Source organism: Amycolatopsis nalaikhensis, from assembly GCF_030264295.1.
Lineage (GTDB): Bacteria > Actinomycetota > Actinomycetes > Mycobacteriales > Pseudonocardiaceae > Amycolatopsis > Amycolatopsis nalaikhensis.
This window is the reverse complement of sequence record NZ_CP127173.1, coordinates 2,054,139-2,164,930: the sequence shown is the minus strand read 5'-3', so window position 1 is coordinate 2,164,930 and position 110,792 is coordinate 2,054,139. Positions and strand designations below refer to the sequence as shown.

Here is a 110,792-nt window from a genome sequence, read left to right as displayed (position 1 = left end):
TCGGTGATGTCGGTGAACGACGTCACGACGGCCATCGCCGCCGGGTCTTCGGGGTCGAGCAGCCGTGCAGCTCAGAGACACCCAGACGTCGCGGCCGTCCGGCCGGCGCAGCCGTACGACCAGGCCGTTGTGCGTGACGCCGGTCCGCCGCGTCTGCACCGACGGCATCTCGTCGGGCGGGATCCACCGCCCGGACTCGGTGAACAGCACCAGCGTGTGGCACGGGACGCCGAGCAGGTCGGCTTCGGCGACGCCGAGTATCCGGCAGGCCGCCGGGTTCGCTGCCTCGATGAGCCCGTTCGCACCCATCACCAGGACGCCTTCGTCGAGGGACGCGACGACCGTGCGGTAGTTCTGCTCGGCCCGGCGGCGCGCGGTTTCGTCCGCGCAGACCAGCACGTAGCCGTCGTTCATTTCAGCTGCCGAGACGCGGACGGCCAGCGGCGCGCCGTCCCGCCGCCGGTGCACCGCCTCCGCGACGCCGCCGCCGCGCCGGATGGCCGGCAGGTCGAGCGGCGCGCCGACCAGCTCGCTCGCCCGCCGCCCGATGGCTTCGGCCGCGCTCCACCCGTAGACGGCTTCGGCGGCCGGGTTCCAGCTGGTCACGACGCCTTCGCCGGTGGTGGCGATGAGAGCGTCGCTGACGTGCGACACGAGCGCGGCCTGGTAGCGGAGGGCGTCGGCGGCGGCCTTCTTCGCCGTGATGTCGCGCATGACGACCTGGTACGCGGGCCGGCCGGCGAGGCGGACCGTCACCGTCTCGACCGCGAACTTGCTGCCGTCCAGGCGCGACATCAGCGCTTCGACCGGCTCGGTCGCCTGGCCCGGCTCGGTCAGCCGCGTGAGCTCCTCGACGACCGCGGGCAGCGAGTCCGCGGCGACGAAATCGGTGAACCGGCGGCCGACGACCTCGTCGGCGCACCGCGCGGCGAACGTGTCGAGGGCCGCGCGGTTGGCGTAGACGAGGACGCCGTCTTCGTGGACGCAGATCGCGTCGGGACTCAGCTCGACCAGCTCGGCGAGGGAGTCTGCCTCCATGCGCGTCCGTCCCCCATGCTGCTGCTTCTCGGCTGTGGCCCGTCGATTACACCACCGACTCCGGCGCCTGCCTACCCGCCGGAATCCGGGTCCGGCCTGCGGATGCGCGACGCAGCCGCGGCCCCCAGAACAGCAACCCGAAGTGCGCGGCGACCGCGTGGCCGAGCAGGGTGACGACCGAGTCGAGGCTCGCCGGGGCGTCCGCGAGCCAGATCGCCGCGATGAACGCCTCCACCGCGGCCAGCGCGCCGAGCCGCGCCCGGCCGCGCAGCAGGAACAGCAGCGCGCCCGCGGTGGTGAAGAAGCCGTAGCTGACGCCGATGTCGAGCCAGCGCCCGGCCGAGCCCGGCAGCACGTGGGTGCTGATCAGGGCCATCACCGGCAGTTCGGTGACGAGCGTGGCGAGCACGTGCCCGGAGAAGAACACGGTCGCCGCCCGGCGGGCGCCGAACCGGCGTTCCAGCGGCGCGACGGCGATCGCGAAGATCACGACGTAGGCGAGCCAGCCTTCGTCCGAGAGCCACAACGCGCTGGTCAGCAGGGAGGTCAGCGGCCGCCGCCACAGGTTGTGGGCGTCGGTGCTCGAGAGCTGGAGCAGCTTGGCGCTCACCGCCGGGTCGGCGAACTTGAGCAGCAAGGTCGTCCCGAGGAGCAGGACGAGGTAACCGAAAGTGAAGGGGGTGGATTTCGGATTCGGGACGAACCGGACGAAATACCCCGATCCGGGCGGATGCGGGACGGCGACCCCGGGGATCGGCTGTCCCGCTTTCCGCAGCATGGGCTGAGCTTCGCCGGTCATGCTGGGAGTATCACGAGACTCAGCTTAGAAGACGCTGTGACTGTCACCCACGGTCAGATCTCGCGCCGTGTGAGGAATTTTTGCCGATACCTCACCCATTCGGGTGCTTTGTGCGGTAAAAATACGGCCACGATGTCGGCCGAAAGGCCTCTCGGGAAGGTCTGTCGGGGTGAACGACGAGGTATCGGTAGCCGAGCTGCTCGTACGCGAGGGCTGGGGCGACCGTTCGGAGCCGGGCCAGTCGCGGTGGCGGGTGGTCGCGGTGATGCTCGCCGTCGTGCTGGGCTGCGGAGCCGCCGCGGTGCTCGTCGCCCTCGGGGGCGGCAAGGGCACGCAGGACGCGTCCCCGGTCGACCAGATCCAGGTCATCCCGTTCCCCCAGCGCACCACCGGGCTGGGCGGCGCGGACCAGGCCACGGACTCGCCGTCCGACGGCGGCGTCGGCGGCGGCACCGGCGGCGACGTCGAAACGAAGTCCGGCGAGCCGCGCGCCACGGTCACCGAGGTGCCGGGCACGGACCCGACCGAGCCCACCACCACCGACAGCGCGTCGCCGACGACGACATCGACGACCGGCGCCCCGGGGACCACGGTCACCACGACGACCAACCCCGGCGGCCACGTGCCGCCGCCCACGACGACCCCGGCCCCGCCCCGGCCGTCGTGCTTGCTGATCATCTGCTGGTAGCGAGCCGCTCGGCGACGTCGCTGAAGTCGCTCGTGTTCCAGCGTTCCGGCCGCATCACGATGGCGATGTTGTTCCCGTGGGCGTCGTCCATCGCGTCCGTGTAAGCCGCACTCGCCTCCGGTGGCAGGTAGCGGGCCGCCATCGCTTGTCGTTCCTCCTTGGTCATCGGCCACGAGTCCACTACCGGTCCTTCGACCGAGACGTACTTGTAGGCGCCGTCCTGCTGCTGGACGCACAGCGCGAACCGGCCCGCCGCCTCGATCAGCCGGGTCTTGCGCAGGCCGGGCGACGTCATGACGAGGACGTCGCCGCCCGGCTCGTAGCGGTACCAGATCGGCGTGGTCAGCGGCGCGCGGCCGGGTTCGGCGGCGACGCTCAGCACGCCGACGCGCGGTTCGGCGAGGAAGGCTTCGCGCTCTTCCTTGGTCATCTTGCGGGCCATCCCCAGTCTCCTTAAGGCCATTTGATTTGCTTTAACGGTAGCCGCAGGGGCAACGCAAAAGCAAGTGGATTCGCCTTAAGATGTGCTGATGACCCGACCCGGTGGCCGCAGCGCGCGTGTCCGCGACGCGGTGCACGAAGCCGTCGTCGAGCTGCTCGCGGCGGGCGAGATCGACGCCGCCATCCCGAAGATCGCCGAGCGCGCGGGCGTGAACCCGACCAGCGTCTACCGGCGCTGGGGCACCCGCGACCACCTCATCCTCGACGCGGCCGTGACGCGCCTGCGCGCGACGTCGCCGATCCCGGACACCGGCTCCCTGCGCGGCGACCTGCTCGGCTGGGCCGAAGGCGTCGAAGCCTCGATGCGCGACCGGCACGGCCAGATCCTGCTGCGCGCGCTCGTGGCGACCCTGGCCCCCGGCGAGGAACCCCTCGAATACCTCCGGGCCCGCGGCGACGACCTGCAGGCGATGATCGACGCGGCCGCGTCGCGGGGCGAGCCGGTGCCGTCGGTGGACGACGTGCTCGACTACGTCCTGGCGCCGCTGTACCTGCGCGTGCTGTTCCGGCGTCCGGTCGAGCCGGGCACGGGTGCCCAGCTCGTCGAACGGCTGCTCACGGCGCTTCCAGCAGATCCGGCTCCCGACGTCCGCCGAGGTGGTTGAACAGCAGGTTCAGTGTGAACGCCAGCACCGCCGCCACCGTGATCGAACTGCCGCAGATCGTCTGCAGCCACGCCGGGAAGTGCTGGAAGATCTTGGGCGCGAACGCCGGCAGCAGGCCGACACCGAGCGCGACCGCCACGATGAACGTGTTGTGGTTGCCCGAAAACTCCACCTTGCGGAGGTTCTGCGCGCCCACCGCGGCGACCATCGCGAACATCACCACCGCGACTCCGCCGACCACCGGCTGGGGGATCGCCGCGATGAACGCGCCGATCTTCGGGACCAGGCCCATCAGCACCAGGATCCCGCCCGTCACCGCGACCACCCAGCGGCTGCGGACCCCCGTCATCCGGACCAGGCCGACGTTCTGCGCGAACGCCGTGTCGGGGAAGGAGTTCATCACGCCGCCCAGCACCGCCGAGAAACCGTCGGTCGCCAAGCCACGCGCGAGGTCGGAGTCCGTCGGCGGGCGGCCGGTGATCTCGCCGACCGCGATCATGTCGGCCGTCGACTCGGTGAACGTCACCAGCATCACCACGCACATCGACAGCACCGCGGCGACCGGGAACGTCGGCGCCCCGAAGTGGAACGGCGACGCGAGCCCGAACCAGCTCGCCGCGCCCAGGCCGTCCCAGTGCACCAGCCCCATCGGGATCGCGATCACCAGCCCGATCGCCAGCGCCAGCAGCGGCCCGATCTGGTTCGCGAACCCGCGCAGCACCCGCGTGAACAGGACCAGCAGCGCCAGCACGCCGAACGCGAGCAAGATGTGCGACAGCGCCGCGTAGTCCGGCGCGGTCGGGTCGTTGCCCGCGATCAGGCCCGCGCCCGGGCCGAGCAGCGAGACGCCGATGACCAGCAACAGCGTCCCCGTGACCAGCGGCGGGAAGAACCGGATCAGCTTCGCGAACGGCTTCGCGATGAGCAGCCCGAACACACCGGAAGCCAGCATCGCGCCGTACACCGCCGGCAGCCCGTACTGCGACGCGATCAGGATCATCGGGTTGACGACGCTGAACGTCGCGCCCGCCACCACCGGCAGCCGGATGCCCAGCAGCTTCCCGATGCCGACCGCCTGGATCACCGTCGCGATGCCCGCGACCAGCAGGTCGGCGTTGACCAGCAGCCCGATCGTCGCCGGGTCCAGCTTCAGCGCGCTGCCGACGATCAGCGGCACCGCGACCGAACCGGCGTACATGATCGACATGTGCTGCAAGCCGAGCAGCGCGAGCCGGCCGGCCGGCAGGCCCTCGTCGACCGGGTGTTTCGTCATGCCACAGCCCCTTTCCGCGGGGACAGCCAACGCGGTGCGCGTGACGGTAGCAAGTCCCGGGCGTGATGATCTCGTTTCCGGGTGCGGCGGATCGGTCCCGGATGTGTGACCATCGGTGCATGACTTCGGGCGGTACTTCCCAGGTGGGCCCGCCGTTCCGCGCCGATCACGTCGGGAGCCTCCTTCGGCCCCCGGTACTCCGTGACGCGCGGCGGCGGCACGAAAGCGGTGAGATCGGCGCGGAGCAGCTCCGCGCGGTCGAGGACGACGCGATCCGTGACGTGATCAAGATGCAGAAGGCGGCCGGGCTGAGCTCGGCGACCGACGGCGAGTTCCGGCGGGCCTCCTGGCACATGGACTTCATCTACGCGCTCGGCGGGGTCTCGAAGAGCGACCAGCGCCTGCACGTCAAGTTCCACAACCTGGCCGGCGACCTCGAGTTCAGCCCGCCGGGCCTGCAGGTCGACGGCAAGGTGCGGCTCGACGAGCCGATCTTCGCCGACCACTTCCGGTTCCTCCAGTCCCATGTGGACCCGGGCGTGACGCCGAAGCTGACCATCCCGTCGCCGAGCATGGTCTACTACCGCGGCGGCCGGGCCGCGGTCAGCGAGAGCGTTTACCCGGACCTCGAGGAGTTCTTCGCCGACCTCAGCGCGGCCTACAAAGACCAGGTCACCGCGGTGCACGGCCTGGGCTGCCGGTACCTGCAGCTCGACGACACGAGCCTCGCCTACCTCAACGACCCGGCGCAGCGGGAGCTCGTCGCGCGGATGGGCGGCGACCCGGACACCCAGCATCTGCGCAACATCGCGACGATGAACGCCGCGCTCGAAGGGCGTCCCGAAGACCTCACCGTGACGACCCACCTGTGCCGCGGCAACTTCCGGTCCTCGTGGGCGGCGGAAGGCAGCTACGAGTTCGTCGCGGAAGCGCTGTTCGGGGAGCTGGCCGTCGACGGGTTCTTCCTCGAGTACGACGACGAACGCTCCGGCGGCTTCGAGCCCCTGCGGTTCGTGCCGAAGGACAAGAAGGTCGTGCTCGGCCTGGTCACCACCAAGCGGCCCGAACTGGAGGACCCGGACGTCCTGGTGCGGCGGATCGAAGAGGCTTCGCAGTACGTCGACGTCGACCGGCTCTGCCTCTCGCCGCAGTGCGGGTTCTCCTCGACCGAGGAGGGCAACGACCTCACCGCGGACGACCAGCTGCGGAAGCTGGAGCTGATCGTGGCCACGGCCGACCGGGTCTGGGGCAGCCACTGATGATCACGTGCGTCGTCGACTACGTCATCGACCCCGCCAAGCTCGCCGACTTCGAACGCTTCGCCGCCGCGTGGATGCGGCTGGTGCAGCGCGAAGGCGGGATCCACCACGGCTACTTCCTGCCGTCGGAGGGCGCGAGTGACGAAGCCAGGGCGCTGTTCAGCTTCGAAAGCCTCGCCGCCTACGAGCGGTACCGGGAGCTGTTCGGCGTGGACCCGGACTTCATCGAGGCGGACAAGATCCGCGACGAGAGCGGGTGCGTGGTGCGGTACCGGCGGACGTTCATGCGCCCGCTGCTGCCTGGTGACGACGAAGAACCGTGAGACACAGCGCGAAGCGGCCGCCGTCGGTCGTGGACCGCGTCCTCGACCTGCTGGGCGCGTTCACGGCCGAGCGGCCGCGGCTGACCCTTTCCGAACTGAGCCGCCGCGTCGGGCTCCCGCTGTCGACCACCCACCGGCTGGCCGGCGAGCTGACCCGGCGCGGCGCGCTCATGCGCGACGAAGCGGGCGTCTACCGCGTCGGGTTGTGGCTGTGGGAAGTCGCTTCGCTCGCCCCGCACGGCGCGGAGCTGCGGGAAAGCGCGATGCCGTTCCTCGAGGACCTCTACGAGGCCACGCACCAGAACGTGCAGCTGGCGGTCCTCGACGGACCCGAGGTCGTCTACGTCGAGCGCATCTCCGGCCGCGGCGCGGTCAACGTGCTGACGCGGGTGGGCGGGCGTCTTCCGGCGCATGCGACTGGCGTCGGGCAGGTGCTGCTCGCGCACGCCCCGGCCGAGGTCCAGGAGGAAGTCCTCGCCGGGCCGCTCAAGACGTTCACGCCGAAGACGATCGGCTCGTCCGAGCAGCTGCGGCGGGTGCTGGCCGACGTCCGCCGCACGGGCTACGCGATCAGCGACGGCCAGATCGAGCTGATCTCCCTTTCGGTAGCCGCCCCGGTCTACGACGCGAGCGACGAAGTGGCCGCGGCGATCTCCGTGGTCGTCCCGGCCGAGGGCACGGACCCGCGGACGCTAGTCCCGGCGGTCCGGGCCGCGGCCCGGGGGATCTCGCGCGTGCTCGGGGCGCCGCGCGCCCTGAGGTCGGCAGGCGGCCGCGAGTAAGGCCCGCCCCGGCTTGTCGTGAGTGTTTAGGGCGGTTCTAACCGCCCTAAACACTCACGACCGGGCCTGCTCGACGAGGCGGGGCGGTTGTGATCGGATGGCAGGCATGGGTGCACAGAACACGGTTCTCGTCGTCGGGGCGGGGCAGAGCGGGTTCCAGGCCGTCGCGTCCCTGCGGGACCGCGGCTTCGACGGCCGGGTCGTGCTGGTCGGGGACGAGCCGGGCGCGCCGTACCAGCGGCCGCCCCTGTCGAAGGCCTACCTGGCCGGGACCGCCGGGCTGGAGCAGCTGCACCTGCGGGGCGAGGACTTCTTCGCGGAGAAGGACATCGAGCTGGTCGCCGGACGCGTCGCCGGAATCGACCGGGCCGCCGCGAAGGTGCGGCTCGAAGACGGCCGCGAGCTGGCCTACGACCACCTGGTCCTCGCGACCGGTGCCCGCAACCGGACGCTGCCCGTGCCCGGCGCGGACCTGCCGGGCGTGCTGGCCCTGCGCACCCGCGACGACGCCGACAAACTGCGCGAATCCCTCGCCGCCGCCCAGGACGTCGTCGTGGTCGGCGGCGGGTTCATCGGTCTCGAGTTCGCTTCGCACGCCGGACGCCCGGTGACCATCGTCGAGGCCCAGGACCGGCTCCTCAGCCGCGTCGCGACGCCGGAGATCTCCGCGTACTTCGCCGCCCTGCACCGCGAAGCCGGGCACACGGTCCTGCTCGGCCAAGGCGTCTCGGCGCTGCACGGCGACGACCGGGTGCGGGAGGTCGAGCTGTCCGACGGCTCCCGGCTGCCCGCCGACCTGGTCGTGGTCGCCGTCGGCGTCGTGCCCGAGACGACGCTCGCCGCCTCCGCCGGGCTGCCGGTCGACAACGGCGTCGTCGTCGACGCCCACCTGCGCACCGAGGACCCGAAGATCTTCGCCATCGGCGACTGCGCGAACTTCCCGTGCGTGCAGGCCGGGGCCGCGACGCGGCTGGAGTCCGTGCAGAACGCCGTCGACCAGGCCCGGTGCGTGGCCGCGGCGATCACCGGCACCCCCGAGCCGTACGCGAGCCTGCCGTGGTTCTGGACCGACCAGTCGGGCGCGAAGCTGCAGATCGCCGGGATCCTGTCCGGCGCCGACAAGACGGTGGTCGCGGGCGACCCGGCCGCGGGCAAGTTCTCCGTGCTGTCCTTCCGCGACGACGTCCTCATCGCCGTCGAGTCGGTGAACCGGCCCGCCGACCACATCGCCGCGCGGCGGCTGTTCACCGCCGACCCGCGGCCCGCGTACGCCGACCTCGAAGCCAGCGACTTCGACCTCAAGGCGCACCTGAAGGCGCGGGCCGCGTGATGCGCACCCAGGTCGCGGTGATCGGCGCCGGCCCGGCCGGGCTGCTGCTGTCGTTCCTGCTGCACGAGGCCGGGATCGATTGTGTCGTGCTGGAAGCACGCAGCCGCGAGTACGTCCGGCAGCGCGTGCGGGCCGGGGTGTGCGAGCAGCCGACCGTCGAGCTGCTGACGTCGCTGGGGCTCGGGGACCGGCTGGCCGCCGAGGGGATGCCGCACGAGGGCCTGTCGCTGCGGTTCGACCGCGCCGACCACCGGATCGCGCTGACCGAGCTGACCGGGCGGCGCATCACGGTGTACGGGCAGCAGGAGATCGTCAAAGACCTCATCGACGCGCACGAGGCACGCGGGTACCCGATCTCCTTCGAGGTCTCCGACGTCGTCTTGTCCGATATGGACAGCGAGGCGCCGCGGGTCCTCTACCGCGACAGCGACGGCAACGCGCAGACCATCGACTGTGCCGCCATCGCGGGCTGCGACGGTTTCCACGGGATCTGCCGTCCGTCCATTCCGGACAGTGAGCTCACGGTGTACGAGCGCGAATACCCCTTCGCCTGGCTCGGGGTGCTCGCGCGGACGCCGCCGTCGCACCACGAACTGATCTACGTCCACCACGAGCGCGGGTTCGCGCTGCACAGCATGCGCACGCCGGAGATCACGCGGCTCTACCTCCAGGTCGACCCCAGCGAAGACGTCGCCGACTGGTCCGACGACCGGATCTGGGCCGAGCTGACGGCGCGGCTGGAGGTCGAGGGCGACTTCACGCTGCGGGAAGGGCCGATCCTCGACAAGGGCGTCACGCCGATGCGCAGCTTCGTCGCCGAACCCCTGCGCCACGGCCGGTTGTTCCTGGCGGGCGACGCCGCGCACATCGTGCCGCCGACCGGTGCGAAGGGCATGAACCTGGCGATCGCCGACGTCCGCGTGCTGTCGCGGGCGCTGGAAGCGTTGCTGCGCGGCGACGAATCGCTCGCTCAGTCCTATTCGGACACTTGCCTGCGGCGGGTGTGGCGCGCGGAGCACTTCTCGTGGTTCATGACGACGATGCTGCACACCGACCCGCACGCGGACGGCTTCGCGCGGCAGCTGCAACTGTCGCAGCTGCGCTACACGACGTCGTCGCGGGCGGCGGCGACCAGCCTGGCCGAAAACTACGTCGGACTGCCGTTCGCCTGAGATCGTCAACTCAAGGTTGACGACCGAATGGCGTCAACCTACAGTTGACGCATGACCTTACCGACCAACATCAAGCTCGACGACCTGATCAGCGCCATCAAGAGCAACAACGAAAAGGACGCCCTCGCCCAGCTGACCGACGCCGTCTACGTGGGCCAGCACCTCGGCGAGGTCGCCGACCACCTGATCGGCCACTTCGTCGACCAGGCCCGGCGGTCCGGGGCGTCGTGGACCGACATCGGCGCCAGCATGGGTGTCACGAAACAGGCCGCCCAGAAGCGGTTCGTGCCGAAGGTGGACCCCGGCGGCGACCCGGCCGGGACGATCGAGCGCGTCTACGGCCGCTACACCGACCGCGCGCGGCACGTCCTGGTCGAGGCGCAGAGGGCGGCCGTCGAGCACGCCAGCCCGGAGATCGACACCGTGCACATCGTGCTGGGCCTGCTGACCGAGCCCGCGGCGCTGGCGGCCGGGGCGATCCTGGCCCAGGGCGTGCAGCTCGACGCCGTCCGCGAAGCCGCCGAAGCCCGGCTGCCCGAGCCGGTCGACCCGGCTCCGAACGTGGTCCCGTTCTCGGGGGCCGCCAAGAAGACCCTCGAGCTGACCATGCGCGAGGGCCTGCGGCTCGGGCACAACTACATCGGCACCGAACACATGCTGCTGGCCCTGCTGGAACAGCGCGAGGGCAGCGGGTTCGAGGTGCTCGACGGCCTCGGCGTCAAGAAGGACAAAGCCGAGGCGAAGATCCAGGAGGTGCTGGCGGAAATCCTCGCCGCGCGAGGCCAGTGAAACTTCTCCTGGCGGCGGCAGTGCTCGCGCTGCTGCTGGTGACGCTGCTCTGACCGGGCAGGACCAGGGGGTCTTCCCGGTCAGAGCAGCGACTGATCAGGCGTCGGACTCGGGGCGGCCTTCGGCGGCCCAAGCCGTGTGGAACGAACCTTCGCGGTCGACCCGGCGGTACGTGTGCGCACCGAAGAAGTCCCGCTGGCCCTGCACCAAAGCCGCCGGGAGGCGGTCGGCGCGGAGGCCGTCGTAGTACGCCAGGGCCGTCGAGAAGCCCGGCGTCGGGATGCCGAGCTTGACCGCCGTCGAGATCACCGAACGCCACGAGTCCTGCGCGTCCTCGACCGCCTTGCGGAAGCCGCCCGACGTCAGCAACGTCGGCAGCGCGGGCTCGTCGGCGTAGGCCGCGGTGATGTCGTTGAGGAACTTCGCGCGGATGATGCAGCCGCCGCGCCAGATCGAGGCGACCTTGCCGAGGTCGATGTCCCAGCCGTACTCCGTCGCACCGGCCTGGATCTGGTTGAAGCCCTGCGCGTACGCGACCACCTTCGACGCGTACAGCGCCTGCTCGACGTCGTCGGCGAAGCGCTCGAGCGACGAACCCGACAGCGGCGCCGCCGAAGGACCGCCGAGGCCACGCGCCGCCGCGCGCAGCGACTTCGACCCGGACAGCGAACGCGCGAAGACCGCTTCGGCGATCCCGGAGATCGGGACACCCAGGTCGAGGCCGATCTGCACGGTCCAGCGGCCGGTGCCCTTCTGCTCGGCGGCGTCCTCGACGACGTCGACGAACGGCTTGCCCGACGACTTGTCGACGTGCGCGAGCACGTCGGCGGTGATCTCGATCAGGTAGGAGTCGAGCCGCCCGGTGTTCCACGTGCGGAACACGTCGGCGATCTCGGCGGGGGAGTAGCCGCCCGCGTGCCGCAGCAGGTCGAACGACTCCGCGATCAGCTGCATGTCGGCGTACTCGATGCCGTTGTGGACCATCTTCACGAAGTGGCCCGCGCCGTCCGCGCCGATGTGCGTGCAGCACGGCTCGCCGTCGACCTTCGCCGAGATGTCCTCGAACAGCGGGCCGAGCGACTCGTACGACTCCTTCGAGCCGCCGGGCATGATGCTCGGCCCGTGCAGCGCGCCTTCCTCGCCGCCGGAGACGCCGCTGCCGACGAAGTGCAGCCCACGCTCTCGCAGCGCCTTTTCGCGGCGGCGCGTGTCGGCGAAGTGCGCGTTGCCGGCGTCGATGATCACGTCGCCCTCTTCGAGCAGCGGCGCGAACTCCTCGATGACGGCGTCCGTCGGGGCGCCCGCCTTGACCATGATCACGACCTGCCGCGGCCGCTCCAGCGCGTTGACGAACTCCTGCGCGGAGTACGCGGGGATGAAGTCACCCTCGTCGCCGAACTGCTCCACCAGCGCGCGGGTCCGCTCCTCGGACCGGTTGTGCAGGGCCACCGTGTGCCCGTGCCGGGCCAGGTTGCGGGCCAGGTTGCGGCCCATGACCGCCAGGCCGGTGACCCCGATGCTCGCCTTCTTGCTCATCCGAATCCTTCCGAAGAACTCTCTCGATTCAGACCCTAGTCCGATCGACGCCTCATGGGAGGCCACGGAGGAGCAGCTCACTCAGTTCAGGAGAAGCAGCGGATGGGTCCCTTGTTGAAGGCGAGCATGTCCGTGATCGCGGCCACCATGTCGATCTGCGCGCCCCACTCGGCGCCGTCCAGCTCGGCATAGGCGCGGTGCAGGTTCCCCGGCAGCCGCTCTTGCTCGGTCAGCGAGGCGAACTCGCCGAGGTCCGTCTCCTTGGCCAGCTCCAGCGGCGACAGCCCGGCGGCCTTCCCGCGTTCCGCGGTCTTCTGGACGAACGCCAGGTAGTCGTCCACTTTGTCCACGACGTCCAGTCCGCACGGGCCGCCGTGCCCGGGCAGGATCACCTCCGGCTCCAGCTCCCGGATCACGTCCAGCCCGGCGCGCCACCCGGCCACCGAGCCCATCAGCGCGAACGGGCTGCCGCCGTGGAACACCAGGTCACCGGCGTAGAGCACGCGCTGCTCCGGCAGCCAGACGAGGACGTCGTTGGTCGTGTGGGCCGCGTGGCCGGGGTGGATCAGCTGGATCTCGACGTCCCCGGCGTAGACGGTCAGCCGGTCGTCGAACACGATCTCCGGCGGCCGCGGCCGCAGCTCGCCCCAGTCGCTGCCGACGAACACGCCCTCGTAGGTCTGGATGCCCTCGGCGACCAGCAGCTCCCGCGTCTTGCGGTGGCCGATCACGGCCGCGCCCTCGACGAGGTAGTTGCCGTTGGTGTGGTCACCGTGGTGGTGGGTGTTCACCAGCGTCGTCACCGGGCTGCCGGTGGTCGCCTGGACGGCCTCGAGCAGCGCGCGCGTGCGGCGCTCGGTCGAGCAGGTGTCGATCAGCACGGTGTGGTCGCCGGCGTCGACGACACCGCAGTTGTTGATGTACCAGGAGCCGTCCGGCTGGACGTACGCGTGGGCCGGACCAGCCAAGCGGGTGACAGCGGCGGCGGCGGGTGAACGATCGGTCACGGCGACCACTATGCCCCAGTCCGCCGTCCGCCGGTTGGCCGAAAGGTCACGAATCCGCTGGTCCAGGCGAGTGAAGACACAGGTGACTGGCAATCCGCGACATTTCCTGGAACGCTGCGCGATGTCATCATCGAGATCCGCAAGGTGAAGCACTAACCTGGGTGGGTTCGATAGTTCGCGTGCGACGGCGGCCGGTGGCCGTCGTCGCTTGGTAGTGGTCCGGGAGAGCAGGGCGATGGCCAGCACCGTCACCTCGCGCCGGAAGCAGCTCGGCAACGACTCCGGCATGCCCGCACCGCGGCGCGGATGACACAGCAGCAGGTCGCCGAGGTTCTCGGCTGCACCCAGGGCAAGGTCAACAAGATCGAGTCCGGTGCCGTCGGGGTGAAGCTCGGGGATGTGCGATCGATGCTGAACGCGTTCGGGATCAACGGCGAAGAGGCCGACACGCTGATGAACCTGGCGCGCGCCGCCGCCGGGCAGCGCGGGCACTGGTCCGGCTACCGCTCGGTGGTGCCGCACTGGTTCCGCACCTTCACGGACCTGGAGCCCGCGGCCGCGGAGATCCTCACCTGGCACGGTGAGCGCATCCCCGGCCCGCTGCAGTCCGAGCACTACATGCTCAAGCAGTTCACCGAGGCCGGCGCGACGGACGTGACGTCGCTGGTGCGCAACCGCCTCGACCGCAAGGCGGTGTTCGAGCAGCAGCAGCCGCCGTACTACCGGTTCATCATCAGCGAGGGCGCGCTGCGCCGGGCGCCCGGCGGGTTCGCGCCCGCGGTGATGCTCGACCAGGTCGAGCACCTGCTGTCGCTGGAGAAGCACCCGCGGGTCTACGTGCACGTGCTGCCGTTCGGCGCGCGGCTGGCCGCGGTGCCCAACGACTTCACGATCATGCGCTTCCCGGACCGCACGCGGGACTTCGTCTACATCGAGCACTCCGCCGGTGGTCTGTACCTCGACGACGTGAAGGACTTCAACATCTTCGTCGACTCGTGGGACCGCCTGCGCGGGGCCGCGCTGGAGCGCCAGGAGACCCGGCAGTTCCTCAAGGAGCTCGCGGAGGGTTACCGCGCCCAGATGCAGCAGATCCAATAGGGCGAACGGCCCCTGAACTATCCCGCGTGGTGAACAACTTTCGGTAGAGTGAGCGGGCTTTGCTCGTTTCCACCCCGGAAGTGCCGCCCGAAGGGGACATCGTGGACCCCGACTTCCTCCCCGATGCCGTCGACCTCGACCGGCCGAACGTGGCGAGGATCTACGACTGGGCGCTCGGCGGCACGGCGAACTGGGCCGTCGACCGGCAGTACGGCGAGCAGGCGGTGCAGGCGTTCCCGCTGGCGAAGACCCTGGCCCGGAGCAACCGCGACTTCCTCGGCCGGGCCGTCCGCTACTGCCTCGGCCTCGGGATCCGGCAGTTCCTCGACCTCGGCTCGGGCATCCCGACCGCGGGCAACGTGCACGAGGTCGCCGACGAGTACGCGGACGACACCCGCTGCGTGTACGTCGACAACGAACCGGTGGCGGTCGCGCACGGCCGGATCCTGCTCGAGGAGGAGGGCGACCCCGGCCGTCACGCGGTGCTGCACGCCGACCTCCGCGACGCGGGCGAAGTCTGGGAAGCCGCGTTGGCCACGGGCGTGCTCAACCCCGACGAGCCGATCTGCCTGCTGAGCGTGGCGGTGCTGCACTTCCTGCCGGACGTCACGGGCGTCCGCGAAGCGATCCGCGACTACCGGACGTTGCTGGCACCGGGTTCGGCGTACGTCCTTTCGCACGCGACGGAATCCGGCGTCGAAGGCGAGGAGCTGGAGCAGATCCGGCGGCTGGTGAAGCTGTCCGAGCGGTCGAGTTCGCCCGCGGTGTCCCGGTCGCTCGACGAGATCGCCGAGTTCTTCGGTAACTTCGAGGTGGTCGAGCCGGGAATCGTGCCTGTGGGAAAGTGGCGTCCCGAGCCCGGCGCCGCCACGGTCCCCCTCGCGAGCGTGGTCGGCGGTGTCGGCCGCAAGCCTGGAGGACGGATATGACGACGCAGGACCCCGAGGCCCCCGAAGGCGTCGACCTCGAGCGGCCCAACGCGGCCCGCATCTACGACTGGTTCCTGGGCGGCACCGCCAACTGGGCGATCGACCGCCAGTTCGGCGAGCAGGCCGTGAAGACGTTCCCGATGATCAAGACGGTGGCCAGGGTCGGCCGCGACTTCCTCGGCCGCGGCGTGCGCTACCTGGCGCGCAACGGCATCGACCAGTTCCTCGACCTGGGATCGGGGGTCCCGACGGTCGGCAACGTCCACGAGGTCGCGGTGGCGGTGAACCCGGACGCGCGGTGCGTGTACGTCGACAACGAGCCGGTGGCGGTCGCGCATTCGCAGGTGCTGCTGGAGAAGGAGGGGGTGGCGGACCGCCACGCGGTGCTGCTCGGCGACCTCCGCGACCCGGCGGACATCTGGAAGCGCGCGCTCGACACGGGCGTCCTGGACCCGGACCGCCCGATCGGCCTGATCATGGTCGGCGTGCTCTACTTCCTGGGCCCGGAGGAGCCGGTGGCCCAGACGATCCAGAAGTACCTGTCGCTGCTGCCCTCGGGCTCGTACTTCCTGTCATCCCACCTGACGAGCGACGGCCTGGAGGCGATGGCCGACTCGGCGAGCCGCGAGTCGATCATGGCGCAGTACAACCGGTCGAGCACCCCGCTGCACTTGCGCAGCCGAGCGGAGTTCACGACGTTCTTCGAGGGCTTGGAGTTGGTGGAGCCGGGCATCGTGTACTTGCCGGAGTGGCACCCGGAGGAGATCGAGTCGAAGGCGACGAAGAAGGTCGCGAACGACCCGTCGTTCGTCGGTCACCTGTGCGGCCTGGGCCGCAAGCCGTGACGGCGGCCGCCTACGACGCGATCGCGGACCAGTACGCGGAGTTCGCGCGCGAGATCTGGGACGAGTACCCGCTGGACCGAGCGGCGTGGACGGCGTTCGCGGACTCGGTGCGCGGCCGAGGCCCGGTGGCGGACCTGGGCTGCGGGCCCGGACACCTGACGGCGCACCTGAACAACCTGGGCCTCGACGTGTTCGGCGTGGACCTGTCCCCGGCGATGATCACCCTGGCCAGGCAGGCACACCCGAACCTGAGGTTCGAGGTCGGCTCAATGGCGGCCCTGGACATCCCCGACGCCTCGCTGGCCGGAATCCTGACGTGGTACTCGACGATCCACACGCCACCGGAAGAGCTACCGGAGTACTTCGCGGAGTTCACCCGGACGTTGGCCCCAGGCGGTCACGTTCTGTTGGGCTGCTTCGAGGCGGAGAAGGACGAAGTGACAACGTTCGACCACAAGGTCACGAAGGCCTACCGGTGGCCCCTTGACGAACTGAAGGCAATGGCAGCGGCAGCAGGCCTGCGAGAAGTAGGACGAATCCACCGCGAAGCGGGGGAGAACGAGCGCCCATTCCGCCAGGGCCGCCTGCTCCTACGAAAGTAAACCGAGCTTCCGGGGAAAGAACCTAGGCGCGCGAAGAGAGATGCCCCCGAAGAAGCGGGCCGAGGTCAATGGAGGCTTCAAGAGGCCGAGTGGGCCGAACCCCATCGGAGGAGTACCGCCGAAGAGGAAGATCCTGATCAGTGGCCCAGGTGGTGGTCTTCCGAAGCGGAGCCTGAATAAGACTGAACCCGAATCGATCCCGAAGCTCGTGCCCGATTCCCCGCCGACCACGGGGCTCATCTTCTTCACGCCGGAACAGCGAGTTCAAACGAACGGCCACGGTCTACACCCCCAGCTCTCGGCTCAGCCGAGGTCCGAAGAACTCGACCACGCCCGGCGGCGCGTTGTCCTCGACGACGATCACGCTGATCTCCCCCATGAGGCCTGCGGTGGGTAGGTTGATCGGTCTCCGGCACGTGCTCGGCGTCGATCCGTAACCGCCCGTCGCATGCAGGCAGTCGTTCACCGACACCGGCGCCCCGGCCGATGCGATTAATCCTACTCCTGGAATAATCTTCATGTCGAGGCCGGAGCTAGTTGATCACCCGCTTGGCCCTGCTGCCTACTCCATTGAGACACTGAGTAGCCGGGAGCGGGTACCTTCGACCCAGTCACGGCCGCGCCCCCCATCGATCCTCGGAGGTACGACCCATGGCGGATTATCCGTCGTTCGCGGATTACGATCCGAACACGGCCGTGTCCCTGTTCGAAGAGGCCGCCTGGGAGAAGTCGTTCGCCAGTGAGCCCAACGGCGGCAGCTGCGTGGAGGTCAACCTCGGCTCCGAGGGCATGGTCGGCGTCCGTGACACCAAGCTCGCGACCAGCCCCGTCTTCGTGTTCGACACCGCCGAGTGGGAGGCGTTCCTGACCGCCGTGAAGGCCGGGCAGTTCGACCTGCCCGCCTGATCCCTCCTCCGCGTGGGTGACCATGATCACCCACCCGTGTCCCGCCGCCTCCGAAGAAATGGTGAAGGCCCCCTTCCCCGTCCTCTGCGGTGAAGGAGGCCTTCACGGCGGCGCGGATACGCCCGGCCGTCGAATGTGGGGGGAATCTCACCCGATTGCCGGAAGCTCCCCACCACGCAGTCGGCTGCGCGTCCGGCGCCAGGCCACCACGACGAGCACCACGAGCCCGATCAGCGGCAGCGTGCTGATCGCCCAGCTGACGCCCATCGGCGGCCCCGGCTGTTCCAGCACCGGCAGGGCTTTCAGCTCGCCGGTGCCGGACCCGGCCGGGCCGTTGACGGTGAACCGGAACGTCCACTCGCCGGGCCGCGGCATCGACCGGACGTCCAGGCCCCAGACGTCGCGCTTGCGCGGGTGCCGGACCAGCGGCTGCTTCCGGTTCTGGCCGCCCTCCGGGTTGATCATGGTGAGGGTGCCGGACTTGCCCTCGATCCCGCCGTCGGGGATGAAGGTGAAGTCCAGCGACTGCATGGCTTTCAGCGGCCAGGTGCTGAACCCGACCGTCAGCCCGTACGGGCCGGCCTGCACCCGCTCGGTGTGCACGATGTTCACCGGCTCGTAGGCGTTCGCCGGCGCCGCGGTGGCGAACAGCAACCCGGCGACGGCGGCCAAGGCGAGCACAAACCGGCTTTTGGGGGTTCCGGGTGGCGGAGCCCCCGGCCGGGGCGGAGCCCCGGGCGACAGAGTCTTACGCATCAGCGGTTTCCCCCCTCTTCGCGGGCGCCAGCAGGCACAGCATCCCGCCGAACCGCCACCCGGCGAACCCGCCGAGCAGCCCCAGCGCCGCGCTGAGCACGACGGTCGTCGTCAGGTACCAGGCGGGCGGCAGGTGCGCGCCCGTGTAGAGCAGCGTCCGCTGCACCGGCAGGCTCAGCCCGAGCAGCAGCCCGGCGATCCCGCCCGCGACCACGGACACCCGGCCCGCGCGCCACCCCCGGCGTCGCCCGGCGAAGTAGACCAGCTCCATCACCGCCGCCACCGGCAGCAACGCCATCGGCGTCAGCGACGGCATTTCCGGCACGCCCGAGATCGCGTCCCGCAGCGGCAGGCCGACCATGTCCGCGTAAGCCGTCGCGGCCCACGGCGAGAACCACCAGAACACCGCCTGCACCGCCGCGACCATCGCCGCGACGCCGACCGCGCCGCCGGGCCGCCGCAGGAAGCCCGCGCCGACCGCGACCAGCAGGACCGCCATCATCGACGTCCCGATCGAGACGGCGTCGGCGTAGTCGTCCGGCACCTGCTGCAACCCGAGCGCCAGCACCGGCGCGAAGGTGAGCAGCACGGTCAGCGACGCCAGCGTGCCCAGCCGTCCCCAGCGGTGCTCCCTCGCCGCGGCGAACACCGCGGTCGTGCCGATCAGCGACACGGTGATCGCCAGCAGCAGCCCGATGTGGGGCGGCGAGTCGATGACCGCGTCGAAGCCGTACAGCCCGTGCCACCACTGGTCCCACAGGCCGTACAGCAGGAACGTCGCCGCGCCGACCCCCGAGACCAGGTAGCCCAGCGGCGCGGCGAACGTCCGGCCGAAGACGTTGACCACGCGCCCGCCGACCCGCGGGTCGACCGGACGGCCCGCGCGCCGCGCCGCCGTCGTCAGCAGCACGACGGCGAGGCTCGCCAGGCCGACGACCGCGCTGCCCGCGTACAGGAACAGGTGCGGCAGCGTGAAGAACGTGTCCGGCCCGACGTCGCTGTGCCACTGGATGTCCCAGGTCAGCCCGACCAGCGACAGCAGTGAGCCCCCGAGCACGACGTTCGCGGGCAGCAACCCCGTCCGCGCTTGTTTCGCCACCGACGTCGTGCGGACGCCGGATGCGGTGAGATCCATTCCCCCTCCTTCACTTGACCAACAACGGGAATACGACTTGGGCGGGCCCGCCCGGTCCGCGCAGTGACACGGTGATCTCCCACTGCCCGGCCATCGGCAGCCCGACGTCGGCGGCGCGGAAGCGGCCGGGGCCGTCCGGTCCGGCGACGACCGGGGCGAACGCGTGTCCCATCTGTGCCATCACCGGCGCGACCGTGACCGCGTCGGGCGCGGGCCCGGTGACGGCGACCGCGAACGTGTTGCCGCCGATGCGCGGCTCGTCCGCGGAGAACTGGACGGTGTACGGGCCGGACACCGCTTGCTGCGTACTGGGTTTCGCGTCGCGCGGCCACAGCAGCCAGGCCGCGCCGGCCACGACGGCCAAGGCGACGACGGCGATCAGCAACGTCGGGCGTCTCATCGGCCTGCTCCTGTCGTCGGGACGTCCACCACGGCGGGGACGGTGAGCACGCGGTAGCCGCGTTCGGCCTGCAGCCAGATCCGGTACCGGCCGGGTGCGGCGAAGGTGTAGGTGAAACTGACGTCCGGGCCGTACGCGGCGACGGTCTCGTCGGGGCGGTCGGCCTGGCCCGCGACCGGCGGCGTCATCGCGTGGACGTGCGCCCAGGTCGGTGCCTTCGCGGCGCTTTCCCCGACGGGCCCGTCGATCGGCCCGGCGATGATGAGGTGGCCCAGCATGCCCAGCCACGGCTGGAGGTCCTGCGCCGGGAAGTGCGCGGTGATCGTCGTCGGCGACCCCGGGCTGATCGTGAGGTCCACCGGGGTGCCGTCGACCGTCCGGGGTCCGGCGCCGGGTGGCTCGGGTGCGGGTTGTGCCGCGCCGTCGAGGTCCACAGTGGACCGGGCCAGCTGGACCCCGCCGCCGCGCCGGACGAGTTCCGCGGCGACGGCGTACGTGCCCTTTTCCGGGTCGGCGACGCGGACGCGGTAGTCGCCGGGGCCGACGCGCCCCGGGTGCAGGTGACTCATCCGCCCGGACGGCGAGACGAGCACCAGGTGCACGAGGGCGTTGTCGTGGACGAGCAGGTCGTCGACCGGGCGGCCGGTGGCGCCGTCGGTGAGGCTCAGTCTCAGTCCGCCGCCTTCGGCGTGGACGGCCAGATTCACCGGCGGCCGCGAGTAATCCACTGTGGACAGCTGCGCGTTCGCGTACGGGTCGGTGACGTTGTCGAACGTCGGGTCGAGCTGGCTGCCGGGCGCGGGCGGCGGGGGAGTGCTCGCCGACAGCAGCGCGCCGGTGACCGCGACGGCGATCGCCGCGACCGCGCCACCCGCCGGGACCAGCGCGAACGCCGTCCGCCGCGCCCGGACCCCGACGAGCAGCGCGAGCAGCAGGAACACGCCCGCGGCGACGAACCCGCCGTAGGTCGCCTTCTCCCACGGCGGCACCACGCGGGCGGGCACGATGAACGGGATCGTCGCGGCCGGTCCGGTGCCGTCGCTCACCGACAGCTCCCACGGGCCCGGCTTGTCGACGCGGAGATTTCCCGGGTACGCACCCGGCTCGGCGCCGAGGACGACGTCGGCCCGCGCGCTCGTGACGCCGTCGGCCGCGACGGCCAGGTGCAACGTGCCGGGCGCGGTGCCCTCGTGCGTCACGACGTCGACCCGCAGCGGCGACGGCGTCGTGTCGACCCGGCGGATGATCACGGTCAGCTCGCGCGCGCCGAGCGTCTGCGCGACTTGGACGTCGGTGCCGGACGGCGCGCCGTCGGCGTGCGCGATCCCGCCGCCTGCCGCGATCCCCAGCACGGCCAGCAGCATGAGTAACGCCAGTCTTGGTTTGGTCCCCATCGTGGGTCCGAACCTAGCGACGTCGGCGGGTGGCGGGCGTCACGGCGGCGAGGGAACCGCGGTCCCCAGATCGGGGGACCGGCGGCCCCGGGTGACTCAGGGGCGCAGGAACTCCCGCAGGCGGGCGACGACTTCGCCCGGCTGTTCCTCGGGCAGGAAGTGGCCGCACTCGGCGAGCGGCCCGCCGGTGACGTCGTGGGCGTACTCGCGCCAGATCTCCAGCGTCGGGAGGGTGCCGAGCAGGCCGTTCGCGCCCCAGAGCGCGAGGACCGGCTGGGTGAGGCGCTTCCCGGCTTCGTAGTCGGCGTCGTCGAGTTCGGCGTCGTCGGGGAAGGAGGCGCGGTAGTCGTCGAAGCCCGCCCGGAGGGCGCCCGGCTGGGAGAAGGCTTCGACGTACACGGCTTGCGCTTCGGCGTCGAAGCGTTGGTAGGACCACTGTTCGAAGAAGTAGCCGAGGTAGGCGGCGACGTTCTGGCCCGCGAGGAGTTCCGGCAGGTCGGGCTGGAGGTGGAAGAGCCAGTGCCAGTAGGCCTTCGCGATACCGGTGTCGAGGCGTTGCCACATCGCGCGGGTCGGGGCGATGTCGAGCACGGCCAGGCGGTCGACCTGGTCCGGGCGGTCGAGGGCCCAGCGGTGGGCGACGCGGCCGCCGCGGTCGTGCCCGGCGACGGCGACGGTTTCGAAGCCGAGGTGGTCGGCGAGCGCGGCGACGTCGGCGGCCATCGTGCGCTTGTCGTAGCCGGACTTCGGCTTGTCGGTGCGGCCGTAGCCGCGCAGGTCGGGGGCGACGACGGTGTGCGTCTCGGCGAGGGCGTCGACGACCTGGTGCCAGCAGTGCGACGTCTGCGGCCAGCCGTGCAGGAGGAACAGCGGCGGGCCGTCGCCCGCCCGGAGGTAGTGCATCCGGATGCCGTTGACCGTGGCGGTGCGTTCTAACCGGTTCATGGGGTTAGACGGTAGCGCTGCTTCTAACTGTCTTCAAGGGTTAGAGTGGGGGAATGGAGTGGGTCTTCGACGGCGGACGGCCGTGCCTCGACCTGGTCAACACGACGCGCAACCGGCACGCCGAGCCGGTCGAGCTGCTGACCGGACCGGAGGCGCTGGCGGAGTGGCTGGAGCTGGCGGGGTTCACGACGGGCCGGGTCCCGGTGACGGCGGGCAACGTCCTGGCGGCGAAGGCGCTGCGGGAGGCGATCGACCGGGTGCTGCTGCCGCCGGAGGAGCCGGAGAAGATGGACGTCGAGCTGGTGAACAACGCGGCCGCCTCGGCTCCGGCGCCGCCTCCGCGGCTGGTGCTGTCCGAGGGCGGGTTGCGGCGCGAAGTCCCGGCGCCGAAGGACCCGGTGGCGACGGCTTTCGCGGCCCTGGCGGCGGACGCGATCGACCTGGCGACGGGCGACGCGGCGGTCCGGGTGTGCGCGGCGGACGACTGCGGGCTGCGGTTCTGCGACGCGTCCCCGCGGCGGAATCGCCAGTGGTGCTCAATGGCCCGCTGCGGCAACCGCGCCAAGGCCCGCGCCCACTACGCCCGAGTCAGTGGTCGCCAAGATGTCGTGAGTGGCAATTCGGGTTAGAACCCTAATCGCCACTCACGACATCTCGCCGCCGGAGCCGGGGCCGTTGCCGCGGATCAGGAGGCGGTAGGCCCTCGGGTGGGCGCGGAACCAGACGTTGAGCTTGCCTATCCAGCGCATGTGGGCCGTTCGCAGGCCGGGCGGGATCGGGGTTGCCATGAGGCGTACCGCGCGGGCGAAACGCTCGAACCGCCGCTCGTCGCGGTCCGTCCACTTCAGACCGAGGCGAGAGCGGAAGGCGGGTGGCAACGTGGCCCGGATCAGGAACATCTGGCCCCGCGCCTGGAGGTCCCGGAGGGGACGCCAGCAAGCGTCCGGCAGCCACGAATACGGCTTCGGGACCGTCCGGATCGTCTCGAACAACGTCTCGATCGTCGGGTTCCCCGCGAATCCGTCCACCATCTCGTCGTAGTACCGCGAGAATGCCGCCCAGTCCGGTGGCAAGTCCCGCTCACGCACGCCGAGCATCCGCCCGACGTCGCACAGCTGCGCGTAGTACTCGTCCAATTCGGACTGAGTCGGCGAAATCCCGAAGAACCGTTGCGCGTCAATGGGAACCTTCACCAGGGTCGCGTGCACCCAGGCGTAGGCAGCGGGATCAAGCGCGCTGTAACGGCGGCCGTCCGCGACACCCGTGAAAGTCCGGTGCAACGACCGCAACCGCGAGGCCTCCACCCGCGCGCCGGAAACCCCGCCGTACACGTAGATCGACAGCGACGCCCCCGTCCGCATCAAGCGCGTCCACGGGTCCGTCGTGTAGTCCGAATGGTCCCGCACCCCCGCCGCGACGACCGGGTGCGCCACCTGCAGCACCAGCACCTGCCCGGCCAAGAGCACGTCGCGGAAGTCGCCGAAGTACTTCCACGCCGCCGTTCCCCGCTCGATCGGCGGGGCCATCACGCCCCGCGCAGCAGCATCATCAGAGGCTCGGCCACCGGCGTGTCGGTCTCGCCCGTCGCCAGCCGTCGCAGCTGCAACCCGGCGATCAACGCCACCACCGGCCCGGCCAGCCGCCGCGGGTCCGGGACGCCCAGCGCCTCCAAGATCGTCACGGCCAGCTCGTCGTACGCCGCGAAACACCGCGCGGACGCCTCCTGCAGCTCCGGGTCGCGGGCCGACTGCAGGTACAGCTCGTGCGCGCCCAGTTCGTCCGCGCCGAACGGAAGCTGCGCGATCACCTGCTCGACCACCGATGCCGCCTGCTCGACGCTCAAGCCCTCCGCGCGGTAGCCGTCGACGATCGCGCCCAGCTTCGCCGTCTCCTCCTCGACGAACAGCAGCATCGCCTCGCGCAGCAACGCCGTCTGGCTGGGGAAGTGGTAGGTCAACGTGCCGAGCGAAACCCCGGCCGCGGCGACGATCCGGCGGTTCGTCAGCCCGCCGACGCCGTGCTCGCCGACGACGCTCAGGGCGCCGCGCAGGATGGCTTCCCGGGTGCTTACCAGCTTGTCTCGGGATGCCGCTCCGGCCACCGTTCGACCTCTTCCAGTTGCGCGGCGAGGGAAATCAGCCGCTCCTCGGCGTGCGACGGGCCGAGCAGCTGGGCCCCGAGCGGGAGCCCGCCGCCGGTGAGCCCGGCCGGGACGTTGACCCCCGGCCAGCCCAGCACGTTCCACGGCCAAGCGTACGGGCACGCGGCGATCATGGCCTGGTCGGTCTCCCAGCCGGACAGCCCGTCGAACGTGCCGATCGGCGGCGGCGGGGTCGCCGTGGTCGGGGTCAGCAGGACGTCGACGCGGCCGAACACCGAGCCGATCCGCCGGTGCAGTCCGGGTTCGAGCGCGCGGGCCAGCCGCAGGGCGGGCCCGGCCAGCAGGCGGCCGTGGCCGGCGTTGCTGCGGGTGCGCGGGTCGAGCCCGGCGCGGTCGGGCACGCGCAACGCCCAGTCGCGGACGCCGGAGAGCGAGCGCGGCAGGAACGTCAGGCCGATCAGCCCGTAGTCCGGCTCCACCTCGACGATCTCGTGGCCCAGCCCGGCGAGCGACTCGGCCAGGCGGCGCACGGCCGTCTCGACGACCGGGTCGAGCCGGGTTTTCGTGGCGGTGAACGGGATCCGCGTCGACAGCCCGATCCGCAGCCGTCCAGGTTCGCGGGTGGCGGCGGTCCGGAACGTACTGCCGGTGGCGGCGGTGACGTCGAGCAGCAGCGCGGCGTCCTCGACCGTCCGGGCGAGCGGGCCGAGCACGGTGAGGCCGTGGAACAGCTCGCCGCCGGTCGGGATCCGGCCGCGCTGGGTCTTGATGCCGACGAGCCCGGTCCACGCGGCCGGGATCCGCACCGACCCGGCGCCGTCGGACCCGAGCGCGGCCGCGATGACCCCCGACGCCACCGCGGCCGCGCTCCCGCCCGAAGAACCCCCTGGCGTGTGGTCCGTGCTCCACGGGTTGCGCGTCGCGCCGAAGGCCGGGCCCTCGGTGAACGGCCACTGGCCCAGTTCGGGGGTGTTCGTCTTGCCGATGATCACCGCGCCGGCTTCGCGCAGCAGGGCGACGGCGGGCGCGTCGGCCGTCGCGCACGGGAACTCGCCGGCGCAGCCGAACGCCGTGGGCAGGCCGGTGAGGTCGACGTCGTCCTTGATCGCGACCGGCACGCCGAGCAGCGGCGCGCGGTCACCCGCTTGCAGACGCCGGTCCGCTTCCGCGGCTTCGGCGCGCGCGTCGTCGTCGCGCAGGTGGCGGAAGGCGTTGAGGGTCGGCTGGCTGGCGTGCGCCCGGTCGAGCGCGGCGGCGGTCAGCTCGGCTGAGGTGACGGCGCCCGCGGCGAGCAGCGCGGCCTGCGCGGCGAGGCCGGTGAAGTCGAGCCCGGTAGCGGGCACGGCAGCCTCCGATCTCTCGTTCGTTCGAACGAACGTTACCGGACAGCCGCCGCTCCGGCCACTCCCCAGCGCCCCAATGTGGCCTTCGGTGCGTCAGACGCACCGAAGGCCGCCTTGGGTGCGTCTGACGCAACCAAGGCCACATTGGGGCGCTCTAGAGTGGCCGGGAGAGCCGAGCCTGGAGGGCCGATGACGTTCGACTTCGCCGGATTCCCCACCGCCGCGCTGGCCGCGGTCCCCCGCGTCGACCTCGGTGGCTGGCCGACGCCGCTGCACGCGGCCCCGCGGCTCGGCGAAGCCCTCGGCTTGCCGAACCTGCTGCTCAAGCGCGACGACGTCCACCCGCTCGGCGCGGGCGGCAACAAGCTCCGCAAGCTCGAGTACCACCTCGGCGCGGCGAAGGACGCCGACACGGTGATCACCTTCGGCGCCCTCCAGACCAACCACGGCAGGCAGACCGCCGCCGCGTGCGCGCGGCTCGGCCTGCGCTGCGAACTCGTCCTCACCGCCAAGGTCCCGCGCGACGGTGACGCCTACGAACGCGGCGGCAACATCCCGCTCGACAAGCTCTTCGGCGCGCACGTCCACGTCTGCGCCGACGGCGAAGAAACCGGCCGCACGTACGACCGACTCGTCGCCGAAGCCGCGCAGGACGGCCGGAAGGTCGCCACGATCCCGGTCGGCGGCTCGAACGACCTCGGCGCCCTCGGGTACGTCCGCGCCACCCACGAACTCGCGACGCAGCTGGCCGAACGCGGGATCGACCGCGCTCGGCTCGTCGTCCCGCACGCCAGCGGCGGCACCGCGGCCGGGGTCGCGCTGGCCGCCGGGCTGCTAGGCGGCCTCGACGTCGACATCGCCTGCGTCAGCCACCCGCTCGACGAAGCCCGGGAGAACCTGCGCGAGCTGACGTCCGGAGCCGCGAAGCTGCTGGGTGTGGAACCGCCGTCGCTCGACCACGTCCGGATGAGCGACTCGACCCTCGGCCCCGGCTACGGCATCCCGACCGACGCCGTCTGGAGCGCGCTACGCCTCTTCGGGAGCCGCGAGGGGGTCGTGCTCGACCCGGTCTACAGCGGCAAGGTGGCCGCCGCGCTGGTCGAATGGGCGGGGGACGGCCGCTTCGCCGCGGACGAGCACGTGGTGTTCCTGCACACCGGCGGGATGCCCGGCCTGTACGGCTACGCGCCCGAATTCGCGGCGGCCGTCGGCGGCTGACTCGACCCGCGTCGCGACTCGCAGCAGCGTGCCCAGCAGCACGACGTCGGCGAGCAGCAGCAGCCGCTGCATGACGCCGATGGGGAACGCGTCGGAGATCTCCGCGAACGGCTCGACTCCGGCCTCACTGAGCCGCACGAAGAGAAAACTCGTCGCGAAGAGCGCGAACGCCGCTGCCGTCAGGCGCAGTGAACGCACGACGAGGACGCGCTCCGGGCGGCCCCGCAACGGTTCCAGCAGCGAGATCGCCGCGCCGGGCAGGCTGAGGAACGCGACCAGGCACGAGTAGAGGTGGATTTCGCCGCTGACCGGGTCCGGCGCCTCCGGGTAGCTCGCCGGGAACACCGCGGCCGCGGCCATCCCGAGCGACCACAACGCGAGCAGCAGCCGTGTCGTCCGCGAGAGCGGCACCCCGGCGACGTGCAGCGCGCCGAGCACCGCCAGCGACCCGATGGCCAGCGAAAGCACGCTCGCGGCGAGCATCCCGTCGCCGCGGTCGGTCACGGTGTAGCTCGACAACGTGTCGTACACCGGGTCGTGCGAGCTGATGATGTGCAGCACCACGGCGGTGAACAAACCCCAGCCGATCGCCCCGACCGCCACGAGCCGCCACGGTCTCGTGCGCTTCCCCTGCTCGATCCCCATGCCGTCCAGGGTCTCGGGAAACGCGCGGCGCGAGATCAGGGAAGACCCTGAATAACCCCCGAATCGAAGTCGACGAGGACCAGGGCCTGGTCGTCGTGGCGCTTCGGCCGGGGCCAGCGGGCGCCGTCGGGGTCCTGTTTCTCCGCGGTGCGGACGGCGTCGAGGACCGCGTCCGGCCCGTCGGCGCGGGTGATCGCCAGCACCTCGCGCCAGTCGAACAGTTCGTACTGGTCGACGCCGATGGACACGCCGTCGCTGGCGAGCAGGACGGCCTCGACGTCGGCTCTTCGCCAGCTGCGCCGGACCGAGTGGGCCGCCGCGCCCGGGTCGGCTTCGGCGACCCAGAACCCGTCGTGGGCGTTCCGTCTTCGGCGGACGTCGGCGCCGGTCTGGAGCATCCCGCGCCGCCGCAGCCGGGCGAGCCGGTCGTCGGAGACGACGTCGACGCCGAACGCGCCGAACCCGACCACCGGGCTGTCGGCCAGCACCAGCGCGTCGACGCGGTCGTCGAGCCAGCGCACGGCCGCGACGGTGCTCGACGGCGACTCCTGCGGCCGCAGCTCGTGTTCGCTGGTCACGGCGGCGATCGCGCTGGTCAGGACGTCGGCCAGGTCGGCGGCCGGTGCCGCGCGGAGGTCGGTGGTGAGGCGCCGCGCGAGGCGTTCGGCGTACCAGCCGCCCGGCGGCTGCGAGGGGTCCGACGACGTGGCGCCGTCGAGGACCACCACCGCGTTGTCCAGCACGACGACGTGGTCTTCGGAGGGGCGTGGGTGGCCGTCGGCGCCCACCCCGGCCCGCTCGGCGATCGCGATCTCGGGCATCACCCGACTCTACGTCGTGTCAACTCAGGTTGACATGGACCGAATGTCAACGTAGGTTGACAGGCATGACGGAAGCGACGGATTTGGCCGCCCGGGCCGGTGATCGCGATCCCCGGGTGGGACTGCGCGCGGTCGCCGCGCTCCGGCGGTTGCTAGAACAACTGGAGGCCGTGCAGGTCCGCAGCGCGCGGGTGCACGGCTGGTCGTGGCAGGAAATCGCCGCCGAGCTGGGGGTCAGCCGGCAGGCCGTGCACAAGAAGTACGGGAGGCATTGATGTTCGAAAGGTTCACGGCGGACGCGCGGCTGGCCGTCGTCGAGGCGCAGATCGTGGCGCGGGAGTCCGGGTCGGTGGAGATCGGGCCCGCGCACCTGCTGGCCGGGCTGGTGAAGACCGGTGGCGGGGTGCTCGCCGAGCTGGGCGTCCCGGCCGACGAGATCGCCGAGGAGCTGGCGCGGACCCGGCGCCGCGGCGGGGTCAGCGACGCCGACGCCGAGGCGCTCACCGAGTTCGGCATCGACGTCGAGCAGATCGTCGAGCGCGTCGAGCAGACGCACGGGGCCGGCGCGCTGGCCGGACGGCTGGGCCCGGCCAAGCGCGGGCACATCCCGTTCACCACGCAGTCGAAGAAGACGCTGGAGCTGAGCCTCAAGGAAGCCGTCCGGCTGGGGGACAAGCACCTCGGACAGGAGCACATCCTGCTGGCCCTGGCGCAGCAGCGCGGCACCGACGAGGTCCTCACCCGGCACGGCGCCGATCTCGCGACGCTGCGCCAGGTCGTCCAGCGGCGGAAAGCCGGTTAGTGCACGGGCTCGGGCTCCTCGCGCTCCGGTTCGCGCCACACGACCAGCGGCAGCAGCGCCTGCGTGAGCGGCCCGATCGCGAGGGCGTAGAGCACCGTGCCCGCCCCGACGGTGCCGCCGAGCAGGAAGCCCGCGGCGACCACGGTGATCTCGATGCCCGTGCGCACCAGCCGGACCGACCAGCCGGTGCGCGCGGCCAGCCCGGTCATCAGGCCGTCGCGGGCGCCGGGACCGAGCCGGGCGCCGACGTAGGTGGCGGTCGCGAAGCCGTTGAGGGCGACGCCGCCGACGAGCAACGCGATCTGCCAGCCGAGGTCGTGCTGGTCGGGGAGCACCGCGCGGACCAGGTCGACGGTCACCGAGATGACCACGACGTTCGCGACCGTGCCGATCCCGGGCCGCTGGCGCAGCGGGATCCACAGCAGGAGGACGGCCACCGAGACGACGCCGGTGACGGTGCCGAAGGTTAGCCCGGTGTGCTTCATGATCCCTTCGGCGAGCACGCCCCAGGGTTCGAGGCCCAGGTGGGCGCGGGTGAGCATGGCGACGCTGGTGCCGTAGAGGGCGAGGCCCACGAGCAGCTGGACACTGCGCCGGGCGGGGTCGCGGGAGATCCGGACGGGCCGGAGATCGATCTGAGCCACGGTTTCACTATCGGGGGTAAGTGGCCTTGTAAACCATAGCCAATTCCAGGATATTGGCCTGATGGAATCGATGATCCCGCTGGGTGGACGCATCTCTGGCCCGCGACTGGCTGCCATGCTGGGGTCGTGGCGGCAAGGGGGCTCCCGGCAGGGCGCGGCCGACCTGGCCGCCGCCATCGAGCTGCAGGTGCTGGACGGCCAGCTCCCGCTCGGCACCCGGCTGCCCGCCGAACGGGAGCTGGCCGAGGCGCTCGGCGCGAGTCGCACGCTGATCGGGGCCGCGCTGGACCGGTTGCGGGAGAACGGATTCGTCGCGAGCCGCCGCGGCGCCGGGTCGTGGATCGCCGCGCCGGGCCGCGGCCGCGAACCGCTCGTCCCGGCGGGCGACGACCTGATCGACTTCGCGCACGCGTCGCCCGCGGCCATCCCCGGCATGGCCGCGGCGGTCGACGCGGCCCGCGGGCGGCTCGCCGACTACCTGGGCGAACACGGGTACGCCGAGCGCGGCCTGCTCGTGCTGCGGGAGGCGATCGCGCGGCGGTACACCGAGCGCGGGCTGCCGACGACGGCCGCGCAGGTGATGGTGACCAACGGCGCGCACCACGCGTTCGTGCTGGTCCTGCGGATGCTGGCCGGGCCGGGCGACCGCGTGCTGGTCGAGCAGCCGACGTACCCGAACGCGTCGGAGGCGATCCGCGCCGCGCACGCGATCCCGGTGCCGGTGGCGCTCGACCCGGCCGGTGCCCGCAGCTGGGACATCGCCGGGATCGACGCGGCGCTGCGCCAGGCGTCACCGCGGCTGGCGTACCTGGTGGTCGACTTCCAGAACCCGACCGGCCTGCGCCTGGACGCCGAAGGCCGCGAACGGCTCGGCGCCGTGCTCGCGCGGGCCAGGACGCCGGTGGTCGTCGACGAGACGCTCGTCGAGCTCGACCTCGAAGGCGACCCGCTCGACGGGCCGCCGCCGCTGGCCGCGTTCGCCGGCGACCTGGCGATCTGCGTCGGGTCGGCGTCGAAGTCGCACTGGGGCGGGCTGCGGCTCGGCTGGATCCGCGCGTCGGAGGACCTGCTGGGCCGCCTGGTTTCGGCGCGGTACGCGGTGGACCTGGGGTCGCCGGTGTTCGAGCAGGTGGTGTTCGCCGAGTTGCTCGGCGAGGAGGGCTGGGCGGCGATGGCGCGTCGCCGCGAGGAGTTCCGCGGCTACCGCGACGCGCTGGCGGGCGCGGTGAAGTGGCACCTGCCGGACTGGACGTTCACGCCGCCGAAGGGCGGGCTGTCGTTGTGGTGCCGCATGCCGGAGCCGGTGAGCTCCCGGCTGGCGGTGGCGGCGGCGAGCCACGGCGTGCAGGTGGCGCCGGGCTCGCGGTTCGGCGTCCACGGCGGCATGGAGCGCTGGATACGGCTGCCGTTCGCGTTGCCGCCGGAGAAGATCCACGAGGCGGTCCGGCGGCTGAGCGTCGCCGCGGCGTCGGTCCAGGGCACCCCGGCCTCGCTGGACGCCCCCATCGCATAGAACGAACCGGTGCGCTGGATGCGAGCCTGCTCCCAGGGATGGGCGGCGTTCATGTGCATCCAGCGCACCGGTTCGTTGTTCCACACACCCCGCGACGGGACGTGACTCCGTCGCGAGGACCGCGGCTTCCCGGCACCGCCCCTCGACGTGCCGGGAAGCCGGCGGCTCAGGTGCGCTCGCGGTACTGCGAGACCTCGCTCGGCGCGGTGAGCGAGGACTCCCGGAGCGCGCCCGGTGTGGGTCCCGGCGCCACGGGGGCAGCGCGGCGCCGGGACCGGGATCCGACCCGGCCGGGCGCGGTCGGCCGGTCGGAAAGACTGTGGTTTCGCATGGGTTTCAGCCCCTGGGGTACGGCGGACGCGCGAAGGCGTCACGACACGTGAAGAGTCACGGATTCGCGTACTGGAGCAGGGGAGTTGATCTTGGTTTGGACGCAGTTCTCCCCGGCTGCCCGGTGCGGGGTCAGTCGGGAGAGGTGGTGGGCAGGGCGGCTTCCCTGCCCGCGCCGTCGACATCGTGGTCGCGGCTGGCGCCGATGAGCTTCAGCTGAGTGGTGGTGACGTCATCGGTGTGGACGGCGAAGGGGTGCCGGGCACCACCGGGGCCGTCGTGACCGGGGGTCGCGGTGGTGGCGGGCGCGCTCGGGGCGGTGGTGCCGCCGGGCAGGCCGGGGGTGGAGTCGCCGCCGCCGTCGCGGGCGTGGACGCCGGAGTCGCGCGGGGTGTCCTGCTGCTTCACGACCGGCGCCTGCGGCTTCGGGGTGAGGTGGACGAGCGCGAAGCGGGGGGTTTGCGGTGGCGTCGTGGTCTCCGCTGTCGCCGCGGGGGCGATCTCGACGGTGACGGTTTCGGGGGTGGCGGTCGTCGCGGGGACGGTCACGGTCACGCTGCCCGAGGACGAGCCGCCGAGGATCGGGTTCAGGATGTCGTCGATCGGGAGCAGGACGGGGGCGTCCGGGTTGCTCGCGGGCGGCTGCGTCAGGGGGGCCAGGACCGTGTGGGAGAGCGTGTCCGTGACCACGCCGACTGTGCTGGTGACTGTGTTCAGGGTGCCGCCGACCACGTTCAGGACTCCGCCGACCAAGCCGCCCAGGAGGCCGCCGCCGGAGGTTGTGGTGGTCTTCGTGGGCTCTTCGGTGCTGGTCGCGGTGTCGGCGGAGGTGGTCTCGCCGGTCGCGGGTTCCGTGGTTGCGGGCTGGGTGGCCTCGGTGGGCGTGCTCGCGGGCTCGCTGGTTTCGGGCTTTGTGGTGGCCGGTTCGGTGGTCGCGGTGTCGGCGGGCTCGGTGGCGCCGGTCGCGGTGTCGGCGGGCTTGGTGTCGTTCGCTGGCGTTTCGCCGGTCGCGGTGTCGCCGGTGGTCGTTTCGGTGGCGTCGCTGGTGGCGGAGTCCTCGGTCGACGTGCTGTCGGCGGTCGCCTGGGTGCACCGGGCAGCGCCGGTTTCGCGGTGACTGCTGGCGCGGTGGTGGTGGCCGAAGGCGGCCCGGCCGTGCTCCACAGTGGACACCGAGGAGTGCTGGCAGGCGGCGGTCTCCGCGGCCGAGGCGGTGTGGCCGGACAGCGCACCGGTGAGCAGCCAGCCCGCGAGGGTCAGCCCTCCGGCGACGAGGATCTTGGCGGCGGGCCGAGCCAGCGGAGACGCCCACGGCTTGGGCGAGCGCCCGCGCGCGGCGCCGCCGCGCGGCATGGCTTCCCGGGCGGGCCCCGTCGAGCGCTCGAGTGCGGCGGTGCCGCGCGCCGACAAGGCCGCCTCGCCGAGCCCCGCCGGGCGCCCAAGTGCGGCGACCTCGCGTGCCGACAAGGCGTCCAGCGCGGGCCCCGTCGCGCGCACGCGCGCGTGCGAAGGCTGGTTTTCACCCGCTGTGAGCGGCGGGCGTGCCGGGGCGCCGCGGCGCGCGTTCGCCGTGCTGCTCACCGCCACCACCACCGTCCGCGCCTGAGGCTCTCGCGATGCACGCTCGAGTCTGTTCTTGCTGGGGTCTTTCTCCGGCCAGGTCGCAGTTCCCCCGGGGCTGCACTCTTTCTAGCACCGCTCGGGAGTCTTTCATCTCTCCCGCGTTCGATCCAGCCCGTAAGGCGGAACGGCCCTACCGCACAAGGTATCTGCGGCCGACGAGTTGATCACTCTCAGTGCCGTTCGGGTGGTTGCCTGCGACCATTCGGACGAGTGCTGCAATTTGCACGTTTCGCCGCTGACCTGATGTTTCCCGGATCCGCGTGGCGTTGAGTGTCGAATCGGTGGCGGTGGGTGCTCGTCGCCACATTTCTGCCGGTCGACCGGGACCGCGCCCGGCAGGTGGGACGACCACGCCCATGACCGCCCCGAAACGGCTGCGGTGCGTGATCAATTCCCCGTGGACCCCGTCGCCGGGGATGCCGAAGTGGTCGCGGAGCGTGACCCCCTCGTGGAGCACGTGGGTTACTCCAGGGAGGCTGACTGCCGCAGGCGCGGGCCGTCGGGGACGGAACCAGGTCGTCAGACCAGTTTGCGCAAACGGGTGATGCCCTCGTCGATGACCTCGTTGCGTTTGCAGAACGCGAAACGCAGCAGGTGTTTCCACTCGTCCGGGTGATCGGTGAACACCTTCACGGGCACCGCCGCGACCCCGACGCGTGCGGGCAGCTCCCACGCCAGGTCGGCGGCGTCCGTGAACCCCAGCGGCCGGACGTCGACGCAGACGAAGTACGTGCCCGCCGTCCGGCGGACCGCGAACCCGGCCTCCGCGAGACCCGCCGACAGCCGGTCGCGCTTCTCCCGCAGCGAGTCGCGCAGGCCGTCGACCCAGGGCAGCTCGTGGTCGAGCGCGTGCGCCACCGCCGGCTGCAGCGGCCCGCCCGACACGAACGTGATGAACTGCTTCGCCGCCTTCACCGCCGCGACCAGCTCCGGTGTCGAACAGACCCAGCCGATCTTCCAGCCCGTGCAGTTGAACGACTTGCCCGCGCTCGAAATGCTCACCGTCCGCGGCCGCATGCCGGGCAGCGTCACCAGCGGGATGTGTTCCGCGTCGTCGAACACCAGGTGTTCGTAGACCTCGTCGCAGATCGCGATCAGGTCGTGCTCGACGCACAGCGCCGCGAGCGCCTCCAGCTCGGCGCGGGTGAACACCGTGCCGGTCGGGTTGTGCGGCGAATTGACCAGGATCGCCCTGGTCCGCGGGGTGACCGCGGCGCGCAGGCCGTCGACGTCGAGGCCGAACCGGCCGTCCGGGCCTTCGACGAGCCCGACCACCCGGCGCTCGGCGCCCGCCATCGCGACCGCCGCCGCGTACGAGTCGTAGTACGGCTCGATGACGATCACCTCGTCGCCCGCCTCGGTCAGCGCGATGAGCGTCGCCGTGATGGCCTCCGTCGCGCCCGCGGTGACGAGGATCTCCGTGTCCGGGTCGTACTCGGTGCCGTAGCGCAGCCGGTGCCGCGCGATCGCCGCCCGCAGCTCGGGCCTGCCCGGCCCCGGCGGGTACTGGTTGGCGCCGCCGAACAGCGCGTTCTTCGCGGCGTCGAGCATGCCGGCCGGGCCGTCGGTGTCCGGGAAGCCCTGGCCGAGGTTGACGGCGTCGTGCTGGACCGCGAGCGCCGTCATCTCGGCGAAGATGGTCGAGGTAAACGGGCGGAGGCGGGGGACGAGAGCAGGTTCGCGCACGATCAGCCATCCTCACGGACAATGGCGATGTGGAGCAACTGACCCCCGCCAAGGTGACGCCCGCCGACCCGCCGGGCGGCCCCGCCGGTGAAGAGGAAAAGCGGCGCGCGCTGCGGAAGATGAAGCTCGTCGCGCTGTCGTTCCTGCTCGGCGCCACGATCGTGTTCCTGCTGACGAGCTGGGCGCAGTCGGCCGGCTGGCCGGGCTGGGTGGGCTACGTCCGCGCCGCGGCCGAAGCGGGCATGGTCGGCGCGCTGGCCGACTGGTTCGCCGTCACGGCCCTGTTCCGCCACCCGCTCGGGCTGAAGATCCCGCACACGGCGATCATCCCGAACAAGAAGGACGCGCTGGGCAACAGCCTCGGCGACTTCGTCGGGTCGAACTTCCTGTCCGAGGAGGTCGTGCGCGACAAGCTCAAGCGCGTCGAGCTCGCCCGCCGGCTGGGTGGCTGGCTGGCGGAGCCGGAAAACGCCGAGCGCGTGACGTCTGAGCTGGCGACGATGGTCCGCGCCGCGGTTCGCGTTCTTCGCGACGAGGACATCCAGGCGATCATGGAGCAGGCGGTCGCGCGGCGGATCATCGACAAGCCGTGGGGGCCGCCGCTGGGCAAGATCCTCCAGGGCGTCTTCGCCGACGGCGCGCACCACAAGCTGGTGGACCTGATGTGCGACCGCGCGTACGAATGGGTCCGCGACAACCACACGACGATGCTGCGCGTGGTGTCGGACCGGGCGCCGAGCTGGTCGCCGAAGTTCGTCGACGAGATGCTCGCGGACAAGGTGTACGGCGAGGTGCTGTCGTTCGCGTGGGCGGTGAAGACGGACGTCAACCACCCGATGCGGCTCGCGCTGGACAAGTTCCTCGGCGAGTTCGCCCAGGACCTGCAGACCGACCCGGACGTGATGGCCCGCGCCGAGCAGGTGAAGGGCCAGATCGTGCACCACGAGGAGGTCCAGCGCCTGATCGGCTCGGCGTGGAGCACGGCGAAGGAGATGCTGCTCAACGCGGCCGAGGACCCGTCGAGCGAGCTGCGCCGCCGCGTGCGGCTGGGTCTGGTGTCGCTGGGAACGCGCTTGGTTTCCGACGACCAGCTGCGCGCGAAGGCCGACGGATGGGTCGAGGGCGCGGCGGCTTACCTGGTGAAGAACTACTCGCGCGAGATCACGACGATCATCACCGACACGGTCGAGCGGTGGGATGCCGAGGAGACTTCGCGGAAGATCGAGCTTCAGGTGGGGCGGGACCTGCAGTTCATCCGGATCAACGGCACGGTCGTGGGTGCCTTGGCCGGGTTGGTCATCTATGCCGTCGCGGAGCTGTTGTTCTGAGGGCTTTGGCCTATACCACACCTGGGGGAGTCTCAAACCAGTTGTCCACAGGAAGCTGAGTTATCCCCCGGGTTATCCACAGGTTTTCACGGTGATGGCCTAATGGATGTCCACAACGTGTGGGGGTGAGGGCGGGTCGGGTGTGGATATGTGGGGGGTTGGGGGTTGGTTGTCCACAGGCTTTCGCGGGTGTGCCGCTCGGATGAGGGGTGCGGCGGGTGGGCTTGGGTGTCGCGAATGGGTCATTGGGGGCGTTGGGGGTCGCGAATGAGTCATTCGCGACCCTCCCTCGGGCGGCAGGGCGGCAGGGCGGCAGGGCGGCAGGGCGGCAGGGCGGCAGAGCGGCCGGGCGGTAGGGCACGGCGGGCGCGGTGCGGCGGGGCCGGTGAGGCGGCGGGGTGCGTGGGCGCGGCTACCGGTGTCTTGAATGAGTCATTCAGGGCGTGGGAGGTCCTGAATGACTCATTCAAGACGCTGGGGCGGCGCGGGGTCAGTGTGGGTGGGGTGAGGCTGGGTCAGCCCGCCGCCGCGCGGGCTCGCCAGCCCCTTGCCTTTTCGCGGTTGCCGCACACCCTCATTGAGCACCACGTTCGCGATCTGTTGCGGGACTCGTCGTAGAACGCCCACAAGCACGTGTCCGCCGGGCAGATCTTCAACCTGATCCAATCCCCTCGGACCACCAGCCTCGCGCACGCCGCGAACACCGCTCCCACCACGTCGTCCGCCACCAGGGCCGGGCCCTCCGATGTCAGCGAAATCCGGGTGCCCACGTCGAGGCTTCCTCCCGGCAGTCTCGGGTCACCTATTGCCGCCCGCAGTGCGTCGCGGGCCGCTCGGGCCTCCGAGGCCGGGTTTGGGTTCAGCTCGTGCCTTGCCGCCCACTCTCGCCAGCGCCCGGGATCTTCGAGCAGGTCAGTGCCCTCTTCGACGTTGACCGTGTTGAGGAACTCCACGACGAGGGACGCGTCGGTGTGCACCGAACCAGTGTACGGCGGCCGGTGGTTGCCCCCTCGTGCGCTAACCCACATAATGCCTTCACTGGTTACTCACGATCGAAGGGAGCGACGATGAGTGCGGTACCGACGCTGGGTGTGGTGGCCCTCGACTGCCCCGACCCGGTGGCGCTAGCCGAGTTCTACCGGGCGGTGCTCGACTGGGACGCGCCCGAAGTCGCCGAGGACGGCCACTGGGTCACCCTGCGCGACCCGCGCGGTGGCGCCGGGATCGCCTTCCAGCGGGTACCCGACTACCGGCCCCCCGCTTGGCCGTCGGCGGAAAACCCGCAGCAGATGCACCTCGACCTCAACGTCACCGACATGGAAGCCGCGCACGAGCGCGTGCTCGGCATCGGCGCCAAACTGCTGGACGACGCGCCGAAGGGCTTCCGCGTCTACGCCGATCCCGTCGGCCACCCGTTCTGCCTCTGCGCCTCCTGACGCGTTTATGCGTAGGCTCTGATGTGTGATTTGTCCGAAGTGTCAGAACCAGATGCGGACTGTGGACAAGAACGGCGTCCACATCGACCAGTGCGACGGCTGCCGGGGGATCTTCCTGGACCGCGGTGAGCTCGAGGCCATCGTCGGCGCGGAAAGCTCCTTCTACGGCCAGCAGCCCCCGCCCTACCAGGGCGGTCCGGCGCCGACGGCGCACTACGGCCGTCCCGACTCGCCGCGGCCCTACCGGGGTGGCTACCCGGACTCGCCGAAGGGGTACCGCGGTGGTTACGCGGACTCGCCGCGGCCGCACCGCGGTGGCTACTCCGATTCGCCGCGGCCCTACGGCCACGGTCACCGCAAGCGCAGCTTCCTCGAGAACCTCTTCGACTGAGGTGGGGCTCGACCTGCGGATCTGCCCGTCGTGCGGCGACCGGGCCGACCGCCCGGTCGTCGACGGCAGCACCCTCGAGTGCGCGCGGTGCGGCCACCGGTGGCCGTTCCGGAAACTGCCGCTCTTCGCGCTGACCGGCCCGAGCGGCGCCGGGAAGTCGACGCTCGGGCCGCTGCTCGCGGCCCGGTTCGGCGGCGACGTCGTCGTGCTGGAACAAGACGTCCTCTGGACGGGCGCCCTGCGCGACGACGTCCCGGCGTTCCGGGCCGCCTGGCTCCGGATGGCGGCGATGCTGCACCAGAACGGCCGCCCGGTCGTGCTGTGCGGCACCGTCGCCCCACCGGAGTTCGAACCGCTGCCCGAACGCGCCTTCTTCAGTGACATCCACTACCTCGCGCTGGTCGGCTCGCCCGAGTCGCTGCGACGGCGGCTGCGCGCCCGCCCCGCCTGGCGCGAGTGGGACGAGGCGCGGATCGAGGAGATGCTCGAGTTCACCGAGTGGCTCCGGAAGTCGGCGGACGAGCTGGGCGTCGAACTCTTCGACACGACGGACGTCTCGGCCGAGACCGCGGCCGACCACGCCGAGAAGTGGATCCGGGCCCGGTTGCCCTAGGCGAGCGGCCAGGTCCGGCCGTCGGGGGCGTCGAGCCAGAACTCCTGACCCTGCTCGGTCACTGTCACGCCGAAGCGGTCGCGCTCCGGCTTGCCCAGCTCGCACCACTCGACGTACGCGGCTTCGGCGAGCTCCCACAGCGCGCGCGGGCCGCCCTGGGCGACCTCGTCCGCGCCGCCGCGCTTGCGGTGGCGGACCCACGAGCCGTCCGGGTGCACCAGCGCGACGCTCGGCGCTTCGTCGTCGGCGCCGTCGCGGACCGCGCGGACGCCCGGCAACGCCAACCCCGCGAAGAACTCGAACTGCTTGCGCGGCTGCAGGACCGTCGACATCGGCAGCCGCGTCTGCTCCCAGTCGTCGCGCGACGGCATCGGCAGCGGGCCCGTCTCCGGCAGCCGGTGCGCGCGCAGCGGCATGAACCGGCCGTCGCGCGCCAGGACGCGGCCCCGGCCCGTGCCGTCCTCGCCCGCGACGAGCCGGACCAGGCCCGCGCCGATCGGGCGGTTCAACGTCGTCACGATCAGGCCGCCCGGTTTCGTCTGCGCCAGCCAGGCCGGCGGGATCGACGACACCGACGCCGTGCACAGCACCCGGTCGAACAACGTGCCGGCCGGGAAGCCGAGCGCGCCGTCGCCCACCGCGCACGAAGGCCGGTAGCCCGCCACGGCCAGCCGTTCGCGCGCCTGCGCGACGATCACCGGGTCGATGTCCACTGTGGACACCTGGCCCGCGCCGCAGCGGTGGCTCAGCAGCGCCGCGTTGTACCCGGTGCCGGTGCCGATCTCGAGCACGCGCTGCCCGTCGCGCACCCGCAGCTCCTCGAGCATGATCGCCATGATCGACGGCATGCTCGACGAGCTCGTCGGCGTCCCCGCCACCGGGCCCGTGCGCCGGGCGAGCTCCCAACGCTCCGGGTCGTCGTCCAGCTGCGTCACCAGGACGTCGCGGGAGTACACCGTCTCCAGCCAGCCCGGGTCATCGCGGTCGACGGCCGCCCACAGTCCGCCCGCCGGCGCGAAGAACCGCGGCAGGAAGACGTGGCGGGGGACGGCGCGGAAAGCGGCCACCCACTCCGGGGCGTGCAGGACGTCCTCGTCGAGCAGCTGCTCGACGAGCCGCCGCCGGAGCCGGGCCGAGCGCGTCATGCGACCACGTTAGCGGTGAGCACCACCACACCCGATAGTTGCAAGCAGGGTGCTTGCAATTGCTAGCACTCGCGCGTACCGTCGAAAGTGTCGCGAGGAGGTGACCGGATGGCAGAAACCGGTGGGACCCAGCCCGGATCCGGCAGTCCCATGGAGAAGGTCGCGGACATCGCTTCCGACATCGGCGAGTACATCCGCCAGCAGCGCAACACCGCGAAGATCTCGTTGCGCCAGCTGTCGAAGCTCGCCGGCGTGTCCAACCCGTACCTGAGCCAGATCGAGCGCGGGGTCCGCAAACCCAGCGCGGAGATCCTGCAGCAGATCGCCAAGGGCCTGCGCATTTCAGCCGAAGCGCTGTACGTGCAGGCCGGGATCCTCGATCTGCCGACGGGTGGTCCGGTGGGCGACGCGATTCGCGCCGACGCCGAGCTGACCGAACGGCAGAAGCAGGTCCTGCTCGACGTCTACGAGTCCTTCCGCCGGGAGAACGCCGCGGCACGGCCGGCCGCCGAGTCCGCTCCCACCACAGACACCCCAGAGACCACTCCAGCCGCGAACACCAAGGAGTCAGCATGACCACCCCCAAGAGCGAAGACGTCAAGAAGGCCGTCAACTCCGCCATCGACCAGGTCCGCACCCCGCTGCTCGCCGCGCTCGGCGCCGGCAACCTGGCCGGCCAGGCCGTCAGCGACGCCGTGGCGAAGGCCAAGGAGAACGTGACCAAGGGCAGCGAGACCGCCCGCAAGAACCTGCAGGAGCTGCCGACCGACGTCGAGAGCCTCCGCGAGAAGCTGGACCCGGCCGAGCTGCGCAAGGTCATCGACGAGTACACCGAGGCCGCGCTCAAGCTGTACAACAAGCTGGCCGAGTCGGGCGAGCAGGCGTGGGACAAGATCGCCGCGCAGCCGCAGGTCAAGAAGGCCATCGAGCAGCTCGAGGAGGCCCTGACCACCGCGCAGGGCCAGGTCGAGGGCGTCACCACCGAGGTGCGCGAGCGCGTCGACGGCGTGCTGGCCAACTTCACCAAGCGCACCCGCTCGGTCGGCGAGAAGACCGCCCGCAAGGTGACCGAGGTCGCCGGCGACGCCGCCGACGCCATCGAGGACCTGGGTGACGACGTCGCCCACGAGACCCGTTCCGCGAGCCGCAAGGTCGCGAACAAGACGGCCCCGAAGACGGCCGCGCCGGCCCGCCGGACGACCACCAGCGCCGCCGCGAAGAAGCCGGCCGCGCCGAAGGCCGACAAGTAAAAACGCCGTGAACACCCCGCCCCGCCGCCGGACCTCCGGTGGCGGGGCCGGGGTCGTTCGGGCGGTTTGCCGTAAGCTGTCGTCGTGCTGGTTGCCTACTGGATCCTCCAAGTCATCCACTGGGGCAGCGCGCTGGTCGGGCTCTTCGCCTTCGTGCACGCGCTGCTTCAGCGTGCCGACGCCTACTCCGCCGCCGATCGCAAGACCAAGCCGATCTGGATGCTGATCACCGGTGGCGCGACGCTCGCCATGGCGTTGTTCGACGTGATGGGGCCGGGGATGATCTTCTGGGTGCCCGCCATGGCCGCGGTCCTCGTCTACATCGTGGACGTGCGCCCCAAGCTCATCGAGGTGCAGCGCGGCGGCTCCAGCTGGTAGTTAGGCTGGCGGGGTGACCTGGACGATCGCAGGGAGCCTCACCGTCGTTCCCGCCCCCACGCGTACTGACCTCCTCGCCGAGCCCGTCGCCAAGGCGCTGGCCGCGCTCGCCGACCCGGATGCCGTCGGCGTCACGGAGATCGACCCGTCGCTGGCCGACACCGCCGCCTTCTGCGAGGCCTACGGCTCGCCGCTCGAAGCCTCCGCGAACTGCGTTGTCGTCGCCGGCAAGCGCGCCGGTGAAGTCCGCTTCGCGGCCGCGCTCGTGCTCGCGACCACCCGCGCCGACGTCAACGGCGTCATCAAGCGCCGCCTCGACGTCCGCAAGGCGTCGTTCGCGCCGATGGACGAAGCCGTCGCCCTGACCGGGATGGAGTACGGCGGCATCACGCCCGTCGGCCTGCCCGCCGAGTGGCCCGTCCTGATCGACAAGCGCGTCGCGGACGCGCCCGAACTCGTCATCGGCAGCGGGATCCGCGGCAGCAAGCTGCTGATCTCCGGCACCGCGCTGGCCGCGCTGCCCGGGGCCGAGGTCATCGAGGACCTCGCCCGGTGACGTCCGTCTGGCTCCGGTACCTGACCGGTGCCGACATCGACTCGCTCGGCATCACCGAAGCGGACATCGTCGGCGCGGTCGAGGACGTGCTCGCCGACCACGGCCGCGGCCAGGTCGTCTTCGAGCCGCGAACCCACCTCGTGCCGGACAACGGCGGCAAAGGCCACTTCAACATCCTTCGCGGCCACCTGTCCGCGAAGCAGGTCAGTGGCGTGAAGGTCGTCGGTGACTTCGTGGGGAACTTCGAACAGGGCCTCCCTTCCGAAATGGCGTTGATCCTGCTGCTGGACCCGGACACGGGCATGCCGCGGGCCATAGTCGACGGCACGATGATCACCGAGGCCCGCACCGGCGCGATGACCGCCGTCGGCGCGAAGTACCTGGCGCGCCCGGACTCCCGGGTGCTCGGGCACATCGGTGCCCGCGGTACCGCCTGGTGGAACGTCGTGCTCCTCGACTCGTTGTTCGACTTCGCCGAAATCCGCGTGACCAGCAAGCGTCCGGAGTCGCGCGAAGAGTTCGGCAGGCGCCTTTCGGAACGGCTCGGCAAGGACGTCCGCGTCTGCGCCACGGCCGAGGAGACCCTGGACGGCGCCGACATCCAGGTCGAGGCCTCCCGGCTGGTCGAACCCGAAGCGCTGGTGCGCCGCGAGTTCCTCCGGCCGGGCACCTTCCTGGTGCCCTACGGCACGATCAGCGCACTGGAGCTCACGCTGCTCGACGACATCGACAAGGTCGTGGTCGACGACTGGCGCGAATCCCAGTCCGGCAACCCGCGGTTCGGCGCCCTGCGCCCCCAGCTCAACGCCGGCCTCCTCACCGCGGACCGGGTCCACGCCGAGATCGGCGACGTCGTGGCCGGGAAGAAGCCCGGCCGCGAGTCCGACGCCGAACGGATCCTGTTCTGGCACCGCGGACTGTCCACAACGGACATCGCGGTGGCGACCATGATCCTCGCCCGTGCCGAGGCTTCCGGCGTCGGCACCATGCTGCCCTACCGATGATCATCACCGGTAGTGGGTTCGCCGACGGTGAACGGCTGGTTTTGGCCAAACCGCTGGTAGAAGCCCTGAAGCGACGCCGGGAAGCGGCCGGAATACTCCTTTCGCGGCCCGAAAAACCGGTCTACGGGGTCACCACCGGCATGGGACGGCTCGCCGGCGTCGCCCTCGACGCGCGGCAACAGGCCGAGCACCAACGGAACCTGCTGATCGGCCGCGCGGTCGGCGGGCCGCCGTGGCTGCCGCCCGAAGACGTCCGCGCGCTGCTCCTCGCCCGGCTGGACGACTTCCTGCAGCCGTGGTCGGCCGTGAGCCCGGAGCTGGTGCAGTTCCTCGTCGACCGGCTCAACGACGGGTTCACGCCCGCCGTCCCGCGCACCGGGCTCGGCAGCTCGGGCGAGATCATCCCGCTGTCGCACGCTTTCCAGACGTTCCTCGGGATCGGCACGGTCCTCGAAGACGGCGTCGAGATCCCCGCGGCCGAGGCGCTGGCGAAGCGTGGCGTCGAGCCGTACGTGCTCGGGCCCAAAGAAGGTGCTTCGCTGCTTCAGGGTTCTCCGCTGGCCGTAATGCACTCGCAGCGCGGCGAGACCGAAGCCCGGCGGCTCATCGACCTGCAGACGCTCACCGAGGCCATGGCGATCGACGTCCTCGGCGCGCCCCGCGAGGCGTTGTCGCCGGTCATGGCCGGTGGCGACGAGCAGTTGCGGCGGATCCTGGCCGCGGTGAACGAACTGGTGGGTGCGGGGCCGGTGCGGGCGGACGTCGTGCAGGCGCCCCTTTCGGTACGGGTCGCGCCGCGCGCCCTCGCGCACGCCGCCCGCGTCACCGACGACCTGAGCGAGACGGTGCGGCGCTGGCGGACGATGCCGGGCGACTCACCGTCGTTCATCGAGGGCGAGTTCGTCCCGGGCACGGCGTACCACGCGATCGACCTCGGCCTGCGGATGGACGCCGTGACAGCGGCTTTGGTGCACCTCGGCGAGATTTCCGTGCAGCGCCAGCACCGGCTGCTCGACGAGCGGTTCAGCGGCCTCCCGGCCCAGCTCACGAGCGACCCCGGGCCGCGCGCGGGGTTGGTGCCGTTGCACAAGAGGGCGGTCGGCGAGTTGCACGCGTTGCGACGGCTCGCCGCGCCCGCGACGCTCGGCTCGATCGACACCTCGGCCGGCCAGGAGGACGTGCAGGCGTTCGCGTGGGCGGCGGGGGAGCAGCTGCGGGCGGCCGCTTCGCACCTCTTCGCGATCACGGCGTGCGAGCTGGTCACCGGGTCGCAGGCGCGGCACCTCGCGCCGGACGGCGCACCCGGGCTGGACGCGGCTTACGAGTGGGTCCGGACGGTCGTTCCGCCGGTCGAGGAGGACCGGCCGCTCGGTCCCGAAGTCGAGCGCCTGATCACCGCGTGCCGCACCGGAAAGACGGCGTGGACCTCGGCCTGATCGGGCGGGCGGCCGCGATGTTCGCGGTGACGAACGTCGACGACCTCGTGCTGCTCGCCGTCTTCTTCGGGCGGGCCGCCGGGCGGCGGGGTGCGCTGGACGTCGTCGCCGGGCAGTTCCTCGGCTTCGCCGCCATCCTCGGCGTTTCCGTCGCCGGGGCGCTCGGCGCCGGGCTGCTGCCCGACGGGCTCGTCCGGTGGCTCGGCGTGCTGCCCGTGCTGCTCGGGATCCGCGCGGCCTGGCAGGCGTGGCACGCCGACGACGGCGAACCCGCGCCCGCGGCCGGGGTCCTCGGGATCGCGGTGGTCTGCTTCGCCAACGGCGGTGACAACGTCGGCGTCTACGTGCCCGCCTTCGCCGCGACCGGGCCCGGCGGGCTCGCGGGTTACGTCGTGGTGTTCCTGGTGGGCGTGGCCGTGTGGTGTGCGGCCGGACGGTTCCTCGCCACCCGCCCCGGCGTCGCCCGGGTGCTCGCGCGGTGGGGGCACGTCGTGCTGCCCGTGGTGCTCGTCGCGCTCGGGGTGCTGATCCTCGTCGGCGCGTTCTAGCGGGCGATTTCGCCGATGTGGCGCCAGGTTTCGGGTGACACGGTCAGCGTGCCGGACGTCGGGGCCTTCGAGTCGCGGACCGCCACCGTGCCGGGGAGGAAAGCGACCTCGACGCAGTTTCCCTGCGCACCCTCGCCGGAGCTGTAGCTGCTCTTGTACCAGGAAAGGTCGGACACGGTTCGCCTCCCGTCAGGTCTCGGCGATCACCTGCCGGATCAGCCGGATCGAATCCGGTTCGTCGAGCGCGAGATCGGCGAGGTGTCGGAAGACCAGCCTAGCAACGTTCACGTCCTTGGCTTTCTCGAACTGGAGCGAGCCGAAACCGTGCTCGATGTAGGCGATGTCCGGCTCCCGCAGCCGGGGATAGCTGAGAATGGTGAAGCTGCCGTTGCGCCCGGAGTGGAACCCGTGGTTGATCGGCACGACCTGCACCGTGACGTTGGGCAGCTCCGCGCGCTCGATGATCTGCTCGAGCTGGGCGCACTGCTCGTGCGGGACCAGGTCGGGGCGCCGGAGGACGGACTCGTCGATGATCGCGTGGAACTTGAGGGGCGGATCGTCATCGGTGAGGCGGGCCTGGCGGCGCAGGCGGACCGCGATCTCGTTCTCCAACCGGCGAGGTGACAACGGTTCCCGCGCACCGGCGAACGCGGCGCGCATCCCGGCTTCGGTCTGGAGCAGGCCCGGAACGATGCCGAACTCGTACACGCGGACCTCGTCAGCGTCGGCTTCGAGCGAGATGTAACTCATGTCGTCGAGGCCGTACGCGTGCCACCAACCCTTCTCGAACGCCCGGTCGTACTGGCGGACCCAGTCGTCGTAGTCCGAGACGATCACGCCGTAGCGGTCGAGGAGAGCCACGAAACCGTTGTAGTCGGGGAGATATCCCAGCTCGATGCGGCTCATCTTGTTCTTGTTGAACCGCATCGGCGCACCGGCTTCGACTTGCGTGAGTCCGGCGTTCTCGCGCAGGCGGCGAAGCTTGTTGGCGAGCAGGCGCTTGCGTGCGTTGGGCTTGGGCCGATCCATGCACAGATCGTAAGATGTGACTGCGCAGGGTGAGATTCCTACGCTTCCCGCCGGGCCGACTGCAAGGCCAGGCCGCGCGGCGTCGCCAAACGGGTGATCAGCGCGAAGGCGCCGTCGCAGAGCAACGCCAGCACCACGGCCGCGAGGCCGCCCGCGAAGATCTCGCCGTAACCCTGTGCGCCCAACGCGAAGCCGTCGACGATGTAGCGTCCCAAACCGCCGCCGTCGTTGACGATCGCGCCGATCGCGACCGTCGCGATCAGCTGGAGGAACGACACCCGCGCGCCCGCCAGGATCACCGGGGACGCCAGCGGCAGCTCGAGCCGCAGCATGATCTGCCACTCGCGGTAACCCGTGCCGCGGGCCGCGTCGATGGTGTCCTGCTCCAGGGACACCACTCCCGCGTACGTGTTGGTGAACAGCGGTGGCATCGCCAAGGCCACCAACGCCAGCAGCAACGGCCAGAACGTCGTGTCCAGCTCCCAGCGGCTGGCCAGGAACCAGAACAGGATGATCAGGCCGAAGCTCGGGATCGCGCGGCCGATGTTCACCGCGCTGCTCGCGAGGAACGCGCCCCGGCGGTAGTGGGCGAGCCACAACGCCGCCGGGATCGTCAGGACGGCCGCGATCACCAACGCCAGCAAGGAAAACCTGAGGTGCTCGACGGTCCGGTACGGGATGCCCGCCTTGTCCGTCCAGCTCCAGCGGTTCGGGTCCGCGAGCCACGCGTTCAGCTGGTCGAGGAAGCTCATCGCGCCCGCACCTTCCGCGCCCACGGCGCCAGCAGGCGCTCGCTGAGCCACAGCAACAGATCCACGACCACGGCCAGCGCGACCGACAGCACCACGCCGACGATGATCTCGGTCGGGTTGGGCGTCGCCGTCTGGATGCCCGCGCGGATGAAGTAGCCGAGGCCGCCGAGGCCGAGCATCGACGTCACGGTGACCAGGCCGATCGTCGTCACCGCGGCGACGCGCAGCCCGGCGATCACCACCGGCAGCGCCAGCGGGGAGCTCGATCTGCCAGAGCAGCCGCGTCCGCGTGTAGCCCATGCCGACGGCGGCTTCGCGGACCTCGTTCGGCACCTGGTCGACGCCGGTGACGATGTTGCGCACCAGGATCAGCAGCGTGTACGTCGCGAGCGGGATCATCGCGGTGAGGAACGTCAGCCCGAAGAACGGCACCAGCACCGCGAACGCGCCGAGGCTCGGGATCACGTACAGCGCGCCGGCCGCGCTCAGGATGAACCCGTACGACCAGCGGAACCGCAGCGAAAGCACCGCGAGGCCGATCGAGACGACCAGTCCGACGCCGAGCGCGGCGGCCGTCAGCGAGACGTGCTCGCCGAGGCGCTGGACGATGTCGTCGGCGTTCCGGTCCACCCACTTCCACTGGAAGATCGGGAGCCCGCTGTCGGCGGCCAGCGGGGTCACCGCGGTCACGTGCACCGGCCGACCCTACCCCGATCGGGCGGTCAAATTCCGCAGGCTGGGAATTCTGGACCGTTTGTCCCAGCATGTGGATTCTTGTCGGGGGTCGGAGCTAGGGTCCTCTCTCGTCTGTTCGAGTGACGAAGGAGTGGGGATTCGTGCGCTGGTTCCGGAACGCGTCCGTGGTGGCGGTGGCCGTCGCGGCGACGCTCGGCTTGGCCGCCTGTGGTGGTGGCAGCGACAGCGGTGACAAACCCGCCGCGCAGAGCAAAGGTGGGGCGCCGATCGTCGTCGCGTCCTTCAACTTCACCGACAGCCAGATCCTCGCCGAGATCTACGCCCAGGCGCTGGAGGCCAAGGGCTACCCGGTGACCCGGAAGCTGAACCTCGGCTCGCGGGAGCTGATCTACCCGTCGCTCAAGTCCGGTGAGCTGCAGTTCATCCCGGAGTACCAGGGCGCGGCGATCACCACCGGCTTCGGCAAGGAGGCGGGCAAGACCGCGCAGGAGGAGCACGAGCAGCTGGCGAAGCTGTTCGAGCCCAGCGGCGTCGCCCTGCTGAACTTCGCCGCGGCCGAGGACAAGAACACCTACATCATCAAGTCCGACCTGGCCAAGGAAAAGGGCATCGCGTCGATCAGCGACCTGAAGAAGCTCGACAAGGTCGTCATGGCGGGCCCGCCGGAGTGCGAGAAGCGGCTCCCGTGCTTCCTCGGCTTCAAGGACGTCTACAAGCTGACGAACGCGACCTTCCAGACCGTCCAGGAAGCCGGGCCGCGCGTCGAGCAGCTCAAGTCCGGTGCGGTCACGGTGATCCCGGTCGACTCGGTCAGCCCGCTGACCGGCGACCCGAACTACACCGTGCTCAAGGACGACCTGAACATCGTGCCGACCGAGAACGTCGTGCCCGCGGTGAACAAGAAGGTCCTCGACGAGCGCGGGGCCGACTTCGCCAACGCCGTCAACGCGGTGAGCGCGAAGCTGACCACCGACATCATGCGCGACCTGAACAAGCGCGTGGACTCCGACGGCGAGAAGGCCGCGGACGTCGCGAAGGACTGGCTGGCCCAGGCCGGGCTCTGAGCTACGCGGTCCCGCTGACGACCCAGGCCCGGGCCGTCAGCGGGATCGAGCCGTCCGGGTTGGTGGGGAGCCTGCTGCGCAGCAGCTCGCGGATCTGGTCGCGGCGGGGCTCCGGCACCGTCGCCAAGTAGGCCGGGGCCGGGCCTTGCGCGCCGAGGAACGGCTGCCAGTAGTCGTCGAAGCCGGTGAACACCGTCGGGATCTTCACCTCGCCGACGGACACGCCGGAGAAGCCCGCCTCCGTCCACAAGCGACCCAGCGGCTCGGGGCGGCACAGCGTGAACCGGCGGCCCTCGTCCAGCTCGGCGACCTTGGCCGGGTCCAGCTCGGCGGCCGCGTCCCAGAAGCGGCGGATCAGCTCCATGCCTTCGGCGAGGTCCCAGACGTAGGCCGCGGCCAGGCCGCGCGTCACCCGCGCGATCTCCGAGGCGGCCTTCGCCGGGTCGGGCACGAAGTTCAGGACCAGGCCGGAAACCACGACGTCGAAGTCGTCGTCCGGGAAGGGCAGCTCACGCGCGTCGGCGAGGGAGAACGACGCCCGCGGGTCTGTGACGCTCTCGCGGGCCGTCTTCAGGAATCCCTCGGACGGGTCGACGCCGACGACCTCCGCCGGGTCGGCCGCCGCCAGCACCGCCGACGTCAGCGCGCCGGTGCCGCAGCCGACGTCGAGCCAGCGGCGGCTCGCCGGGACGTCCAGCTGCCGGACGAACGTCGCCGCGACCCGGCGGCTCCACCGCCCGATGTAGGCCTCGTACGCGTCGCCCGCTTGCCACATGCGTGGAGTACAGCACAAAAACCGCTGGTCAGCTGTTGGCGAGATCACCCGTCGCGGCGTCACCCGCCGACGTCGCGCGCCGCAGGAACCCGGCGATCAGCGCCAGCTCCTCCTCGCTGTAGTCCGCGCACAGCTCGTCCAGCTTCGCGTTCATGCCCTGGTAGAGCCGGAACAGCTCGGCGGTGCGGCCGGGGACCGCGCGGACCGCGACCGCGCGCCGGTCGGCCGCCTCGGGGTCGCGTTCGCGGACGATCCAGCCGCCCTTCTGCAGCCGGTCGAGGATGCCGGTCATCGTCGCCGGGTGCAGGCCCGCGCGGCGGGCGAGCGCGCTCGGGCTCAGCGGACCGTGCCTGCCGATCAGCTCGAGGCAGTCGAGGTCGACGTCCTTGAGCGCCACGTGGGCGCTGACCTGGTGGTTCAGCAGTGAAAGCTGGTTGCGTAGTTCGCGCAGCGACGCCTTGAGCGCCACGGTCGCGCGCCGGCGGCGGGCGGCGTCCGAGGGGGAACTCACGGGCGTCAGCCTAACGCGGTGCATCGCCTCCCGGCCCGGAGTGGAATCGTGGACCACGATCGTCACCTCGGGAGAAGGAGTGAAATGGGAAAGGTCACGGCCACCGCGGAGCGCACCATCGACGCCCCGGCGGACAAGGTCCGCGCGCTCGTCGCCGACTACGCCGAAACGCGCCCGAAGCTGCTCACCGAGCACTACCGCGACTACGAGGTCACCGAAGGCGGGGTCGGCGCCGGGACCAAGGCGGGCTGGAAGCTGCAGGCGACGTCGAAGCGCGTCCGGGACGTGGCGGCGACCGTCACCGAACCCCGGCCGGGTGTCCTGGTCGAGACGGACGCGAACTCCAGCATGGTCACCACCTGGACGGTCGCCGAGGCCGGCGACAAGAGCCTCGTGCGGATCGAGACGTCGTGGGACGGGGCCGGTGGCATCGGCGGCTTCTTCGAGAAGACCTTCGCGCCCGGTGGGCTCAAGAAGATCTACGACGGGGTGCTCGGGAAGCTCGCCGAAATTGTGTGAGCGACGCGAAGCGTCTCCGTTGAGGGTGGTGGTGGGGAGGAAGGTTGGAGGTGTAGCGCGTCACAATCGGAATGTGCGCCCCGGTTAGCTGGTTGACCCGAGAGAAATCCGGGGCGCCTGCCCCGCTTCGAGAGAGTTGAGGAGTTCGACGGTGACCGCAGCGACCGAAATCAGGCTGGCCTCCCGCCCGGAAGGGGTGCCGACGCACGAGAACTTCGAGATCGTCGACACCGAGATCCCCGCCCCCGGTGAGGGCCAGATCCTGGTGCGCAACCTGATCATGAGCGTCGACCCGGCGATGCGCGGCCGCATGCGCGACGTCAAGTCGTACGCGCCGCCGTTCCAGGTCGGCGAGGTCATGTCCGGCGGCGCCGTCGGCGAGGTCGTCGAGTCCCATGTGGACGACGTCAAGCCCGGCGACCACGTGCTGCACCAGGCGGGCTGGCGCACCCACGCCGTGCTCGACGCCAAGCGGTACGTCAAGGTCGACGCCTCCGCCGCGCCGCTGTCGACGTACCTCGGCGTCCTCGGCATGCCCGGCCTCACCGCGTACGCGGGCCTGCTGGAGTCGGCCGAGTTCAAGCCGGGCGACACGGTGTTCGTCTCCGGCGCGGCCGGCGCCGTCGGCTCGCTCGTCGGGCAGCTCGCGAAGCTGAAGGGCGCCAAGCGCGTCATCGGCTCGGCGGGCTCGGCGGAGAAGGTCCGCCACCTGATCGACGACCTCGGCTTCGACGCGGCCTTCAACTACAAGGACGGCCCGGTCGCCGAGCAGCTGCACCAGGCGGCCCCGGAAGGCATCGACGTCTACTTCGACAACGTCGGCGGCGAACACCTCGAAGCCGCGATCGACGCGATCAACCTGCACGGCCGGATCGCCGTCTGCGGCATGATCTCGCAGTACAACGCGACCGAGCCGACGCCGGCGCCGCGCAACCTCGCGCAGATCATCGCCAAGCGGATCACCATCCGCGGCCTGCTGGTGCTCGACCACTGGGGCCTGCAGCAGCAGTTCGTCACCGAGGTCGCGCCGCTGGTGAACTCGGGCGAGATCAAGTACACCGAGACGTTCGTCGACGGCATCCGCAACGCGCCGGACGCCTTCATCGGCCTGCTCTCCGGGGCCAACACCGGCAAGATGCTGGTCCGGATCGCGGACTAGAGCAGCTCGGCCAGCTCCGGCAGGGCCGAGATCGTGTAGGTCGGCTCGGGCGAACCGGGCAGCGGGCGGACGCCGGGCCGGGCGAACAACGCCGTCCGCAGCCCGGCCGCCTGCGCGCCCGCGATGTCCCAGTCGTGGGCCGCGATCATCACCGCGTCGCCGGGCTCGACGCCGTAGGCCTCCAGGACCTGGCGGTACGGCTCGGGTGCGGGCTTGAGCCGGCCCACCTGCTCGGCCGAGAAGATCCGGTCGAAGAGCTTGGCCAGCCCCGAGTTCGTCAGCTGCGCCTCGGCCGTCGCCAGCGGCGAGTTCGTCAGCGCGACGACGTCGTGGCCCGCTTCGCGCAGCTTGGTCAGGCCCTCCTCGACGTCCGGGTGGGCCGGGAGCGAACGCAAGCCTTCGCCGACCTTCGCGAGGTCGATCTCGCGGCCGTGCCGCGCGGCGATCTCGGTGGCGGCCTGGCCGGCGATGCCCGCGAAGTCGCGGTAGCCGCCGGACGCGGTGACCGTCAGGGCCGTGTGGATGACCAGGCCGAACCATTCGCGCCGGAAGCTCGGGACCGCCGATCGTGGCGTCCAGCCCGGCGACGTCGAGCAGGGTCTCGTTGACGTCGAACACGCACAGCATGCGGATCTCCGGAGGTTCGAAGGTTATCGTACCTCGTCGAAGGTACGACAGTTGCCGTACCATGTCCAGCATGCCCGGTGAACTGCCGATCCCGGAGATGGCCGACGTCGACCTCGGCACCGTCCTGTCCGCCCTCGCCGATCCGCACCGCCGCGCCGTGGTGCTGGAGCTCGTGGGCGGCGACGGTGCCGAGCGCGCCTGCTCCTCCTTCCCGCTGCCGATCGCGAAGTCGACGAGGACGCACCACTGGCGCGTGCTGCGCGAAGCCGGGCTGGTCCGGCAGCGCGACGCGGGCAACGGCACGTTCGTGCGGCTCCGGCGCGACGAGTTCGACGCCCGCTTCCCGGGCCTGCTCGACGTCGTCGCCGGGATCAGTACTGGGTGTGCAACGCCCGCTCGTTGAGGTTCGCGTCCAGCTCCGCCGCCGACATCGGCAGCGCCATCTGGTCGCGCAGGATCGTGCCCATCGTCGGCAGGCTCGCCCGCTCCGGCCAGGTCGCCGGGTCCCACAGCGAAGACCGCAGGAACGCCTTCGCGCAATGCATGTACAGCTCGCGGACCTCGACGACCACGGCGAGCTGCGGCCGCTTGCCGCGCACGACGAGCCGGTCGAAGTAGGGCGCGTCCGACACCAGGTGGGCGCGGCCGTTCACGCGGAGCGTCTCGTTCATGCCCGGCACCAGGAACAGCAACCCCGCGTGCGGGTTGTCGACGATGTTGCGGAAGCTGTCGATCAGCTTGTTGCCCGGCCGGTCCGCCAGCACCAGCGTCCGGTCGTCGAGGACCAGCACCGAACCCGCCGGGTCGCCCCGCGGCGAGACGTCGCAGCTGCCGTCCGGTGCCGACGTCGCCAGCAGCACGAACGGTGAGTGCGCGATCAGCGTGCGCGCGTGCTCGTCGATGTGGTCGATGATCTTCTTCTGCGTCCGCTCGGCCGCTTCGCCGACCAGTTCACGCAGGGCTTCGTGCGAGTCGATGATCCCCATGGGGCCAAGCTAGCGCGCGGCACCGACAGTTCGGCCGCGAATGGCGACCCGGGCGGCCTCGGCCGACTTCGCCACGACCAGGTCCACCGAATAGCCGTGCTTCACGAAGACGCCGTCGAGCTGGAACGTGCCGTAGCCGTGCGCCTGGGTGAACAGCTGCTCCATCAGCTCCAGCCCGGTCGCCGGGTCCGGCGCGACGACCAGGCAGCGCAACAGGAACTCGTCGGTCAGCCGCCGGGTCTGTTCGTGCAGCTCGGTGTGCTCCGGGCCGTGGAGGCCGTCGGCGTAGAGGACGTTCATCCCGGCCCGCCGCTCGATCACGTACCGCGTGTAGGCGCCCGCGGCCGCGGCCAGCGCGTCGACCGGGTCTTCGTGCGCGCCCGCCGCCTCGGTGACGCGGTCGGCGAGCTGGCAGGCGATGTGGCAGGCGACCTCGGCCAGCAGGCTCTCCCGCGTCGCGAAGTGCCGGTACGGCGCGCCGGGGCTGACGTTCGCCCGCTTCGCCACCTTCGCGACGGAGAAGCCGCCGAGACCCTGCTCGGCGATCAGGTCCAACGAGACGCGCACGAGCTCGCCGCGGAGGTCGCCGTGGTGGTACTTGCCGCCCATGACCTGGATCACATCTCTCGTTCGAAATATGTAAGAGGGCTCTTACGTAGACGATGTAAGAGGCCTCTTACGAGGCAACGGTACTTGAAGTTGGAGGGTTCCATGAGCACCACCACGCACGCCATCGCCGTTCCGGCGCCGGGCGCGCCGCTGGCGCCGACCACGATCGAGCGCCGTGACCTGCGTCCGGACGACGTGCTGATCGACATCGCCTACGCCGGTATCTGCCACAGCGACATCCACCAGGCCAAGGAGGACTGGGGCCAGGCGATCTTCCCGATGGTCCCGGGCCACGAGATCGCCGGCGTCGTCGCCGCGGTCGGGTCCGACGTGACGAAGTACCGGGTCGGCGACCGCGTCGGCGTCGGCTGCATGGTCGACTCCTGCGGCGAGTGCGAGTACTGCCTGGCCGGCACCGAGCAGTTCTGCGTCAAGGGCAACGTCCAGACCTACAACGGCGTCGGCTTCGACGGCGAGAACACCTACGGCGGCTACAGCAACCAGATCGTCGTGAAGGACGCCTTCGTCTGCCGCATCCCCGAGGGCATCGACCTCGACGTCGCCGCGCCGCTGCTGTGCGCGGGCATCACCACCTACTCGCCGCTGCACCACTGGGGTGCGGGCCCCGGCAAGAAGGTCGCCGTGATCGGCCTCGGCGGGCTCGGCCACATGGCCGTCAAGATCGCCGCCGCGATGGGCGCCGAGGTGACCGTGCTGAGCCAGAGCCTCAAGAAGCAGGAGGACGGGCTCAAGCTCGGCGCGTCGGAGTACTACGCGACCAGCGACGAGGCGACGTTCGACGTCCTGAAGGGCAAGTTCGACATCATCCTCAACACCGTGTCGGCCAAGCTGCCGGTGGACGCCTACCTCGGCCTGCTGCGCGTCGGCGGCGCGATGGTGAACGTCGGCGCGCCCGGCGAACCGCTGTCCTACAACGCCTTCTCGCTGCTGGGCGGCAACAAGGTGCTGGCCGGGTCGATGATCGGCGGCATCGCCGAGACCCAGGAGATGCTGGACTTCTGCGCGAAGCACGGCATCGGCGCCGAGATCGAGACGATCTCGGCCGACAAGGTCAACGAGGCGTACGAGCGCGTCGAGAACTCCGACGTCCGCTACCGCTTCGTCATCGACGCGTCCACCATCGGCGCGTGACCGCTCGTGAGTGTTTAGGGCGGTTCTAACCGCCCTAAACACTCACGACGGCGGTCAGAACACCACGGTGCGGTTGCCGTGCACCAGGACCCGGTTCTCCAGGTGCCAGCGGAGGCCGCGGGCGAGCGTCACCTTTTCGATGTCGCGGCCCTTGCGGACCATGTCCTCGACCGAGTCGCCGTGGTCGACCCGGATGACGTCCTGCTCGATGATCGGGCCCGCGTCGAGGTCCGCCGTCACGTAGTGGCAGGTCGCGCCGACCAGCTTCACCCCGCGCGTGTGCGCCTGGTGGTACGGCTTCGCGCCGATGAACGACGGCAGGAAGCTGTGGTGGATGTTGATCGCGCGGCCGGCCCACTCGCGGCACAGGTCGGCGGGCAGGATCTGCATGAACCGGGCGAGCACCACCGCGTGCGGGTCGTGCTCGTCGACCAGCTTCCGGACGTGCTCGAACGCCTCGGCCTTGCCGTCGGCCGGGAACGGCACGTGGTGGAACGGGATGCCGTGGGCGCGGGTGATGTCGGCGAGGCTGTCGTGGTTGCCGATCACGGCGGCGATGTCGACGTCCAGCTCGCCGGACGCGACGCGGCCGAGCAGGTCGTACAGGCAGTGCCCCGCCTTCGAGACCAGGACCACCGCGCGACGCCGCTCACCGGTGTCGCTGACCTGCCAGCTCGAGTCGGCGGACAGGTCCGCGGCCACCTCACCAAAGCGGGCCCGCAGCTCGGCGGCGTCGAACGGCAGCGAGTCGGCGCGGACGACCTGGCGGGTGAAGAACCAGCCCGTGTCCGGGTCGGTGTGGTAGGCCGCCTCGACGATCCAGCCGCCGTGCTCGGCGAGGAACCCGGAGATCCGGGCGATGATGCCGGTGCGGTCGGGGCAGCCGAAGGTGATGACGTAGCGGCGTTCGGGAGCGGTCACGCCGAGCATTGTCCCCCGCGCTGGTCAGGGCGCCGCGAGCGGTGCGAGGAGAGCCGGGTCGCCCTTGACGGACGCAGCGTTCGGGCGGCCCCACAACGCGCGGTAGACGTCGTCGGGGTCGCCGCTCAGCTCGACGTCCGGCGTGCCCGGCTCGCCGACGCGCGCGTGCTCGCCGGGCGTCAGGTAGAGGGCCCAGGTGCGCCCGGCGGTCGTCAGGTGGACCGTGGTCGTCACGGGGTAGCGGGGTGAGCGGCGCGGGACGAGGAACGTCGCGTACTCGTCGATGCCGTCGAGGGTGAACTCGGGGGAGAGCCGCGTGTCCGGGACCGGGTCGAGCGCGGACTCCGCGTCGAGCCGGTGCACCGCGGCCTCGTGGGCCATCCGGCGCCGCCAGTCGCCGACCGTGATCTCGAAGCCGGGGAACGGCGACCGCGCGGGCGTTTCCGGCCGCTGACCCAGGGCTTCACGCGCGGCCAGGCGCTGGCCGTCCCACCAGCCGAGCAGGTCGTCCCAGTCCTCCGGCGGAGTCGGGTTCGGCTCCCGGTTCATCGCCGTGGCGACGGCGAAAGCGTGCACCCAGGCCAGGTGCCGCACCAGGTCATGAACAGTCCACTTCGGACAGTTCCGGACCGGCGCCGCCGGGCCCGCCGCCAGCGCCGCCCGCTTCAGCGCGTCGGTGTGGACGTCGACGGCCTCGAGGTGATCCATCCGCCGACCGTAGCGCGCGCAGCCTGAGCCGCCGTCCAGACTCGATCGCGCCGACCAGGCCCAGCCCGAGGCCGAAGGACAGCAGCAGGCCCTTGCCCGGCTCGTCCGCGAAGGTCGCCCCGCCGGCCAGGCCGATCAGCACGCTGTACACCGCCCAGATCGCCGCCCCGACGGCGTCGAGCGGCACGAACCGGCGCAGCGGGTAGCCGAGGCTGCCGTTCGCGAGCGCGCTCGCGACCCGCCCGCCCGGCAGGTACCGCGCGGCGATGATCAGCAGGCCGCCGTTGCGCCGCACCTGGTCGCGGGCCCACGCGTAGCGACGTCGCCCGTCCGGCCCGCGCTGCAGCCACGCGATCGCCCGCGGCCCGGCGGACCGGCCGACGGCGTACCCGAGGCAGTCACCCGCCCACGCCCCGCCGGCCGCGACGGCGGCGAGCAGCACGAGCGTCCCGGGATCGGGCCCGAGCAGCACGGCGACGGTGACGACGGTCGTCTCGCTGGGCATGAACGGCAGCAGCGCGTCCAGCCCGGAGACGGCGAAGACGAGCACCCACAGCCACGGCGAGCCGAGCGTGCCGCGCAGCAGCTCGGTGACCTGCGCCAGGAGTTCCACGGCTCAATGGTGATCACCCCAGGTCACTCCGAGGTGACCGAGCGGGGGTGCCCCGGTGAACAAGCGCCCCAATGTGGCCTTGGTTGCGTCTGACGCACCCAAGGCGGCCTTCGTTGCGTCTGACGCACCGAAGGCCACATTGGGGTTGTTTCATCCTGGTTGTGGCTGGTCGGGGCGCTGGGTGGTGGGTGGTTGTCTGTGGTGGCAAGGGAGTGGGGTCGGGACCCGGCGTGGCGGCCCTGGAGACGGGTGAAGCCCTCGGCAAGATCGAGATGTGAGTCAACAACCCGCCGAGGGCTTCGAGCCCATTTCCTACCAGGTTGTCCTTCCGCTCTCGCAGTCGACCCTGCAGATGCTGGCCGGGCTGATCCGCACCCATCGGCGTCGGCTGCGTTCGCGCTGGCGCAAAGCCGGTCCCGCCGACCAGGCACTCGTGGTGCTCGCCGTGCTGCGTGACGACCAGCGCTTGGCTCACCTCGGCGGCGGTATGGGCGTATCGGCGTCCACGGTGCGGCGATGGGTGCTGGAAGCGATCACCCTGCTCGCCGCCCGCGCCACCCGCCTGAACCGGGTCTTGCGTCGCCAGGCCGCCCGGGGTGCGGAGGTGGTGCTGGTGGACGGCACCCTGATCCGGACCCGCCGCCGCACCGGAAAAGCGAACCGGGCCAACTACAACGGCAAACACAAACACCACGGGCTGGTCGTGCTCGCCTTGACCGACGAAAACGGCCGGTTGCTGTGGGTGTCGGCGGCGTTGCCGGGCAAGACCGCCGACATCACCGCCGCTCGCCGGTTACGGATCCGGGAACGCCTGCACACCTATGGCTTGTCCCCGGCCGGGGACAAGGGCTTCCACGGCTGGCACAAAGACGTCCGCGACAGCTCAGCCTGCGACACCTGCGGCGGAGCATGTGAACACGTCGTGCTCACTCCCTACAAGGCCGAGACCCGGCGGCCGTTGAGCAAGGCCCAGAAGCAGGCGAACGCCGTGTTCGCGGCGATGCGGTGCGCGGTGGAGGGCGGCTTCGCCGCCCTCAAGGCCTGGCGGATCCTGGGCAAGCTCCGCCTCGACACCCGCCACGCCACCACATTGCTGCGGGCTCTGCTCGTGCTGACCCAGCACGAGCAGAGCATCCGCGACGCCGCCCGGCCAGACCCGGCCTGAGCATTACCACACACCACCAACCCGACCTGACCAGCACAAACCACGATGAAACAACCCCATTGGGGCGCTTCAGGCTGGGGCGACCGACTCCCACGGGACCGTCAGCTCGCCCAGGCGGATGCGGGACGGCGGGCCCAGTACCGGCCAGCCGCGCGCGATCAGCAGCCGGACCGTCTCCAGCCACCGCGACCTGACCCCGAACGCCTGGTGCGGCGCGGCCGTCGCCCAGCAGGAGTCGAGCAAGGAGAGCAGCTCGTGGACCCGCTCGCCCGGGACGTTCCGGTGGATCAACGCCTTCGGCAGCCGCTCGGCGACCGTCGAGGGACGGTCCAACCCCGCCAGGCGCATCGAGAGCGTCAGCGAGACCGGCCCGGACGCCGAGACCAGCACCCACGACGACAGCCGTCCGATCTCGTCGCACGTGCCCTCGACCAGCAGCCCGCCCGGGGTCATCGAAGCCAGCACCAGCGCCCACGCGCCCGCGACCTCGTCCTCCGCGTACTGCCGGAGCACGTTGAACGCCCGCACCAGCACCGGCCGCGCCCCGGCCAGCTCGAACCCGCCGCGGCGGAACTCCAGCAGCGGCGGCGACGCGGCCGACTGCGCCACGGCCACCCGCTCCGGATCCAGCTCGAGGCCCAGCACCCGGACGTCCGGCCGGACGCGGCGCACCCAGCGGGCCAGCTCGACCGTCGTCACCGGGGAAGCCCCGTACCCGAGGTCGACCACCAGCGGGTCGGGGGCCGACCGCAGCAGCCCGGACGTCACCGGCGCCGACGCGATCCAGCGGTCGACCCGGCGCAGGCGGTTCGGGTTGGTCGTGCCGCGGGTCGGCGCGCCGACCGGGGTCAGTTTGCTTCGGTGAGCCACTTCGCGGTGAATTCGGCCTCGCGCTCGAGCAGCTTGGTGACCTGCTCGGCGATCACGTTCTCCAGCTTCCCGCCGAACAGCGGGATCCGGACCGTCACCTCGCCGCTGGTCCGCAGCACGGTCTTGCCGCCCGCGTCGCCCAGCGCCGTCCGCGCGACGATCTCGCCGGGGACCCCGCCGACCGCGACCGTCGCGTCGCCCTGGTGGCCGGTGCCGTCCTTGCTCGGCCGCCACGTCTGCGTCCGCGACACCATCAGGTCGCCCTTGTGCAGCGTCCGCACCGCCTGCGGCAGCTTGTCCGCGCTGATGCCCTGCCGCAGCTCGAACCGGACGCCGTCGGCCGTGGGGGTGTACGAAACCAGCTCCGCGCCGTGCCCGCCGAGGCGCTCCAGGCGCGCCCGCAGCGCGTCCTCGCCGGACACCGCGGCGTAGACGGCGGCGACGTCGGCGGAGAACTCAGCGCGGTGCTCGATCCGGGATCCCATGGGCCGGACAGTACCGTCAGACGCGTGAACACCGCCCGAACTCCCGCTCTCCCGAAGCTCTCCGCGTACACCACGCTGCGCCTCGGCGGCCCGGCCCGCCGGTTCGTCAGCGCCGTGACCAGCGAAGACCTCATCGCGGCCGTCGGCGAGGCGGACGCGGCGGGCGAGCCGGTGCTGCTGCTCGGCGGCGGCTCCAACCTGGTCGTCGGCGACGCGGGGTTCGACGGCACGCTCGTCGAGGTCGCGACCACCGGCTGGCACCGCGACGGCGACGTCGTCGAGGTCCAGGCCGGCCAGAACTGGGACGCCTTCGTCGCCGCGCTCGTCGAGGCCGGGCTGGGCGGGCTCGAATGCCTCTCCGGCATCCCGGGCAGCGTCGGGGCGACGCCGATCCAGAACGTCGGCGCGTACGGCTGCGAAGTCGCGGAGTCCCTGGTCAGCGTCGACCTCTACGACCGCCGGACGCGCGAAGTGCGCACGCTCAAGGCCGATGAGCTCGGCTTCGCCTACCGCACCAGCGTCCTCAAGGGCACGGATACCGGCGTCGTCCTTTCGGTCCGCTTCGAGATCCGCGAAGACGGCCTCTCCGCGCCCATCCGCTACGCCGAGCTGGCGCGCACGCTCGGCGTCGAGATCGGGGTTCGGGTCCCGGCCGCCGACGCGCGCGAAGCGGTGCTGAAGCTGCGTCGCGGCAAGGGCATGGTGCTCGACCCCGACGACCACGACACGTGGAGCGCGGGCTCCTTCTTCACCAACCCGATCGTCCCGGCGGCCGAGGCCGACGCGGTCCTGGACCGGATCACCGAGGCCGTCGGCTCGCAGGTGCCGCAGTACCCGGCCGACGGCGGCGTCAAGCTGTCCGCGGCCTGGCTGATCGAGCGCGCGGGCTTCGCGAAGGGGTACCCCGGGCCGGGGAACCGCGTCTCCCTGTCGACCAAGCACACCCTCGCGCTGACCAACCGCGGCGACGCGACCACCGAAGACCTGCTGGCGCTGGCCCGCGAGGTCCGCGACGGCGTGCACGAGCGCTTCGGCGTCCGGCTGCACCCCGAGCCGCTGCTGATCAACTGCGTGATTTGAGCCGAACCGGGCAACCTGGACGTGTCCAGGACGTCTTTGTCGACAAAGGCTGCGGTACCTGATCGGATGGTCTTTACCTTTCGCCGGGTAACGTCGGCCGGGCCACCAGCGCTAAAGGCGTGTGCCCGCTGGTCGGCGGGGGAACTCGGGAGGTTTCGGTGATCGAACGGCGCATGGTCTTCAAGGCCGCACTCGCGGCCGGGGCCGCACTGGTCGCCGCGGCGTGTTCGAGCACGAACGACGGCACCGCGCTGCCCACCGGCGCGGCCGGCGCGGACGGCGAAGGCGCCCAGCCCGTGGCGAAGATCACGGCCGAGCCCGCGGCCGACGCCAAGGACGTCCCCGTGCTCAAGCCGGTCGTGATCAAGGTCGCCGACGGCAAGCTCACCGAGTGCAAGGTCACCGCCGAGGGCGGCAAGGACGTCAAGGGCGACACCGCGCCCGACGGCCTCACCTGGACCAGCTCCGAGCCGCTCGGCTACGGCAAGACCTACACCTACGCGGCCAAGGCCACCGGCACCGACGGCAAGCCGGTCGAGTTCACCGGCAAGTTCACCACCCTCAGCCCGGCCAAGCAGGTCCGCGCGACGCTCAACCCGGCCGACAACCAGGTCGTCGGCGTCGCGATGCCGATCAGCGTCAAGTTCGCGTCGCCGGTCAAGAACCGCGCGGCCGTCGAGAAGGCCCTGACGGTGAAGACGGACAAGGACATCGAAGGCGCGTGGGGCTGGCTGTCCGACAGCCAGGTCGACTACCGGCCGAAGGAGTACTGGCCGCAGAACATCACCGTCAACGTCGAGGCGAAGCTGTACGGCGTCGACCTCGGCGGCGGCGCGTACGGCAAGGCCGACGTCACCACGAAGTTCAAGATCGGCCGCAACCAGGTGGTCAAGGTCAACACCCCGGACCACCAGATGCGCGTCTACCGCAACGGTTCCCAGGTCAAGAGCTACCCGTGCGCGAACGGGCTGGACGCCGAGGTCGACCGCAACACGCCCAACGGCACCTACATGATCATGAGCAAGGAGCCGTCGGCGATCTTCGACAACGCCCGCTACGGCTACACCAACGTCAACAAGAAGTGGGCCTGCCGGTTCTCCAACCACGGCGAGTTCATCCACGAGAACCAGGACAACGCGGCCAACATCGGGAAGACCAACAACTCCCACGGCTGCGTCAACCTCCTCGAGGCCGACGCCAAGGACTTCTTCGACTCGGCGATGGTCGGCGACCCGGTCGAGATCACCGGCTCGAAGCTCGGCCCGCCGATGGCCTCCGACGTCAAGGACTGGAACTACAGCTGGGCGGCCTGGCAAGGGCTGGGAGCGAAGTAGACCGTGCGCACCGAAGTCGCCGGGCACGGCGGGGTGCGGCTCGGCCTGCGGGTCGAGGGCGCCGAAGACGGTAGGCCGATCGTGTTCGTGCACGGCTGGGCGCAGTCGGCGGCCTGCTGGGCGGCGCAGCTCGCCGACCCCGCCCTGACCGAGCGGTTCCGGCTGGTCGCGGTCGACCTGCGCGGCCACGGCACCTCCGACGTCCCGGAATCGGGCTACGACGACCCGCGCGTCTGGGCCGACGACCTCGCCGCCGTGCTCGACTTCGCCGGACCCGGCGCGATCGTCGTCGCCTGGTCCTACGGCGGCCTCGTCGTCACCGACCACCTCCGGGTGCACGGCACCGCACGGCTGGGCGGGCTGGTGCTCGTCGGCGCCATCACCGAGATCGGCCGCGACCGGCCCGGCGGCCGCGTCGGCCCGCTCATGCGCGAGCACATGCGGGCGATGCTTTCGGACGATCCGGACATCGCGGTCCCCGCGCTCACCGCGTTCAGCCGCGGCATGACCGCCGAACCGCTGCCCGGCGCCCGGACCCAGGCCCTGCTCGGAGCTTCTCTCAGCGTGCCGCCTTCGGTCCGGTCGGCGTTGTTCCGCCGGGACGTCGGCAGCGAAGATGTGCTGGCCGGGATCGACAAACCGGTCCTCGTCGCGCACGGAACGGCCGACCGCGTGATCGAGCCGTCGGCGGCCGAACACGCGCTCGGGAAGATTCCGGGTGCCATCGGGCGTTGGTTCGTTGACGGAGGGCATGCGCCCTTCGCCGAGTCCGCGGACGAGTTCGACGCGGTGCTGCGGCAGTTCGCCGAGGAAAGCTGACGTACGCGGGAGATGTGACCAGGTGACCAGCTCCACCCGGAGGTTCCGTGCTGCGCCGCGCCGGATCGCGGTGCTCTCCGTCCACACGTCCCCACTGGAGCAGCCGGGCACCGGCGACGCGGGCGGGATGAACGTCTACGTCTGCCAGACGGCGAAGGAGCTGGCCCGCCGCGGCGTCGAGGTCGAGGTGTTCACCCGCGCCACCGCGTCCGACCAGCCGCCGGTCGCCGAGCTGGCGCCCGGCGTGACCGTCCGGCACGTGCAGGCCGGGCCGTTCGAGCCGCTGGCCCGCGACGAGCTCCCCGGCCAGCTGTGCGCGTTCACCTCCGGCGTGCTGCGCACCGAGGCGTTCCACGAGCCCGGCCACTACGACCTCATCCACTCGCACTACTGGCTGTCGGGCCAGGTCGGCTGGCTCGCCCGCGACCGCTGGTCCGTGCCGCTCGTGCACACCGCGCACACCCTGGCGAAGGTGAAGAACGCCGCGCTCGCCGAGGGCGACAAGCCCGAGCCGCGCACCCGCGTGATCGGCGAGGAGCAGGTCGTTGCCGAAGCCGACAAATTGGTCGCCAACACCGCCGTCGAGGCTCGCCAGCTCATCGAGCTCTACGACGCCGAGCCGCACGCGGTGCACGCCGTGCCGCCGGGCGTCGACCTCGAACGCTTCACGCCGGGCTCGAAGACGATCGCGCGGGCCGGGCTCGGCCTGGCGGAAGACGACGTCGTGCTCGCCTTCGCCGGCCGCATCCAGCCGCTCAAGGCGCCGGACGTGCTGCTGCACGCGGCCGCGGCCCTGCTGCGCCGCCGTCCCGAGCTGGCTCCCCGGCTGGTCGTGCTGGTCGTCGGCGGGCCGTCGGGCACCGGGCTGGAGCAGCCGCAGGCCCTGCGCGAGCTGGCCGGGTCGCTCGGCATCGAGCCGCAGGTGCGGTTCCTGCCGCCGCAGCCGGGCGAGTCGCTCGCGAAGATCTTCCGCGCCGCCGACGTCGTCGCGGTGCCCAGCTACAACGAGTCGTTCGGCCTGGTCGCCCTGGAGGCCCAGGCCTGCGGGACGCCGGTGGTCGCGGCCGAGGTCGGCGGGCTGCCGGTGGCCGTGCCGCACGGCGTCTCCGGCCTGCTGGTGCCCGGCCACGGCGCCGAGGAGTGGGCCGACGCGCTTGCCGCCGTCGCCCTGCGCCCCGACCGGCGCGCCGAGCTCGGCGCCAACGCCGTCGTGCACGCCCAGCGGTTCTCCTGGCGCCGCACGACGGACGCGCTCCTGGACATCTATGCTCAGGCGACCGGCGCGTTCCGGCGCGCACTCGAACTGCGCGCGGAGGTGGCGGTGTGAGCCTGGACGAGCTGATCCAGTCTACTTTGGACTCGGCGGAGCTGAAGTACGACAAGCGCGGTCCGGGCAAGTACTTCGTCACCCTCCCGGGGACCAAGAAGCTGCAGACCAACGCGTGGCTCGTCGACGGCGACCACGCGTTCTCCGTGGAAGCCTTCGTCTGCCGCCGTCCCGACGAGTCCCATGAGGACGTTTACCGCTTCCTGTTGCAGCGCAACGCGAAGCTCTACGGCGTGCACTACACAGTGGACAGTCTCGGCGACATCTACCTGGTCGGCCGGTTCGGTAAGGAGACGATGTCCGCCGACGAGCTCGACAAGGTGCTCGGCCAGGTCCTCGAAGCCGCCGACGGCGACTTCAACACGCTCCTGGAGATCGGCTTCGCCACGTCGATCAAGCGCGAGTGGGACTGGCGCGTCTCCCGCGGTGAATCCTTGGCGAACCTCCAGGCGTTCAAGCACCTCGTCGCGCCCGAGAAGCCGCACCAACCGGGCTTGACCGAGTCGTGACGAAAGCCGTGCAACGGCACTGAACCGGACATCCGTCTCACCGCCAGTCGAAACTGGAGGGAGAAGCAGGATGCGGACTCGATGGAGAGCGGCGCTCGCGATCGCGGGGGTGGCGTTCGTGCTGGCCGGGTGCTCGGCGGCGGAGAACGGAGCGTCCACGGCGGACAGCGCGGGCCCGGCACGCGTGCCCGCCGCCCCGCAGCAGGGCACCGGCGGCACCGGCAAGACCGAGAAGGGCGCTTCGGTGACGCCCCCGCAGGCCGGGGCCACCGACCGGAAGCTCTCGCGCAGCGCGCGGCTGGAACTGACGGCCACCAAGGTCACCGACGTCGTCGCGCAGGCCCGCGGGATCGCGCAGGGCGCGGGCGGCTACACCGGCCAGGAGAGCACGGGCGAGGAGTACGCGACGCTGTCGCTGGCGGTGCCCGCCGACAAGCTCGACGGCGTGCTCGACCAGCTCTCGCACCTGGGCGCGAGCCTGGTGAAGCGGGAGCTGAACACCCAGGACGTCACCGAGCAGGTCGTCGACGTCGAAGCGCGGCTGCAGACGCAGCGGGCGTCGGTGGAGCGGATCCGCGCGTTGCTGGCGAAGGCGACTTCGGTTTCGGAGATCGCTTCGGTGGAGAGCGAGCTGACGAGCCGCGAGTCGGCGCTGGAGTCGCTGGAGCAGCAGCGGAACTCGCTGGCGGGCAGCGTCGCCATGGCGACCGTGGCGATGAGCATCCGGAACGTGGCCGCGCCGCCGCCCCCGGCCGAGGACCACAGCGGGTTCCTGGGCGGTCTGGCCGGCGGCTGGGACGCGTTCCTCGTCTTCGGCGGCGGGCTGCTGACGGTGCTCGGCGCGGTGCTGCCGTTCATGCTGGTCATCGGCCCGCTGGGCTGGCTGGCGTGGTGGCTCGTGCGGCGCCGCCGCGGCGTGAAGCCGGAGCCGACCGAGGTGTGAAGCGGGCTCGCCGGGTGTCGCGAATGACTCATTCGCGACCTCGGTGGTCCCGAATGAGTCATTCGCGACGCTTTGCCGGGGCGCGTGGAGGTGCGGGGGTGCGGCGGGCAGGCGGGACGGCTCGAGGGAGGGGGGAGTCGCGATCTCGAGCCGCCCCGCTGAAGTTCCCGCCGATCAGGACCCGGTGACGAGGGGGATGCCAACGGGGCCGGCGGGCCGCGGCTCGGCAGGGGGAGACGAGCCGCGGTCGAAGCCCGAAACCGGCCGGGGAGTGCGTGGAATCCGACCGCTCGGGATGTAGTCAACCTGTCAGATCTCGACCTGTAATCACAAGACTACTCACTAGTCCGTTCGAGTGAATTTGCCGCTGAGCGATAACGGTGCGCAGTCCGTCACCGGAAATTTGCGCGTTGTTGGCACCTGGACTTGTCGAAGGGTGAGGTGTTACCCGCAGGTAACACACTCTCGGTAGGTCGAGGTCACCGGCGGGCCCGCTGGTCCGCTCTGGCAGGCTGTCAGCCATGGCCGAGATTGGGACGTTGGTGCTGCTGCGGCACGGGCAGAGCACGTGGAACGCGGAAAACCTGTTCACCGGCTGGGTGGACGTGCCCCTGTCCGAACAGGGCGAGGGCGAAGCCCGCCAGGGCGGGCAGCTGCTGGCCGACGCCGGGCTGCTCCCGGACGTCGTGCACACCTCGCTGCTGCGCCGCGCGATCTCCACCGCGAACATCGCGCTGGACGCCGCCGACCGGCACTGGATCCCGGTCAAGCGCGACTGGCGCCTCAACGAGCGCCACTACGGCGCGCTGCAGGGCAAGAACAAGAAGCAGACCCTCGACGAGTTCGGCGAGGAGCAGTTCATGCTCTGGCGCCGCTCGTACGACACCCCGCCGCCGGAGATCGACCCCAAGGACGAGTGGAGCCAGGCCGGCGACGCCCGCTACGCGAACCTGGGTGACAAGGCGCCGCTGACCGAGTGCCTCAAGGACGTCGTCGAGCGGCTGCTGCCGTACTGGGAGTCCGAGATCGTGCCGGACCTGCGCGCGGGCAAGACCGTCCTGGTCGCCGCGCACGGCAACTCGCTGCGCGCGCTCGTCAAGCACCTCGACGGCATTTCCGACGCCGACATCGCGGGCCTCAACATCCCGACCGGCATCCCGCTGCGCTACGACCTCACGGCCGACCTCAAGCCGGTCAAGGCCGGTGGCGAGTACCTCGACCCCGAGGCCGCCAAGGAAGCCGCCGCCGCGGTCGCCAACCAGGGCCGCTGACCCGTCTGCCGCCGAAGGCCACCATCAGGCCCTGATGGTGGCCTTCAGCGCGTTCAGGAGGCGGTGACCGTGCGGACCGCCGTCGCCTTCCACGTGGGGCCGACGCGGGTGAGGTCCAGTTCCGTCGTGAACGGGCGGGTCGTGGTGCCCGTGGGGCCGGTCACCTGGAGGGTCGTGAAGAACAGCACCGTCGCCTTGCCGCCCGTGAGGGCCGTGACTCCGGCCATGGGGTTCGGGCCCAGGGCCACCTTCGTGCCGCTGCGGCGGATCGCGTCGACATACGTGGCCTTCTTCGCCCGGTAGTCGCTCAGCAGCGGATCCGCGGTGACGGCCTCCGCCCGCGCGTACGAGCCGTCCGGGTCGGCGCTGTCGGTCGTGAAGAGACCCGCGGCGACCGCCCCCGCGCCCGCCACCGCGGAGTCGCGCAGGCCCGCCGGGGTGCCGTCGTCCGGGTGCGGTGCCGGTGGCGGCTGCGCCGGGTTGACCGCGATGTCGGAGATCCGCCAGCGGCCGCCGTCCTCGAGCGCGGTGAACGCGGCCGTCGCCAAGCCCTTCGACGTCCCGCTGGCCTGGTCCAGCACCGCCAGCTCGCGGATCCGGCCACCGCTCAACTCCAGCGCCGCCGCGCGCACCACCCGCGTCGTCAGGTGCACCGGCTGCGGGCTCTTCCTGACCTGCTCGAACAACGCCGTGAGCTGGTCCTTCGCCGCTCCCGTCACGTGCGCAGCGACGGCCTGGTCGAACCCGGCCGGGTTCGCCGAGTCGTAGCTGAACACCGCCTCGGCCGCGGCCCCGACGGCGGCGAGCGCGGCCGCCGTCCCGGGCACGTTGACCAGCGCGAGGTTGCCCGTCAGCGGCTGAGCCGTGCCCGAGACCGCGGTGGAGCACGCCGACGTCGTCAGGACGAGCGCCAGCAGCGCTCGCCTCACAGCAGCCCGGCTTCGCGGGCCCGCGCCCCGGCCTGGAACCGGGACGACGCGCCGAGGACCTCCATCAGCTCCGCCACCCTCCGCCGGTAGGTCCGCAGACCGACGCCGAGGGCGCGCGCCGCCGCCTCGTCCTTGCAGCCCGACGCGAGCTGCTCGAGGATCTCCCGCGCGCCCAGCTCGGTGAACCGGGCCTTGTAGGACTCGAGGTCGGTGGCGCCGTGCCAGGCCGCCTCGAACAGCGACCGGATGCCCTGGACCAGCTCCGGGCTGCTGATCACGGTGTAGCCGCGGACGCCGCCGACGCGGTCGCCGGCCACGATCGCGATCCGGCGGTCGAGCAGGATCGTCTCGTTGACCTCCCGCTCGGTGATCCGGATCCGCGCGCCGTGCGTGGTCATGAACCGCAGGTGCTCGGCCAGCGCGGGGTCGAACAGCACCCCGGGCAGGTAGATCTTGCGCACGGTCATCCCGCGCACCGACTGCTCGCGCTCGGGCGCCGTCGGGTGCGCCACCGACCACGTGTGCAGGTCCCGTGCCGCGCACGAAATCTCCGTCGCCGCCTCGAACAGGTGCGCCGTCCGCTCGAACAGCTCGGCCTCGCCGCGCACCATGACGACATCCGTCACCTTCTCCACGCATTCCAGTCTGGCAGCAAACTGCCAAAACCGGTGGTCGCGAGCGCGCGCCGGAAGGCTGGAGGCATGACACGGAACCTCCCCGCCGCCGCGGCGGGCACCTGGAAGCTCGGCTCGTTCGAGGTCAACCGGCTCGGGTTCGGCGCCATGCGCCTGATGTCCACTTCGGACGGTGGCATCCGCGACCGCGAGACGTCGATCGCCGTGCTCCGCCGCGCCGTCGAGCTCGGCGTGAACCACATCGACACCGCCGCGTTCTACTTCGCCGGGCCGCGCCTGGCGAACGAGCTGATCAACCGCGCCCTGGCGCCCTACGACGACCTGGTGATCACCACCAAGATCGGGGCGGGCCGCGACTTCGAAGGCAACTTCTACTTCGCGCGCCCCGAACAGCTGCGCGCGCAGGTCGAGGAGAACCTGCGCCAGCTGGGCGTCGACCACCTCGACGTCGTCAACTACCGGATCGGCCAGAACCTCGACCGCGGCACCGGCTCGATCGCCGACGGCTTCGGCGCCCTCGCCGAGCTGCGCGAAGCCGGGCTGATCCGCGAGCTGGGCATCTCCAACATCGGCCCCGGGCACCTCACCGAGGCACTGGCCATCGCGCCGGTCGTCTGCGTCCAGAACCAGTACGGCCTCTCCGCGCGGCGCGAAGACGACGCGCTGGTCCGGCGGTGCGCCGAAGAGGGTGTCGCGTTCGTGCCCTTCTTCGCCGTCGCGAGCGGGACGGGCGAGGACGCGCGCGTCGCGGAGGTCGCCCGGCGCCACGACGCCACCCCGGCCCAGGTGCGGCTCGCGTGGACCCTCCACCAGGGCCCGAACGTGCTCGCCATCCCGGGCACCGGCGATCTTTCGCACCTCGAGCAGAACGTCGCCGCGGCGGCGCTGGAGCTGTCCGAGGACGATCTGGAAACCCTCGACGGGAACGGGTGAATTCACCCGGAATGTCTCGCCGGGGAATCGATCGGGTGAACGCCGCCTGAAGCCCCGGCGAACATGTCCTCCCCAGGTGTCGCGGTGCTCACGACAAGGCGGACAACGCTAGGCCGAAGGGCCACTTCTCCGCTTACGATCGGCCTGTGACCACGCCTGTTTCACTCGCACTGGCCATCGGCGCCCTGGTGGCCGGTGCGGTGGTCGGGTACCTCATCGCGCGGGCGCGGACCCGCCGCGAAGAGGCCCGGCCGCCGGGCCCGACCGTCGCCGAGCTCCTCGAACGGCTGGTCCGGTCGTCGCACAACGGCGTCGTCGTGCTCAACAAGTTCGGCGACATGGTCCTCCACAACCCGCGTGCCTACGAGCTGGGCCTGGTCAAGGTCAACCAGGCCGACGCGCGCGCCCGCAAGGCCGCCGAGCAGGTCGTCGAGACCGACGAACCGGTGGAGATCGACCTCTCGCCGCTCGAAGCGCGCGGGCGTCAGCCGGAGGCGGTGCTCGGCCAGGTCCGGCCGCTCGGCGACGGCTTCACCGTCGTCGAGGCCGTCGACCACTCCGAAGCCATCCGGCTGGAAGCCGTGCGCCGCGACTTCGTCGCCAACGTCAGCCACGAGCTCAAGACCCCGGTCGGCGCGATCGCGCTGCTCACCGAGGCCGTGCTCGACGCCGCCGAGGACGTCGACGAGGTCCGCCGCTTCGGCGGCAAGATCCTGCGCGAGTCGACGCGCCTCGGCCGGCTCGTCACCGAGCTGATCGCCCTTTCCCGGCTGCAGGGCGCCGAACGGCTGCCCGACCTCAACGTCGTCGAGGTGGACGCGGTCGTCCGCGAGGCGCTCGGCCGCACGACCCTCTCGGCCGAGTCGGCCGACATCCGGATCACCACCGACAACCCCAGCGGGCTGCTCATCGAAGGCGACCGCACGCTGCTGGTCACCGCGCTGTCGAACCTGCTGGAGAACGCGGTCAACTACTCGCCGGCGGGCAGCCCGGTGTCGATCTCCCGGCGGCTGGCCGACGGGATGGTCGAGATCGCCGTCACCGACCGCGGCATCGGCATCGCCGAGGACGAGCAGCAGCGCGTGTTCGAGCGCTTCTACCGCGCCGACAAGGCCCGCTCGCGCGCCACCGGCGGCACCGGACTCGGCCTGGCGATCGTCAAGCACGTCGCGGCCAACCACGGCGGCTCGGTCGGGCTGTGGAGCCGTCCCGGCACCGGCTCGACGTTCACCCTGCGCATCCCCGCGCACGTCCGCCCCGACCCGGCCGGCGAGCCGGCGAAGGCGGCCAAGACCTCGCCGGCACCACGGCAGGAGAAGACCCCCGAGCGCACCCCCAAGCTCGTGGTTACCGGGCAGGAAAGCCCAGATCATGGAGGAAACCTGTGACCAGGGTTCTCATCGTCGAGGACGAGGAGTCGTTCGCCGACCCCCTCGCCTTCCTGCTGCGCAAGGAAGGGTTCACCGCGGCCGTCGCCGGTACCGGCCAGGCCGCGCTGGAGGAGTTCGACCGCAACGGCGCCGACATCGTGCTGCTCGACCTGATGCTGCCCGGGATGAGCGGCACCGACGTCTGCAAGCAGCTGCGCCAGCGCTCGGCCGTGCCGGTGATCATGGTGACCGCGCGCGACAGCGAGATCGACAAGGTCGTCGGCCTGGAGCTGGGCGCGGACGACTACGTGACGAAGCCGTACTCGGCGCGTGAGCTGATCGCGCGGGTGCGGGCGGTGCTGCGCCGCGGCGGCGAGCCGGGCGCGGACGGCGAGCTGGCCCCGCTGGTGCTCTCGGCCGGGCCGGTCCGGATGGACGTCGAGCGGCACGTCGTCACGGTGGACGGCGCCGAGGTGTCGCTGCCGCTCAAGGAGTTCGATTTGCTCGAGTACCTGCTCCGCAACGTCGGCCGGGTGCTGACGCGCGGGCAGCTCATCGACCGGGTGTGGGGCGCGGACTACGTCGGCGACACGAAGACCCTCGACGTCCACGTGAAGCGGCTTCGGTCGAAGATCGAGCCGGACCCGGGCTCACCCCGCCACCTGGTGACGGTCCGCGGCCTGGGCTACAAGTTCGAGACGTAAGCCCCGTTCAACCGTCACTTTCGTAGGGAAAGTGACACGGAGAACGCGCCTCCGGATCACTTTCCCTACGAAAGTGACGCCCGTGGCCGAGCCGAGTGTTGTTGGTTACATGTTCGAGACCTGCCGCTGAGCCCGGTACCCTGGACCCCCGTGCGCCTAGGGGTACTCGACGTCGGTTCCAACACCGTCCACCTGCTCGTGGTCGACGCCCACCGTGGCGCCCACCCGACGCCGATGCATTCCGAAAAGTCCGTGCTGCGCCTGGCCGAGCAGATCACCCCCGGCGGCGAGCTGAGCAAAGCGGGCGCCGACGAGCTGGTCACCGCCGTCGAGTCCGCGAAGGACGCCGCCGCCCGCCTCGGCTGCGAAGAGCTGATGGCCTTCGCCACATCCGCGGTCCGCGAAGCGAAGAACTCCGCCAAGGTGCTCGCCCGCGTCGCCGACAAAACCGGCGTCGACCTGCAGGTCCTCTCCGGCGTCGACGAAGCCCGGCTGACCTTCCTGGCCGTCCGCCGCTGGTACGGCTGGTCCGCGGGCCAGCTGCTCGTCCTCGACATCGGCGGCGGCTCGCTCGAGATCGCCATGGGCCGCGACGAAGAGCCTGTGCTGGCCGAATCGCTGCCGCTGGGCGCCGGCCGCACCACCCGCACCCGCTTCAGGCACGACCCGCCGACGCGCTCGGAGCTCGTCGCGACGTCGGCGTGGCTCGACGACCAGCTCACCGAGCTCGCGCGGAAGGTCACCAAATGGGGTGAACCCGATCGTGTCGTCGCCACGTCGAAGACGTTCCGGTCGCTCGCCCGGCTGACCGGCGCCGCCCCCTCGGCCGCGGGCCCGCGCGTGCGACGTACGCTCACCGACACCGCATTGCGCCAGCTCCTGGCCTTCATCTCGCGGATGCCGTCGGCCGATCTCGCGCAGCTCGAAGGCGTCAGCTCGAGCCGGTCGCACCAGCTGGTGGCGGGCGCGCTCGTCGCGCAGGCCACCATGCGGGCGCTCGGTTTGCCGGAACTCGAGATCTGCCCGTGGGCTCTGCGAGAGGGTGTCATCCTGCGGCGGCTGGACCATTCCAACGGCGCGGATGAGACTGGAGCCGCCCTCGTGGCGCGCTTCGGCGCACAGGAGGACCGGTGAAAGCACGCGGCTGGACTTCGCCCGCGGAACACGGGCACGGTGGAGAGGTGACGGACATGCAGAGGTCGGTGCACAGCGCGCGCTGCGCCGCCGGGATGCCGTCGGGCGCCTCCCCGCGAGGTGCCGAGGAACCGGAGCGCGCAGGGGATTACCAGGTATGACGGACCAGACCGGAGGCGACCAGCCGCAGAAGACCGTGGCTGAGCTGCTCGCCCAGCACGGTGCCCAGGTCGACGGCAGCCGCCGGCGTCGCCGTCGCGCGGCCGAGGACGACGACGAACCCGGCACCCCCGAAGCCACCGGCGCGACCGGGTCTCACCGGCGCCCCGGCGTCGGCGACACCGGCCCGCAGGCGATCATCGACCGGGTCGCGTCCGAGGGCACCCCGCCCCCGCCGGCACGGCCCACCGGACGCCGCCGCGCCGAACCGCCGTCCCCGCCGCCGCCCGCGCCCCGCGCGGTCCCGCAGGACTCCCAGCCGCTGCCGCGGCCGGTCCCGCCGCCACCCCCGGCCCGGCCCGCGCCGCAGGAGTCGGGCCAGTACCCGAGGCCGCCCCAGGAGTCGGGCCAGTTCGCCCGGCCGCCGCAGGAGTCCGGCCAGTTCGCGCGCCCGCAGGAGTCGGCGCCGCTGCCCGTGCCGCCCCGCGCGCCGCGCCGCCAGCCGCCGCCCCCGCCGCAGCCGTCGCAGCAGCTGCCGACCCCGCCGCCGCCCGCGGCGGAGGAGACCCGCGGGGCCGTCCCGCCGGTCCGGCGACGTCCGCCGCCCCCGCCCCAGCCGTCGCAGCAGCTCCCGGTGCCGCCGCCGCAGCCGTCCCAGCAACTGCCGACGCCGCCGCCCGCCGGCCCGCTCTCGGCGCGTCTGGACGGCCTGAACGGCACCCCCGACGCCGACGTCGACGGCCCGCCGGGGCCGATGGCCAGCGGGACGTTCGCGACCCCGCCCGCCGCGCCCGGCCGCCCGCGTCGCGCTCCCGGCCGCGGTCCGCAGCCCAAGCCGGAGGCGCACACCGAGCAGTTCTCGGCCGTCGGCGACGAGGAGCCGCCCGCGCCGCCGATGCCGAAGGCCGAGGTGCCGCCGCCGTCGTCGCCCGCGGGGCTGGCGAACTGGCGCAAGCGGCGCCAGAAGGAGCAGATGGAGGACACCGAGATCGGCGTCATGCCGGTGGTGCCCACCGAAACCCCGGACACCGGCTACCCCGAGGACGACTTCGAGCCCGACGACTTCGCCCCGGAGGGCAGCGGCTACCAGGCCGCCTACGACGCGGGCCCGCCGACCGGCGCGTACCCGCCGCCGATGCCGTTCGCGCCCGGCGACCGCGCCTCGCGCGCGCCGATCCCGGACGACCTCGAGCCCTACGAGCGCGAGTTCACCGACGGCTACCCGTCGGACGGCCCGGACTTCGAGCAGGACGACTACGGCTACGAGCAGGGCGAAGGCTACGAAGACGACGAGTACGACGACGTGCCGGAGCCGGTCGCGGAACCCGCGGCCGCGGCGTCACCCGGCAAGGCGTGGCTCGCGCTGGCCGGGCAGCTCGCGATGGGCGTCGTCGGCGGCGCGGCCGTCTGGCTCGGCTTCAACTGGCTGTGGGTGAACATCCCGGCCGCCGCGCTGGTCGCCGCGTTGCTGGTGGTCGTCGCGCTGGTCTGGATCGTCCGGAAGATCCGCCGGGCCGAGGACCTGCAGACGACGGTGCTCGCGGTGCTCGTCGGCCTGGTGGTGACGGTCTCGCCCGCCGCGTTGCTGCTCGTCGGCCGCTGACGTGTGCTGAAGGGGACTTTGCTCGCATCAGATGCGAGCAAAGTCCCCTTCAGCGCGTCCGGTGCCACCAAGGTCCCCTTCACGAGGCAGGATGGCGCGCGTGACAGACGAGCAGCCCGTCCCCGTCGGCCTCAGCACGGCGTCCGTCTGGCCGCTGCGCGCGGGCGCGGCCTTCGAGCTGGCCGCCGAGCTCGGCTACGACGGCGTCGAGGTGATGGTCTGGGCCGACCCGGTCAGCCAGGACGTCACGGCGCTGCGACGGTGGTCGCGGCGCACCGGCGTGCCCGTGCTGTCGATCCACTCGCCGTCGCTGCTGATCACCCAGCGGGTCTGGTCGCCGGACCCGGTGGTGCGGCTGCGGATGTCCGTCGACGCCGCGCTCGAGCTCGGCGCGCGCACCGTCGTGGTGCACCCGCCGTTCCGCTGGCAGCGCCGCTACGGCGACGCGTTCGGTGATCTCGTCGACGAGCTGGAGGCGTCCAGCGGCATCGAAATAGCGGTCGAGAACATGTTCAAGGTCCGGCCGCCGGGCGGTTCCCGCAATTCCCGCGTGTCCGCGTTCCGGCCGTCGATCGACCCGACGGACGTCGGTTTCCGGCACTACACGCTCGATCTGTCCCACACAGCGGCAGCCGCGATGGACGCGCTGGCGCTCGCGCAGCGGATGGGCGAAGGCCTCACGCACGTCCATCTGGCGGACGGCACCGGCGTCCCGAAGGACGAACACCTGGTACCCGGACGCGGCGGCCAGCCGTGTGCCGAGGTGCTCGAGAAGCTGGTCAGCAGCGGTTTCGGCGGCCAGATCGTGCTGGAGATCAACACGCGGCACGCCGTCACGCCCGCCCAGCGCGTCCGCGACCTGGCCGAGGCACTGCTGTTCGCGCGGTTCCACCTCGGGCAGTGAGTGCGCACGTTCCGACAGGACACGACTACTCCCGACTCCATTTCCGCCGGTCCAACACGTAAAGTTCCGACTGTGAACCCGTTGCGCTCGTTGCTCGTCCCCTTTCCGGATTCGGCCATCGGCACGGAACGTTCGTGAGCGGAACGGACGGCACCGCCCTGTCCTTCGACACGGCGAGTGCGGCGCGGTCGCTGGGGGACGGCACCTTCACCGCGGTGCTGCGTGCGGAGTGGGCCATCGGCTCGCACCCGCACGGGGGTTTCCTGCTGGCCCTGCTGGCCAAGGCGGCGATCGCCGCCCTGCACGAGCGCGGTGAGCCGCACGCGGAGCCCCTGGTGGTCAGCGCGGAGTTCCTGCACGCGCCGGCGTTGGGCCCGGTGCTGCTGCGCACGGACGTCCGCAAGGTCGGCCGCCGCGCGACGGTGGTCGAGGTCAGGCTGGAGCAGCGCGGCCGAAGCTGCGTCGAGGCCCGCGTGACGACGGGGCGGCTGCCGATGCGGCGCCCGGAGTGGACGGACGTGCCGTCGATGCCCGCCGAGCCCCCACCGGGAGCGCTGGCGATGGCGGAGAGCACGGAGGGGCCGTTCAACTTGGCGAAGGGGTGCGAGGTCCGCCTCGACCCGGCGACGGCGGGCTACCTGGCGGGACGCACGGGAGAGCCGCCCCGGATGCGGCTGTGGGTCCGGCCGCGGCACAGCCTGGTGGATCCGTACTTCACGCTGCTGGCCTCGGACGTGAACCCGCCGGTGGTGATGAACCTCGGCCGCATCGGCTGGGCCCCGACGGTCCAGCTGACGGCGCTGCTGCGGACCCGCCCGGCACCGGGGTGGCTGCGGGTGGTGGTGGAGTCGAGGTCGGTGAACGAGTCGTGGTTCGACTCGGACGCCACGGTGATCGACGCCCAGGGGCGGCTGGTGTGCCAGGCCCGCCAGCTCGGCCTGGCCCCGGCTCCCGGCGGCTGAGGCGGGCTGAAGGGCCCTTTCCTGGCATGTGGTGAGCGGAAGGGCCCCTTCAGGGCATGAGATGAGATGAAGGTCCCCTTCAGCCCGGGCGGCTGGGGGTGGGTGCGCGCCTCGGCTCCGGCCGAGCCCCGGGGGCGGCGGGGCGGCCGAGCGGCGCGCGGGCGATCGGCGGGCTGAGGGTGGTGCGCGTGTCTGGCGGCCGCTCGGCTCGCGTGGCACGGGCGGCTGGGCGGCGGCCCGGCGGGCGTCCTGAATGACTCATTCAGGGCGTGGGAGGTCCTGAATGACTCATTCAAGACCTCGCCCCGGCCCCGCACAGCCAAAACGCGTTTGGCACGCTTGTCGCCATGACGGTCATCGCGGTGCTGGGTGCGGGGAAGATCGGCGAGGCGTTGCTCTCGGGGCTGCTGCACGGCGGCCACGAGCCGGGCGACCTGCTCTTCACCGAGCGGTACCCGGCGCGCGTCGAAGAACTCACCACGCGCTACGGCATCCGCGGCGTCGAGGTCGAGGAAGCCGCCAAGCAGGCCGACGTCCTCGTCGTCGCCGTCAAGCCGCAGGACATCGAGCCCGTTCTCGACGAACTCGCGCCGCTGCTCGGGCCCTCCTCGCTCGTCGTCTCGCTCTGCGCCGGCCTGCCCACCTCGCTCTACGAACGGCGCCTCGCCGAGGGCGTTCCCGTCGTGCGGGTCATGCCGAACACGCCGATGCTCGTCAACGAAGCCATGAGCGCCATCTCCGCCGGCCGGTACGCCACCGCCGAGCACCTCGCCGTCGTGCGGGACCTGCTCTCGCACGTCGGCAAGGTCGTCGAGGTTCCCGAAGGCCAGCAGGACGCCGTCACCGCGCTCTCCGGTTCCGGGCCCGCCTACTTCTTCTACCTGGTCGAGGCCATGATCGACGCCGGGATCCTGCTCGGGCTGCCGCGGGCGCTCGCCGGGCAGCTGATCATCCAGTCGGCCGTCGGCGCGGCGAAGATGCTCAACGAGTCCGACGAGCACCCCGTGCTGCTGCGCGAGGCCGTCACCTCGCCCGCCGGGACCACCATCAACGCCATCCGCGAGCTGGAAAAGCACGGCGTCCGCGCCGCTCTGCTCGCCGCCATCGAGGCCGCGAAGGACCGGTCCGTCGAGCTCGGCAAGGCTCACGAAGAGGACTGATCCCGGGGCCGCCAGCCCGCGGCCCACGCGTCGAGCCGCACGAGCGTCTCGAACAACGAACGCCCCTGGTCGGTGAGGGCGTACCCCGCTGTGTGGTCGACCAGGTCCGCCTCGCCCAGCTCGCGCAGCCGCGTGCTCAGCACGCTCGACGAGACGCCGTCGCAGCGCTGCTGCAGCTCCCGGAACGTCGGCTTCGCGCCGTCGCGCAGCTCCCAGAGGATCCGCAACGCCCAGCGGCGGCCCAGCAGGTCGAGCAGCGCCATGATCGGGCGGCCGGTCGCCGAACCGCGGACGGGACGGCCGGGCAGAGGGGTCATCGTGCTTTCCTTTCCGAAGCGCCGATGTTAGCGTGCCCGGTATGCCTCTGAAATCGAAGCAGCCGCGCATCGCTCCGCTCGAGCCGCCGTTCGACGTCGAGGCCGCCGCCGCGCTCGACCAGCTCGGGCCGCCCATCCAGCTGTTCCGCGTCTGGGCGCGACGGCCCGATCTCGCCCACGGCGTCGCGAGCTGGGGCCGCTACTACTTCTCGCGCCGCTCGGCGCTGAGCGTCCGGCAGCGTGAGCTGGTCATCGACCGGACGACCGCGCTCTGCGGCGCGGACTACGAGTGGGGCGTGCACGTCGCCACCTTCGCGGAGAAAGCCGGGCTCGACGCCGCGCAGATCCGGTCGCTGGCCGGTGGGAATCCCACCGACGCGTGCTGGGACCCGGCGGACCGGGCCCTGCTGGCGGCCGTCGACGAGCTGCACGCCACCTGTGACCTCGGCGACGCGACCTGGGCGGACCTCGTCGCCGCCGTCGGGGAGGACGGCGCCCTCGACGTCCTGCTGGTCAGCGGCTGGTACCACGCCATCTCGTTCACCGTCCGGGCGCTGCGGCTGCCGCCGGAACCCGGCGCCGCGCGCCTGAATTCGCCGTAATGGGCGATTCCGGTGGTCTTGCACGCGCGGGCGCGCGTGCGTTAGCACTGGTAGGGGCCCATCTCGGTGACAGGCGTCGCATTAGTCCCACCAGTCCCGCTACTCTCGATAGAGCACGTGCGTGTCGATACCACAGGTGGGGAAGCCTCGTGGCGCGACACGTGTCGAAGGACGCGGTAAACATGTCGCCGAACAAGAAGGAGGAGCTGCCCGCAGTCGGGCAGGTCCAGTTCCTGACGGTCGCCGAGGTGGCCACGCTGATGCGGGTCTCCAAGATGACCGTCTACCGTCTCGTGCACTCGGGTGAGCTGCCCGCCGTCAGGGTCGGGAAGTCCTTCCGGGTGCCGGAAAAAGCAGTGCACGAGTACCTCCAGGGCGCTTACTACGACGTGGGGTGAACCCCGTCGCGGCCGGCGGCACGTCGCCTTACGGCGTGCCCGCCGACCGGCCCGCACCGGGTGCCGGGTAACCTGGAAAACCGCTCGTGCCTGTGCGCTCCACCCGTTGGACGCTGCGCCGGGCAGCGTGACCGACGACGACCTAAGGAGCGCCCATGGGCTCTGTGATCAAGAAGCGCCGCAAGCGCATGTCGAAGAAGAAGCACCGCAAGCTGCTGCGCCGCACGCGAGTGCAGCGTCGCAAGGCCGGCAAGTAAGCCCAGCCGAGCGTAGCCGTGGCCCGTCCAGTCTCTGGGCGGGCCACGTCCATGTGGTGGACCGGTTCCCCCCGTTCGAGTGAGGTCTTCGTCGCATTCCGGGGGAATGGCGGTTAATAGCACGTAAGACACCCCTGAGCTACCACTGAAGAGCGGTAACATCTCAAGGGCGTCCGCGCGATGCTTCCAGCGAGTGCAGGCCCGCGCACTTCGGGTGATCGTCCACCCCCACCACGCCCTACGCCTCAGGGAGTCGCATGCCGTCGAACATCGTGCTCGTCACCGGAGTCGCCGGGGAACTGGGCGGGAAGCTCCTCGCCCGGCTGGGCAACAACCCCGACTTCGAGCGGGTCATCGGTGTCGACACGGTCGCCCCGGACAAGACGGTGCTGCAGCGCATGGGCCACGCGGAGTTCGTGCGCGCGGACATCCGGAACCCGTTGATCGCCAAGGTGATCAGCACGGCCAAAGTGGACACCGTGGTGCACGCGTCGTGCACCGCGCACCCGGCCGGGCCGGGCCGCCGCACCGCGATCAAGGAAGTCAACGTCATCGGCACCATGCGGCTGCTGGCCGCCTGCCAGCGCTCGCCGCTGGTCCGCAAGCTGGTGGTGAAGTCGACGGCGGCCGTCTACGGCGCCGGCGCCCGCTCGCAGGCGGTGTTCACCGAGGACTCCGAGCTGATCCCGACGTCGAGCAGCGGGTACGCGAAGGACGCCGTCGAGATGGAGGGCTACGTCCGCGGCCTGGTGCGCCGCCGCCCCGACATCACCACGACGCTGTTCCGCTTCGCCAACATCATCGGCCCGTCGACCGACACCGTCCTTTCGCGCTACTTCGCGCTGCCAGTCGTACCAACGGTCTTCGGCTACGACGCCCGCATCCAGCTGCTGCATTCGTCGGACGCGCTGGCGGTGCTGGAACGCGCGGCCCTGGACGACAAACCCGGCGTGTTCAACGTCGGTTCGGAGGGGGTACTCACCCTCTCGCAGGCGATCCGGCGAGCGGGCCGGGTCGAGCTGCCGATGCCGCGGAGCGTGGTGCCGTCGGTCGGCAAGGTCCTGCGCGGGGCCCGCGTGGTCGACTTCTCCGCCGACCAGGTCCGGCTGCTGAACTTCGGCCGGGTCGTCGACATCACCAAGCTGAAGAACGAGTTCGGGTACACCCCGCGGTGGACCACGCGCGAGGCGTTCGACGACTACATCGTCGGGCGCGGCTTGAGGCCGGTCCTCGACGGCGGCAAGCTGGCGGGCTTGGCCGGGAAAGTTCTCGTCGCGGCCGCGACGGGACAGAGCCGGTGACCGCATCTTTCGGGGGGCCGGGTGGCGGAGCCCCCGGCTCGGAGCGGAGCTCCGGTTGTCGCAGACCGCACGACTTGAACGACTTCGAAAGCGAGGCGGGAACGGTGGGCGGTGCCGAGGCGCAGGTCATCCCCCTGCACGGACCGGGCCGGGAAAAGCCGGAAGCGCTGGAGGCCGAACGCGACCTCCGTGAGCAGGAAGCGGCGGCACGGGAGGACGCGCCGGTCGTCGCCTTCCCCGGCGCGGACCGGGTGGCGCAAGCGCCCGAAGTGCTCTCCGACGCCGCCCGCTCGGCGCTCGGCTTCCTCCGCGACCGCCTGACCGGCGACTACACCGTCGACGAGTTCGGCTTCGACGCCGAGCTGACCGACGCGGTGTTCCTGCCGCCGCTGCGCGCGCTGTACAAGAAGTGGTTCCGCGTGGACACCTTCGGCGTCGAGAACCTCCCGTTGTCGGGCGGCGCGCTGCTGGTGTCCAACCACTCGGGCACGGTGCCGCTGGACTCGCTGATGACGGCGGTCGCGGTGCACGACGAAACCGGCGGCCGCCACCTGCGCGGCCTCGGCGCCGACCTGGTGTTCCAGCTGCCGCTGGTGGGCTCGTTCGCCCGCAAGTCCGGGCAGACGCTGGCCTGCAACGCGGACGCGGAACGCCTGCTGCGCGACGGCCAGCTGGTCGGCGTGTGGCCGGAGGGCTTCAAGGGCGTCGGCAAGCCGTTCTCGTCCCGGTACAAGCTGCAGCGCTTCGGCCGCGGCGGCTTCGTGTCGGCGGCGGTCCGCGCGGGCGTGCCGATCATCCCGGTGTCGGTCATCGGCGCCGAGGAGATCTACCCGAAGCTCGGCGACATCAAGCTGCTGGCCCGGATGTTCGGGCTGCCGTACTTCCCGGTGACGCCGTTCTTCCCGCACTTCGGCCTGCTGGGCGCGATCCCGCTGCCGACGAAGTGGAGCATCGAGTTCGGCGAGCCGATCCGCACGGACGAGTTCGAGCCGGACGCCGTCGAGGACCCGATGCTCGTCTTCCAGCTGACCGACCAGGTGCGCGAGTCGATCCAGCAGACGTTGTACCGGCGCCTTTCCCAGCGGAAGTCCGTCTTCCGCGGCTGACGCTCGTGAGTGTTTAGGGCGGTTCTAACCGCCCTAAACACTCACGACAACGTGCGCCCAGGTCAGCGGCGGCGGTAGGCCATTCCGGCCGCCACCGCGCCTGCCAACGCTCCGGCGCCCAGCACCGACGGCACGCCGATCTTCGCCGCCTTGCGGCCCGTTCGGAAGTCGCGGATCTCCCAGCCGCGCGCGCGGGCGACGTCGCGCAGGCCGCCGTCCGGGTTCACCGCCACCGCCGTGCCCACCGCCGACAGCATCGGGATGTCGTTGGCCGAGTCCGAATACGCCGTGCAGCGCTTGAGGTTCAGGCCCTCACGCGACGCCAGCGCACGCACCGCGTGGGCCTTCGCGCGGCCGTGCAGCAGGTCGCCGACCAGGCGGCCCGTGTACACGCCGTCGCGGGTCTCGGCCACCGTGCCGAGCGCTCCGGTGAGGCCGAGGCGGCGCGAGATGATCGCCGCCAGCTCGATCGGGGTTGCCGTCACCAGCCAGACGCGCTGGCCGGCGTCCAGGTGCATCTGGGCCAGCGCGCGCGTGCCGCTCCAGATCTTGTCCGCCATCAGCTCGTCGTAGATCTCTTCGCTGATCGACGTCAGCTCCGCCACCGTGCGGCCGGCCACAAAGGACAGTGCGCGCTCGCGGTGGGTCTTGATGTCTTCCTTGTTCTCGCGGCCGCCGAGCCGGAACTTGATCTGGCCCCAGACGAACCCGGCCAGGTCGGACGACGTGAAGAACTTCCGCGCGGCGAGTCCGCGGGCGAAGTAGAAGATCGACGCGCCCATCATCATCGTGTTGTCGACGTCGAAGAACGCGGCCGCCGTCAGGTCCGGCGGGGCCGGCGGCGCGGGGGGTTCGGAGAGGGCGTGGGCGGCCTCGGCCGACGCCTCGCCCGCGAGCGTGGCGAGCCGTTCCAGCTCCTGACTCTTATCCCTGCCACGCCAAGCTGACACGCACACCGCCTCCAGGTCTGCCCATGTCCCGGTCCTTCGCACAGGGTAGCGAGCCGCCCACCGCGCCGTCGCAGGTGTGGCCCGGACCTCAGCCGATCACGATCGGGGGCAGGCCCGGCAGCAGCGGCGGCAGGGAAACCAGTGGCGGCGGCGGGGATGTGGTCGTCGTCACCGGCGGTCGCGGCGTCGTCGTCGCCCCGCCGAACACCGGCGGTGGCGTGACGCCGCCCGTCGGCGCCGGGATGCCCGGGGTCGCCGCCGCGTCCGACGGCGGCAGCTGCGTCCCCGTCGGCGTCGGCGCGGTGCTCTCGGCCGAAGACGGCGCCGTCGGCTCCGACGTCGGGACGCTGCCGGCGGACGGCGTCGGCCGCTGCGTGCACGCACCGGTCGCGGGCAGCGGGCCCAGATCGTCGAACGCGCCGGTGGTGATCTCGTAGCAGCTCATCCGCGCGGCCAGCCCATCCGCGCGATCCTGCACCTTGCCGAGCAGCTCGCGCACGTGGCCGAACACGGTCGACGCGTCGGCCGGGAGGGGCTGCGAAGCCAGCCGCGCCGCCTGGTTCCGCGCCCACAGGCGGACGTCCGAGAGCTCCTGCGCGCCGCCGCCGTCGCTGGTCGCCACGGCCGCCAGCTGGGCGACGCCGGCCCGCAGGTCGGCGGCGAAGTCGTCGTAGGCGGTGCGGTAGTCGGCCTCGCTCGCGCCTTGGGCGGCCAGCTCGCCGAGCTCGGTGATCCGGTTCGTGGCGAACTCGAGGTGCTTGCGCGCCTTCGCCTCGTCGCCGAAGGTCAGGCCAAGCGCCGTGGACTCCCCGGCACGCTTCACGCCGTACAGCGCGTCACCGGGCAACGCGTTCCGGGACAGCACGAGCGTCAGCCCGGACAGCATGAGGACGAGGAACAACGCGGCGGCCACCAGGTCGGCGGTCCGCGGCCGCCACCTCCGACGCGGGGTGGTGGCCGCCGCCGTCTCCAGGCGGCCCGCGATCTCCGCGCGGATCCGCTGCCGCGTCTCCAGGTCCGGGGCCCCGGCCGCGCCGAGCTCGCGCAGGGCGCCGACGAGAGCCAGCTCGTCGGCGAACTCGCCGTCCCGCCGCGTGGGGGACGGCTCCAGGGCACGCGCGAACCGCTCGATCTCGGCTCGCTCACGCGCAAACCTCACTGCGCTGCTCCATCCAGGGCCCAGGCCGGTCCTGACACCGGTCTGGCAGGAGTAACGATCCAGAAGCCGTCAGGGTTACCGGTTTCGGTCGACGGGCAGAAAAGTTCGCGGGATCAGCGCAATCCGGTCGGCAGAAGTTGTGCCAAACGGCGTACCGCGCGGTGCTGCAACGCCTTGATCGCGCCTTCGTTGCGGTTCATGATCTCGGCCGTCTCCGCCACCGACAGGCCCTGCAGGAACCGCAGGACGATGCACTCCCGCTGGTCGTCGCCCAGCTCGGCGACGCACCGCAGCAGCTCGGTGCGGGTCGCGCGGCTGATCGCCTCCTGCTCGGGACCGGCCTGCACGGCCGCGCCGACGCTGAACGGCGCCGAACCCGGCTCGGTCACCTCGTCGGTCACGACCTCGAGGCGGAACCGGCTCGACTTCACGTGGTCGAGCACCAGGTTGCGGGCGATGGTGACGAACCAGGCGCCGACGTCACGCCCCTGGTAGCTCACCGACGTGATCCGGCGCAGCGCGCGCAGGAACGTCTCGCTGGTGACGTCCTCGGCGAGGTCGCGGTCGCCGAGGCGGAAGAGCACGTACCGGTAGACGACGTCGACGTAGCGGTCGTAGAGCCGGCCGAACGCGGACGAGTCGCCGTCCTGGGCGGCGCGCACCAGGTCCCAGGCCTCGGCCTTGGCCGCCTCGGCCCGTTCCTCGTCGGCGGACTGCCTGCTCAGCGGCACGGCGGACGACCGGCCGAAGACGCGCTCGGCGAACATGAAGACGGGCCCGCGGCTCACGGTGGTCGGCACGGTCATCGGGCGGCACCTCCGGCGGCGGCTCTGACCCAGTGGGCCACGGTACCCCCGGAACCCGGACGAGCAGGGGCCTGCCGGCTCGCGTGCCCCACGACCCCGTGGGCAGGCAAGTTCGTCACGGCGACTCCCTCTCTCCGGCCGCGGTGGTGATCAACACCACCCCGCGACGCAGTGCAGCATACGTGTAGTTACCGCGAAGTAGGTAGTGGCTCCGGGGTTGCGAAGGAGCGACGCTCGCGGTCAGCACCCATGACGTCGCTCCGAATGACAGACTTGCAACGGTTTTGGCCGGGCGAGGAGAGGTGGGTCGCGGGTGAGTGCCGGAGACGGGACGCAGTCGGGGGTCGGCGGGCTGCTCACACGGGCCGCGGCGACGTGGCCGGACCACCCCGCCGTGCGCGAGACCGGGAGCGGGCGCGGCCTCACCTTCGCCCGGCTCGACGCCGCCGCCCAGGCCCAGGCCAGGCGCCTCGCGGACGCCGGTGTCGAACCCGGCGACCGGGTCGCGCTGCGGCTGCCGACGTCGGTGGACTTCGTGGTCGCCTTCTTCGGCGCGCTGAAGGCCGGCGCGATCGTCGTGCCGATGTCGCCGCAGGCGCCCGGACCCGAGCTGGAGAAGCTCCTCGCGCACAGCGGTGCCAAGGTTGTCATCGAACGCGTCGCCGACACCGAGCTGCCGGACGGCGTGAGCGGCCTCACGCCGGAACCCGACCCGGATGGAGTAGTCGAATTCGTCGACGCGGGCCGCGCGGGCGAGGACATCGCCGTCGTCTCCTACACCTCGGGCACCACCGGCCCGCCGCGCGGCGTGATGCTGTCGCACCGCGCGCTGCTGGCGAACCTGGAGCAGCTCAGCGGCGTCGAGGGCGTGCTCGAGCACGACGACCGCGTGCTCATCACCATCCCGCTCTTCCACGTCTACGGCCTCGGGCCCGGCCTGCTGCAGGCCATCGCCGTCGGCGCGACCGCGATCCTGTCCGAGCGCTTCGAGGCGCAGCGCACGCTCGACGAATGCGCCGAACACGGCGTCACCTCGATCACCGGCGTCCCGACGATGTACGCCGAGTTCGCCGCGCTCGGCGCCGAGGAGCTGCGGCAGGGGCTGGCCACCGTCCGGAAGATGACGTCCGGGGCCGCGCCGCTGCACCCGAAGGTGCTGACCGCCATCCGCGAGGCCTCCGGCCTGGACGTCTACGAGGGCTACGGCCTCACCGAATGCGCCCCGGTGGTGACGTCGACGCTGGTCACCGGCTACCCGAAGCCGGGCTCGGTCGGGCGGCCGCTGCCCGGGATCGAGCTGCGGCTGGTCGACAGCGACGGCACCGACCAGGCCGTCCCGCTCGACCCGGACGACGTCGACGACGTCTTCGAGGCCGAAGGCGAGACCGGGCTCGTGTCGATCCGCGGCGCCAACCTCTTCTCCGGCTACTGGCCCGACGGTGCCCACGGTCCCGACGACGAGGGCTGGTTCCGCACCGGCGACGTCGGCTACCTCGACACCGACGGCGACCTGCACCTGGTCGACCGGGCCAACGACCTGATCATCGTCAACGGCTTCAACGTCTTCCCGCACGAGGTGGAGGAGGTCATCGGGCAGCTGCCGGAGGTGGCCGAGGCCGCCGTCGTCGGCGTGGTCGACGAGCGCAGCGGCGAAGCGGTGAAGGCGTTCGTCGTGCCCGCGGCCGGGGCGGCGCTGTCCGAACAGCAGGTCGTCGACCACTGCGCGGCCCACCTGGCCGGGTACAAGGTGCCGCACCTGGTCGAGTTCGCCGAGTCGCTGCCGCACTCGGCCACCGGGAAGCTGCGCCGCCTGCGGCTGCGGTAGGAAGGCTGAGATATGAAGGACGTCATGGCGCACGAAGTGACGGTCATGGGCCGCGAGGGCTGCCACCTCTGCGAGGTCGCGGAGGCCGACGTCGCCCGGATCTGCGGCGAACTCGGCGTCGCGTGGAAGACCGAGGACGTCGACACGGACCCGGAGTGGCGCGCCGAGTACGGCGACCGCGTGCCGGTGATCCTGGTCGACGGCGCCGAGCACGGGTACTGGCGGGTGGAGGAGGACCGGCTGCGGCGGGCGCTGGCCTGAGCCGTAACACGTCCGTAAGCCCGATCCGGCAGCCGCTTCGCGTTCGCGCTCCGAAGATGGAGACGTGACCACCACGTTGCAGGACGCGCCACCGCGCCGCCTTTCGCTGCCGGTAGCGACGCTGATCGGGCTCCTCGCGCTCGCCGCGGCGCTGGGCGTCGGGCACCTCGTCGCGGGGTTCGTCGGGTACACGGCCTCGCCGTTCATCGCGGTGGCCAACTACGTCATCGACCACAGCCCGACCGGCATCGTGAAGTGGGCCGAGCGGACGCTGGGCACCTGGGACAAGCCGGTGCTCAAGATCGGGCTGGCCGTCGTGCTGGTGCTGCTCGCCCTGCTGGCCGGGCAGCTCTCGCGCCGGACGCCGCGGGCCGGGCAGATCCTCGTGTTCGTGCTCGGCGCGGCCGGGGTGGCCGCGGTCTACGCACGCAGCGACCTCGGCCAGGTCTCCCTGCTGGCGCCGGTCGCGGCCCTGGTCGCGGGGCTCACGGTGTTCACGCTCCTGCACCGGATGGCGCTGCCGCCGGAGGAGGTGCACGACCGCGGCTTCGACCGGCGGAAGTTCCTGCAGGCTTCGGTGGGGGTGGCCGCGGGGTCGGGGGTCGCCGCCGTCGTCGGGCAGTTCGCCGGGACCAGCACGAACGCCGAGGACTCGCGGGCCGCCGTCGGGGCGCTCGTCCCGGCGCGGACCGCGCCGCCGCTGCCCGCGGACGCCGACTTCGCGAAGCTCGGCTCGCCGCCGTTCATCACGCCGAACCCGGACTTCTACCGCATCGACACCGCGCTGGTCGTGCCGCAGATCCGCACCGAGGACTGGAGCCTCCGCGTGCACGGGATGGTCGACCGCGAGGTGAGCTTCTCCTACGCCGACATCCGCGACCGGCCGCTGGTCGAGCGGCGGGTGACGCTCACGTGCGTGTCCAACGAGGTCGGCGGGCCGCTGATTTCGAACGCGACCTGGCTCGGCGTCGACCTCGTCGACCTGCTCGACGAAGCCGGGGTGCAGGCGGGCGCCGAGCAGATGTTCGCCACCAGCGTCGACGGCTGGACGTGCGGCACCCCGGCGAACGTCGCGCTCGACCCCCAGCGCGGCGCGATGCTGGCGATCGGCATGAACGGCGAGCCGCTGCCGGTCGAGCACGGCTTCCCGGCGCGGATCGTCATCCCCGGCCTGTACGGCTATGTGTCGGCGACGAAGTGGGTCGAGTCGCTGGAGTTCACCAAGTGGGACGCGCGGCAGGCGTACTGGCTCAGCCGCGGCTGGGCCGAGCAGGCGCCGATCAAGACCGAGTCCCGGATCGACACGCCGAGCGGCTTCGCGCGCGTGAGCGCGGGCAAGGTCCGGCTGGCCGGGACGGCGTGGGCGCAGCACACCGGCATCGCGAAGGTCGAGGTCCGGCTGGACCAGGGCGCGTGGCAACCGGCGACGCTCTCGGCCGAGGTGAGCAAGGACACCTGGCGGATGTGGTGGATCGAGCTGGACGTGCCGAAGGGGACGCACCAGGCGTCCGTCCGGGCGACCGACCAGGACGGCTACACGCAGACGGAGAACCGCGCCGACCCGGTCCCGGACGGCGCGACCGGCTGGCACTCGGTGACCCTCGACGCGAGCTGACCCGCTCGGCCCCAAGCGCCCCAAGGCGGCCTTGGTTGCGTCTGACGCACCGAAGGCCGCCTTGGTTGCGTCTGACGCACCGAAGGCCACATTGGGGCGCTTGGGGCGAGTTAACGCGGAAGTGCCTGGCGGGCAAGGATTCTGACACCGCGTCATGATCGTGCGCGGCCTGGAACCGCCTCCGACCAGTGACTTTGTGCGCGCGTTCACAAGTGGTCTACCGTAGGGCCATCGCCCCCGGGCGGTCCGCCATCGAACCGGACCTCGGGCCCTGGGTCAAGACACAGTTCGGACCGGCCGTGGCGATGGCCGCCGGGTGCACAGCGGGCAGGAGACGACGGGCGTGGTGACACAGCGGGGGAGGCGCGACGGAGCGGACTCCCCGGGCCGGGTGCCACGACGGCCCCGCCGTCAAGCCGCCCCGGACGCCGACAACGCGCCCACCGCCGAGATGCCGGCAGTCCCGGCCGAGCGCACCGGGGATGCCCCCGAGGCCGTCCGGGCGAAGCAGATCCCCGAAGCCGCCGTCGCGCGGCTCGCCGTCTACCTCCGCGTGCTGTCCGGAATGTCCGAACAGGGCGCGACGACCGTTTCGAGCGAAGAACTCTCGCAAGCCGCGGGCGTCAATTCCGCGAAATTGCGCAAAGACCTCTCTTACCTCGGCTCGTACGGCACGCGTGGGGTCGGCTACGAAGTCGGCGTCCTGGTCAGCCAGATCGAGCGCATCCTCGGCCTCACCCGGCAGCACAAAGTGGCCGTGGTCGGCATCGGCAACCTCGGCCACGCGCTGGCCAACTACGGCGGCTTCCCGGGCCGCGGGTTCCCGGTCGAAGCCCTGTTCGACCTGGACCCCGACCTGATCGGGGTGCCGGTCGGCGGGCTCCCGGTGTCGCACATGGACGACATCCCCCGGGTGTGCGCCGAGCGCGGCATCTCCATCGGCGTCATCGCCACCCCGCCCACCGCCGCGCAATCGGTGTGTGACCGCCTGGTCGCGGGCGGTGTCCAGTGCATCCTCAACTTCGCCCCGGTCGTGTTGCAGGTTCCTGCTCACATCGAGGTCCGCAAAGTGGATTTGGCCGTGGAGCTGCAGATACTCTCGTTCCATGTGGCCCGCCGCGCGGACGACGCCGGCAATCAGGGCAATTCCGGATTACCCGGCACGGGCCTGCCGTCCGAGAATGGCCACGGCGGGCGGAACGGGTCGGGTCCGGACGGCGGACGGGAAATGGTGGTGCGCTCATGAGCGTGTTGGCGGTCGGTCTTTCGCACCGGAGTGCGGAGCTGAGCACGCTGGAGCGCGTCGCGGTCCCCGCGCCCGAGGTCGGCAAGCTGCTGCACGAGCTGCAGCAGGCCGAGCACGTCAATGAGGTCATGCTCGTCTCGACGTGCAACCGCATCGAGGTCTACGCGGTCGTCGAGACCTTCCACGGCGGCCTCAACGACGTCACCGACGTCCTGTCCCGCCAGGCCGGGATGGAACCCGCCGAGCTCTACGACAGCCTGTACGTGCACTACGCCGGGGCGGCCGTCGAGCACCTGTTCTCGGTCACCTCGGGCCTGGACTCGATGGTCGTCGGCGAGACGCAGATCCTCGGCCAGGTCCGGTCCGCCTACGCCACCGCGCGCGAGGTGGGCACCGTCGGCCGCACGCTGCACGAGCTGATCCAGACCACGCTGCGCGTCGGCAAGCGCGTGCACAGCGAGACGGGCCTCGACCAGCTCGGCGCGTCGGTCGTCTCCGAGGCGCTCGCCGCGGCCGGGGACGTCGCCGGCAAGCACGCCGTCATCGTCGGTGCCGGTTCGATGGGCGCGCTGAGCGCGTCGCAGCTGCGCAAGGCCGGGATCGGCGAGATCACCGTCGCCAACCGCACCGACGCCCGCGCCCGCCGCCTCGCCGCGAACGTCACCGAGCAGGGCGTGCCCGCCCGCGCGATCCCGCTGTCCGGGGTCGCCGAAGCGGTGCGCGACGCCGACATCGTGATCTGCTGCACCGGCGCGCAGGACGCCGTCTTCGGCCCGGCCCACGTGCTGCCGCGCGGCGGACGTGCCCTGGTCGTCTGCGACCTCGGCCTGCCCCGCGACGTCGACCCGGCGGTCGGCGAGCTGGCCGACGTCCGCGTCGTCGACCTGGCCACCATCCAGCGCCGCATGCGCGAGGCAGGGACCCCGACCACCGAGCGCCAGACGGCCAAGGCGACCGGGATCGTCCTCGACGAGGTCCGCGACTACCTCGCCGGGCAGCGCAGCGCCGAGGTGACGCCGACCGTGACCGCGCTGCGCCGCCGCGCGGCCGAGGTCGTCGACGCCGAGCTGCTGCGGCTGGACAACCGCCTGCCCGAGCTGGACGGCGCGGTCCGCGAAGAGGTCGGCCGCACGGTCCGCCGGGTGGTCGACAAGCTGCTGCACGCGCCGACGGTGCGGGTCAAGCAGCTGGCCGCCGAGACGGCCGACACCGACTACGCGAACGCGTTGCGAGAACTGTTCTGCCTCGACCCGCAGGCACCCGCCGCGGTGGCGAGCCCGAAGCCCCCACCAGAGAAGAAGTAGCAGTGACCAGAGTCATTCGCATGGGTACGCGCGGTTCGAAGCTCGCGCTGACCCAGACCGGGACCGTGGCCGACGCCCTGCGCGCCACCGGCGTCGAGGTCGAGATCGTCAAGGTGACCACGCCCGGCGACAAGTCGCTGGCCCCGATCGCGACGATCGGTGTCGGCGTGTTCACCTCCGCGCTGCGGGAAGCCTTGCTGCGCAACGAGGTCGACGTCATCGTCCACTCCTACAAGGACCTGCCGACGGCGCCGGAGCCGGGCATCACGCTCGCCGCCGTGCCCCCGCGCGAGGACCCGCGTGACGCGCTGATCGCGCGCGACGGGCTCACGCTGGGCGAGCTGCCGCCGGGCTCGACGGTGGGCACCGGCTCGGCCCGGCGCACCGCGCAGCTGCGCGCGCTGGGTCTCGGTTTGGAAATCGTGCCGATTCGCGGCAATATCGACACCCGCATGCGCAAGGTGACCGACGGCGAGCTCGATGCCGTGGTCCTGGCGCGTGCCGGACTGGCCAGGGTCGGCCTGGTCGAGGCGATCACCGAGACCCTCGACCCGATCCAGCTGCTGCCCGCGCCCGCCCAGGGCGCGCTGGCGGTGGAGTGCCGGTCCGCCGACGTGGACCTCGAGCAGCTGCTCGCATCCACTTTGGACGACGAGGGCACGCGGGCCGCGGTGACGGCCGAGCGAGCCCTGCTGGCCGCGCTCGAGGCGGGGTGCAGCGCGCCGGTGGGCGCGCTCGCCGAGATCGTCGAAGATCTCGACGCCGACGGCAAGGTCGTCGAACGGATCTCGCTGCGCGGCACCGCCGCGGCCGAAGGCGAGAACGGCGCGGTGGACATGGTCCGGGCCTCCGCGCTGGCCGACAAGGACCAGGCCGCCCAGCTGGGCAAGGACCTGGCCGCCGAGCTGCTGGACCTCGGAGCCGGAGCCCTCTCCGGACCCGCGCAGTAGCGCTCTCGCGAGCGCTTCTCAAGACGTAGGAGACCCTGCGGCTGTGCGATCCCGCACGGCCGCCGCAAGAGGAGAAACGCACAGATGACCCCCGCGCGAAAGACCACCGGGCGCGTAGCGTTCGTGGGCTCCGGCCCCGGCGACGCCGGCCTGCTCACGGTCCGTGCCCAGGAGCTGCTGACCAAGGCCGAGGTCGTGGTGACCGACCCCGACGTCCCGCAGGCGGTGCTGGCCATGGCCGCCGAAGGCGCCGAGGTCCGGCCCGCCGTCGGCGAGGCCGCCGAGGTCGCCAAGGACCTCACCGCCGAGGCCAAGGCCGGCCGGCTCGTGCTGCGCCTGGTCGCGGGCGACCCGCTGACCACCCCGGCCGTGGTGGCCGAGGTCCAGGCGGTCGCGCGCACGAGCGCCGTGTTCGACGTCATCCCGGGCGTGTCCCCGGGCGCGGCCGTCCCGGCGTACGCGGGGGTCGCCCTGGGCGGCACGCACACCGAGGTCGACGTCCGCGGCGAGGTCGACTGGGCGGCGCTGGCCGCCGCGCCCGGCCCGCTGGTGCTGCACGCGACGTCGGCGCACCTCGCCGAGGCGGCGGGCGCGCTGACCAGCAACGGCGTCCCGGCGTCGACCCCGGTCGCGGTGACCGCGAACGGCACGATCAACACCCAGCGCACGCTGGACACCACCCTCGAGAAGGTCGCCAACGACGCGGGCGAGCTCGTCGGGCCGCTGATCGTCACGATCGGCCAGGCCGCCGGGCACCGCTCGAAGCTGTCGTGGTGGGAGTCGCGCGCGCTGTACGGCTGGAAGGTCCTGGTGCCGCGCACCAAGGAGCAGGCGGGCGAGATGGCCGAGCGCCTGCGTGGCCACGGCGCGACGTCGCACGAGGTGCCGACGATCTCGGTCGAGCCGCCCCGCAGCCCGGCGCAGATGGAGCGTTCGGTCAAGGGCCTGGTCGACGGCCGCTACCAGTGGATCGTCTTCACCTCCACCAACGCGGTCCGCGCGGTGTGGGAGAAGTTCGAGGAGTTCGGCCTGGACGCCCGCGCGTTCTCCGGCGTGAAGATCGCCTGCGTCGGCGAGTCGACCGCGGCGAAGGTGCGTTCGTTCGGCATCATCCCGGAGCTGGTCCCCTCCGGTGAGCAGTCTTCGGAAGGCCTGCTGGCCGAGTTCCCGCCGTACGACGACGTGCTCGACCCGGTCGACCGCGTGCTGCTGCCGCGGGCGGACATCGCCACCGAGACCCTGTCGGCGGGCCTGCGCGAGCGCGGCTGGGAGATCGACGACGTGACGGCGTACCGGACCGTCCGGGCCGCCCCGCCGCCCGCCGAGACCCGCGAGATGATCAAGACCGGCGGCTTCGACGCGGTCTGCTTCACCTCGTCCTCGACCGTGCGGAACCTGGTCGGCATCGCGGGCAAGCCGCACACCCGCACGCTGGTGGCGTGCATCGGCCCGAAGACGGCCGAGACCGCGGTCGAGTTCGGGCTGCGGGTGGACGTCCAGCCGGAGAAGGCGGACGTGCCGCACCTGGTGGACGCGCTGGCCGAGCACGCCGCCCGGCTTCGTGCTGAGGGCGCGCTGCCGCCGCCGCGCAAGGCGAAGCGGGCTCGCCGCTCCTGAAGTACTGCGTGACGAAGGCCGCCCCGGTTCGCCGGGGCGGCCTTCGCTCGTTTCAGCGGGGGTTGTCCTTGCGCCACTTCAGGTAGTCGGCCACCGAGGCCGGGACGTCGAACTCGGGCTTGAAGCCCGTGTCCTCCGTGAGCCGCGAGATGTCCAGGTACGGGCCGTTCGCGCCGCCCGGCTGGAGGGTCACACCCAGCGCCGAAGCGAACTCGCCGTACGTGAACGGGCGGCCGCTCGACACGTTGTAGACCTCGTGGTTCAGCGTCGGGACCGTGGTCAGCAGGGCGATCGCGCGGCCCGCGTCCGGGGCGTAGCAGACGTCGCCGCCGTCATCGGCGTGCATGGGCGAGGTTCCCGTGTTGACCAGCGAGGGGATCGGGCAGAACGGCGACCGCGGATCCACCAGCGGGCCCCAGATCGTGCCGATCCGCAGCACCACCGGCTGAACGCCGCTGCCCGCCAGGCCGTGCGTCGTCAGCGGCTCGACCGCCTTCTTGTACGCGATGATCAGGTGCGGCAGAGACGCCGTCGGCAGCGCGAGGTCTTCGGTCCACGGAACCTCGGGACGGCCGATGTACACACCCAGACTGCTCGCGACGGCGAACCGCCGGACACCCCAGGCGCGGGCCGCGTCGAGGGCGTTGAGCAACCCCGCGGTGTCCGTGCGGAAGAACTCGACCGGGTCCTCGCCCGGGATGCTGCCCGCGAGGTGGACGATGTCGCTGATTTCGTGACGCGCGCCGAGCGCCAGGAACGCGTCGCGGTCGGTGACGTCGAGCTGTTCGACCGTGACCCGCCCCTCGAGGAACGACGGGACCTCGACCCGCCGGTGGGCGGTGACGACGACGTCGTGGCCAAGATCGAGCAGGGCGCGGGCGGTGTGGGCGCCGATCATGCCGAGCCCGCCGGTGACGAGGATCATCGCGCCAGGCTAGGCACCCCGAACCGGGGGTTCTTGAACGAATCGCGCAGGAACGGCAGGTAGGACGCCGAGTGGTCGTGGCCGCACGCGCACTCCTCGACGCTGCCGCCGAGCAGCTCCCGCGGGGTCAACCCGGTCAGCCGGAGGCACTCCCGGCCGAGGTGGGCCTGGTCGGCGTACCCGGCGTCGGCGGCGAGCCCGGCCGCGCTCCCGGCGCCCGCCTGGGCCAGCGCGAGGAACCCCTGGAACCGCAGCGTCCGCTGGAGGACCTTCGGCGCGACGCCCACCGCGCGCAGGCAACGGCGGCGCAGCTGGCTGGGGGAGAGCGCGAGGTGGCCGGCGACGGTGTCGATGTCGACCGGCCGCCACGGCATCAGCAGCCGCACTGCTTCGGCCACCAGCGGATCCACCGCCGTCACCCGCAGCCGGGCCTGGAGAACCTCGAGGGCGCGCTCCGGGGCCTCGGCCATCGCGTGGGCCAGGTGGTCGTCCCCGAGGTCGACGTGCTGGTCGACCAGCTCGTCGAGGGGCACCGGCAGCGGGGGCGCGGCCCCCGGGTGGAACCGGACGCCGACGAGGGTCGTGCGAGCCGGGATGACCTCGAGCCGGGCCGACGTCAGCGGGCCCAGCAACCGGGGGCGGCCGCCGAGCGGGAAGTGCAGCTCGACGCCGCCGGTCGGCAGGTGCCGCTGGACGTACGGCTCGTCACCGGTGCGCTGGAGCCAGACCGTCCGCACGAAGGGCGCCAGCCGCGGTGCGGGCAGGCGTTCGACGTACTCGGTCACCCCCGTACCGAATCGTCCGCGCGGACCCCGCGTCAAGCACCCTTGCGGAACCCCGGCGATCAGGGCGGGAGTAACTTGGTAAGGGTGTTCCCCGAGCATCGTCCCCGCAGGCTCCGCACCACCCCGGCCATGCGCAGGCTGGTGGGTGAGACGACGCTGCGGCCACGCCAGCTGATCCTCCCGATGTTCGTCGGCGAAGGCCTCGACGCGCCGCGGCCGATCTCGAGCATGCCGGGCGTCGTGCAGCACACCCGGGACACGCTGCGGAAGGCCGCCGTCGACGCGGTCAACGCCGGTGTCGGCGGGCTCATGCTGTTCGGCATCCCGAAGACCCGGGACGCCGAGGGCTCCGGCGCGGTCGACGAGCACGGCATCCTCAACGTCGCCCTGCGCGACCTCCGCCACGAGCTCGGCGACGCGACCGTGCTGATGGCCGACACCTGCCTCGACGAGTTCACCGACCACGGCCACTGCGGCGTCCTCGACGCCGACGGCGCGGTCGACAACGACGCCACCCTGCGCATCTACGCCGAGATGGCGGTCGCGCAGGCCGAAGCCGGGGCGCACGTGCTCGGGCCGTCCGGGATGATGGACGGCCAGGTCGGCGTCATCCGGCGCGCGCTCGACGAGGCCGGGCACCGCGACAAGGCGATCCTCGCGTACTCGGCGAAGTACGCCAGCGCGTTCTACGGCCCCTTCCGCGAGGCCGTCGACTCGCAGCTGAAGGGCGACCGCAAGACCTACCAGCAGGACACCGGCAACGCGCGTGAGGCGCTGCGCGAGATCGAGCTGGACCTCGCCGAGGGCGCGGACATGATCATGGTCAAGCCCGCGCTGTCCTATTTGGACGTCATCAAGGCGGCGGCGGACATCTCGCCGGTGCCGGTGGCGGCGTACAACATCTCGGGCGAGTACGCGATGGTCGAAGCCGCCGCGGCGAACGGCTGGCTGGACCGCGAGCGGACCGTCCTCGAGGTGCTGACGTCGATCCGCCGCGCGGGCGCCGACCTGATCCTCACCTACTGGGCCGCCGAAGCCGCCGCCTGGCTGGACTGACGTACTAGAGTCCTCGCGTGGACGACAAAGAGCGCCTGACCGACGACGAGCGACGCAAGCGCGGCGGGGCACCGGACCCGGTGCTGCCGGGCGAGCAGGCGCCGAAGGTGACGCCGCCGCGTCCGGTGGCCGTGTCGTTCTGGCTGTGGGTGGCGGGCGGAGTCGTGCTGATCCTCGGCTACGTCCAGCTGCTGACCAGCAAGTCGGCGATCATCGACCAGATCGTCAAGCAGACGACCGACCCGAAGTACACGCCGCAGATCATCGCGGACGGCGTCACGTCGCGGCTCTGGTACATGCTGTTCGGCTCGGTCATCTTCGTGCTGTTGTTCCTGCTGTTCGCGTACAAGGCCCGCGAAGGCACCCGCTCGGCCCGGACGGTGCTCACGGTCCTGCCGATCGTGATGCTGCTGCTGATCTTCGTGATCGCGCCGATCATCAACTACCTGACGCTGGTCGCGGTGCTGCTGTTCGTCATCGCGCTGGTGCTGCTGTACCTGCCGTCGGTGGCGGGTTACTTCCCGAAGGCCGGCCGCAAGCCGTGAGCGAACGGCTCTACGCCGAGTCGGGCGTGAGCTGGGGCGCCGTCGTGTGGGGCCCGGTGTTCGCGCTGCTCGGCGCGCTGGCGGAGCTCGCGACGGGCGGTCCGGTGCACGTGGTGGGCTGGCTGGCGGTCGGGTTCGGGCTGTGCCTGATCACGGTGCCGTGGGTGTACGCGCGGCGGCGGTTCCTCTCGCTGGAGGTCACGACGGCGGAGCTGCGGCAGGGGCGGGAGAAGGTCCCGGCCGCGCAGGTGTCGTCGGTGACGGACGTCGGTGCGCCGGTGGGCGCGCGCGTGCTGGGCGGCGGGTGGTCGGTGCCGCGCAAGTACGACTCCCTGCCGGTGAAGCTCGCCGACGGCACGGTGGTGCTGGCGTGGGCGAAGGACGTCGAGGCCCTGCGTGACGCGCTCGACCGGCTCGTCCGGGTGACCGGCGGCCCGGCGGACGAGACTCCGGCTCCCGACTCGCGCGAAGGTCGTGAATGAGTCATTCAGGACCTCCGAAGACCTGAATGAGTCATTCAAGACGCCGCTGCGGCACGCTCCTCGGCAACGCAAGCCCGGCCCGGCCGGCGGCGGGCTGAAGGGTCCTTTGCTCCCGTCAGATGCGAGGAAAGCGCCCTTCAGCGCATCAGATGCGATGAACGTCCCCTTCAGCACGGCCTGAATGAGTCATTCAAGACGTCGTCCGGGCGCGTGGTGGCCCGGCATGAGAAAATCTCCCGCGTGATCGACCTTCCGCAGCCCACCGGGGCCGAGCTTGGCCACCGGAAGAACCCGGCCCGCGCGCTCGGCTGCACAAGCCGTGGCGGACGCTGGTCGCCGTCGTGGAGGTCGTGCTCGCCGTTGCCGCCGGGTGGGGCGCCTACGCCTGCTGGCACAACTCCGTCGCCACCGTCGTGACCCGCACCGATGACGGTGCCGTGCTCGAGTCGCACCGCTACTTCGGTGGGCTGCTCGCCGCCGCCATCGGGCTCGGCACGCTCGCCGCGATCCTGCTGGTCGACGCGGTGCGTCAGGTCGCGCTCGCGGTGCGTGCCCGGCACCGCGAACCCAAAGCCTGATACACAGCTCGCGCACAGCCAACCAACAGTCAATTGCTAAGCGGCGGCACCAAAGTTGCCGCATGACGCGCGTGCGTGCCGCGAAGGCATGGGTGATCAACGGTGCTCTGGTCGTACTGCTGGCCGGGGCGGGTTTCGGGATATACCAGGCGTTCAGCCCCGAACCGAACACGGCGCAGGCACAGACGCGCAGCACGCCGGTCCGGCGCGCGACGGTCACCGAGACCATCTCCGCGGCCGGGACCCTCGCCAGCAGCTACACCGGCGCGGCGAACTTCGCGACGGCCGGCAAGGTCACCTCGATCGACGTCAAGGTCGGTGACGTGGTCAGCGCCGGGCAGAAGCTCGCCACCATCGACAGCACCCAGGCGGCGAAGCAGCTTCAGGTCGCGAAGGCGAACCTCGCGGTGGCGCAGGACAACCTCGACACCGCCGAAGACGCCGAGGATGCTCCGGCCACCGGGCAGAACAGCTCCGCCGCGAACAGCGTCACATCGGCGCAGGCGAAGCTCGACCAGGCCGAGCTGGACGTCCAGACCGCGCAGCAAGCCCTCGACAACACGACGCTCTACGCGCCCGGCGCGGGCACCGTCACCGCGATCAACGGCAGCGTCGGCCAGCAGTCCTCCAGCGGCTCGGCGAGCAGCGGCAGCGGCTCCCAGTCCAGCAGCGGCAGCGGAGGCCAGGGGCAGGGCTCGTCGAGCAGCGCCGCCGCGTCGAGCAGCAGCAGCTCCAGCAGCGGCTTCATCACCATCACGAACCTGACCGGCCTGGTGGTCGACACCTCCGTCGCCGAGATCGACGTCAGCAAGGTCAAGGCGGGCCAGAAGGCCACCGTCACGCTCAACGCGCTGCCGGACAAGCCGATCCAGGCCACCGTCTCCAGCGTCAACCTGACCCCGACGACCAGCGGCAGCGTCGTCTCCTACGGCGCCCAGCTGGCCCTGGCCGACCCGCCGGACGGGCTGCGGCCCGGCCAATCGGCGAGCGTCGTGATCACCGTCGCCACGGCCGAAAACGCGTTGAGCGTGCCCGCCGCGGCCGTGCAGACCGTCGGCAGCACCAACGTCGTCACCGTGCAGGAGAACGGCCAGAACGTCACCCGCCAGGTGCAGGTCGGCCTGCGCGACGAGTCGACCGTGCAGATCACCTCCGGGCTCACCGAGGGCGAGAACGTCGTGCTCACCGCGACGGCCGCGACCAGCGGCACGGGCACCGGCCGCACCGGCACCGGGACCGGCGGGTTCCCGGGCGGCGGCACCGGCGGCTTCCCCGGCGGCGGCCAGCGCGGTACCGGCGCCGGCGGCGGTTTCGGCGGGCGCGGGTGAACCCGGTGATCGCGGTCTCCGGACTGCGCAAGACCTACGGCGAGGGCGAAACGGCGGTGCACGCGCTGCGCGGCGTCGACCTCACGGTGTGGCCCGGCGAGTACGTCGCCATCATGGGCGCCTCGGGTTCGGGCAAGTCGACGCTGCTGAACATGCTCGGCTGCCTCGACGTCCCGACGTCCGGCCAGTACCTCCTGGACGGCTTCGGCGTCGGCAAGCTCAACGAACGGCAACTGGCGTTGCTGCGCAACCGGAAGATCGGGTTCGTCTTCCAGTCGTTCAACCTCGTGCGCCGGACGTCCGCGCTGTCCAATGTGGAACTCCCGTTAGTCTACAGTGGACTCCGGCGCGCGGAACGCCGTCGGCGCGCCCTCGCCGCGCTCGAGATGGTCGGCCTGTCCGACCGGGCCAAGCACCTGCCCAGCGAGCTTCTCCGGCGGGCAGATCCAGCGCGTCGCCGTGGCGCGGGCGCTGGTCACCGGGCCGGCGATGCTGCTGGCCGACGAGCCGACCGGCAACCTCGACCGGCGCAGCACCGAGGACGTCCTCGGCGTGTTCGACCGGCTCAACCGGCTCGGCCGCACCATCGTCGTCATCACGCACGAGGACGAGGTCGCCGAGCACGCGCACCGCGTCGTCCGCGTCGACGACGGCCGCATCGTGTCCGACGAAGTGACCCGCGCGGTGGGGGCGGTCTCGTGAACCTGCTCGAAATCCTGCGCTTCGCCGTGCGCGGGCTCACCGCGAACAAGCTGCGCTCGGCGCTCACCACGCTCGGCATCACCATCGGCGTCGCCGCGGTGATCCTGCTGGTCGCGGTCGGCAACGGCGCGTCGGCGGCCATCGCGGCCAGCATCCAGGGCCTCGGCACCAACGTCGTCAACGTCTCCCCGGCGCGCGGCGGCGGGCAGGGCGCCTCGGCGCGGCCGCTGACCGTTCAGGACGCGCACGCGCTCGTCGACCCGGTCGGCGCGCCCGACGTCAAGGCCGCCTCCCCGGTGGTCAACACGACGGCGACCGCGACCTACGGGCAGACGTCGTACGACATCCCCAGCGTCGCGGGCACCGAACCGGCGTACTTCACCACGACCAACCGCGAACTCGCCCAAGGCCAGCTGTTCACCGGCGAAGACGTCACGGCCGCGCGCAAGGTCGTCGTCCTCGGCCCGACGACGGCGGAGTCGATCTTCGGCACCGCCGACCCGGTCGGGAAGAACGTGCTGCTGAACAGCATCCAGTTCACCGTGATCGGGGTGCTGCAGGCCAAGGGCAGCACCGGCCTGCAGAACGCCGACGACGTCGCCATCGCGCCGATTTCGGCCGTCCAGAACTCACTCGCCGGCTACGGCACCCTCAGCCAGATCGCCGTCCAGGCCGCCAGCGCCGACTCCGTCTCGCTGGCCCAGGCGGAGATCACCGCGATCCTCAACGCGCGGCACGGCATCCGGCTCGGCGGCACCGCCGACTACCAGATCCAGAACTCCGAGCAGCTGCTCGCCACCCGGACGTCGGCGACCGAGACGTTCACCGTGCTGCTGGCCGCGGTCGCGGCGATCTCCCTGCTCGTCGGCGGGATCGGCGTCACCAACATCATGCTCGTCACGGTGACCGAGCGGATCCGCGAGATCGGCATCCGCAAGGCCATCGGCGCGCCGCGCTCGGCCATCCTCGGCCAGTTCCTCGCCGAAGCGACCATGCTCAGCCTGTTCGGCGGGCTGCTCGGCGTCGCGATCGGCCTGATCGGCAGCCGGTTCACCATCTCCGGGATCAAGCCCGTGGTGGTGCCGTCGTCGATCCTGCTCGCCTTCGCGGTATCCGCCCTGATCGGGCTGTTCTTCGGCAGCTTCCCGGCGAACCGGGCCGCCAAGCTGCGGCCGATCGACGCCCTGCGTCACGAATAAGGAGTCTTCGTGTCTTCGTCAACCACTCCGATGAACGCGGAAGAGATCGTCGCCAGCCTGGCGGTCGACGGTGATCTCAACGCCGAAATGCGCCGGGCCGCGAAGCCGTTTTCCCGCACGACGCTGGTGCTCGCCGGGCTCGTCGTGCTCGCGGTCGCCTTCGGTGGCGGCGCCTGGACGCACGCCGCGTTCGGCTCCTCGTCCTCGTCGACGCCCACCCGCCCGTCCGGCACGCAGGCGGGCACCCAAGGCGGGCAGCAGCAGGGCGGCGGGTTCCGCGGCGCGGGCGGGCGGGGCACCACCGGCACGGTCGACCACGTCGACGGCACCACCGTGTACGTGAAAACCGCGCAGGGCACCGAGGTCAAGGTGTCCACATCGGACTCCACCACGGTCGGCGTGACCCAGCAGGGCAAGCTCTCGGACCTCAAGCCGGGCGCGACCGTCGTCGTCCAGGGCCAATCCGGCGAGGACGGCACGGTGACCGCGCAGGCCATCACCCAGCAGGCCGCCCGCTAGGCGAGCGCGATGATCGCGGCGTTGAGGGCGGTCGCGTAGAGGATCCACGCGAGGTAGGGGACCTGCAGCGCGGCGGCGAGCTTCGACCGGCGGCCGAACAGCACGATCGTCACGACCACGACGACGTCCAGCAGCAGGATGTCGGCCAGCGCGAGCCGGGCGGCGCCGCCCTCGAAGAACAATGGCGTCCAGAGCAGGTTGAACAGCAGGCCGACGCCGTACGCGGCGAACCCGCGCGTCTCGCCGTCGGTGCGCCAGTAGAGCCAGCCGGACAGCGCGAGCAGGGCGTACAAAACCGTCCACACCGGACCGAACAGGCCCGCGGGCGGCGCCCACGACGGCAGCTCCAGGCGGGCGTAGACGTCTCGGGCGGACGTCGCGGCCAGCGCGCCGACGACGGCCACCACGGCGACGACCCCGAAGAAACCGGCCAGCACCAGCCACGGGTTGCGCTGCGAGACGCGTTCGGTCACCGGCTGTTCCCCTCCCGGGCGGCTGCCCGCCATCTTAAGCGCGTTTGCCACACTGGAGCCGTGAGCACTGGAACCGAGCAGTCCAAGGCGTGGTTCGACCGCGCGAAGACAGCGATCCCGGGCGGGGTCAACTCGCCGGTCCGGGCGTTCAACTCCGTCGGCGGCACGCCGCGGTTCATGGTCCGCGGCGAGGGCCCGCACCTGTGGGACGCCGACGGCAACCGCTACGTCGACCTGGTCTCCTCCTGGGGCCCGATGATCCTGGGCCACGCGCACCCGGCGGTCGTCGAGGCGGCCCGCGCGGCGGCGACGTCCGGGCTGTCGTTCGGCACGCCGACCATCGGCGAGGTCGAGCTGGCCGAGGAGATCATCGGCCGGGTCGAGCCCGTCGAGCGGGTCCGGCTGGTCAACTCCGGCACCGAGGCCACGATGAGCGCGATCCGGCTGGCCCGCGGGTTCACCGGCCGGTCGAAGATCGTGAAGTTCGCCGGGTGTTACCACGGTCACGTCGACGCGCTGCTCGCCCAGGCCGGCTCCGGCGTCGCGACGCTCGGGCTGCCGACGTCGCCGGGCGTCACCGGCGCGCAGGCCGCGGACACGCTGGTGCTGCCCTACAACGACCTCGACGCCGTCCGGAAGTCCTTTGTGGACAACCCGGGCGAGATCGCCGCGGTGATCACCGAGGCCGCGGCCGGGAACATGGGCGCGGTCGCGCCGGACCCCGGGTTCAACGCGGCCCTGCGTGACCTGGCCCACGAGCACGGCGCGCTGCTCATCATGGACGAGGTGATGACCGGCTTCCGCGTCTCGCGCGCGGGCTGGTTCGGCCTGGAAGGCGTCGCGGGCGACCTGTACACGTTCGGCAAGGTGATGTCGGGCGGGCTCCCGGCGGCGGCGTTCGGCGGCCGCGCCGACGTGATGGCCAAGCTCGCCCCGGGCGGGCCGGTCTACCAGGCCGGGACGCTGTCGGGGAACCCCGTCGCGGTGGCCACGGGCCTCGCGACGCTGCGCGCGGCCGACGACGCCGTGTACGCGGCTCTCGACGCGAACGCGAAGCGTCTCGGCTCGCTCTTCGACGCGGCGCTGAGCGAAGCGGGGGTTGCGCACAACGTCCAGTACGCGGGCAACCTGGTGAGCGTGTTCTTCGGCGAGAAGCAGGTACGCGACTACGCAGGCGCGCAGGCGTCCGAGACGTGGCGGTTCCCGCCGTTCTTCCACGCGTTGCTCGACGGAGGCGTGTACGCGCCCCCCAGCGCGTACGAGGCCTGGTTCGTCAACGCGGCGATGGACGACGAAGCGTTCTCGGTGATCGAAGCGGCCCTGCCGGCGGCGGCGCGCGCGGCGGCTGGAGCCGTCCAGTGAACACTGTCGTCCACCTGCTGCGGCACGGCGAAGTGCACAACCCCGACAAGATCCTCTACGGCCGCCTGCCCGGCTACAAGCTCTCCGAGCGCGGGCAGCGTCAGGCGCTGACGGTCGCCGAAGCGGTCGCGGGCCACGACCTCGTGCACGTCGTCGCGTCGCCGCTGCAGCGCGCGCAGGAGACGGCGGGCCCGATCGCGGCGGCGCACCGGCTCGACATCGCGACCGACGAGGGCCTGATCGAGGCGGCCAACCAGTTCGAGGGCCTGCACGTGGCGGTCGGCGACGGCGCGCTGCGGGAGCCCAAGCACTGGCCGAAGCTGGTGAACCCGTTCAAGCCGTCGTGGGGCGAGCCGTACCTCGAGATCGCGCACCGGATGCTGGGCGCGGTCCACCGGGCCCGCGAGGCGGCGGTCGGGCACGAGGCGCTCTGCGTGTCGCACCAGCTGCCGATCTGGACGTTGCGGCGGTTCCTCGAGGGCAAGCGCCTGTGGCACGACCCGCGACGTCGCCAGTGCTCGCTGGCGTCCCTGACGTCGCTGGTCTTCGACGGCGACGAGCTGCGGGAGATCGTCTACAGCGAGCCCGCGGGCACGACGGACCCGAAGGTGACCGGGGCATGAAGCGCTTGGTGCTCGGGGTCGTCGCGGTGCTGGCGCTGGCGGGGTGCAGCGCGGGCAAGGACGCGGTTGTCCAGGGGAGCAGCTTCAGCTTCGTGTCCCCGGGCGGCAAGGTCGACATCACGTACGACGTCGCCCAGCGCCAGACGGCCCCGGTCCTGGCGGGCGACGACCTGATGAACGAGGGCAAGCAGCTGTCGCTGGCCGACTTCCCGGGCAAGGTCGTGGTGCTCAACCTGTGGGGCCAGTGGTGCGGGCCGTGCCGCACGGAGGCACCGGAGATGGAGTCGCTGGCCAAGCAGGGAGTCCAGGTGGTGGGCATCGACGTCCGCGACCCGGCGCGCGAAGTGGCCCAGGACTTCGTCCGCGACCGGGAGCTGACGTACCCGTCGATCTACGACCCGGACGGCCGGGTGCTGCTCAAGCTGACGGGCTACCCGCGCAACATCATCCCGTCGACGATCGTGCTGGACAAACAGCACCGGGTGGCGGCGGTGTTCCTGCGGCCGGTGCTGGCCCAGGACCTGACACCGGTGGTCCAGCGGCTCAACGCGGAAGCCTGACGGCTCGGCCCAAGCGCCCCAATGTGGCCTTCGGTGCGTGAGACGCAACCAAGGCGGCCTTCGGTGCTCCTCCCATGCCCCCGCCACCACCCTCGACGGAGGCGCTGCGCGCCGCAGTGCTATTTCAACGCAACCAAGGCCACATTGGGGCGCTCTGGGCAGTCCGGACGACCGGGACCAAGGTCCTGAACTGCTGTGACCGAGGTCCTGTGAACCGGCCCCGGAGTTCTCACCAGGACCTCACTGCCTACCCTCAACGGGGTGAACTCCGTTACCGAGCTGGCGATCTCCGGACCGCTGCTGCTCGCCGCGGGCGTCGCGCTGCTGGCCGGCACCATCTCCTTCGCCTCGCCCTGCGTGGTGCCGCTCGTGCCGGGGTACCTCGCGTACCTCGCCGCGCTCGTCGGCGCGGATGCCCCCGCCGTCAGCGCGGACGAAGCGCGCAAGAAGGGCCGGTGGGCCGTTCTCGGCGCCGCCCTGCTCTTCGTGCTCGGGTTCACCGTCGTCTTCGTCGCCACCCTCGGGACCCTCGTCTGGCTGGCCGACACCCTCGTCCTCAACCAGGACCTCCTCCAGCGCGTCGGCGGCGTCCTCACCATCGCCATGGCCCTGGTCTTCCTCGGCTGGATCCCCGGCCTGCAGCGCGAGGTCCGCTCGCACCGCGTCCCGGGCGGTGGGGTCTGGGGCGCGCCGCTGCTCGGGGCCGTCTTCGGGCTCGGCTGGACGCCCTGCATCGGCCCGACGCTCTCCGCCGTCACCACCCTGGCCAGCGCCACCGGCGGGGCCGAAGCCCGCGGGTACCTGCTGATCGCCGTCTACTGCCTCGGCCTCGGGCTGCCGTTCCTGCTCATCGCGCTCGGCGCCCGCTGGGCCGTGCGCGCCACCGACTGGGTGCGCCGGCACGGCCGCCAGGTGCAGGTCTTCGGCGGGGTGCTGCTGATGGCCGTCGGCATCCTGCTGGTCACCGGCGTGTGGGGAGATCTGATGGGCTGGCTCCGCAACGAGCTCGCGGGCGACCTGAGGCTGCCGCTGTGACGACGACCGAAGCGCCCCCCAAGGCCCCGCACAACAAGCCCGCGAGGCGCACCCTCGCCTTCCTCCGCAACACCTGGCGCGGCCTGACGTCGATGCGCACCGCGCTCGTCCTGCTCTTCCTGCTCGCGCTGGCCGCCCTGCCCGGAGCGCTCCTGCCGCAGCGGAAGCTCAACGCCCCCAAGGTCGACGAGTACATCGCCGCCCACGGCTGGTGGGGGACCCTGCTCGACAAGCTCGAGTTCTACGACGTCTACTCGAGCATCTGGTTCTCGGCCATCTACCTGCTGCTGATGATCTCGCTCGTCGGCTGCCTCACCCCGCGCAGCTTCGAGTACGTCAAGGCCATGCGCGCCAAGCCCGTGCTGACCCCGCGCAACCTCGCCCGCATGCCGCACTACCGGCTCGGGCGCGGCAAGGCCGACGTCTCCGCCGAGATCGCCGCCGTCCACAAGCACCTGTCGGGTTGGCGCCGGGTCGAGCGCGAAGAGGCCGACGGCGTCCGCACGATCTCCGCCGAACGCGGGTTCCTGCGCGAGACCGGCAACCTCGTCTTCCACTTCAGCATGCTCGGCCTGATCGTGTTCTTCGCGCTGGGCAAGATGTTCGGCTACGAAGGCCAGGTCATCGTGCAGGCCGACGGCAGCACCTTCTGCAACTCCGGCATCTACAACTACGACTCCTTCAACGCGGGCCTGCGCGTCGACGGCACCGACCTCGACCCGTTCTGCGTGAAGATCAACGACTTCACCGCTCGCTACACCGAGTCCGGCCAGCCCGACTACTACCACTCGAACATCGAGTACCAGTCCGGCGAGGACCTCGAGACGAACACCTGGCGCCCGTACGGCCTCGAGGTCAACTCGCCGCTGCGCACCGCAGGCGACCGCGTCTACCTGCTCGGGCAGGGCTACTCGCCGAAGTTCACCGTCACCTTCCCGGACGGCACCCAGCGCACCCAGAACACCCAGTGGCGCACCGTCGACCCCGGCACGATGCTCGCCGAGGGCGCGACGAAGTTCGACCAGCCCGGCATCACCGACGAGGTGCAGCGGCGGACCCGCCAGCTCGCCATCACCGGTCTCTTCGCGCCGACGGCGTTCCTGCACGGCAACGTCCTGACGTCGTCGGCGCCGGAGCTGAACGACCCCGCCGTCGCCGTCGACATCCTGCGCGGCGACCTCGGCCTCGACGCCGGGCGCGGCCAGTCCGTGTTCGAGGTCGACCAGTCGCTCATCGACGACGGGCGGCTGAAGAAGGTCGCCCGCGAGAACCTGAAGGTCGGGCAGGAGATCAAGCTCGACGACGGCACGAAGATCCGTTTCGACGGCGTCGGGCACTGGGTTTCCCTGCAGGTCTCCCACGACCCGACGCAGGGCTTCGTGCTCGGCTTCGCCATCGCGATGTTCCTCGGCCTCGGCGCGTCCTTGCTGGTCAAGCGCCGCCGGCTGTGGGTGCGGGTGAAGCCGGGGACCGAGGACCACCCGGGTACCGTGATCGAGGTCGCCGGGCTGGCCCGCACCGACCAGGCCGGCTACGGCGAAGAGTTCCACCGGATCAGCGAACGCCTGATCAGTGGTCAGAAAGGCTGAGGCATGCCGATCGACGAGACGCTGTCGCAGTACAGCGACTGGCTCTACACCACCGCCGCGGCGATCTACGTCGTCGCGCTGATGATGACGCTGATCGAGCAGGGCTTCGGCGCGAAGGGCCGGCTCGCCATGGAGCGGGCGAAGCGGCGTTCGCGCGAGCTCGTCGGCGCCGGCGGGCCGCCCATCGAGGAGGTCCAGACCGCGCAGCGCGAGGTCGGCCGCCCCGAGCGGATCGGCCGGATGGGCGCGGCGCTGCTCGTGCTCGGCGCGCTGCTGCAGCTGTCGGCGATCGTGCTGCGCGGGCTCGCCGTGCACCGCGCGCCGTGGGGCAACATGTACGAGTACGGCATGGCGGTCACCTTCATCACGGTGGTCACCTGGCTGATCGTGATGTACAAGTTCCCGGTCCGGCACCTCACCGGCTTCCTGCTGCTGCCCGTCGTGATCCTGATGTTCATCAACGGCACGCTGCTGTACACGATCGCGGCGCCGGTGCAGCCCGCGCTGCAGTCGTACTGGCTGGTCATCCACGTCTCGGCGGCGATCATCGGCTCCGGCGTCTTCCTGGTGCCGGGCGTGGCGAGCGTGCTCTACCTGTTCCGCGCCGCGTACGAGAAGGACGAGACGAAGTTCGCGCGCTTCGCGTCGAAGCTGCCCGCGGCCGACGTCCTCGACCGGATCGCCTACCGGACCACCATCTTCGCCTTCCCGGTGTTCACCTTCGGCGTGCTGTGCGGCGCCGTCTGGGCCGAGTCGGCGTGGGGCCGGTTCTGGGGCTGGGACCCCAAGGAGACCGTCGCGTTCATCGCCTGGGTGGTCTACGCCGCCTACCTGCACTCGCGGGCGACCGCGGGCTGGCGCGGGGCACGGGCCGCGGCCATCAACATCGTCGGGTTCGCCGCGATCATCTTCAACCTGTTCTTCGTGAACCTCGTCACGGCGGGCTTGCACTCCTACGCCGGGGTGGGCTGAGCAACCCGCGGGCGCGCCGACTACCGTCGTCCTCAGGGGGAGCGATGTCGGGCGGAGTGCGCGGAGGTTTACACCGGTGACCGGACCCAGCGAAGAATCGGCTCCTGGCCACCCCGAACAGGCTGAACCGGCCGCTGCCCCGCAGCAGCAGCCGGAGGGGGCGGCCGGGTTGTTCGCCGACGACCGGACGGACTCGCACCCGCACCCGGAGACGTCGGGGGCCTACGACGTGCAGCCGACGCAGGCGGTCCCGCCGCCGAACCCGGCCGTGTCGGGCCCGCACCAGGTGCCGAACCCGGCCGTTTCGGGGCCGCACCAGGTGCCGAACCCGGCCGTTTCGGGGCCGCACCAGGTGCCGAACCCGGCCGTTTCGGGGCCGCACCAGGTGCCGAATCCCGCGGTCTCGGGGCCGCACCAGGTGCCCAACCCGGCCGCGCCGCAGTACGGCTACGACCAGAACCTCCCGCCGCTGCAGCCGCAGTACGGCGACCCGGCGCAGCAGTACGCCGCCGCGCAGGCCCAGTACCCGCAGCAGCAGCCCTCGGGCCTGCCGCAGCCGCAGAGCGGCGGGCGGCACGCGGCGCAGCAGCAGCCGGGCCACGGCCACGAGCTGTCGACCGCGCACCTGGTCAAGCAGGTCAAGCGGCCCCCGCAGTCCGGCTGGCGCAAGGCGCTCTACGTCGGCAGCGGCAAGCTGATCAACCCGGGCGAAAGCCCGGCCGACACGCAGCGCCGCGACCTCATCGCGCGCGTCAACCAGCCGCTGCGCGGGTGCTACAAGATCGCGATGCTGTCGCTGAAGGGCGGCGTCGGCAAGACCACGGTGACGACGACGCTGGGCTCGACGTTCGCCTCCCTGCGCGGCGACCGCGTGGTGGCCGTGGACGCGAACCCGGACCGCGGCACGCTGTCGCAGAAGATCCCGCTGGAGACCACGGCGACGGTCCGCCACCTCCTGCGCGACGCGGCCCGCATCACGCGCTACAGCGACGTCCGGTCGTACACGTCCCAGGGCTCCAGCCGGCTGGAAATCCTGGCGAGCGAGCAGGATCCGGCCGTTTCCGAGGCCTTCTCCGAGGACGACTACCGCCGCACGGTCAACCTGCTGGAGCACTTCTACAACATCGTGCTCACCGACTGCGGGACCGGGCTGATGCACTCGGCGATGAAGGGCGTCCTGGACGTCGCGGACGCGCTGGTGGTGGTCTCGTCCGGCTCGGTCGACGGCGCCCGCAGCGCGTCGGCGACGCTCGACTGGCTCGAGGCCCACGGCTACGGCGAGCTGGTCAAGCGCTCGGTCGCGGTGATCAACTCGGTCCGCCCCAAGGGCGGTTCGGTCGACCTCGACAAGCTCTCGGCGCACTTCGGCGCGAAGGTCCGGGCGGTCTGCAAGGTGCCGTTCGACCCGCACCTCGAGGAGGGCGCGGAGATCGAGCTGGACCGCCTGTCCGGCGACACGCGCCTGGCGCTGCTGGACCTGGCGGCCACGGTCGCCGACGGCTTCGCCACCCCGCTCTCCCAGGGCTACCGCTGACCGCTCGTGAGTGGTTAGGGCGGTTAGAACCGCCCTAAACACTCACGAGGGCCGCGGCGAAAGGTAAAGGGGCGCCCGAGGCGTGGGCGGCCCACCGCGGTTCGGGGCGCGAAGGGTTTACCCGGGCTTTGGCCCGGGCCGCGGCGGGCGGCGAGGCGGGCCGTTGCGGCTCGGGGTGGGAAAGCTCACCCCGCGGACCCGGTTCGGCGTCGCGAGCTGGCCAGATCAGGGCGCTCCCGGCAGGCTCAGCCGTCTTCGTCCCGGCGCTTGCGCTGCTGTTCGGCCAGCTGGCGCAGGAAGTCGGGGTCGTCGTCCGGGGCGATCGGGGCGCGGCGCGGGGCCGAGGTGACCCCGACCCGCTGACCGGCGAACGACCGCCACAGGAGCAGGGCGACGACCAGCGCGCCGACCGCCGCGAGCAGAGCGAGCATGCCGGATCCTTCCGTGTGGGTCCCACGAGGTTAACCGCTCCGGCCGGGTTTCGGCCCGAACCCGGTGTCCCGGGTGACCCCCGGAACACGAAAGAGCCGCGCGGGACGGTAGTACGCGTCGTTTACCACACGGCTCCGGGACGCTGGTGGTTCGGCCAAACCCCGCGGCGGTCGGAGGTCTTGAATGACTCATTCAAGACCTCCGGCACCCTGAATGAATCATTCAAGGCGCCGCGGGAACACGAAAGGGCCGCGCGGGACGGGGTGGTTCCCCGTACCCGGCACGGCCCCGGTGCCCGGGTGGTTCAGGCCTTGCGCGCCGGTTCGCTGGCGTCCGTGGTCAGCTCCGCGAGGAGCTCGTTCACCTCGGACTCCCGGAACCGCCGGTGCCCGCCGGGGGTCCGGATCGAGCCGATCCGGCCCGCGGTGGCCCACCGGGTCACGGTCTTCGGGTCCACCCGGAACAGCGCCGCCACCTCGCCAGGGGTGAGCAGGCGTCCGCCCATCGTCGCGGTCATTTTCCGCCTCCTTAACGACCTCACTGCTATACCGGAGGCGTCCGGGCCCTTCTGGCCCGTCGCGCCGGGGTAGCCAACGCGGCAATCGTTGCACTTCACCCGTCGGGTACTCGAACGGTTGTCCAAGAGTAAAGAGCCCTTAAAGGTCAAAACGGACAGTTTGCTTACGGTGTGCAACTATCCTGAGGACGACTTGACGTGCCCGGATGTCATTCCTCCGGGTCACCGGCCGCGAGACGTGCTCTCAATGGGGGATTGTCCAACCGCATAGAGTGATCCCGTGGATCAGTTGGACCGGAAGATCATCGCGGCGTTGCGCATCAACGGACGGGCCACCTACGCCGATCTCGGGCGGGCCGTCGGCCTGTCCGCGTCATCGGTGCACGAACGGGTGGGCAAGCTGGAAGCCGCCGGCGTGATCACCGGCTACCACGCGGTCGTCGATCCGAGCTCGGTCGGGCTCGGCGTCACCGCCCTCGTCAGCATCCACCCGACCGACACCGCCACGGAGGACGACGTCGC

The 110,792-nt window shown here is 71.5% G+C and carries 118 protein-coding genes and 7 pseudogenes (2 of these 125 cut by a window edge); 78 read left to right on the top strand and 47 right to left on the bottom strand.

Annotated elements, in window-relative coordinates; genetic code table 11:
• Positions 1–1,038 (bottom strand): annotated as a pseudogene (locus QP939_RS10520) (sensor domain-containing protein); it reaches 1,288 nt to the left of the window's first position.
• Between the two features lie 46 nt (positions 1,039–1,084).
• Positions 1,085–1,837: a rhomboid-like protein gene (locus tag QP939_RS10515; RefSeq protein ID WP_285456473.1), complete on the bottom strand. Its 753-nt coding sequence runs from the start codon at positions 1,835–1,837 to the stop codon at positions 1,085–1,087.
• 169 nt (positions 1,838–2,006) lie between these two features.
• Here QP939_RS10515 and QP939_RS10510 point away from each other — a divergent pair, with 169 nt between their 5' ends.
• A complete protein-coding gene (locus QP939_RS10510) occupies positions 2,007–2,525 on the top strand; it encodes a hypothetical protein (protein ID WP_285456472.1) in 519 nt (172 codons plus the stop codon).
• Here the strand turns inward: QP939_RS10510 and QP939_RS10505 are convergent.
• The gene (locus QP939_RS10505; protein ID WP_285456471.1) at positions 2,512–2,967 is read right to left on the bottom strand and encodes a pyridoxamine 5'-phosphate oxidase family protein; all 456 of its coding nucleotides are present in this window, start codon (positions 2,965–2,967) and stop codon (positions 2,512–2,514) included. The two genes, QP939_RS10510 and QP939_RS10505, sit on opposite strands and share 14 nt — an antisense overlap.
• Before the next feature lie 88 nt (positions 2,968–3,055).
• On the opposite strand from QP939_RS10505, the gene QP939_RS10500 reads away from it, so the two are divergent.
• Positions 3,056–3,631 (top strand): TetR/AcrR family transcriptional regulator, encoded by a 576-nt coding sequence (locus QP939_RS10500; RefSeq protein ID WP_285456470.1) that lies wholly within the window; start codon positions 3,056–3,058, stop codon positions 3,629–3,631.
• Here the strand turns inward: QP939_RS10500 and QP939_RS10495 are convergent.
• Positions 3,582–4,904, bottom strand: coding sequence for a nucleobase:cation symporter-2 family protein (locus QP939_RS10495; RefSeq protein WP_285456469.1), 1,323 nt, complete (start codon positions 4,902–4,904; stop codon positions 3,582–3,584). The genes QP939_RS10500 and QP939_RS10495 overlap by 50 nt on opposite strands.
• 119 nt (positions 4,905–5,023) lie before the next feature.
• Here QP939_RS10495 and QP939_RS10490 point away from each other — a divergent pair, with 119 nt between their 5' ends.
• From QP939_RS10490 to QP939_RS10465, 6 genes are all read left to right on the top strand, one after another.
• Complete coding sequence (locus QP939_RS10490) at positions 5,024–6,163, top strand: 5-methyltetrahydropteroyltriglutamate--homocysteine S-methyltransferase (protein WP_285456468.1); 1,140 nt, start codon at positions 5,024–5,026, stop codon at positions 6,161–6,163.
• Positions 6,163–6,486, top strand: a complete 324-nt coding sequence (locus QP939_RS10485) for an NIPSNAP family protein (protein ID WP_285456467.1) — start codon at positions 6,163–6,165, stop codon at positions 6,484–6,486. The genes QP939_RS10490 and QP939_RS10485 overlap by 1 nt, the downstream gene beginning before the upstream one ends.
• Positions 6,483–7,268, top strand: a complete 786-nt coding sequence (locus QP939_RS10480; protein WP_285456466.1) for an IclR family transcriptional regulator — start codon at positions 6,483–6,485, stop codon at positions 7,266–7,268. The genes QP939_RS10485 and QP939_RS10480 overlap by 4 nt, the downstream gene beginning before the upstream one ends.
• A 106-nt stretch (positions 7,269–7,374) precedes the next feature.
• On the top strand, positions 7,375–8,598 hold the full coding sequence (locus QP939_RS10475) for an NAD(P)/FAD-dependent oxidoreductase (protein ID WP_285456465.1): 1,224 nt from the start codon (positions 7,375–7,377) through the stop codon (positions 8,596–8,598).
• On the top strand, positions 8,598–9,770 hold the full coding sequence (locus QP939_RS10470; RefSeq protein ID WP_434219642.1) for a 4-hydroxybenzoate 3-monooxygenase: 1,173 nt from the start codon (positions 8,598–8,600) through the stop codon (positions 9,768–9,770). The genes QP939_RS10475 and QP939_RS10470 overlap by 1 nt, the downstream gene beginning before the upstream one ends.
• Positions 9,771–9,821: 51 nt before the next feature.
• Positions 9,822–10,559, top strand: a complete 738-nt coding sequence (locus QP939_RS10465; protein WP_285456463.1) for a Clp protease N-terminal domain-containing protein — start codon at positions 9,822–9,824, stop codon at positions 10,557–10,559.
• 96 nt (positions 10,560–10,655) lie between these two features.
• Here the strand turns inward: QP939_RS10465 and gnd are convergent, their stop codons facing one another.
• Positions 10,656–12,095 carry an NADP-dependent phosphogluconate dehydrogenase gene (gnd, locus tag QP939_RS10460; RefSeq protein WP_285456462.1) on the bottom strand — a complete coding sequence of 480 codons (1,440 nt, stop codon included), beginning with the start codon at positions 12,093–12,095 and terminating at the stop codon, positions 10,656–10,658.
• A gap of 86 nt (positions 12,096–12,181) precedes the next feature.
• Complete coding sequence (locus tag QP939_RS10455; protein WP_285456460.1) at positions 12,182–13,102, bottom strand: MBL fold metallo-hydrolase; 921 nt, start codon at positions 13,100–13,102, stop codon at positions 12,182–12,184.
• Positions 13,103–13,337: 235 nt separating this feature from the next.
• Between QP939_RS10455 and QP939_RS10450 the strand changes: the two are divergent.
• From QP939_RS10450 to QP939_RS10435, 4 genes and pseudogenes are all read left to right on the top strand, one after another.
• Positions 13,338–14,200 (top strand): annotated as a pseudogene (locus QP939_RS10450) (helix-turn-helix domain-containing protein).
• A gap of 101 nt (positions 14,201–14,301) precedes the next feature.
• On the top strand, positions 14,302–15,129 hold the full coding sequence (locus QP939_RS10445) for an SAM-dependent methyltransferase (protein ID WP_285456459.1): 828 nt from the start codon (positions 14,302–14,304) through the stop codon (positions 15,127–15,129).
• On the top strand, positions 15,126–15,974 hold the full coding sequence (locus QP939_RS10440; protein WP_285456458.1) for an SAM-dependent methyltransferase: 849 nt from the start codon (positions 15,126–15,128) through the stop codon (positions 15,972–15,974). Before QP939_RS10445 ends, QP939_RS10440 begins: the two co-directional genes overlap by 4 nt.
• Complete coding sequence (locus QP939_RS10435; protein WP_285456456.1) at positions 15,971–16,576, top strand: class I SAM-dependent DNA methyltransferase; 606 nt, start codon at positions 15,971–15,973, stop codon at positions 16,574–16,576. Before QP939_RS10440 ends, QP939_RS10435 begins: the two co-directional genes overlap by 4 nt.
• A gap of 22 nt (positions 16,577–16,598) precedes the next feature.
• On the opposite strand, the gene QP939_RS52185 is transcribed toward QP939_RS10435, so the two are convergent.
• Positions 16,599–16,856, bottom strand: coding sequence for a hypothetical protein (locus QP939_RS52185; RefSeq protein ID WP_414641928.1), 258 nt, complete (start codon positions 16,854–16,856; stop codon positions 16,599–16,601).
• A gap of 371 nt (positions 16,857–17,227) precedes the next feature.
• Here QP939_RS52185 and QP939_RS10430 point away from each other — a divergent pair, with 371 nt between their 5' ends.
• On the top strand, positions 17,228–17,482 hold the full coding sequence (locus QP939_RS10430; protein ID WP_285456455.1) for a DUF397 domain-containing protein: 255 nt from the start codon (positions 17,228–17,230) through the stop codon (positions 17,480–17,482).
• A 147-nt stretch (positions 17,483–17,629) separates the two neighbouring features.
• Here QP939_RS10430 and QP939_RS10425 read toward each other — a convergent pair whose 3' ends face one another.
• The 5 genes from QP939_RS10425 to QP939_RS10405 all read right to left on the bottom strand — a co-directional run bounded on the left by QP939_RS10425 (position 17,630) and on the right by QP939_RS10405 (position 22,112).
• On the bottom strand, positions 17,630–18,163 hold the full coding sequence (locus QP939_RS10425) for a hypothetical protein (RefSeq protein WP_285456454.1): 534 nt from the start codon (positions 18,161–18,163) through the stop codon (positions 17,630–17,632).
• A gap of 67 nt (positions 18,164–18,230) precedes the next feature.
• Positions 18,231–19,373 (bottom strand): hypothetical protein, encoded by a 1,143-nt coding sequence (locus QP939_RS10420; protein WP_285456453.1) that lies wholly within the window; start codon positions 19,371–19,373, stop codon positions 18,231–18,233.
• A 10-nt stretch (positions 19,374–19,383) separates the two neighbouring features.
• The gene (locus QP939_RS10415) at positions 19,384–19,773 is read right to left on the bottom strand and encodes a FixH family protein (protein ID WP_285456452.1); all 390 of its coding nucleotides are present in this window, start codon (positions 19,771–19,773) and stop codon (positions 19,384–19,386) included.
• Entirely contained in the window at positions 19,770–21,167 is a 1,398-nt protein-coding gene (locus QP939_RS10410; RefSeq protein WP_285456450.1) for a DUF8832 domain-containing protein, read from the bottom strand. The genes QP939_RS10415 and QP939_RS10410 overlap by 4 nt, the downstream gene beginning before the upstream one ends.
• Positions 21,168–21,263: 96 nt before the next feature.
• Positions 21,264–22,112 (bottom strand): alpha/beta fold hydrolase, encoded by an 849-nt coding sequence (locus QP939_RS10405; protein WP_285456449.1) that lies wholly within the window; start codon positions 22,110–22,112, stop codon positions 21,264–21,266.
• A 53-nt stretch (positions 22,113–22,165) separates the two neighbouring features.
• Between QP939_RS10405 and QP939_RS10400 the strand changes: the two genes are divergently transcribed.
• Complete coding sequence (locus tag QP939_RS10400; protein WP_285456447.1) at positions 22,166–22,741, top strand: CGNR zinc finger domain-containing protein; 576 nt, start codon at positions 22,166–22,168, stop codon at positions 22,739–22,741.
• Between the two features lie 15 nt (positions 22,742–22,756).
• Here QP939_RS10400 and QP939_RS10395 read toward each other — a convergent pair whose 3' ends face one another.
• From QP939_RS10395 to QP939_RS10385, 3 genes are read right to left on the bottom strand one after another with little or no spacing between them, the layout of a single operon-like run.
• A complete protein-coding gene (locus tag QP939_RS10395) occupies positions 22,757–23,638 on the bottom strand; it encodes an oxygenase MpaB family protein (protein ID WP_285456446.1) in 882 nt (293 codons plus the stop codon).
• Positions 23,638–24,213, bottom strand: coding sequence for a TetR/AcrR family transcriptional regulator (locus QP939_RS10390; RefSeq protein WP_285456445.1), 576 nt, complete (start codon positions 24,211–24,213; stop codon positions 23,638–23,640). The genes QP939_RS10395 and QP939_RS10390 overlap by 1 nt, the downstream gene beginning before the upstream one ends.
• Positions 24,180–25,556, bottom strand: coding sequence for an amidase (locus tag QP939_RS10385; RefSeq protein ID WP_285456444.1), 1,377 nt, complete (start codon positions 25,554–25,556; stop codon positions 24,180–24,182). Before QP939_RS10385 ends, QP939_RS10390 begins: the two co-directional genes overlap by 34 nt.
• 189 nt (positions 25,557–25,745) lie before the next feature.
• On the opposite strand from QP939_RS10385, the gene QP939_RS10380 reads away from it, so the two are divergent.
• The gene (locus QP939_RS10380; protein ID WP_285456443.1) at positions 25,746–26,774 is read left to right on the top strand and encodes a D-cysteine desulfhydrase family protein; all 1,029 of its coding nucleotides are present in this window, start codon (positions 25,746–25,748) and stop codon (positions 26,772–26,774) included.
• Between the two features lie 84 nt (positions 26,775–26,858).
• Here the strand turns inward: QP939_RS10380 and QP939_RS10375 are convergent.
• Together QP939_RS10375 and QP939_RS10370 are read right to left on the bottom strand one after the other, a co-directional pair.
• A pseudogene (locus QP939_RS10375) lies at positions 26,859–27,419 on the bottom strand (DUF998 domain-containing protein); the annotation flags it as partial.
• Between the two features lie 35 nt (positions 27,420–27,454).
• Complete coding sequence (locus tag QP939_RS10370) at positions 27,455–28,240, bottom strand: protein phosphatase 2C domain-containing protein (protein WP_285456442.1); 786 nt, start codon at positions 28,238–28,240, stop codon at positions 27,455–27,457.
• A 65-nt stretch (positions 28,241–28,305) separates the two neighbouring features.
• Between QP939_RS10370 and QP939_RS10365 the strand changes: the two genes are divergently transcribed.
• The gene (locus QP939_RS10365) at positions 28,306–28,515 is read left to right on the top strand and encodes a sigma factor-like helix-turn-helix DNA-binding protein (RefSeq protein WP_004559389.1); all 210 of its coding nucleotides are present in this window, start codon (positions 28,306–28,308) and stop codon (positions 28,513–28,515) included.
• Positions 28,515–29,042, top strand: coding sequence for a Clp protease N-terminal domain-containing protein (locus tag QP939_RS10360; protein ID WP_285456441.1), 528 nt, complete (start codon positions 28,515–28,517; stop codon positions 29,040–29,042). The genes QP939_RS10365 and QP939_RS10360 overlap by 1 nt, the downstream gene beginning before the upstream one ends.
• Here the strand turns inward: QP939_RS10360 and yczE are convergent.
• Complete coding sequence (yczE, locus tag QP939_RS10355) at positions 29,039–29,686, bottom strand: membrane protein YczE (RefSeq protein ID WP_285456440.1); 648 nt, start codon at positions 29,684–29,686, stop codon at positions 29,039–29,041. The two genes, QP939_RS10360 and yczE, sit on opposite strands and share 4 nt — an antisense overlap.
• A 61-nt stretch (positions 29,687–29,747) precedes the next feature.
• On the opposite strand from yczE, the gene yczR reads away from it, so the two are divergent.
• A complete protein-coding gene (gene yczR / locus QP939_RS10350; RefSeq protein ID WP_285456439.1) occupies positions 29,748–31,199 on the top strand; it encodes a MocR-like transcription factor YczR in 1,452 nt (483 codons plus the stop codon).
• A gap of 462 nt (positions 31,200–31,661) precedes the next feature.
• On the opposite strand, the gene QP939_RS10345 is transcribed toward yczR, so the two are convergent.
• Complete coding sequence (locus QP939_RS10345; RefSeq protein ID WP_285456438.1) at positions 31,662–33,110, bottom strand: hypothetical protein; 1,449 nt, start codon at positions 33,108–33,110, stop codon at positions 31,662–31,664.
• A 561-nt stretch (positions 33,111–33,671) separates the two neighbouring features.
• On the bottom strand, positions 33,672–34,838 hold the full coding sequence (locus tag QP939_RS10340) for a pyridoxal phosphate-dependent aminotransferase (RefSeq protein WP_285456437.1): 1,167 nt from the start codon (positions 34,836–34,838) through the stop codon (positions 33,672–33,674).
• A 29-nt stretch (positions 34,839–34,867) separates the two neighbouring features.
• Between QP939_RS10340 and QP939_RS10335 the strand changes: the two genes are divergently transcribed.
• On the top strand, positions 34,868–36,166 hold the full coding sequence (locus QP939_RS10335) for a DUF445 domain-containing protein (RefSeq protein ID WP_285456436.1): 1,299 nt from the start codon (positions 34,868–34,870) through the stop codon (positions 36,164–36,166).
• Between the two features lie 515 nt (positions 36,167–36,681).
• Here QP939_RS10335 and QP939_RS10330 read toward each other — a convergent pair.
• Positions 36,682–37,143, bottom strand: coding sequence for a CGNR zinc finger domain-containing protein (locus QP939_RS10330; protein WP_285456435.1), 462 nt, complete (start codon positions 37,141–37,143; stop codon positions 36,682–36,684).
• A gap of 90 nt (positions 37,144–37,233) precedes the next feature.
• Here QP939_RS10330 and QP939_RS10325 point away from each other — a divergent pair, with 90 nt between their 5' ends.
• The 3 genes from QP939_RS10325 to QP939_RS10315 are packed head-to-tail and all read left to right on the top strand — an operon-like array spanning position 37,234 to position 38,606.
• Complete coding sequence (locus tag QP939_RS10325; RefSeq protein WP_285456434.1) at positions 37,234–37,602, top strand: VOC family protein; 369 nt, start codon at positions 37,234–37,236, stop codon at positions 37,600–37,602.
• Between the two features lie 25 nt (positions 37,603–37,627).
• On the top strand, positions 37,628–37,993 hold the full coding sequence (locus QP939_RS10320) for a TFIIB-type zinc ribbon-containing protein (protein ID WP_285456433.1): 366 nt from the start codon (positions 37,628–37,630) through the stop codon (positions 37,991–37,993).
• Position 37,994: 1 nt separating this feature from the next.
• Positions 37,995–38,606 carry a nucleoside kinase gene (locus tag QP939_RS10315; protein ID WP_285456432.1) on the top strand — a complete coding sequence of 204 codons (612 nt, stop codon included), beginning with the start codon at positions 37,995–37,997 and terminating at the stop codon, positions 38,604–38,606.
• Here the strand turns inward: QP939_RS10315 and tgmC are convergent.
• Positions 38,603–39,751 carry an ATP-grasp peptide maturase system methyltransferase gene (tgmC, locus tag QP939_RS10310; RefSeq protein ID WP_285456431.1) on the bottom strand — a complete coding sequence of 383 codons (1,149 nt, stop codon included), beginning with the start codon at positions 39,749–39,751 and terminating at the stop codon, positions 38,603–38,605. The two genes, QP939_RS10315 and tgmC, sit on opposite strands and share 4 nt — an antisense overlap.
• Positions 39,752–39,901: 150 nt before the next feature.
• Here tgmC and QP939_RS10305 point away from each other — a divergent pair, with 150 nt between their 5' ends.
• From QP939_RS10305 to QP939_RS10275, 7 genes are all read left to right on the top strand, one after another.
• Entirely contained in the window at positions 39,902–40,327 is a 426-nt protein-coding gene (locus QP939_RS10305) for a helix-turn-helix domain-containing protein (protein ID WP_414641754.1), read from the top strand.
• Entirely contained in the window at positions 40,324–41,001 is a 678-nt protein-coding gene (locus QP939_RS10300; RefSeq protein ID WP_285456429.1) for a hypothetical protein, read from the top strand. The genes QP939_RS10305 and QP939_RS10300 overlap by 4 nt, the downstream gene beginning before the upstream one ends.
• Positions 41,002–41,085: 84 nt before the next feature.
• Positions 41,086–41,379 carry a DUF2516 family protein gene (locus QP939_RS10295; RefSeq protein ID WP_285456428.1) on the top strand — a complete coding sequence of 98 codons (294 nt, stop codon included), beginning with the start codon at positions 41,086–41,088 and terminating at the stop codon, positions 41,377–41,379.
• Positions 41,380–41,392: 13 nt separating this feature from the next.
• A complete protein-coding gene (locus tag QP939_RS10290; RefSeq protein ID WP_285456427.1) occupies positions 41,393–41,935 on the top strand; it encodes a YbaK/EbsC family protein in 543 nt (180 codons plus the stop codon).
• Positions 41,932–42,939, top strand: a complete 1,008-nt coding sequence (locus tag QP939_RS10285) for an ornithine cyclodeaminase family protein (protein WP_285456426.1) — start codon at positions 41,932–41,934, stop codon at positions 42,937–42,939. Before QP939_RS10290 ends, QP939_RS10285 begins: the two co-directional genes overlap by 4 nt.
• On the top strand, positions 42,936–44,375 hold the full coding sequence (locus QP939_RS10280) for an aromatic amino acid lyase (protein ID WP_285456425.1): 1,440 nt from the start codon (positions 42,936–42,938) through the stop codon (positions 44,373–44,375). The genes QP939_RS10285 and QP939_RS10280 overlap by 4 nt, the downstream gene beginning before the upstream one ends.
• Positions 44,360–44,923 (top strand): cadmium resistance transporter, encoded by a 564-nt coding sequence (locus QP939_RS10275; protein WP_285459707.1) that lies wholly within the window; start codon positions 44,360–44,362, stop codon positions 44,921–44,923. The genes QP939_RS10280 and QP939_RS10275 overlap by 16 nt, the downstream gene beginning before the upstream one ends.
• Here QP939_RS10275 and QP939_RS10270 read toward each other — a convergent pair.
• The 4 genes and pseudogenes from QP939_RS10270 to QP939_RS10255 form a co-directional block, all read right to left on the bottom strand.
• Entirely contained in the window at positions 44,920–45,099 is a 180-nt protein-coding gene (locus QP939_RS10270; protein ID WP_285456424.1) for a DUF397 domain-containing protein, read from the bottom strand. The two genes, QP939_RS10275 and QP939_RS10270, sit on opposite strands and share 4 nt — an antisense overlap.
• Before the next feature lie 13 nt (positions 45,100–45,112).
• Positions 45,113–45,952, bottom strand: a complete 840-nt coding sequence (locus QP939_RS10265; RefSeq protein ID WP_285456423.1) for a helix-turn-helix domain-containing protein — start codon at positions 45,950–45,952, stop codon at positions 45,113–45,115.
• A 38-nt stretch (positions 45,953–45,990) separates the two neighbouring features.
• Positions 45,991–46,704, bottom strand: coding sequence for an ABC transporter permease (locus QP939_RS10260; RefSeq protein ID WP_285456422.1), 714 nt, complete (start codon positions 46,702–46,704; stop codon positions 45,991–45,993).
• Positions 46,701–47,400, bottom strand: a pseudogene (locus QP939_RS10255) (ABC transporter permease). Before QP939_RS10255 ends, QP939_RS10260 begins: the two are co-directional and overlap by 4 nt.
• Positions 47,401–47,540: 140 nt before the next feature.
• Between QP939_RS10255 and QP939_RS10250 the strand changes: the two are divergent.
• Positions 47,541–48,464, top strand: a complete 924-nt coding sequence (locus QP939_RS10250; protein ID WP_285456421.1) for an ABC transporter substrate-binding protein — start codon at positions 47,541–47,543, stop codon at positions 48,462–48,464.
• 1 nt (position 48,465) lies between these two features.
• On the opposite strand, the gene QP939_RS10245 is transcribed toward QP939_RS10250, so the two are convergent.
• Both QP939_RS10245 and QP939_RS10240 read right to left on the bottom strand, forming a co-directional pair.
• A complete protein-coding gene (locus QP939_RS10245) occupies positions 48,466–49,239 on the bottom strand; it encodes a class I SAM-dependent methyltransferase (RefSeq protein WP_285456420.1) in 774 nt (257 codons plus the stop codon).
• A 28-nt stretch (positions 49,240–49,267) separates the two neighbouring features.
• Entirely contained in the window at positions 49,268–49,750 is a 483-nt protein-coding gene (locus QP939_RS10240; protein ID WP_285456419.1) for a MarR family transcriptional regulator, read from the bottom strand.
• Positions 49,751–49,834: 84 nt separating this feature from the next.
• Here QP939_RS10240 and QP939_RS10235 point away from each other — a divergent pair, with 84 nt between their 5' ends.
• A complete protein-coding gene (locus tag QP939_RS10235) occupies positions 49,835–50,269 on the top strand; it encodes an SRPBCC family protein (RefSeq protein WP_285456418.1) in 435 nt (144 codons plus the stop codon).
• A gap of 151 nt (positions 50,270–50,420) precedes the next feature.
• Positions 50,421–51,428 (top strand): NADP-dependent oxidoreductase, encoded by a 1,008-nt coding sequence (locus QP939_RS10230; protein ID WP_285456417.1) that lies wholly within the window; start codon positions 50,421–50,423, stop codon positions 51,426–51,428.
• On the opposite strand, the pseudogene QP939_RS10225 reads toward QP939_RS10230, so the two are convergent.
• Positions 51,425–52,055 (bottom strand): annotated as a pseudogene (locus QP939_RS10225) (haloacid dehalogenase type II). The gene QP939_RS10230 and the pseudogene QP939_RS10225 overlap by 4 nt on opposite strands.
• 70 nt (positions 52,056–52,125) lie before the next feature.
• Here QP939_RS10225 and QP939_RS10220 point away from each other — a divergent pair.
• Positions 52,126–52,458 carry an ArsR/SmtB family transcription factor gene (locus QP939_RS10220; RefSeq protein ID WP_285456416.1) on the top strand — a complete coding sequence of 111 codons (333 nt, stop codon included), beginning with the start codon at positions 52,126–52,128 and terminating at the stop codon, positions 52,456–52,458.
• Here the strand turns inward: QP939_RS10220 and QP939_RS10215 are convergent.
• A complete protein-coding gene (locus QP939_RS10215) occupies positions 52,427–53,041 on the bottom strand; it encodes a pyridoxamine 5'-phosphate oxidase family protein (RefSeq protein ID WP_285456415.1) in 615 nt (204 codons plus the stop codon). The genes QP939_RS10220 and QP939_RS10215 overlap by 32 nt on opposite strands.
• Positions 53,042–53,050: 9 nt before the next feature.
• Entirely contained in the window at positions 53,051–53,662 is a 612-nt protein-coding gene (locus QP939_RS10210) for a TetR/AcrR family transcriptional regulator (RefSeq protein ID WP_285456414.1), read from the bottom strand.
• Between the two features lie 90 nt (positions 53,663–53,752).
• On the opposite strand from QP939_RS10210, the gene QP939_RS10205 reads away from it, so the two are divergent.
• Positions 53,753–54,802 carry an NAD(P)-dependent alcohol dehydrogenase gene (locus QP939_RS10205; RefSeq protein ID WP_285456413.1) on the top strand — a complete coding sequence of 350 codons (1,050 nt, stop codon included), beginning with the start codon at positions 53,753–53,755 and terminating at the stop codon, positions 54,800–54,802.
• A gap of 54 nt (positions 54,803–54,856) precedes the next feature.
• Here the strand turns inward: QP939_RS10205 and purU are convergent, their stop codons facing one another.
• Genes purU through QP939_RS10190 form a run of 3 tightly spaced genes read right to left on the bottom strand, consistent with a single transcriptional unit; the run spans position 54,857 to position 57,044 of the window.
• The gene (gene purU, locus QP939_RS10200; RefSeq protein WP_285456412.1) at positions 54,857–55,732 is read right to left on the bottom strand and encodes a formyltetrahydrofolate deformylase; all 876 of its coding nucleotides are present in this window, start codon (positions 55,730–55,732) and stop codon (positions 54,857–54,859) included.
• A 15-nt stretch (positions 55,733–55,747) separates the two neighbouring features.
• Complete coding sequence (locus tag QP939_RS10195) at positions 55,748–56,431, bottom strand: maleylpyruvate isomerase family mycothiol-dependent enzyme (protein WP_285456411.1); 684 nt, start codon at positions 56,429–56,431, stop codon at positions 55,748–55,750.
• Positions 56,322–57,044 (bottom strand): DedA family protein, encoded by a 723-nt coding sequence (locus tag QP939_RS10190; RefSeq protein WP_285456410.1) that lies wholly within the window; start codon positions 57,042–57,044, stop codon positions 56,322–56,324. Before QP939_RS10190 ends, QP939_RS10195 begins: the two co-directional genes overlap by 110 nt.
• Positions 57,045–57,318: 274 nt before the next feature.
• On the opposite strand from QP939_RS10190, the gene QP939_RS10185 reads away from it, so the two are divergent.
• The gene (locus QP939_RS10185) at positions 57,319–58,209 is read left to right on the top strand and encodes a transposase family protein (RefSeq protein ID WP_285448834.1); all 891 of its coding nucleotides are present in this window, start codon (positions 57,319–57,321) and stop codon (positions 58,207–58,209) included.
• A 69-nt stretch (positions 58,210–58,278) separates the two neighbouring features.
• Here the strand turns inward: QP939_RS10185 and QP939_RS10180 are convergent, their stop codons facing one another.
• Together QP939_RS10180 and QP939_RS10175 are read right to left on the bottom strand one after the other, a co-directional pair.
• On the bottom strand, positions 58,279–59,079 hold the full coding sequence (locus tag QP939_RS10180; protein WP_285456409.1) for a class I SAM-dependent methyltransferase: 801 nt from the start codon (positions 59,077–59,079) through the stop codon (positions 58,279–58,281).
• Complete coding sequence (locus tag QP939_RS10175) at positions 59,058–59,564, bottom strand: DUF2505 domain-containing protein (RefSeq protein WP_285456408.1); 507 nt, start codon at positions 59,562–59,564, stop codon at positions 59,058–59,060. Before QP939_RS10175 ends, QP939_RS10180 begins: the two co-directional genes overlap by 22 nt.
• A gap of 24 nt (positions 59,565–59,588) precedes the next feature.
• Here QP939_RS10175 and QP939_RS10170 point away from each other — a divergent pair, with 24 nt between their 5' ends.
• The 7 genes from QP939_RS10170 (at position 59,589) to QP939_RS10140 (ending at position 66,847) form a co-directional block, all read left to right on the top strand.
• Positions 59,589–60,644, top strand: coding sequence for a UDP-N-acetylmuramate dehydrogenase (locus QP939_RS10170; RefSeq protein ID WP_285456407.1), 1,056 nt, complete (start codon positions 59,589–59,591; stop codon positions 60,642–60,644).
• 158 nt (positions 60,645–60,802) lie between these two features.
• On the top strand, positions 60,803–61,978 hold the full coding sequence (locus QP939_RS10165) for a L,D-transpeptidase (protein ID WP_285456406.1): 1,176 nt from the start codon (positions 60,803–60,805) through the stop codon (positions 61,976–61,978).
• Positions 61,979–61,981: 3 nt separating this feature from the next.
• On the top strand, positions 61,982–62,797 hold the full coding sequence (locus QP939_RS10160; RefSeq protein ID WP_285456405.1) for an alpha/beta fold hydrolase: 816 nt from the start codon (positions 61,982–61,984) through the stop codon (positions 62,795–62,797).
• A 22-nt stretch (positions 62,798–62,819) separates the two neighbouring features.
• Positions 62,820–64,124: a D-inositol-3-phosphate glycosyltransferase gene (gene mshA / locus QP939_RS10155; RefSeq protein WP_285456404.1), complete on the top strand. Its 1,305-nt coding sequence runs from the start codon at positions 62,820–62,822 to the stop codon at positions 64,122–64,124.
• Positions 64,121–64,633 (top strand): type III secretion system chaperone family protein, encoded by a 513-nt coding sequence (locus tag QP939_RS10150; RefSeq protein WP_285456403.1) that lies wholly within the window; start codon positions 64,121–64,123, stop codon positions 64,631–64,633. Before mshA ends, QP939_RS10150 begins: the two co-directional genes overlap by 4 nt.
• Before the next feature lie 70 nt (positions 64,634–64,703).
• The gene (locus QP939_RS10145; protein WP_285456402.1) at positions 64,704–65,576 is read left to right on the top strand and encodes a DUF4349 domain-containing protein; all 873 of its coding nucleotides are present in this window, start codon (positions 64,704–64,706) and stop codon (positions 65,574–65,576) included.
• Between the two features lie 521 nt (positions 65,577–66,097).
• Positions 66,098–66,847 carry a phosphoglyceromutase gene (locus tag QP939_RS10140; protein WP_285456401.1) on the top strand — a complete coding sequence of 250 codons (750 nt, stop codon included), beginning with the start codon at positions 66,098–66,100 and terminating at the stop codon, positions 66,845–66,847.
• 53 nt (positions 66,848–66,900) lie between these two features.
• On the opposite strand, the gene QP939_RS10135 is transcribed toward QP939_RS10140, so the two are convergent.
• Entirely contained in the window at positions 66,901–67,776 is an 876-nt protein-coding gene (locus QP939_RS10135) for a hypothetical protein (protein WP_285456400.1), read from the bottom strand.
• Entirely contained in the window at positions 67,773–68,411 is a 639-nt protein-coding gene (locus QP939_RS10130) for a helix-turn-helix domain-containing protein (RefSeq protein WP_285456398.1), read from the bottom strand. Before QP939_RS10130 ends, QP939_RS10135 begins: the two co-directional genes overlap by 4 nt.
• 66 nt (positions 68,412–68,477) lie before the next feature.
• Here QP939_RS10130 and QP939_RS10125 point away from each other — a divergent pair, with 66 nt between their 5' ends.
• From QP939_RS10125 to proC, 8 genes are all read left to right on the top strand, one after another.
• Positions 68,478–69,344: an oxidoreductase gene (locus tag QP939_RS10125; RefSeq protein ID WP_285456396.1), complete on the top strand. Its 867-nt coding sequence runs from the start codon at positions 68,478–68,480 to the stop codon at positions 69,342–69,344.
• 146 nt (positions 69,345–69,490) lie between these two features.
• Positions 69,491–70,732, top strand: coding sequence for a sensor histidine kinase (locus QP939_RS10120; RefSeq protein ID WP_285456393.1), 1,242 nt, complete (start codon positions 69,491–69,493; stop codon positions 70,730–70,732).
• On the top strand, positions 70,729–71,418 hold the full coding sequence (locus QP939_RS10115) for a response regulator transcription factor (protein WP_285456391.1): 690 nt from the start codon (positions 70,729–70,731) through the stop codon (positions 71,416–71,418). Before QP939_RS10120 ends, QP939_RS10115 begins: the two co-directional genes overlap by 4 nt.
• 150 nt (positions 71,419–71,568) lie before the next feature.
• Complete coding sequence (locus QP939_RS10110; protein ID WP_285456390.1) at positions 71,569–72,552, top strand: Ppx/GppA family phosphatase; 984 nt, start codon at positions 71,569–71,571, stop codon at positions 72,550–72,552.
• A 157-nt stretch (positions 72,553–72,709) separates the two neighbouring features.
• Positions 72,710–74,314 carry an Rv0497 family membrane protein gene (locus QP939_RS10105; RefSeq protein ID WP_285456388.1) on the top strand — a complete coding sequence of 535 codons (1,605 nt, stop codon included), beginning with the start codon at positions 72,710–72,712 and terminating at the stop codon, positions 74,312–74,314.
• 91 nt (positions 74,315–74,405) lie between these two features.
• A complete protein-coding gene (locus tag QP939_RS10100; RefSeq protein WP_285456386.1) occupies positions 74,406–75,218 on the top strand; it encodes a sugar phosphate isomerase/epimerase family protein in 813 nt (270 codons plus the stop codon).
• Positions 75,219–75,352: 134 nt separating this feature from the next.
• Positions 75,353–76,180 carry a thioesterase family protein gene (locus QP939_RS10095; protein ID WP_285456384.1) on the top strand — a complete coding sequence of 276 codons (828 nt, stop codon included), beginning with the start codon at positions 75,353–75,355 and terminating at the stop codon, positions 76,178–76,180.
• A gap of 347 nt (positions 76,181–76,527) precedes the next feature.
• Positions 76,528–77,340 carry a pyrroline-5-carboxylate reductase gene (gene proC / locus QP939_RS10090; RefSeq protein WP_285456382.1) on the top strand — a complete coding sequence of 271 codons (813 nt, stop codon included), beginning with the start codon at positions 76,528–76,530 and terminating at the stop codon, positions 77,338–77,340.
• On the opposite strand, the gene QP939_RS10085 is transcribed toward proC, so the two are convergent.
• Positions 77,325–77,657: a winged helix-turn-helix transcriptional regulator gene (locus tag QP939_RS10085; RefSeq protein WP_285456381.1), complete on the bottom strand. Its 333-nt coding sequence runs from the start codon at positions 77,655–77,657 to the stop codon at positions 77,325–77,327. The two genes, proC and QP939_RS10085, sit on opposite strands and share 16 nt — an antisense overlap.
• A 41-nt stretch (positions 77,658–77,698) precedes the next feature.
• On the opposite strand from QP939_RS10085, the gene QP939_RS10080 reads away from it, so the two are divergent.
• The 5 genes from QP939_RS10080 to QP939_RS10060 all read left to right on the top strand — a co-directional run bounded on the left by QP939_RS10080 (position 77,699) and on the right by QP939_RS10060 (position 81,321).
• Positions 77,699–78,259 carry a carboxymuconolactone decarboxylase family protein gene (locus QP939_RS10080; RefSeq protein WP_285456380.1) on the top strand — a complete coding sequence of 187 codons (561 nt, stop codon included), beginning with the start codon at positions 77,699–77,701 and terminating at the stop codon, positions 78,257–78,259.
• Between the two features lie 182 nt (positions 78,260–78,441).
• Positions 78,442–78,657 carry a helix-turn-helix domain-containing protein gene (locus QP939_RS10075; protein ID WP_285456379.1) on the top strand — a complete coding sequence of 72 codons (216 nt, stop codon included), beginning with the start codon at positions 78,442–78,444 and terminating at the stop codon, positions 78,655–78,657.
• 155 nt (positions 78,658–78,812) lie between these two features.
• A complete protein-coding gene (locus QP939_RS10070) occupies positions 78,813–78,914 on the top strand; it encodes a 30S ribosomal protein bS22 (protein ID WP_007030867.1) in 102 nt (33 codons plus the stop codon).
• Between the two features lie 257 nt (positions 78,915–79,171).
• A complete protein-coding gene (locus QP939_RS10065) occupies positions 79,172–80,215 on the top strand; it encodes an NAD-dependent epimerase/dehydratase family protein (protein WP_285456376.1) in 1,044 nt (347 codons plus the stop codon).
• A gap of 74 nt (positions 80,216–80,289) precedes the next feature.
• The gene (locus QP939_RS10060) at positions 80,290–81,321 is read left to right on the top strand and encodes a lysophospholipid acyltransferase family protein (protein ID WP_285456375.1); all 1,032 of its coding nucleotides are present in this window, start codon (positions 80,290–80,292) and stop codon (positions 81,319–81,321) included.
• A gap of 62 nt (positions 81,322–81,383) precedes the next feature.
• Here the strand turns inward: QP939_RS10060 and QP939_RS10055 are convergent, their stop codons facing one another.
• The 3 genes from QP939_RS10055 to QP939_RS10045 form a co-directional block, all read right to left on the bottom strand.
• Positions 81,384–82,271, bottom strand: coding sequence for an HAD family hydrolase (locus QP939_RS10055; RefSeq protein ID WP_225439945.1), 888 nt, complete (start codon positions 82,269–82,271; stop codon positions 81,384–81,386).
• 88 nt (positions 82,272–82,359) lie between these two features.
• Complete coding sequence (locus QP939_RS10050) at positions 82,360–83,430, bottom strand: DUF5667 domain-containing protein (protein WP_285456374.1); 1,071 nt, start codon at positions 83,428–83,430, stop codon at positions 82,360–82,362.
• A gap of 113 nt (positions 83,431–83,543) precedes the next feature.
• Positions 83,544–84,236: a sigma-70 family RNA polymerase sigma factor gene (locus tag QP939_RS10045; protein ID WP_285456373.1), complete on the bottom strand. Its 693-nt coding sequence runs from the start codon at positions 84,234–84,236 to the stop codon at positions 83,544–83,546.
• Positions 84,237–84,549: 313 nt separating this feature from the next.
• Here QP939_RS10045 and QP939_RS10040 point away from each other — a divergent pair, with 313 nt between their 5' ends.
• The 7 genes from QP939_RS10040 (at position 84,550) to QP939_RS10010 (ending at position 93,054) form a co-directional block, all read left to right on the top strand.
• On the top strand, positions 84,550–86,061 hold the full coding sequence (locus QP939_RS10040; protein ID WP_285456372.1) for an AMP-binding protein: 1,512 nt from the start codon (positions 84,550–84,552) through the stop codon (positions 86,059–86,061).
• A 24-nt stretch (positions 86,062–86,085) separates the two neighbouring features.
• Positions 86,086–86,322: a glutaredoxin family protein gene (locus QP939_RS10035; RefSeq protein WP_285456370.1), complete on the top strand. Its 237-nt coding sequence runs from the start codon at positions 86,086–86,088 to the stop codon at positions 86,320–86,322.
• Between the two features lie 64 nt (positions 86,323–86,386).
• Entirely contained in the window at positions 86,387–87,937 is a 1,551-nt protein-coding gene (locus tag QP939_RS10030) for a molybdopterin-dependent oxidoreductase (RefSeq protein ID WP_285456369.1), read from the top strand.
• Between the two features lie 343 nt (positions 87,938–88,280).
• Complete coding sequence (locus tag QP939_RS10025; RefSeq protein WP_285456367.1) at positions 88,281–89,183, top strand: redox-sensing transcriptional repressor Rex; 903 nt, start codon at positions 88,281–88,283, stop codon at positions 89,181–89,183.
• Positions 89,180–90,487, top strand: a complete 1,308-nt coding sequence (locus tag QP939_RS10020) for a glutamyl-tRNA reductase (protein WP_285456365.1) — start codon at positions 89,180–89,182, stop codon at positions 90,485–90,487. Before QP939_RS10025 ends, QP939_RS10020 begins: the two co-directional genes overlap by 4 nt.
• Positions 90,488–90,507: 20 nt before the next feature.
• Positions 90,508–91,437, top strand: coding sequence for a hydroxymethylbilane synthase (gene hemC, locus QP939_RS10015; RefSeq protein WP_285456363.1), 930 nt, complete (start codon positions 90,508–90,510; stop codon positions 91,435–91,437).
• Between the two features lie 84 nt (positions 91,438–91,521).
• Positions 91,522–93,054, top strand: coding sequence for a bifunctional uroporphyrinogen-III C-methyltransferase/uroporphyrinogen-III synthase (locus QP939_RS10010; protein ID WP_285456359.1), 1,533 nt, complete (start codon positions 91,522–91,524; stop codon positions 93,052–93,054).
• Positions 93,055–93,106: 52 nt separating this feature from the next.
• Here the strand turns inward: QP939_RS10010 and QP939_RS10005 are convergent, their stop codons facing one another.
• Together QP939_RS10005 and QP939_RS10000 are read right to left on the bottom strand one after the other, a co-directional pair.
• The gene (locus tag QP939_RS10005) at positions 93,107–93,979 is read right to left on the bottom strand and encodes an NAD-dependent epimerase/dehydratase family protein (protein WP_285456358.1); all 873 of its coding nucleotides are present in this window, start codon (positions 93,977–93,979) and stop codon (positions 93,107–93,109) included.
• Positions 93,976–94,764, bottom strand: coding sequence for a DUF6597 domain-containing transcriptional factor (locus tag QP939_RS10000; protein WP_285456357.1), 789 nt, complete (start codon positions 94,762–94,764; stop codon positions 93,976–93,978). Before QP939_RS10000 ends, QP939_RS10005 begins: the two co-directional genes overlap by 4 nt.
• 84 nt (positions 94,765–94,848) lie before the next feature.
• On the opposite strand from QP939_RS10000, the gene hemB reads away from it, so the two are divergent.
• The 8 genes and pseudogenes from hemB (at position 94,849) to QP939_RS09960 (ending at position 101,173) form a co-directional block, all read left to right on the top strand.
• Positions 94,849–95,820, top strand: a complete 972-nt coding sequence (gene hemB, locus QP939_RS09995) for a porphobilinogen synthase (RefSeq protein ID WP_285456356.1) — start codon at positions 94,849–94,851, stop codon at positions 95,818–95,820.
• Between the two features lie 17 nt (positions 95,821–95,837).
• The gene (locus tag QP939_RS09990) at positions 95,838–96,365 is read left to right on the top strand and encodes a hypothetical protein (protein WP_285456355.1); all 528 of its coding nucleotides are present in this window, start codon (positions 95,838–95,840) and stop codon (positions 96,363–96,365) included.
• Positions 96,362–96,847: a transport-regulating membrane protein Mce1N gene (mce1N, locus tag QP939_RS09985; RefSeq protein WP_285456353.1), complete on the top strand. Its 486-nt coding sequence runs from the start codon at positions 96,362–96,364 to the stop codon at positions 96,845–96,847. The genes QP939_RS09990 and mce1N overlap by 4 nt, the downstream gene beginning before the upstream one ends.
• Positions 96,848–97,087: 240 nt before the next feature.
• Positions 97,088–97,425: pseudogene (locus QP939_RS09980) on the top strand (hypothetical protein).
• Between the two features lie 62 nt (positions 97,426–97,487).
• Positions 97,488–98,753: an efflux RND transporter periplasmic adaptor subunit gene (locus tag QP939_RS09975; RefSeq protein WP_285456351.1), complete on the top strand. Its 1,266-nt coding sequence runs from the start codon at positions 97,488–97,490 to the stop codon at positions 98,751–98,753.
• Positions 98,750–99,455, top strand: a pseudogene (locus tag QP939_RS09970) (ABC transporter ATP-binding protein). Before QP939_RS09975 ends, QP939_RS09970 begins: the two are co-directional and overlap by 4 nt.
• Positions 99,452–100,654: an ABC transporter permease gene (locus tag QP939_RS09965; protein ID WP_285456349.1), complete on the top strand. Its 1,203-nt coding sequence runs from the start codon at positions 99,452–99,454 to the stop codon at positions 100,652–100,654. The pseudogene QP939_RS09970 and the gene QP939_RS09965 overlap by 4 nt, the downstream one beginning before the upstream one ends.
• A gap of 30 nt (positions 100,655–100,684) precedes the next feature.
• Complete coding sequence (locus QP939_RS09960) at positions 100,685–101,173, top strand: hypothetical protein (RefSeq protein WP_285459706.1); 489 nt, start codon at positions 100,685–100,687, stop codon at positions 101,171–101,173.
• On the opposite strand, the gene QP939_RS09955 is transcribed toward QP939_RS09960, so the two are convergent.
• Positions 101,170–101,646 carry a TspO/MBR family protein gene (locus tag QP939_RS09955; protein WP_285456348.1) on the bottom strand — a complete coding sequence of 159 codons (477 nt, stop codon included), beginning with the start codon at positions 101,644–101,646 and terminating at the stop codon, positions 101,170–101,172. The two genes, QP939_RS09960 and QP939_RS09955, sit on opposite strands and share 4 nt — an antisense overlap.
• A gap of 60 nt (positions 101,647–101,706) precedes the next feature.
• Between QP939_RS09955 and hemL the strand changes: the two genes are divergently transcribed.
• From hemL to QP939_RS09920, 7 genes are all read left to right on the top strand, one after another.
• A complete protein-coding gene (gene hemL, locus QP939_RS09950) occupies positions 101,707–103,008 on the top strand; it encodes a glutamate-1-semialdehyde 2,1-aminomutase (protein WP_285456346.1) in 1,302 nt (433 codons plus the stop codon).
• Complete coding sequence (locus tag QP939_RS09945) at positions 103,005–103,631, top strand: histidine phosphatase family protein (RefSeq protein ID WP_285456344.1); 627 nt, start codon at positions 103,005–103,007, stop codon at positions 103,629–103,631. The genes hemL and QP939_RS09945 overlap by 4 nt, the downstream gene beginning before the upstream one ends.
• Positions 103,628–104,191, top strand: coding sequence for a TlpA family protein disulfide reductase (locus QP939_RS09940; RefSeq protein WP_285456343.1), 564 nt, complete (start codon positions 103,628–103,630; stop codon positions 104,189–104,191). The genes QP939_RS09945 and QP939_RS09940 overlap by 4 nt, the downstream gene beginning before the upstream one ends.
• Before the next feature lie 261 nt (positions 104,192–104,452).
• The gene (locus tag QP939_RS09935; RefSeq protein WP_285456341.1) at positions 104,453–105,226 is read left to right on the top strand and encodes a cytochrome c biogenesis CcdA family protein; all 774 of its coding nucleotides are present in this window, start codon (positions 104,453–104,455) and stop codon (positions 105,224–105,226) included.
• On the top strand, positions 105,223–106,815 hold the full coding sequence (gene resB, locus QP939_RS09930; RefSeq protein WP_285456339.1) for a cytochrome c biogenesis protein ResB: 1,593 nt from the start codon (positions 105,223–105,225) through the stop codon (positions 106,813–106,815). Before QP939_RS09935 ends, resB begins: the two co-directional genes overlap by 4 nt.
• A gap of 3 nt (positions 106,816–106,818) precedes the next feature.
• Positions 106,819–107,787: a c-type cytochrome biogenesis protein CcsB gene (ccsB, locus tag QP939_RS09925; protein WP_285456338.1), complete on the top strand. Its 969-nt coding sequence runs from the start codon at positions 106,819–106,821 to the stop codon at positions 107,785–107,787.
• Positions 107,788–107,863: 76 nt separating this feature from the next.
• Entirely contained in the window at positions 107,864–109,321 is a 1,458-nt protein-coding gene (locus tag QP939_RS09920; RefSeq protein ID WP_285456337.1) for a MinD/ParA family ATP-binding protein, read from the top strand.
• A 245-nt stretch (positions 109,322–109,566) separates the two neighbouring features.
• On the opposite strand, the gene QP939_RS09915 is transcribed toward QP939_RS09920, so the two are convergent.
• Complete coding sequence (locus QP939_RS09915; RefSeq protein ID WP_285456335.1) at positions 109,567–109,752, bottom strand: hypothetical protein; 186 nt, start codon at positions 109,750–109,752, stop codon at positions 109,567–109,569.
• Positions 109,753–110,057: 305 nt separating this feature from the next.
• The gene (locus QP939_RS09910; RefSeq protein WP_072474890.1) at positions 110,058–110,270 is read right to left on the bottom strand and encodes a BldC family transcriptional regulator; all 213 of its coding nucleotides are present in this window, start codon (positions 110,268–110,270) and stop codon (positions 110,058–110,060) included.
• Between the two features lie 280 nt (positions 110,271–110,550).
• Between QP939_RS09910 and QP939_RS09905 the strand changes: the two genes are divergently transcribed.
• Positions 110,551–110,792, top strand: partial view of an Lrp/AsnC family transcriptional regulator gene (locus QP939_RS09905; RefSeq protein ID WP_199191200.1) — the 5' portion only. Its footprint extends 232 nt past the window's final position; only the first 242 of its 474 coding nucleotides appear in the window; it begins with the start codon at positions 110,551–110,553; the stop codon falls past the right edge of the window.

Excerpts from the sequence above, each read along its gene's own strand:
- QP939_RS10515 (WP_285456473.1), bottom strand. The coding sequence starts at position 1,837 with ATGACCGGCGAAGCTCAGCCCATGCTGCGGAAAGCGGGACAGCCGATC.
- QP939_RS10505 (WP_285456471.1), bottom strand. The coding sequence starts at position 2,967 with ATGGCCCGCAAGATGACCAAGGAAGAGCGCGAAGCCTTCCTCGCCGAA.
- QP939_RS10500 (WP_285456470.1), top strand. The coding sequence starts at position 3,056 with ATGACCCGACCCGGTGGCCGCAGCGCGCGTGTCCGCGACGCGGTGCAC.
- QP939_RS10495 (WP_285456469.1), bottom strand. The coding sequence starts at position 4,904 with ATGACGAAACACCCGGTCGACGAGGGCCTGCCGGCCGGCCGGCTCGCG.
- QP939_RS10490 (WP_285456468.1), top strand. The coding sequence starts at position 5,024 with ATGACTTCGGGCGGTACTTCCCAGGTGGGCCCGCCGTTCCGCGCCGAT.
- QP939_RS10485 (WP_285456467.1), top strand. The coding sequence starts at position 6,163 with ATGATCACGTGCGTCGTCGACTACGTCATCGACCCCGCCAAGCTCGCC.
- QP939_RS10475 (WP_285456465.1), top strand. The coding sequence starts at position 7,375 with ATGGGTGCACAGAACACGGTTCTCGTCGTCGGGGCGGGGCAGAGCGGG.
- QP939_RS10470 (WP_434219642.1), top strand. The coding sequence starts at position 8,598 with ATGCGCACCCAGGTCGCGGTGATCGGCGCCGGCCCGGCCGGGCTGCTG.
- QP939_RS10465 (WP_285456463.1), top strand. The coding sequence starts at position 9,822 with ATGACCTTACCGACCAACATCAAGCTCGACGACCTGATCAGCGCCATC.
- gnd (WP_285456462.1), bottom strand. The coding sequence starts at position 12,095 with ATGAGCAAGAAGGCGAGCATCGGGGTCACCGGCCTGGCGGTCATGGGC.
- QP939_RS10440 (WP_285456458.1), top strand. The coding sequence starts at position 15,126 with ATGACGACGCAGGACCCCGAGGCCCCCGAAGGCGTCGACCTCGAGCGG.
- QP939_RS10430 (WP_285456455.1), top strand. The coding sequence starts at position 17,228 with ATGGCGGATTATCCGTCGTTCGCGGATTACGATCCGAACACGGCCGTG.
- QP939_RS10420 (WP_285456453.1), bottom strand. The coding sequence starts at position 19,373 with ATGGATCTCACCGCATCCGGCGTCCGCACGACGTCGGTGGCGAAACAA.
- QP939_RS10415 (WP_285456452.1), bottom strand. The coding sequence starts at position 19,773 with ATGAGACGCCCGACGTTGCTGATCGCCGTCGTCGCCTTGGCCGTCGTG.
- QP939_RS10410 (WP_285456450.1), bottom strand. The coding sequence starts at position 21,167 with ATGGGGACCAAACCAAGACTGGCGTTACTCATGCTGCTGGCCGTGCTG.
- QP939_RS10405 (WP_285456449.1), bottom strand. The coding sequence starts at position 22,112 with ATGAACCGGTTAGAACGCACCGCCACGGTCAACGGCATCCGGATGCAC.
- QP939_RS10400 (WP_285456447.1), top strand. The coding sequence starts at position 22,166 with ATGGAGTGGGTCTTCGACGGCGGACGGCCGTGCCTCGACCTGGTCAAC.
- QP939_RS10395 (WP_285456446.1), bottom strand. The coding sequence starts at position 23,638 with ATGGCCCCGCCGATCGAGCGGGGAACGGCGGCGTGGAAGTACTTCGGC.
- QP939_RS10380 (WP_285456443.1), top strand. The coding sequence starts at position 25,746 with ATGACGTTCGACTTCGCCGGATTCCCCACCGCCGCGCTGGCCGCGGTC.
- QP939_RS10370 (WP_285456442.1), bottom strand. The coding sequence starts at position 28,240 with ATGCCCGAGATCGCGATCGCCGAGCGGGCCGGGGTGGGCGCCGACGGC.
- QP939_RS10365 (WP_004559389.1), top strand. The coding sequence starts at position 28,306 with ATGACGGAAGCGACGGATTTGGCCGCCCGGGCCGGTGATCGCGATCCC.
- QP939_RS10360 (WP_285456441.1), top strand. The coding sequence starts at position 28,515 with ATGTTCGAAAGGTTCACGGCGGACGCGCGGCTGGCCGTCGTCGAGGCG.
- yczR (WP_285456439.1), top strand. The coding sequence starts at position 29,748 with ATGGAATCGATGATCCCGCTGGGTGGACGCATCTCTGGCCCGCGACTG.
- QP939_RS10325 (WP_285456434.1), top strand. The coding sequence starts at position 37,234 with ATGAGTGCGGTACCGACGCTGGGTGTGGTGGCCCTCGACTGCCCCGAC.
- tgmC (WP_285456431.1), bottom strand. The coding sequence starts at position 39,751 with ATGACGCGCTCGGCCCGGCTCCGGCGGCGGCTCGTCGAGCAGCTGCTC.
- QP939_RS10305 (WP_414641754.1), top strand. The coding sequence starts at position 39,902 with ATGGAGAAGGTCGCGGACATCGCTTCCGACATCGGCGAGTACATCCGC.
- QP939_RS10300 (WP_285456429.1), top strand. The coding sequence starts at position 40,324 with ATGACCACCCCCAAGAGCGAAGACGTCAAGAAGGCCGTCAACTCCGCC.
- QP939_RS10280 (WP_285456425.1), top strand. The coding sequence starts at position 42,936 with ATGATCATCACCGGTAGTGGGTTCGCCGACGGTGAACGGCTGGTTTTG.
- QP939_RS10265 (WP_285456423.1), bottom strand. The coding sequence starts at position 45,952 with ATGGATCGGCCCAAGCCCAACGCACGCAAGCGCCTGCTCGCCAACAAG.
- QP939_RS10260 (WP_285456422.1), bottom strand. The coding sequence starts at position 46,704 with ATGAGCTTCCTCGACCAGCTGAACGCGTGGCTCGCGGACCCGAACCGC.
- QP939_RS10245 (WP_285456420.1), bottom strand. The coding sequence starts at position 49,239 with ATGTGGCAAGCGGGCGACGCGTACGAGGCCTACATCGGGCGGTGGAGC.
- QP939_RS10235 (WP_285456418.1), top strand. The coding sequence starts at position 49,835 with ATGGGAAAGGTCACGGCCACCGCGGAGCGCACCATCGACGCCCCGGCG.
- QP939_RS10220 (WP_285456416.1), top strand. The coding sequence starts at position 52,126 with ATGCCCGGTGAACTGCCGATCCCGGAGATGGCCGACGTCGACCTCGGC.
- QP939_RS10215 (WP_285456415.1), bottom strand. The coding sequence starts at position 53,041 with ATGGGGATCATCGACTCGCACGAAGCCCTGCGTGAACTGGTCGGCGAA.
- QP939_RS10205 (WP_285456413.1), top strand. The coding sequence starts at position 53,753 with ATGAGCACCACCACGCACGCCATCGCCGTTCCGGCGCCGGGCGCGCCG.
- purU (WP_285456412.1), bottom strand. The coding sequence starts at position 55,732 with ATGCTCGGCGTGACCGCTCCCGAACGCCGCTACGTCATCACCTTCGGC.
- QP939_RS10195 (WP_285456411.1), bottom strand. The coding sequence starts at position 56,431 with ATGGATCACCTCGAGGCCGTCGACGTCCACACCGACGCGCTGAAGCGG.
- QP939_RS10175 (WP_285456408.1), bottom strand. The coding sequence starts at position 59,564 with ATGGGATCCCGGATCGAGCACCGCGCTGAGTTCTCCGCCGACGTCGCC.
- QP939_RS10145 (WP_285456402.1), top strand. The coding sequence starts at position 64,704 with ATGCGGACTCGATGGAGAGCGGCGCTCGCGATCGCGGGGGTGGCGTTC.
- QP939_RS10140 (WP_285456401.1), top strand. The coding sequence starts at position 66,098 with ATGGCCGAGATTGGGACGTTGGTGCTGCTGCGGCACGGGCAGAGCACG.
- QP939_RS10125 (WP_285456396.1), top strand. The coding sequence starts at position 68,478 with ATGACACGGAACCTCCCCGCCGCCGCGGCGGGCACCTGGAAGCTCGGC.
- QP939_RS10105 (WP_285456388.1), top strand. The coding sequence starts at position 72,710 with ATGACGGACCAGACCGGAGGCGACCAGCCGCAGAAGACCGTGGCTGAG.
- QP939_RS10100 (WP_285456386.1), top strand. The coding sequence starts at position 74,406 with ATGGCGCGCGTGACAGACGAGCAGCCCGTCCCCGTCGGCCTCAGCACG.
- proC (WP_285456382.1), top strand. The coding sequence starts at position 76,528 with ATGACGGTCATCGCGGTGCTGGGTGCGGGGAAGATCGGCGAGGCGTTG.
- QP939_RS10085 (WP_285456381.1), bottom strand. The coding sequence starts at position 77,657 with ATGACCCCTCTGCCCGGCCGTCCCGTCCGCGGTTCGGCGACCGGCCGC.
- QP939_RS10080 (WP_285456380.1), top strand. The coding sequence starts at position 77,699 with ATGCCTCTGAAATCGAAGCAGCCGCGCATCGCTCCGCTCGAGCCGCCG.
- QP939_RS10075 (WP_285456379.1), top strand. The coding sequence starts at position 78,442 with ATGTCGCCGAACAAGAAGGAGGAGCTGCCCGCAGTCGGGCAGGTCCAG.
- QP939_RS10070 (WP_007030867.1), top strand. The coding sequence starts at position 78,813 with ATGGGCTCTGTGATCAAGAAGCGCCGCAAGCGCATGTCGAAGAAGAAG.
- QP939_RS10065 (WP_285456376.1), top strand. The coding sequence starts at position 79,172 with ATGCCGTCGAACATCGTGCTCGTCACCGGAGTCGCCGGGGAACTGGGC.
- QP939_RS10045 (WP_285456373.1), bottom strand. The coding sequence starts at position 84,236 with ATGACCGTGCCGACCACCGTGAGCCGCGGGCCCGTCTTCATGTTCGCC.
- QP939_RS10035 (WP_285456370.1), top strand. The coding sequence starts at position 86,086 with ATGGCGCACGAAGTGACGGTCATGGGCCGCGAGGGCTGCCACCTCTGC.
- QP939_RS10020 (WP_285456365.1), top strand. The coding sequence starts at position 89,180 with ATGAGCGTGTTGGCGGTCGGTCTTTCGCACCGGAGTGCGGAGCTGAGC.
- hemC (WP_285456363.1), top strand. The coding sequence starts at position 90,508 with ATGGGTACGCGCGGTTCGAAGCTCGCGCTGACCCAGACCGGGACCGTG.
- QP939_RS10010 (WP_285456359.1), top strand. The coding sequence starts at position 91,522 with ATGACCCCCGCGCGAAAGACCACCGGGCGCGTAGCGTTCGTGGGCTCC.
- QP939_RS10005 (WP_285456358.1), bottom strand. The coding sequence starts at position 93,979 with ATGATCCTCGTCACCGGCGGGCTCGGCATGATCGGCGCCCACACCGCC.
- QP939_RS09975 (WP_285456351.1), top strand. The coding sequence starts at position 97,488 with ATGACGCGCGTGCGTGCCGCGAAGGCATGGGTGATCAACGGTGCTCTG.
- QP939_RS09960 (WP_285459706.1), top strand. The coding sequence starts at position 100,685 with ATGAACGCGGAAGAGATCGTCGCCAGCCTGGCGGTCGACGGTGATCTC.
- QP939_RS09940 (WP_285456343.1), top strand. The coding sequence starts at position 103,628 with ATGAAGCGCTTGGTGCTCGGGGTCGTCGCGGTGCTGGCGCTGGCGGGG.
- ccsB (WP_285456338.1), top strand. The coding sequence starts at position 106,819 with ATGCCGATCGACGAGACGCTGTCGCAGTACAGCGACTGGCTCTACACC.
- QP939_RS09915 (WP_285456335.1), bottom strand. The coding sequence starts at position 109,752 with ATGCTCGCTCTGCTCGCGGCGGTCGGCGCGCTGGTCGTCGCCCTGCTC.
- QP939_RS09910 (WP_072474890.1), bottom strand. The coding sequence starts at position 110,270 with ATGACCGCGACGATGGGCGGACGCCTGCTCACCCCTGGCGAGGTGGCG.